Consider the following 115,343-nt stretch of genomic DNA (forward strand, 5'->3'; position numbering starts at 1 on the left):
ATAAATCCCCTCGCCACAGAGATATAGCGAATTCAGGAGCGGGCCAGTTCCAGAAGTTTTTCGCGCCACGCCGCCTTCGCCGGCAATGCCAGGAAAAACTCATTCAACAGCGACTCCCGCGCCGGATAGCTGAATGGCGCACCGCTCAGATCCAGCACCTCACCGCCCGCCCCTTCCAGCACACCTTGCGCTGCCGCCGTGTCCCACTGCGAAGTCGGCGCCAGGCGCGGATAACAATCGGCCGCCCCTTCGGCCAGCAGGCAAAACTTCAGCGAACTGCCGATATTCGCCAGTTCCAGCTCACCCAGGCTGGCGCTCAATCCGGCCAACAGACGTTCCTGTTCCGGGCTGGAATGGCGGCGACTGGCGACCACCGTAAACGCTGCGCCCGCCGGTGGCACCTCGCGCACCCGAATCGGCAGCGGCTCGGCACCCCTGTCGCCACGCCACGCGCCCAACCCGCAACCCCCTACATAAAAACGCCCGTTGGTCGGCATCGAAACGACGCCAAATACCACGCGTCCCTGCTCGATGAGCGCGATGTTGACGGTGAACTCTTCGCTGCCCGAGATGAATTCCTTGGTGCCGTCCAGCGGGTCCACCAGCCACCAACGCTGCCACCCGGCGCGTACGCCCTGAGGAATGTTGGCGTCTTCTTCGGACAGCACCGGGATGCTCGGGTCCAGCGCTGTCAGCCCGGCCAGAATCAGGTGATGGGCGGCCAGGTCAGCGGCGGTGACAGGCGAGTCGTCAGCCTTGGCGGTGACGGCGGTACCCGTGCGCCAGAACGGTAAAATCGCTTCACCCGCCTTTAAGGCCAGCTCGACCACCGGGGCCATCAAGGGGTGCGGAAAATTCATGGCAGAAACACCCCGCGCTGAGTCAGCAGATCACGAGCCAGATACAGCGCCGCCAAGGCACGGCCTTCGGTGAATTGCGGGTTTTGCGCCAGCGCCGACAGCTCGCGCAGGTTGACCTTGCCCTGACCCATCGGCTCCGGCTCGTCACCTTCCAGACGCTCTTCGTACAGATCGGTGGCCAGCACCACCTGGATTTTCTGGCTCATGTAGCCGGGGGACAATGACAATTCCGTCAAGTGTTCAAGCTGCCGTGCGCCAAACCCGGCCTCTTCCTTGAGCTCACGCTCCGCCGCTGCCAGCACGTCTTCGCCGGGCTCGATCAGGCCTTTGGGCAGCGACAGTTCGTATTCATCGGTTCCGCCGCAATATTCCTCGACCAGCACCGCATGGTCCGCATCGAGCATCGCCACGATCATCACCGCGCCATACCCGGCGCCTTTGCCGACCAACCGCTCGTAGGTGCGCTCCACGCCATTGGAAAAACGCAATTTCAGCTCCTCCACGCAGAACAAACGGCTGGTGGCGACGATCTCGCGGGCGAGGATGGTGGGTTTCTGGCGCATGAAAGAGGCTCCTGGGCGTTAGCGGGTTACTATACCCGGCCTATCCTGAATGTTTACCTCGGATACCTTTTTTACCGCTGGAGAAGTTTTTTATGTCCCCGCTGCCCTGGCACGACATCGACACCGTTCTGCTGGACATGGACGGCACGCTGTTGGATCTGCACTTCGACAACCATTTCTGGCTGGAGCACTTGCCCCAGCGCTACGCCGAACTGCATGGGGTCAGCCGGGTCATGGCCGAGCTGGAGTTGAAGCCGTTGTTCGAGCGCCATGCCGGGCAGTTGCAGTGGTACTGCCTGGATTTCTGGAGTGCCGAGCTGAATCTGCCCGTGCGTGAGCTAAAACTGGAAACCGCCCACCTGATCGCCCTGCGTCCGGACGCAGATACCTTTCTGGCGGCGATCAAGCGAGCCGGTAAACGCGTGGTGCTGATCACCAACGCTCACCGTGATTCATTATCGTTGAAGCTGGAAAAAGTCGAACTTGCGCCCTACTTCGAACGTTTGATCAGCTCCCACGACTACGGTTTTCCCAAGGAAAACCCGCAATTCTGGGACGCGTTGCAAGCCGACATCGACTTCAACCCGGCGCGTAGCCTGTTTATCGACGACACCTTGCCGATCCTGCGCAGTGCACGGAAATTTGGCGTGGCGCACCTGTTGGCCGTGAGCGAACCGGACAGCCGCCAAGGGCCGAAGGACACGGCGGAGTTTGCGGCGGTGGGGGATTATCGGGATTTGATAAGCGGGCTCTAGACCGAGTCGCGCCAATCGCGGGCAAGCCTTGCTCCCACAGGTGTCGGTGAGCACGCGAACGATACCTGACCCGTAGGAGCAAAGCTTGCTCGCGATAGCGATCTCAAGCCCTACTCGGGAATGCGCAACGACTGCCCAGGATAAATCTTGTTCACATCCTTGAGCATCGGTTTGTTGGCCTCGAAGATTTTGTTGTACAGATTGGCATTGCCATACACACGCAGCGAAATGGCGCTGAGGGTGTCGCCCTTCTCAACGACGACAAATTTCGCTGCCACGGCTACTGGGCCGGTCACGGTGATTTGATCATCCACGCTACCAACACCGGCAATGTTGCCCACGGCCAGCAGGATCTTTTCTTTTTCTTCCTGGCTTGCCACGTCACCCGTCACGGTGACTTTGTCGCCATCGACCGTCGCCTGCACGTTCGGATTACCCAGGCCGACCTTGCTGATGTGTTCCTTTAACTGCTCGCTGGCATTCGCATTTCCCGGCGTCAGCAAATCCAGCAGTTTTTCGCCTGCTTCTTTCACAAAGCTCAAAAGACTCATGGTTCGTTCTCCTTGGGTTTCAGGTTCCAGACGCAAAAGCCTAGACCACGGTGGCCAAACACGGCTCCAACCCGACCAATGACGCCGCTTCCTTCCAAACGATAGAATCCGCACATTCCCGCGCCCTGGAGCGAAGATGGACATCAAGCAGCTGAAATTCCTCATCGCTCTGGACGAAACCCGGCATTTCGGCCAGGCCGCCGCGCGTTGCCACATCACCCAGCCGACCCTGTCCATGCGCCTGCGCAACCTCGAAGAAGAACTCGACCTGCCGCTGGTCAATCGAGGACAACGCTTCGAGGGCTTCACCGCGCCAGGGGAACGGGTATTGGCCTGGGCCCGCACCGTGCTGGCAGCCTATGACGGCTTGTACGCCGAGGCGGCGGCCTGTCGCGGCAATCTGGTCGGCACCTTGCGCCTGGGCGTGGTGCCGCTGTCGAGCTTCGACCCACTGCCACTGTTGCAGCGCCTGCACGCAGAGCACCCGAACCTGCGCTTCGAATTGTCGGCGTTGAGCTCGGAGCAAATCCTCGAACAATTGGCGAACAATTGCCTGGATCTCGGCGTGTCGTACCTCGAACGTCTGGATGCCGAACGCTTCGACTCACTCACCTTCAACGAAACCCGCATGGGCCTGCTTTACGATCAGCGCTTCTTCACCTTTGGCGACGAGCCGCTGAGTTGGGAATCGTTGATCGAGCTACCGCTGGGCATGCTCACCAGCGGCATGCATTTCCGCCAATCCATCGACCATAACTTCCACAGCCGTGGCCTCACCCCAGAGCCTTTGTTGCAGACCGATGCGGTGCATCAACTCTTACAAGCTGTGCACGGCGGCTTGTGCTGCGCCGTGATGCCACTGGAGGGTGGTCTGGAAAGCCTGACTGATCATTTGCGTCTACAGCCGATCGAAAACGCCCAGACCCTTGGCCGGCTGGGGCTGATCATGCGTCGCAGCGCGCCACGTTCGGCGCTGGCAGAGGCGTGCTTCGCGATTTTCCAACAATCGCTGGTGGGCAATTGATCGACGGCATCTATCGGTAGATCAGTATTAGCGATTAGACGCGACAAGTTGACGCGCCTAGTCTTAAAGCTGATCAATCCGTCGGTGATGCCATGAACGCCAAGCGCCCTGCCTGCGAGGCGCCTGCCCTCGAAACGCCTGCGCCTGCTGCCAGCCAGACCTACAGCTACAGCAACCTTGAATGCTCCGAATCGGACAGCACCGCGCTGGCCGAGGAAGTGGCGTTGGCGATTGCCTATAACGGCATCAGCCAGGCGGTCATGCTGATCACACCTACGGACCTGGAAGACTTTATCGTCGGATTCAGCCTGGGCAGCGGCATTATCCAGGACGCCACGGATATCTATGACCTGCAACTCAGCGGTTCGGGGTCGGCGCAATATGCGCAAGTGACCATCGCCAACCGCGCGTTCTGGAACCTCAAGCAGCAACGTCGACAACTGGCCGGCACCAGCGGTTGCGGGCTTTGCGGCGTGGAAGCGGTCGAGCAAGCGCTGCCGGACCTCAAGGTGTTGCCCGGGGCGCCACTGCCGCCTGCCGAGTGGCTCGACGGCCTGCGCCAGCGTATCGGCGCGTTCCAGCCGCTGGGCCAGTACAGCGGCGCGGTGCATGCGGCGGTGTTCATGAATGACAAAGGTGAGTTGTTGCTGGGTCGTGAAGACATCGGCCGGCACAACGCCCTCGACAAGCTGATCGGCGGATTGATCCGTCGCAACATCCCGACCACTGGCGGACTGGTGATCGTCACCAGCCGTTGCAGCCTCGAACTGATCCAGAAAGTTTTACGCGCCGGCATCCAGACCCTCGTCAGCCTGTCTTCGCCCACGGGCCTTGCCGTGCAATGGGCCCGTCGCCACAACCTCAATCTCATCCATCTGCCACAAAAGAATGCGCCGCGGGTCTACAGCCCGGCTTTGGAGAATCAAGCGTGAGTCAACATCGTCAAGCCGACCAGACACCCGTCCCCCGCTACAAGCCCTACAAAGGCGCAGCCGGTGGCTGGGGCGCCCTGATCAGTGTCGCCCACGCCTGGTTGACCAGTGACAACGCGCTGAAGAACCTGCGCATGATGCTCAAGACCAACAAGAACGGCGGCTTTGACTGCCCGGGTTGCGCCTGGGGTGATTCGCTGGAAGGCGGCATGGTGGCGTTCTGCGAGAACGGCGCCAAAGCGGTGAACTGGGAAGCGACCAAACGGCGTGTCGATGGCAAGTTCTTCGCCAAACACAGTGTTACCTCGTTGCTGGAGCAGAGTGACTACTGGCTTGAATATCAGGGCCGCCTGACCGAGCCGCTGGTGTACAACACCGAAACCGATCGCTACCAGCCCATCAGTTGGGACGATGCCTTTGCCTTGATCGCCAAGCATCTGCGCGGTTTGTCGAGCCCGGATCAGGCCGAGTTCTACACCTCGGGACGAGCGAGTAACGAAGCGGCGTTCCTCTATCAATTGTTCGTGCGCGCCTATGGCACCAACAACTTCCCCGACTGCTCGAACATGTGCCACGAGGCCAGCGGTGTTGCGTTGTCGCAGAGTGTTGGCGTCGGCAAAGGCACCGTGACCTTCGATGACTTCGAGCACGCCGATGCGATTTTCGTCTGGGGCCAGAACCCCGGCACCAACCACCCACGGATGCTCGAGCCGCTGCGTGAAGCCGTCAAACGCGGCGCGCAAGTGGTGTGCATCAACCCACTCAAAGAACGGGGCCTGGAACGTTTCCAGCACCCGCAGCATCCGATCGAAATGCTCACCAACGGTGACAAGCCCACCAACACCGCCTACTTCCGTCCCGCACTGGGCGGTGACATGGCGGTGATGCGCGGCATGGCGAAGTTCCTGCTGCAATGGGAGCGTGACGCGCAGAAGGCAGGCGCCCCGGCGGTGTTCGATCACGCCTTCCTCAACGAACACAGTGTCAACGTGCTGGATTACCTGGCCGTGATCGACCAGACCTCGTGGGAGCAGATCGTCGAGCAATCGGGCCTGACCCTGGTCGAGATCGAGCAAGCGGCAAGCATGTACGCCAAGAGCAAGAACGTCATCATGTGCTGGGCCATGGGCATCACCCAGCATCGCCACTCGGTGGCGACCATCCAGGAAATCGCCAACCTGCAACTGCTGCGCGGCAACATCGGCCGGCCGGGCGCGGGCCTGTGCCCGGTACGTGGTCACAGTAACGTGCAGGGCGACCGGACCATGGGCATCAACGAACGTCCGCCGGTGGCGTTCCTCGATGCGCTGGAGCGTCGCTTCCAGTTCAAGGTCCCCCGTGAAAACGGTCACAACGTGGTCGAGGCGATCCACGCCATGGCCGAAGGTTGGGCAAAAGTGTTCATCGCCCTCGGCGGCAACTTCGCCCAGGCCACCCCTGATAGCCCACGAACCTTCCAGGCCCTGAGCAATTGCGACCTGACTGTGCAGATCAGCACCAAGCTCAACCGCAGCCATCTGGCCCACGGTAAGGACGCGTTGATCCTGCCATGCCTGGGCCGGACCGATATCGACCGGCAAACCGAAGGCCCTCAAGCGGTGACCGTCGAAGATTCGTTCAGCATGGTCCACGCCTCCAACGGCCAGTTGGAGCCGCTGTCGAACCAGATGCGCTCGGAGCCGGCGATTCTTGCCGGTATCGCCGCAGCCACCCTGGGCAGCCACCCGGTCGACTGGAACTGGCTGGTGGCTGACTACCGCCGCATCCGCGACCTGATTGCCGACACCATTCCCGGCTTCAAGGACTTCAACGAAAAGCTCAAGAACCCGGGCGGTTTTTACCTGGGCAACAGTGCCGGCGCTCGCCAGTGGAACACCGCGTCAGGCCGGGCCAATTTCCGCCCGAACGCACTGCCCAAGGACCTGGTGCACGAACGCACCCGCGCCACCGGTGTGCTGCCGGACCTGATCATGCAATCGATGCGCTCCCACGATCAGTACAACACCACCATCTATGGTCTCAACGATCGTTATCGTGGGGTCAAAGGTCAGCGTGATGTGATATTCGTCAACGAAGCCGACATCATTCGCCTGGGCTTCAAGCCCGGGCAGAAGGCCGACATCGTGTCGATCTGGGACGATGGCGTCGAGCGTCGGGTGAAAGGCTTCACACTGCTGGCGTTTGATATCCCGGCCGGGCAAGCAGCCGCGTACTATCCGGAAGTGAATCCGCTGATACCGCTGGAAAGCACCGGGGATGGCAGCCATACACCGACGTCGAAGTTCGTGGCGATCCGGCTGGAAGCGGCAAGTGAGAGTGGGTTGATCCTCGCTAAATCGGCTTAACGCGGCATCCGGTTTGGCCTCTTCGCGAGCAGGCTCGCTCCCACATTAGTTCTTCAGTGAACACAGTATTTGTGTTCGACCAAGATCCACTGTGGGAGCGAGCCTGCTCGCGATGGCGTCGGACGAAGTACCTCATGTAATGGCACTGTTAAAACATTTCCAAACGCCCACAAAAAAAGCCGTTTTTTCACAAAAACGGCCATTCCGAAGTAGCTAAAGACCGGCGAAAAACACTTAAGTTCCGCCCAAAAAACAGCAACTTATAGAAATGTGCTCAAGTCGTGTTACTCGTCGGATTTCGATTGTCACGCCCATTCCAGAGCCTCAGGATCGCGCCGTCATCCCCTTGAGGTTCCCCCATGAAGTTCTCCTCGATTCTCTTGTTGTCCCTTGGCCTGGTCAGTGGCATGGCGTCCGCTGGCGGCAACACCGAAGCAGGTGTGGGCGGCGCATTGGGCGGGGTTTTAGGCTCAGTCGTCGGCCAGTCACTTGGCGGCAATACCGGTTCAACCATCGGCGCAGCCCTGGGTGGCGCGGGTGGTAGCGCAGTCGGCGCAAACAAACACAGCCGTGGCGAAGCCGCCATTGGTGGTGCGCTGGGCGCAGCAGGCGGTAACGTGGTCGGCCGCAGCATGGGCGGCACCACCGGCAGCCTGATCGGCTCCGCGGCAGGCGGCGGCGCCGGTGGCGCGCTGGGTAACTACATGGGCACCAAGGCCGATGATGAAGACGACGATGATGGTCGTCGTGGCGGCCGTCGCTACTACCGTGACGACTATCGTCATGACCGTGGCCACCACTATGGCCACCACAAGCACCACAAATACTGGCGCCACCGCGACTAACCATAACGGTATCGCGCACAGCTAAAAAATCGCAGCCCTCGGGCTGCGATTTTTTTGCCCGCTCTAAACCACCAAACGTTCCAAAGCCCCACGCAACCCGCTGGGAATCGCCACCGGCTGGTTCGACGCACGGTCAACAAACACATGCACAAAGCGCCCCGCTGCACAGGCCTCGTCTTCGCCCTGCTTGAACACCGCCAATTCATATTGCACTGAGCTGTTGCCCAGCTTGCCCACCCGCAGCCCGATTTCGATCCGGTCCGGGAACGCGATGGAAGCAAAATAATCGCACGCCGAACTCACCACGAAACCCACTACCTCACCATCATGGATATCCAGGCCGCCGACTTCGATCAGGTAGGTGTTCACTGCCGTATCGAAAAAGCTGTAGTAGGTAACGTTGTTGACGTGACCGTAGGCGTCGTTGTCATGCCAACGGGTGGTGATGGGTTGGAAATGCGGGTAGTCGGTGCGTAGGGGCATCGGGTTGGACATCAGTGTCGGTTCCTGAGATTGAATGGCCAGTTTATTGCGCAAACCGCGTTGCGCCCATCGCGAGCAAGTCGGATCGCCGCACCGTCGCGCCTACATTGATCGGATTTCAGCCCGCTAAATGCTGTTCGGCCCACGTGCGTACCTCGGCATACGGATAATCCTCCAACGCCGCATACCCGGAAATCGTCCGCACCTTGAGCCTGGTGAACAGCGGCACGCTGATCCCGCAAAGAAACCGTGTCACGCGTTCGGCTGAAGGCAAACTGCCGGTGTGTTGCTCATGCCTGTGGATAAAGTTGCCGCACAAGGCCTCGAAACTTTTATCCCCAAGGCCCGGTAATGCCGGAGGCTCTGGCAGGCGCGCCACTTGCCCATGGCATACCGAACAATGCCCACACTGTCGGGGCGCATTTTCGTCACCGAAGTACTCGGCCAGGCGATAGCCCAGGCAATGGTCGGTGGCGAACAAATCGAGCATGGCGTGGATGCGTGCGATTTCGGTTTGCTCATGACGAACGAAGTAGGCATACAGCTCCTCACTCAAAGCGGCGCTGTCAAAGCCCGACTGCAGCAGGCTGTAGACCTCTGTCATCAGCTTGCTTTCAAGCTCCACCCACCCCTTCTCCTGAAAGTAATCGAGCGCCTTGACCACCCGGTTGCGCTCGGCCTGATGTTGCTCGTATAACGCCTCGAAATTCACCGTGGCCCAGGTCCGCGCACGGCTGGAGGTCTGGATGATCGCCGCGACGAAGTCCCTGCGCTCGCCTTCGAAACGGGCCAGCAGTTCCTCAGGTTCCAGCAAATATTTGAAACGGTACTCAGCGTAGTAGGCATAACGCGGGGCGATGATTGCGCGCAACTCCAATTGCACCAACAAGGTCTTGAGCGGGAGTTGCCGAATGTTGCTGTTGTCCGCCAGCGGCCCCAGCAGAAATTCCCACTGCCCTTCAGGCGCACAAGCTTGAAGCTCGTCGAGCACACGGCGTATGCCATCGCGCTCAGGCGTATCGCCGTAGACGAAATTTTCCAGCACGTTGAGGCTGTCGCGGTTGGCCAGGACCAGGCAGTCGGACGGTTGCCCGTCGCGCCCGGCACGGCCGATTTCCTGACTGTAGTTCTCTATGGATTTGGGCAGGTCGAAATGCACCACGTTGCGGATGTCGCTCTTGTCGATACCCATGCCGAACGCGATGGTGGCGACGATGCAATTGGACTGCCCGGCCATGAAGCGTTTCTGGATGCCATCGCGCTGATCGTGGGGTAAGCCGGCGTGATAGGCCTCGGCCTGAATACCGTTGCGGCTCAAGTGCTCGGCGATCTGTTCGGCGGTTTTTTGCAGGGTGACGTAGACGATGCTCGGCTGGCCGGGGCGCTCGCCCATCCATTCGACGAGGCGTCGGCGTTTGTCCTGCCCACGCACTGGCTCGACCCATAGATTGAGGTTCGGCCGGTAGAAACCGGTGGTCACTACATCCTCGGCAGCAATGGCGAATTTGGCCTGCATGTCGGCAATTACTTTTGGCGTCGCGGTGGCCGTCAGCAGCAGAACCTGAGGGATTTTGAACTCACGCTGGTAGTCCGGGAGCTTGAGGTAATCCGGGCGGAAGTTGTGGCCCCACTCCGAAATGCAGTGCGCCTCGTCCACCACCAGCAGCGAGATCGGCACCTGCTGCAAAAAATTTCGGAAGCGTTCGTTCTTCAGGCGCTCCACGGAAATCATCAAAATTTTCAATTCGCCGGACTTGGCGCGGGCCATGACATCGCTGGCGTCATCGCGGCTCTGCGCCGAATCGATACTGCCCGCTGCGATGCCGTGGCGTTGCAGGAACGCCAACTGATCCTGCATCAACGCCAACAGTGGCGAGACCACCAGCGTCAGGTGCGGCAGCATGACCGCCGATAGCTGATAGCACAGGGATTTTCCGGAGCCGGTGGGGAAAATCGCCGCCGCTGAACGCCCGGCCAGCACCGCGCTGATCGCTCTCTCCTGACCGGGTCGAAACTGTGGATAACCGAAAACCTGTTCCAGGGTGTTGTGCATAAGCTGTCACTCCGTTGACCGCTGCGAAGAGCAAAGCCTAGCCGGCGATTGCAGCGAGTCGAGAAAAGGTCGGGGGCAAAAACGATACGGGATGATACAGCGGATGGCTTGGCGGGATGGCAAGGCTTGGAAGATGGGCTGACTGGCAGATCGCTTTCGCGAGCAGGCTCGCTCCTACAGATAGTCCTCACTGAATACAAAATTTGTGCACGACGCAGATCCCTTGTAAGAGCGAGCCTACTCGCGAAGAGACCAGCACTATCACCGAAAGACTCGAAACGACCTACGGCTTCTGAAGCACCGTCAACCGAGACCCACCGCGCACTCACTAACAACCTCGTAGGCATTTTTACCATTGGCAGTTACGCGGCAAAAAACCTCCACCGACGCGTAGTCCCCTTCCTCAAAATTCGACAAAAGCCCTACAAAACCTGTCCATCTCCGCCGTCTTGTCGCGCAACAACACAGCCTTCTATAGTCTCCGGCGCGGCTGAAAGCATTGTCTCGGCCTGCCGGGAACACTTGCCGATCCAACTCAGGACCCACTCAATGAACACCCCCGACCCATTGACCGACCGCTACCGCCCGCTCAAATCCAGCTACAGCGAAACCGCCGTACTGCTCATCGACACCGAGGCCGATCCCTTCGAGATCCTCGACGCCGCCCGCCAACGCATCCGCGCCGCTAGCGACCTGCTCGAAACCTTGTACTGCCTGTGCTTCAAACAAGCCGACGCCAGCGACATCCCCAACATCGTCAGCGCCCTATACCTGCTCACCCAGGACGGCAACGACCTGCTCGACATCGCCCGGCAGCGCCTGCCAAAAGCCACCGGCTGACCATATTCCCCTGTGGGAGCGAGCCTGCTCGCGAAGAACGATAACGCGGTCGACCTGAAGCCCATCACGAAGAAGCAAAGTCTGTAAGGATCGCCCTATTAAAGCTTCGGCACGGTCCTACAAAAGAAGACAACTTGTCGGCTATCACAGCCTGGAGACTCACACCTATAGTCCGGACTGTCGCTGCCATATCAGCGGCCCGGGTTTGGTCACCCGAGAACAATGAGATCTCACATTCCCATCTAAATCGAGGTGTTCTTCAGTGACCACGCTAAATCCATTTCCAAATCGCTACCGTCCACTCCAAAGCAACCTCACCGATACTGCTCCCTTGATAATCGACACAGAAGCCAACCCCCAAGACATCCTCGAAGCCGCCCTCCAGCGCATCCGAGCCTCCAGCGAACTCCTCCAGACCTTGCACTGCCAAGGGTTCAAGGACGGTGACGTCGAAGATATTCCCCACATCACCCACGCACTCTATCTCCTGACCCAGGACGGCTGTGACCTGCTCAAAGTTGCCCAGCAACGCATGATTAGCTGGAAAGCCCCAGCCTGACATCAATGGACGATCGTTCCCATTCTTTGCTTGGGAACGATCAGGCAACGAAAACGGCCCCCGGTAAACGCAACGAATCGAAAACCGTCATCAAGCACTGGAGATAACCATGAGCAAGTTTTTTGATGAGCTAATGGAAAGCGTGCAAGAGGTGAATGAGATTTTACGAGAGGGACGCCGGCCTTCCATTCATGACCGACGACCAATAAGCTCTACCCCAGCCGCCTCTGGATACCCCGTAATGAACCTCGCCCCCAACTTCCCCAACGACTCCACCATGCAGCTGCTCCTACAGTTGCTACACGAAGAAATCGGCCTCCCCGAACGCAAAACCATCCACCTCACCACCTCGATCAATTTCGACCTCGGCTGCAACGGCGCCGATGCGCAACACTTGATCGAAACCCTTGAACACCAGTTCGCCATCGATTTCGTGGATTACGACAGTTATCGCTATTTCCAGCCCGAAGGCTACGATGTGTTCCTGAAGCGCAAAGCCAAGGGTCGCGGCGACAAGGAACCATTGACCATCGGCATGCTCTACCGAGCTATCAAGGCTCAACGCTGGGACACCCGGGAGCTTGAAGGCCTTTAACGTCCCCGGCGTATCACAATAAGGACATTGCGTGGACGTTCTGATGGGTTTGCTGGCTGCCCTGCTTTGGGGCGGCACGGATTTTCTGGTGGGTTTGAATGCCCGCGCCGTAGGCGTCAAACGCGCCGTTTTCTTCGGCCAGGCGCTGGGCTTCAGCATCATGAGCCTGCTGCTGATCGCCTTCCCTGTCGTCATTCTGCGGTCCATGGCCGTGCCGCTCGAAACCTGGCTGATCGGTGTCGCCGCCGCCGTATTGACCGTGTCTGGCGCCTTGGCGCTGTCCAAGGCCTTCGCCCTCGGCAAAGCCTCGATTGTGGCGCCGCTGGTGACCTCTTACGGCGTGGTGACGACACTGCTGTCCTGGGCCGGCGGAGAACAGATCAGCCCGCTCCAGTGGTTGTGTATCGCGTTGTGCGTGATCGGCGTGGTCCTCTCCAGCATTCACTCCGACCCGAAAGTGCCACACACCACTCAAGCGAGCAGTTCCATCGCCTACGCGCTGCTGGCGGCAGTGTTCTACGGCGCCAGTTTCTGGCTGCAAGGCCGCTTCGTCCTGCCAATACTCGGGCCGGTGACGATGCTTTGGCTGGCTTACCTGGTGGGTCTGATTGTGTTGGTGGTGATCGTCCTCAGGATCGACGACGGTCTGAAAATCCCGCCGTTGAAAAATTGCCTGACGTTGACCGGCGCGAGCCTGATGAACCTCGGTGGTTTCTCGTCATTCGCCTGGGGCGCGGTGGCGGGTTCGGTTTCGGTGGTGACGGTGATCAGCACATTGTCGGGTGGGATTGCGGCGATTCTGGGGTATGTATTTTTCAAGGAACGGCTGGGGAGAGTACAGGTGCTGGGGGTTGTGCTGGTGTTGGTCGGAGCGTTTGTGCTGCACCTGAAAACCTGAAACGTCGCGCACAAAAAAGCCGCCCCGAAGGGCGGCTTTTTCATTGCTTCAAACCAACCCTTACAACTTTGGACCCGCAGCCTTGATCGCGTCGCTCACTTCGAACTTCTTGAAGTTCTCGATGAACAGGCCGGCCAGTGCTTTGGCGGCTTCGTCGTAGGCGGCTTTGTCGGCCCAGGTGTTGCGCGGGTTCAGCAGCCCAGTCTCAACGCCCGGTACGGCCAGCGGCACGTCGAGGTTGATGGTGTCCAGGTGCTCGGTCTCGGCACCGATCAGGGCACCGCTCTGGATCGCTGCGATCACGGAACGGGTGGTCGGGATGTTGAAGCGCTTGCCGACGCCATAGCCACCGCCGGTCCAGCCGGTGTTGACCAGGTAAACCTTGGAGCCGAAGCCGCGGATGCGCTTGATCAGCAGTTCAGCGTATTCGCCAGCCGGACGCGGGAAGAACGGTGCGCCGAAGCAGGTGGAGAAGGTCGACTTGATGCCGCTGCCCGAACCCATTTCAGTCGAGCCCACCAGAGCGGTGTAGCCGGACAGGAAGTGGTAGGCCGCTTGTTCTTCGTTGAGGATCGACACTGGCGGCAGCACGCCGGTCAGGTCGCACGTCAGGAAGATCACGGCGTTTGGCTCGCCACCGAGGTTCTTCTCGGAACGCTTGGCAACGTGCTCCAGCGGGTAGGCGGCGCGGCTGTTCTGGGTCAGGCTGACATCAGCGTAGTCGGCGTGCTTGGCGTCATCGATAACGACGTTTTCCAGGACCGCGCCGTGCTTGATGGCTTTCCAAATGACCGGCTCGTTCTTCTCGGACAGGTCGATGCACTTGGCGTAGCAACCGCCTTCGATGTTGAAGACAACGCCTTCGCCCCAGCCGTGCTCGTCGTCACCGATCAGGTAACGGCTTTCATCGGCGGACAGGGTGGTCTTGCCGGTACCGGACAAGCCGAAGAACAGGGTCACGTCGCCTTCTTCGCCGATGTTGGCGGCGCAGTGCATTGGCAGCACATCAGCAGCCGGCAGCAGGAAGTTCTGCACCGAGAACATGGCCTTCTTCATTTCACCGGCGTAACGCATGCCGGCGATCAGCACTTTCTTCTGGGCGAAGTTGAGGATCACGCAGCCATCGGAGTTCGTGCCGTCACGTTCTGGTACGCACTCGAAGTTGGCAACGTTGAGGACCTGCCACTCTTCACGACCCGCCGGGTTGTACTGGGCCGGGTTGATGAACAGGCAGCGGCCGAACAGGTTCTGCCAGGCAGTCTGGGTGGTCATCTTCACAGCCAGGTAGTGCTCGGAGGCGGCACCTACGTGGACGTGGGAAACGAAATGCTCTTGCGCGTTGTTGAAGGCCTCGACGCGAGCCCACAGGGCATCGAACTTGTCGGCCGGGAACTTGCGGTTGATCGGGCCCCAGGCGATAGCGGCCTGGGTGGACGGCTCTTCAACGATGAAACGATCGACTGGCGAACGGCCGGTACGGTGACCGGTACGAACAACCAGTGCGCCGGTATCGGCAAGCTCGCCTTCACCGCGGTTGAGGGCTTCTTTAACCAGATCATCAACACTCAGATCGGTGTACACGGCGTTATTGGCTTGCGTCATGAGGTTCCCCGTCGGCCAGTGGCCGAGTGCTCCAAACGTTTTGTAGTAGAAAGTCGTGCACTACTACCGCGAAAAAAGTGGCCCGGATTATGCCAGAAAAGCCCAAAAAGAGTAGGGCCCTCCCGTCGTAACGGCGTTATTCCGGCACTAACCAGTGAATTTACCTGCGCTGAACCGTTTTAGTGCCGGGTATCTGACGGTGTATCGACACCCGCACCGGCGAACAATTGAGTGACATCGGCGGCGTCGAACAGGTATTGCTGGTTGCAGAACTGGCAGTCGATTTCGATCTTGCCGCCATGTTCTACCACCAGATTTTGTGCGTCTTCCATCCCCAGACTGACCAGAGCATTGGCCGAACGTTCGCGTGAGCAGCTGCAGCGGAAGCGCAGTTTCTGCACGTCGAACAGACGCACCTGCTCTTCGTGGTAGAGGCGGTGCAGCACGGTTTCGTTGTCCAGGCTCAACAGCTCATCGGCGGTCAGCGTTCCGGCCAGTGCGGTGAGGTGCTGCCAGTTGGCGGCGCGTTCTTCTTCGTCTTTCAAGCGGTCGGCAGGCAATTGCTGCAGCAGCATGCCCCGGGCGCGACGGCCATCGGCGCAAAGCTTGATACGCGTGCCAATCTGCTGGGACATGACGAAGTAGTTGGTGAAACAGTCGGACAGCGTTTCACCGTCAAGATCGACCACGCCCTGGTAACGCTGGCCCTGTCTCGGGTCGATGGTCAGTGTCAACGAGCCATCCGGCATCAAATCGGCGAGGGTGGCGTCGGGGGCAATCCGGTCCGCCTCGTAACGGGCCAGGCCACGGATGTCGCGATCGCTGGAGCATTCGATCATCAGCAATGGGATCGGGCCTTCGGAGCGGGCCTGAAGAATCAGCAACCCATCGAACTTCAATGTGCCGACCAGCAACGCCGCGGCCGCCATCAGCTCGCCGAGCAGTTGCGCGACTGGCTCCGGATAGGCGTGTTTGGCCAGGACTTCGGCGTAGCTGAGCTCCAGCGAGACCATCTCGCCACGGGTGTCGCTGTCATCGAAGATGAAGCGTTGAGTGAAGTCGGAATCCGGTAGGTCGGTCATAAGTCTGGGTATCTGAATGGGTAACAATAGGGTTTCAACGGTGAAAATCACGCATTGGCAACACCCTTGAGTGCGCAAATGCCTGGTCATGTCCGGCATTTTAGGAACAGGCCTCTGACGGCGCCAGCTCTCTGGTTATGGCTCATGGCCCGCAGACTGTGGTGATTTTCGACGAGTGGCTGTTCAACCGCTCGATGCGCCATTGGCGAATCTCCCGATATGGTTGCTCATTCGGGGAATTACAAGTCTGTCCCGATCAGAGACTGCGATTCGCCTGGCCAGTCGCAGCCGGTCAGTCGTTGCTGCTACCGCGAAATTTGAACAGATCTCGCCGTTGTTTTTTGCTCGGTTTGCCATCGGTGCTCACACCCAGGGCACCCGCCTTGCGCTCGGCCGCTGCATTCTCGCGCTTGGCGATGCTGGCTTCGGTTTCAGCGTACAGGGTCTGCGCTTCCGGGGCGCCACGGCGCACAATCGACAGCGCCTGGACCACCACCGTACGCTCATCGAAGCCGGTGCGAATCACGAACTCATCGCCAATGCGTGGTTCCTTGCCTGGTTTGCAACGTTCACCCCGGCAATGCACCTTGCCGCTTTCAATGGCCGCTTTGGCCAAGGCGCGGGTTTTGTAAAACCGTGCGGCCCACAACCATTTATCGAGACGGACTTTATCGTCCTCTTCGTTTTTTTGTGCCATGGGATTTCCTCGTTCTGAAATATTGGTGAACTGTACTACCGTTCTCTCGTACCAAGAATTACGTCGTCCCGGATTACAATGCTGACATTCCATAACCTCATTGCGAAGCTGGAAATCCGGGCCGTAGATATCTGTCGCCTTTTAATCATTATTCTGCGTGAATACCGCGAATTCGGCCGCCTGCGGCCACCGCGGTTTCTACCGGTTGAGCAATTTTGAAGACATTTGACCATTTGACCGTTGTCGGTCTGCGCGAGTGGGTGGCGCTTCCTGATCTGGGAGTCGCTGGCCTTCGGGCAAAAATCGACACCGGTGCCAGCACCTCCAGCCTGCATGCCACGGACATCGAGACGTTCGACCGCGACGGCGAGCAGTGGGTGCGCTTCACTGCGCACCTGGGCACGGTAGTGCAATTACGTCACCGCCGCTGCGAAGCGCCGCTGGTGACGATGAAAACCATTAAAAGCTCTAACGGTCACGCGCAGGTGCGATACGTGATCAGCACCACCCTGGCCCTCGGTGATCGGGTCTGGCGGGTTCAGTTCACGCTGGCCTGCCGCAAGTCCATGCGTTATCGCCTGTTACTCGGCTCCAAAGCCCTGATCGACGGCCAGCTGGTGGTCAATCCGGGCATTAAATATGTACAAGACAAGCCGGTGTTCCCGGTATCTACCCTCTCCACAGGTGTTGCATGAAGATCGCTGTGCTGTCGCGGAACCCGCGTCTGTATTCCACCCGTCGCCTGGTCGAAGCCGGTACCGAACGCGGCCATGAAATGGTGGTGGTCGATACCCTGCGCGCCTACATGAACATCGCCAGCCACAAGCCGCAGATCCACTACCGCGGCAAGCCGCTGGAGGGTTTCGACGCGGTGATCCCGCGTATTGGTGCGTCGGTCACCTTTTATGGCTGTGCGGTGTTGCGCCAATTCGAAATGATGGGGGTTTTTCCACTTAACGAATCGGTGGCCATTGCCCGCTCCAGGGACAAGTTGCGCTCGCTGCAATTACTGTCGCGCCGTGGGATCGGCTTGCCGGTCACCGGGTTTGCCCACTCGCCGGACGACATTCCCGACCTGATCGAAATGGTCAACGGCGCACCGCTGGTGATCAAGGTGCTGGAAGGCACCCAAGGCATCGGCGTGGTGCTGTGCGAAACCGCCACGGCAGCGGAATCGGTGATCGAGGCGTTCATGGGCCTCAAGCAGAACATCATGGTTCAGGAGTACATCAAGGAGGCAGGCGGTGCGGATATTCGCTGCTTCGTGGTGGGCGACAAGGTGATTGCAGCGATGAAACGCCAGGCCAAACCCGGCGAGTTCCGCTCCAACCTTCATCGTGGTGGTAGCGCCAGCCTGATCAAGATCACGCCGGAAGAACGCATGACGGCATTGCGAGCAGCGAAGGTCATGGGTCTCGCAGTCGCGGGTGTGGATATCCTGCGCTCCAATCACGGGCCACTGGTGATGGAAGTGAACTCGTCACCGGGACTTGAAGGGATCGAGACCACCACCAGCAAAAATGTGGCGGGGATCATCATCGAGCATCTGGAGAAGAATGGCGGGCCGAATATGACCCGGACCAAGGGCAAGGGTTAAATCTCAATCTTTGCGGCGGCAAGGAGGCCGCCTTCGCGGGCAAGCCCGCTCCCACAGGGTTCCTCAGTGAACACAGATCTTGTGGGCACCAGAAACACCTGTGGGAGCGGGCTTGCCCGCGAAGGGGCCCTCAGCCCCACTGCAAATTCCAGTCTTTAAACCGCATCCCGAGGCAGCATCAACCCCAACGGCAACCTTACCCGCGCTTCCAGCCCGCCGCCCTCACGGTTGCGCAACTCAACATTCCCGCCATGCATCGAAGCAATCCGCTTCACAATCGCCAGCCCCAACCCGGTGCCCTTGCCGCCACGGGCGCGGTCGCCACGGGTGAAGGGGTTGAATATCGCTTCCAGTTCCGATGCATCGATCCCGGCACCACGATCCATGACGCTCAGCACCACGTAGGGCGCGCTGGTATCACCGGACACGTACGCAGCCACTTCGACCCCGCTGCCGGCGTGATGCAGCGCGTTGCCGATCAGGTTGTTCAACAGCCGCTTCATCGACACCCGGCGTAACGGAAACGGCTGGATCGGTTCCAGGCGCAAGCGCACTTTCTCTTCGCCCTGGTTGTAGGGCGCAGCGACTTCGCGGACCAGGTCGCTCAGGTCCACCTCCTCCACCGACTCGTCACGGCCATCGCGGATAAACGCCAGGAACTGGTCGAGAATCGCGTCCATGTCTTCGATATCGCGGACCATGTCATCCGTCAGGTCGCTGCGATCGCCCATCAGCTCCAGGGACAACCGCAAGCGGGTCAGCGGCGTACGCAGGTCATGGGACACCCCGGCCAGCATCAGTTCACGCTCGCGACCGGCCTGTTCGACGTCTTCGGCCATCTGGTTGAAGGCGCGATACACCTCGGTCATTTCACTCGGGGTATCGCTGATCGGCAGGCGCACGCTACGACCCTGGCCGAGTTGTCGCGCAGCGTAGACCAGACGTTTCAAGGGTTGGTTGAGCTGGCTGACGAAGATCCACGCCGAGGCGGTAGACAGCAAGCCAATGGCCAGGAACCAGCCAAGTACATTCCAGATTTTCTGACCGCGCAGCGGATGCGGATACAGCGGCACTTTCAACCAACCGTCGCCCAGGCTTGGCGCCCGGACCCACAGCGCCGGTGGCGAGTGCATGCGTAATCGCACCTCGGTGTCGGCACCCAGTTCAGCCTGCATCTGCCGCTGATAGATTTCGCTGTATGGCCAGTGCTGTTCGCCTTCCGGCACGCCGGCCCCCACCACCCGGATCAGGGTCGCGGCTTCGGCAATCTTGTCGCGGTTGTTCTCGTCGGCTGCCCAATAAGCACGCAACGTCAGTGCGACGCCGTGACTGTATTGACGATCCACCAGCACGTCCTCGTTCATCAACAGATAAACCAGGGTCAGCGCCTTGGAAAACAGAACGACGATCAGCACCAGCCAAAGGGTGCGGGAGAAGAAACTCTGGGGGAACCAAACCGGGGTTTTCATGGGTAACCGCTACACACTGCAGGAGCGAGGGATGCTCGCATATTGCAGGTCACGAGTCTGCGGGCAGGGTCAATTGACCGTTACCCGCGCGACCCGCTCCTGCAAATCACCGATCACTTGGTGGCGGTGCCATCCGGAACGAACACATAACCCACACCCCAGACAGTCTGGATATAGCGTGGCTTGGACGGATCGGGCTCGATCATGCGGCGCAGACGAGAAATCTGCACGTCGATGGAGCGCTCGAGGGCATCCCATTCGCGACCACGGGCCAGGTTCATCAGTTTGTCGCGAGTCAGCGGCTGACGGGCGTTCATCACCAGCGCCTTGAGTACCGCGAACTCACCGGTGGTGAGCATGTGCACTTCTTCACCGCGCTTGAGTTCGCGGGTGGCCAGGGACAGTTCGTAGTCACCGAACGTCACGCTTTCGTCTTCGCTACCCGGTGCGCCCGGCACCGGAGCCGACTGACGGCGCAGAACGGCTTTGACGCGCGCCATCAGCTCGTCCGGGTTGAACGGCTTGGCCAGGTAATCGTCGGCGCCCAGTTCAAGGCCCTTGATTCGGCTCAGCTCGTCGCCCTTGGCGGTCAGCATGATGATCGGGATCTGATTGTTCGCGCTGCGCAGACGGCGGCACGCGGTCAGGCCGTCTTCGCCGGGCAGCATCAGGTCGAGGACGACCAGGTTGAACACTTCACGCGCCAGCAGGCGGTCCATCTGCTCGGTATTCGGTACGGCGCGGGCGCGATAGCCCTTGCTGACGAAAAAACGCTCCAACAGGCTGCTGAGCCCAGGATCGTCGTCAACAATAAGAATTTTTTCGCCTTCAGCAATGTTTGCAGTGCTGCTCATTGGATGCTCCTTTGATCTCGGCGCGCATTATGGCGTAGCTGCCGATATACGCACCGTGTGCATTGTTAGCAGATTTTTCCTTCACCGCCAGAAAACCGGGCATTTTGCCTACAGACTGCGATCCCCCCCCGAAGGGCGGAACGCTGGTTATAATGCGCGGCCTTTTGTGTCAGGCAACGTCTGATCGTTACGCCGGGTGAGCGCATTTTATTTTCATGGCGCCGGCAGTAATTGTTCGATTTCACGGGTCAACGGGATACCTTTTGATCCAGGTAGCGGCGCAGGCCAGGCCGCTCAACCAGACTCGCCGGGCCCTAATCCCTGCGCCTGCGAGCCTGCTTTCACAATTTGTCAGGTGGTTTTATGGACAGCATCAACAGCCGCATCGCCGAGGAACTCGGCGTACGCCCACAACAGGTCGAAGCGGCCGTCGCGCTACTCGATGAAGGCTCTACCGTTCCCTTCATCGCCCGTTACCGAAAAGAAGTGACCGGCAGCCTCGATGACACGCAATTGCGTCATCTGGAAGAGCGTCTGCGCTACCTGCGAGAACTCGACGAACGGCGCATCAGCATCCTCGCCAGCATCCAGGAGCAAGGCAAGCTGACCCCGCAACTCGAACGCGATATCAAGCTCGCCGACACCAAGACCCGCCTCGAAGACCTGTATCTGCCGTACAAGCAGAAGCGCCGCACCAAGGGCCAGATTGCCCTGGAAGCCGGCCTCGGCGAGCTGGCCGACGGCCTGTTCAACGACCCGGGCCTGACGCCAGACGCCGAAGCCGCACGCTTCGTCAACGCCGAGAAAGGCGTAGCCGACGTGAAGGCCGCCCTCGAAGGCGCCAAATACATCCTGATGGAGCGCTTCGCCGAAGACGCCGGCCTCCTGGACAAGCTGCGCAACTTCCTCAAGCAGGAAGCCACCCTCAGTGCCCGCGTGATCGCCGGCAAGGAAGAGGAAGGCGCCAAGTTCCGCGACTATTTCGAACACGACGAACCGCTCAAAAGCATGCCCTCGCACCGTGCCCTGGCAATTTTCCGTGGCCGTAATGAAGGCATTCTCAGCTCCGCGCTGAAAGTCGGTGATGAACTGCCGGGCACCATGCACCCATGCGAAGGCATGATCGGCCAGCAATTCGGCATTCAGAACCAGAACCGTCCAGCCGACAAATGGCTGGGCGAAGTGGTGCGCTGGACCTGGAAGGTCAAGCTCTACACCCACCTGGAAACCGACCTGCTGGGCGAACTGCGCGACGGCGCGGAAACCGAAGCGATCAACGTATTCGCGCACAACCTGCACGACTTGCTGCTGTCGGCCCCGGCCGGCCCGCGTGCCACCCTGGGTCTCGACCCGGGCCTGCGCACCGGCTGCAAGGTCGCCGTGGTCGACTCCACCGGCAAGCTGCTGGATCACGCCACGGTTTACCCGCACGTGCCACACAACAAGTGGGACCAGACCCTCGCGATTCTCGCGGCGCTGTGCGCCAAGCACTCGGTGGACCTGATCGCCATCGGCAATGGCACCGCCAGCCGTGAAACCGACAAACTGGCCGCCGAGCTGATCAAGAAATACCCGGCCATGAAGATGACCAAAGTCATGGTCTCCGAGGCCGGCGCATCGGTTTACTCGGCGTCGGAATTGGCTTCCAAGGAATTCCCGGACCTCGACGTGTCGATCCGCGGCGCGGTATCCATCGCTCGTCGCCTGCAGGATCCACTGGCGGAACTGGTGAAGATCGATCCGAAATCCATCGGCGTCGGCCAGTACCAGCACGATGTGTCGCAGCTGAAACTGGCCCGCGGCCTGGATGCCGTGGTCGAAGACTGCGTGAACGCCGTTGGCGTGGACGTGAACACCGCTTCCGTGGCGCTGCTGGCGCGAATCTCCGGCCTCAACGCGACCCTCGCGCAGAACATCGTCAGCCATCGCGACGAGCACGGCGCATTCAAAACCCGTGCCGCGCTGAAGAAAGTCGCACGCCTGGGTGAAAAAACCTTCGAACAGGCCGCCGGATTCCTGCGTGTCATGAACGGCGAGAACCCGCTGGACTCGTCCGCGGTGCACCCGGAAGCCTATCCGCTGGTTCAGCGCATCGCCGCCGAGACCGACCGTGATATCCGCTCGCTGATCGGTGACGCCGCGTTCCTCAAGCGTCTCGACCCGAAGAAGTACACCGATGAAACATTCGGCCTGCCGACTGTTACCGACATTCTGCAAGAGCTTGAAAAGCCCGGCCGCGACCCGCGTCCAGAGTTCAAGACCGCCGAGTTCCAGGAAGGTGTCGAAGATCTCAAGGACCTTGAACTGGGCATGATCCTCGAAGGCGTGGTAACCAACGTGACCAACTTCGGCGCGTTCGTTGATATCGGCGTTCATCAGGACGGTTTGGTGCATATCTCTGCACTTTCGGAGAAGTTCATCAAGGATCCTCGCGAAGCGGTGAAAGCCGGCGACGTGGTGAAAGTGAAGGTCATGGAAGTCGACATCCCGCGAAAACGCGTGGGCCTGTCGATGCGCATGAGCGACACCCCGGGCGAGAAAATCGATGGTGCCCGTGGCGCGCGTCCGGGGTCGGCGCCACGCCAATCCCAGAACACTGCACCGCGCAAGGAGAGTACGGCGGCGGCTCCGAGCAACAACGCCATGGCGTCGCTGTTCGCCAACGCCAAGCAGTTGAAGAAACGTTGATGCAGATCCCTGCCGGGTATACCGAAAGCGCGTTCTTCAAGCTGCTGGGCTGCCGCTTGCACAGCCTCGAAACCGGGGTGGCGCAAGTCGCCCTGGTGCTGGAACCGGAACTGCGCAATCGCGCCGGCAAACTGCACGGCGGGGCGTTGTTCAGCCTTGTGGACATTGCCATGGGACTGGCCTGCTCCAGCACCCACGGCTTTGACCAGCAGAGCGCGACCATCGAGTGCAAGATCAACTACATCCGCGCCGTCGCCGACGGCGAGGTGATGTGCACGGCGCGGGTGATCCATCCGGGCCGCCGCACGCTGGTGGTCGAGGCCGATGTGGTGCAAGGCGACAAACTGGTCGCAAAAGCACAAGGCACGTTCGCTGTCCTGTAGCTAGTCGCCATCAATTTGAGGTAATTTCGGCGCTATGCCTTCCCTGTAGGAGCGAGCCTGCTCGCGATGGGTGTCAACGATGACGCTGGAAGCCTGACACCCAGCGGTGTCCTTGGGTCCATCGCGAGCAGGCTCGCTCCTACAGGGGATCTGTGCAGTTTTTGATCAATCGGCGACAAAAACCAGGCGAAAACGCCAGTTTCAACTTCACCCTTGTAGACCGTCTTGCCCACCCCCATATTGGGGCGACTGACGCGTGAAGGAATCCAACTTGAGCGAACTTCTCAACCGCCGCCTGGCCCTGCTCGGCGAGCGCGCTAACCTCTCTCTGCTCGAACAGTGCCTTCACGGCATCGAACGTGAATGCCTGCGCGTGACCGGCGAAGGTCGCCTGGCGCAAACGCCGCACCCGGAAGCATTGGGTTCCGCGCTGACCAACGAACAAATCACCACCGACTATTCCGAGTCGCTGCTGGAGTTCATCACCCCGGCCCTGCCCGATCCTGCCGATACGCTGGCGAGCCTGGACAGCATTCACCGTTTTGCCTACAGCAAGCTCGGCAACGAGTACCTGTGGAGTCCATCGATGCCGTGTCCGTTGCCGGCCGAGGAAGATATCCCGATCGCCTATTACGGCACGTCCAACATCGGTCAGCTCAAGTACGTGTACCGCAAGGGCCTGGCGCTGCGCTATGGCAAGACCATGCAGTGCATCGCCGGGATTCACTACAATTTTTCCCTGCCGGAAAAACTCTGGCCGTTGCTTAAAGCGGCTGAAGGTTTTGTCGGCACCGACCGCGACTTCCAGTCGTCGTCCTACATCGCCCTGATCCGTAACTTCCGCCGCTACAGCTGGCTGCTGATGTACCTGTTCGGTGCGTCGCCAGCGCTGGACGCCGGGTTCCTGCGCGGTCGTTCGCATCAGTTGGAACAGCTGGACCCGGACACCCTGTACCTGCCATACGCCACCAGCCTGCGCATGAGCGACCTGGGTTACCAGAGCAACGCCCAGGCCGGCCTGACACCTTGCTACAACGATCTGACCAGCTACACCGACAGCTTGCGCAAGGCAGTGGCGACACCCTACGCGCCGTATGTCGAAGTCGGTACGCACAAGGACGGTGAGTGGGTTCAGCTCAACACCAACATCCTGCAGATCGAAAACGAGTACTACTCCAATATCCGCCCGAAACGCGTGACCTATTCAGGCGAGCGGCCGATCCAGGCACTGATGGCTCGCGGCATCCAGTACGTAGAAGTCCGTTGCCTGGACATCAACCCGTTCCTGCCGATGGGTATCGACATCACCGAATCGCGTTTCCTCGACGCCTTCCTGCTGTATTGCGCCCTGAACGACAGCCCGCTGCTGACCAACACTAGCTGCGGTAACGCCACCTCGAACTTCCTCAGCGTCGTCAAGGAAGGCCGCCGTCCGGGCCTGCAACTGCAACGCGACGGTCAGCCTGTGGACCTGAAAGAGTGGGCAGGCCAATTGCTGGAAAACATCGCGCCACTGGCCGCGCTGCTGGATCAGAGCCATGGCGGCGATGCCCACAGCAAGGCGCTGGATGCCCAGCTGGCCAAGGTCAAGGACCCGTCCCTGACGCCTTCGGCCCAGGTCCTCGCAGCAATGGCCGAGCACAAGGAGAGCTTTGCCCGGTTCTCGCTACGCCAGAGCCAGGCCCACGCGGAATTCTTCCGTAGCGAGCCGTTGTCCCGTGAAGACCAGGCGAAGTTTGAAGAGCGCGCACGTTCGTCACTGGCTGAGCAAGTGGAGCTGGAGCAGAACGAGGTTGGCGATTTCGATGTATTTGTCGGGTCGTATCAGGCGAGCATTCTGGCGATCAGTAATTAATCTCTGAGGTCCTGCGGACCTTATCGCGAGCAGGCTCGCTCCCACAGGTTTTGTAGGATTCCTGTAGGAGCGAGCCTGCTCGCGATGACCGCGCAGCGGTCGCTTTAGAATTTTCCGCTCATAAGCTCATTCTAAAAAGTTATTTATTTTCGAATTCTTAGATCATTTAGTCTCCTTTCACGCCGACTCTCGGTCGCCTGACAAGGAGCTTCCCCATGAAACTGACTTTCCCCCTTCGCTTGCTGGCGGCCGCGTCTTTGGCTGCCGCGAGTTTGTTTGCCCAGGCGGCTGACGTCACTGTCGCCTACCAGACCACCGTTGATCCGGCGAAAGTCGCCCAGGCCGACGGCGCGTATGAAAAAGCCACCAAGGCCGACATCAGCTGGCGCAAATTCGATAACGGCGCCGACATCATCGCCGCCATCGCCTCCGGGGACGTGCAGATCGGTTACCTCGGTTCCAGCCCGCTGACGGCGGCAATCACCCGCAAAGTCCCGGTGGAAACCTTCCTCATTGCTACCCAGATCGGTGCCGCCGAAGCCCTGGTGGCCCGTGACGGCTCCGGGATCAAGACCCCACAAGACCTGATCGGCAAGAAGATTGCCGTGCCGTTTGTTTCCACCGGCCACTACAGCCTGCTGGCCGCGCTGAAGCACTGGAACATCGATCCATCGAAAGTCACCGTGCTCAACCTCGCCCCGCCGGCAATCATCGCCGCCTGGAAGCGCGGCGACATCGACGCCACATACGTATGGGACCCAGCACTGGGTGTCGCCAAGGAAAACGGCAAAGTACTGATCACTTCCGGCGAACTGGCCAAGTTCGGGGCGCCGACCTTCGATGCCTGGATCGTGCGTAAAGACTTCGCCGAGAAGCATCCGGAAATCGTCACTGCTTTCGCCAAGGTGACCCTGGATGCCTACGCCGATTACCGCAAAGACCCGAAAGCCTGGCTCGCCAATCAGGCCAATGTCGACAAACTTGTAAAACTGTCTGGTGCCAAGGCCAGCGATATTCCGCTGTTGCTGCAAGGCAACGTCTACCCACTGGCGGCCGATCAGGTCGTCACCCTGGGCGCACCGACCACCAAGGCCATTACCGACACCGCCGTGTTCCTCAAGGAGCAAGGCAAGGTCGAGGCCGTGCTGCCGGACTACGCGCCGTACGTCAGCGCCAAGTTCATCACCAACTGATCGGGAGTTGACCGCGATGGCTTTGCTACAGCTGGAGCGCATCAGCGCACAGTACCCCGGCAGCCCTACACCTGTGCTGGCGGATATTTCCCTGACCCTGGGGCCCCAGCAGTTGCTGGTCGCCCTCGGCCCGTCCGGCAGTGGCAAGACATCGCTGTTGAACCTGATCGCCGGTTTCGTCGAACCCAGCGCCGGGCGCATCACCCTCGATGGCGTGCCGGTCAAAGGCCCCAGCGCCGAGCGCGGCGTGGTGTTCCAGGACGACGCCCTGCTGCCCTGGCAGGATGTGCTGGCCAATGTGGGATTCGGTCTGGAACTGGCCGGTATTGCCCGGGACAAACGTGAAATCCGCGCTCGGGAAATGCTCTCGCTGGTGGATCTGTCCGGCTTCGAAAACCGCCGCATCTGGCAGCTCTCCGGCGGCCAGAAACAGCGCGTCGGCCTGGCCCGTGCCCTTGCCGCCGACCCGCGCGTTTTGCTGATGGACGAACCCTTCGGCGCCCTGGACGCCTTCACCCGCGAACAAATGCAGGAGCTGCTGCTGCAAGTCTGGCGGCGTACCGCCAAGCCGGTTTTCCTGATCACCCATGACATTGAAGAAGCGGTGTTTCTCGCCACCGACCTGATTCTGTTGGCACCGAATCCCGGGCAAATCGTCGAGCGCCTGAGCCTGGATTTCGGTCAGCGTTACGCCGCCGGTGAATCGGCCCGCGCGATCAAGTCCGACCCGCGCTTTATCGAAACCCGCGAACACGTGCTCGCCAGAGTGTTCTCCCAACGCAGCGCCGCCCAGCGCCAGGAGTACGCATGAGCAGCTACGAAATCCCCGCCGCCGCGGTAAAACCCGGCGCTACCGTCATTGCGGTTCGCCGCAGCTTGAGCACCCGCTGGATCAGTGTGCTGACGCTGTTGGCGCTCATCGTCATCTGGTGGGCCGTCACCGCCACCGGCCTGATCGAACCGCTATTCCTGCCACCACCGTCTGCCGTGCTGCAAAAGGGCTGGCTGCTGGTGACCACGGGCTACATGGATTCCACCTTATGGCAGCACCTGGGTGCGAGCCTCAGCCGCATCGGCCTCGGTCTCGGTTTTGCGGTACTGACTGCCGTTCCGGTCGGGATTGCCATCGGCCATAACCGCATCGCTCGCGGCGTTCTCGATCCACTGATTGAGTTCTACCGCCCGATCCCGCCGTTGGCCTATCTGCCACTGATCGTGATCTGGTGCGGCATCGGCGAGCTGTCGAAGGTCCTGCTGATCTACCTGGCGATTTTCGCTCCGATCGCCATCGCTACCGCTACCGGCGTGCGCACGGTCGATCCGGCCAAATTGCGCGCCGCGCAGTCGTTGGGCGCAACGCGGTCGCAGTTGATTCGCCATGTGATTTTGCCGAGTGCGTTGCCGGACATTTTGACCGGCGTGCGCATTGGCCTGGGCGTGGGTTGGTCAACCCTGGTCGCCGCCGAGTTGATCGCCGCCACAAGCGGTTTGGGCTTCATGGTGCAATCGGCCGCGCAGTTCCTGGTCACCGATGTGGTGGTGCTGGGGATTTTGGTGATCGCGCTGATCGCCTTCGCCATGGAAATGGGCCTGCGCACCCTGCAACGCAAACTGGTGCCGTGGCACGGCCAGGCGCATTGAATATTGAACCCTGAATCCTTGTAGGAGCGAGCCTGCTCGCGATAGCAGAGTGTCAGACGACACTGCGCCGACTGATAGACCGCCATCGCGAGCAGGCTCGCTCCTACAGTTTGCAATGAAGAGAACTTTCATGAGTATCTTGACCATCGTCCCCTTAAGCCCCGCCCTCGGCGCGCAAATCAGCGGCGTCGACATCAGCCAGCCGCTGAACCTGGAACACCGCGATGCCATCGAGCAGGCACTGCTCAAGCATCAGGTGCTGTTCTTCCGCGACCAGCCGATCACCCCGCAGCAACAGGCACGCTTTGCCGCCAACTTCGGCGACCTGCACATTCACCCGATCTACCCGAATGTGCCGGAACAGCCGCAAGTGCTGATCCTCGACACCGCCGTGACCGACGTTCGCGACAACGCGATCTGGCACACCGACGTGACCTTCCTGCCAACCCCGGCCATGGGCGCGGTGCTCAGTGCCAAGCTGCTGCCGGAGTTTGGCGGCGACACGCTGTGGGCCAGTGGTATCGCAGCCTACGAAGCCTTGTCGGCGCCGATGAAAAACCTGCTCGAAGGGCTGACCGCCACCCACGATTTCACCCGTTCGTTTCCGCTGGAGCGCTACGGCAACACGCCTGAGGCGCTGGCGCAGTGGGAAGAAGCACGACGCAAGAATCCGCCGTTGTCTCATCCGGTGATCCGCACGCATCCGGTGAGCGGACGTCGCTCGCTGTTCGTCAACGAAGGCTTCACCTCGAAGATCAACGAACTGTCGGAAACCGAGAGCGAGGCGCTTCTGAAGTTCCTGTTCGCCCATGCCACGCGGCCGGAATTCACCATTCGCTGGCGCTGGCAGAAAGACGACATCGCCTTCTGGGACAACCGCGTGACCCAGCATTACGCGGTAGATGATTACCGGCCCGCACGGCGGGTGATGCATAGGGCTACGGTGTTGGGGGGTGTGCCGTTTTTCCGCTGATCAATCCATTTGTGCTGAATTTGATTGCCCCATCGCGAGCAGGCTCGCTCCTACAGTTGATCTGTGGCACAACGAAGATCCACTGTAGGAGCGAGCCTGCTCGCGATGAGGTCAGAATAGGCGCCGCAAAGTCCGGCGCCCAACACTTACTCAGCGGTCGAAGGCTTTTCCCAAAGATTGATCCCACCCTCCCGGGCAAACCGGTCAATCTCCGCCAACTCTTCCACACTGAAACTCAAATTCTTCAACGCCCCCACGTTCTCGACAATCTGCTCCGGCCGGCTCGCGCCGATCAGCGCCGACGTCACCCGTGGATCGCGCAAGGTCCACGCCAGCGCCAGTTGCGCCAGGCTCTGACCGCGACGCTGGGCGATCTCGTTCAGCGCGCGCACGTGAGCGATGTTGGCCTCGGACAAGTGCGACGCCTGCAACGAACCACCACCCGGTCGATTGACCCGCGCATCCGCCGGCACGCCGTTGAGGTACTTGTCGGTCAGCAACCCCTGGGCCAGTGGTGTGAAAGCGATCACGCCGGTGCCCAGTTCCTCAGTTGTGTCCAGCAGGTCTTTTTCCACCCAACGGTTGAGCAGGTTGTAGGCCGGCTGATGAATCAGCAACGGGATTTTCCATTCCTTGAGCAACGCTGCCATTTCCCGGGTTTTCACCCCGGAATAAGACGAGATGCCGATGTACAACGCCTTGCCCTGCTGCACCGCCGAGGCCAGGGCGCTGGCGGTTTCTTCCAGCGGCGTGTCCGGGTCGAAACGGTGGGAGTAGAAAATGTCCACGTAGTCCAGGCCCAGCCGTTGAAGGCTCTGGTCGAGGCTGGCCAGCACGTACTTGCGCGAACCGCCACCCTGACCATAGGGGCCCGGCCACATATCCCAACCGGCCTTGCTGGAGATGATCAACTCGTCGCGGTACGGCTTGAAGTCTTCACGCAGCAATCGACCGAAATTGATCTCGGCGCTGCCATAGGGTGGGCCATAGTTGTTGGCCAGGTCGAAATGGTTGATACCCAGATCGAACGCCGTGCGCAACAACGCACGCTGGGTGTCGATCGGTGTGCTGTCGCCGAAGTTGTGCCACAGGCCCAGGGACAACGCCGGCAGCACCAACCCGCTGCGGCCCACGCGGCGGTAAGGGATGGAGTCGTAGCGGTTTTCGGCAGCGGTATAAGTCATCGAATCCTCTCTTGTCTGTCTTGAATCTGGTCTCGACTGCTTCGCCAGTCGCACAGCATACGCCCGGACAAACACCAAAAAACCCTGGATTCGACTAATTGCTGAAACGTTTCATTTTTTCTTTCCCCTTGTAGTGTCCGGCGTAAATGGCGGGTTGGTTTAAGCTGGTTTCAGGCAGGTCGGGCCGCCCAAAACCCGTAGGAGCTGGCTTGCCAGCGAAAGCGGCCTGAATGGCACCCAACATCTGCAGGACGAAACCCGATATGCACACCACCATCATCATCACGTTCGGCCTGATCCTCCTGGCGCTGATGCTCTATATCGGCGAGAAAATCGGCTTCACCCGCCAGACCCTGGCCTACGGCTTTGTCGGGCTGTGGCTGGCACTGACGCTGATCAACGGCGCGGTCGGGATGGTGCATGCCGGCCAGCCACTGAGCATGGAACTGATGGTCGGCAGCGCCGTATTCGGTGTCCCGGTGGCGGCGCTGGTGTTGTTCATGGTGCTGACCACCGAGACGTGAAGGCCCGATCAACGCACCAGATGCAGGAACTGCATGTGCCGCTCGTACTGGTCCAGGATGTCGTTGATCACCTGCTCCCGGGTGTAACCCACCAGATCGTAGTCCTGACTGCCCTCGCTCAAATGCACTTCGGCCCGGTAATAACGCCGGTTGTTCAGTTCCTTGGAACCCATGCCGCCACGGGCGAACGACGGCGTGAAATAGCCACGCATCTGCACCTGATAAATGAACGGGTGCTGATCGCCGTGACCAATCTCCAGGCTGACGCTGTCGTTGACCGGCTCCGGGTGGGTGACGACGCCGAGGCCTTTTTCGATGAACACCGCCGACACCTCTTCGATGGCCGGGCGTACCGTCGAATCGAGAACGCGATACACCTCGTCCCGCGACGGGAAATGGACTGCCTGACTCAAGCGCTGGCGCCAGCCGCCCCGTCGCGAGCCGGACACCGGTGCCAGGGAATGCATCTGCGCAATCTGCTTCTGCGACTCCAGATAGAACGCCTTGTGCAGGCCCCACATCATCAACAGCAGGATCAGCGAGAACGGCAGCGAGGTCAGCACCACCGCTGACTTCAGCGCATCGATGCTGCCGGAAAACAGCAGCGCGCTGGTCACCAGCGCAGTCATCGCGCCCCAGAACACCCGCAGCCATTTCGGCCCGTCTTCATCGGGGCCGCCGCCCTTGGCGGACAGCGTCGACAGCACCACGGTGCCGGAATCAGCGGAGGTGACGAAGAACACGAAGCTGATGAACACCGTGACCGCGATGACGGTTTTGCTCCACGGGTAGGTTTCCAGCAGCAGGTAAAGGGTCATCGACGGATTATCGATGGCCGACATACCCAACGCCGACATGCCGTGGTTGAGCACCTGGTCGATGGCGCTGTTGCCGAAAATCGACATCCACGCCAGGGTAAAACCGAGGGGAATCAACAGCACGCCGAAGACGAATTCGCGGATGGTCCGGCCTCGGGAAATCCGCGCGATGAACAGGCCCACGAACGGCGACCACGCGATCCACCAGGCCCAATAGAACACCGTCCAGCCGCCCAGCCAGTCGCTGGGTTTGTCGTAGGCGTAGAGGTCAAAGCTCTTCATCGGCAAGGCGCCGAGGTAATCGCCCAGGTTCTGGATCAATGTGTTGAGCAAGTGCTGCGTGGGGCCGGCGAATAACACGAACAGCAGCAGCGCGCAGGCCAGCAGCATGTTGATATCGGACATGACCCGCACGCCCTTATCGACGCCGGACACAGCCACTATGATCGCCGCCCCCATCATCAGCGTGATCAGGCCGACCTGAATCCACCGGGTGTGGGCGATGCCGAACAGGTAGTCCAGACCCGAATTGAGGTGCAACACGCCAAAACCCATGTCGGCACCAAGACCAAACACCGTGGCGATGATGCCGAAGCCGTCCACTGCGTAACCGATGGGGCCGTTGATGCGTTTGCCGATCAGCGGATACAGCGCCGAGCGCAAGGCCAGCGGCAGGTTGTGCCGGTAAGCGAAGTAGGCCAGCGCCATGCCGACGAAGGCGAACACGCCCCAGCCGTGCAGCCCCCAGTGCAGAAACAGAACCTGCATCGCCTGACGCGCCGCATCCGCCGTGCCCGCCTCGCCTTGCGGCGGCTGGAGCATATGGGTCAGCGGTTCGGACACGCAGAAGAAAAACAGAGTGATGCTGATCCCGGCGGCGAACAGCATGCCGGCCCAGGACAGGTAACTGAATTCGGGCTCGTCGTGGTCGGCACCGAGTTTTATCTTGCCGTAGCCCGATAACGCGGTGACCACCACGAAGACCAGATACAGGGTCATCGCCAGCATGTAGTACCAGCCGACCGTGTTGGCTGCCCAGTTTTGCGCCGCCAGCAGCCAGGCGCCGGCCTGTTCGGGCATGGCCATGACCACGACGCCGAACAACAGGATGAAACTCGCGGCGAACCAGAACACTGGCGGATTCATGCGGACCAGGCCGCTTGAAGGGAGGGACGATGCACTCATCAACGGTGCACCTCAAAGGGGTAAAACGTGGCTGTAGAAATCGGACTCAGCAAAGGCAAGCCTCCTGTTGTGAGCGGGCGGCGAACCACCGGTTTAACTTGAATGAACGTTCAAGTTAAACATAGATAGGGGGCTAAGGACTAATCGCAGGGCTGGGCGGTAGTGTTCGAACAGTGGCTCAAGGAGGGGTTTGGAGAGTTCGTTCGGTAGGAAATTTGCCAAATGTCATTATCGCGGTTCGGCTGAAATCAATCGCGAGCAAGCTTTGCTCCTACAGGTCTGGCGGCAATCGCGCGAGCGACCCAAAACCCGTAGGAGCAAAGCTTGCTCGCGATGAGGCCCGCGAGATCAGCGAAGATTCGAGGCCCTACTTCTGCGTCCCATCATCCAGCTGCAGACTCGCCTGGGTCAGGTTGCTGCCCGCCGGTACGCTGCGGGTCAGCCAGACGTTGCCGCCAATGGTCGAGCCCTTGCCGATGGTGATCCGTCCCAGAATCGTCGCGCCGGCATAGATCACCACATCGTCCTCGACAATCGGATGCCGCGGCTGGCCCTTCTGCAACTGTCCATCTTCATCCGCGGGGAAGCGCTTGGCGCCAAGGGTCACGGCCTGATAAATCCGCACCCGCTCGCCAATGATCGCTGTCTCGCCGATCACCACGCCGGTCCCGTGGTCGATGAAGAAACTGCGGCCGATCTGTGCGCCGGGGTGAATGTCGATGCCGGTGGCCGAGTGGGCGATTTCCGCGCTGATCCGTGCCAGCAATGGCAACCCGGCGCGGTACAAATGGTGGGCCAGGCGATGGTGAATCACCGCCAGAATGCCGGGGTAGCACAACAGCACTTCATCGACGCTGCGTGCCGCCGGATCACCGTGATAGGCCGCCAGCACGTCGGTATCCAACAGGCTGCGCAGCCCCGGCAGGGCGAGGGCGAAGTCCTGAATGATCTGGATGGTGTTGGCCTCGACTTCGGTGTCGGCCCGGGCACTGTGGCGCGCGGCGTAACGCAATTCGAGTCGTGCCTGAGCCAGCAGTGCATTCAGTGCGACATCAAGGGTGTGGCCCACGTAGAAGTCTTCACTTTCCTCGCGCAGATCCACCGGCCCCAGACGCATAGGGAACAGTGCGCCACACAATGCTTCGAGAATCTCCGCCATCGCCGCCCGGGACGGCAACTCGCGACCACCCTGCTCGGTGCTGGCGCGGCCATTTTGTGCACGCCACTGATCGCGTGCCGTGCGCAGCTGACTGACGATGGTCTGCAATTGCCAATGGCTGGAACGCTCACTCACGGTAAAAACTCCTCACGGGCGACCGGACTGTCTGGCCGCGCTGACGGCGATTACTTTACGGCAAGGCCCGCGAGCCAAATTAAGAACCAATTGTGCTGTAGTAAGCACCTTTGGCTATAAGCGATTGACGGTTGCCCTGGCTTTTGGCCGTGCCTATAGTCCTTTGATCATTCACCGCCAGTACGGACCCATGATCAAACAACAGCTTGCCCGCTTTAACCGCCTCGACCTGCTCAGCCAGCCCACCGCCCTGGAAAAACTCGAACGCCTGTCGACCTGGCTGGGTCGCGATGTGTACGTCAAACGCGATGACCTGACCCCACTGGCCATGGGTGGCAACAAGCTGCGCAAACTCGAATACCTGGCCGCCGATGCCCTGGCCCAGGGCGCCGACACCTTGATCACGGCAGGCGCGCTGCAGTCCAATCACGTGCGCCAGACGGCGGCGATTGCGGCCAAGCTTGGTCTCGGTTGTGTCGCCCTGCTGGAAAACCCCCTCGGCACCGACGACGCCAACTATGTCGGCAATGGCAATCGGCTGCTGCTGGACCTGTTCGAGGCCAAGGTCGAGCTTGTGGAAAACCTCGACAACGCCGACGAGCAATTGCAGGCCCTGGCTGCCCGCTTGCGCAGTAATGGCAAGAAACCCTATCTGGTGCCGATTGGTGGTTCCAACGCGCTAGGCGCCCTGGGTTATGTGCGCGCCGGCCTGGAACTGGCCGAGCAGATCAAGGACACCGGGCTGAAGTTTGCCGCCGTGGTCCTGGCCTCGGGCAGCGCCGGGACCCATAGCGGCCTGGCATTGGCGCTGAGCGAAGCGCTGCCGGATCTGCCAGTGATCGGCGTCACGGTTTCGCGCAGCGAGGAAGATCAGCGGCCGAAGGTACAAGGCTTGGCCGAGCGCACCGCCGAGTTGCTGGGCGTGAGCTTGCCGGCGAATTTCAAGGTCGAGTTGTGGGATGAATATTTCGCGCCACGCTATGGTGAACCGAATGCCGGGACGCTGGCGGCAGTGAAGCTGGTGGCAAGCCAGGAAGGCCTGCTGCTCGACCCGGTCTATACGGGCAAGGCCATGGCGGGGTTACTGGATGGGATCGGACGTCAGCGTTTCGATGACGGCCCGATTATTTTCCTGCACACCGGCGGGGCGCCGGCGTTGTTTGCCTACAAGGATTTCCTGTAAACGCCGCAACCCTGTAGGAGCGAGCCTGCTCGCGATGGAAGACAAGGCACCACGGGGTGTCAGTTTGCCAGCGTTATCGTTGACGACCATCGCGAGCAGGCTCGCTCCTACAGGCAAAAAGCATTATTCGATAAACGAATAACAGACATAAAAATTATTATTTTCTAATCTAAAAACGCCATCATATAGTCATACCGCAGGCGAATTTCCCGAGAGACGCATACGCTGCTTTAGGGCAGGATAGCGCTGTCGTCCAATTCCCGATTTCGCCAACCTTTTTTAAAGCGTCTTCCATAAGAAAACACAGGGGCTTGTCATGAATTTTTCCGCACTACGTCGAAATCTGCTGGTGGGTTCGCTGGGCCTGGCACTGAGCGCTGGCCTGATCGGCCAAGCGGTTGCCGGTGAGCAGCTGCAACAAATCAAGGACAAAGGCGTGATCAACGTCGGCCTGGAAGGCACTTATCCACCGTTCAGCTTTGTCGACGAAAACGGCAAGCTGGCGGGCTTCGAAGTCGAGCTCTCCGAGGCCCTGGCCAAAAAGTTGGGCGTCAAAGCCAAGATTCAGCCGACCAAGTGGGACGGTATCCTCGCCGCTCTGGAATCCAAGCGCCTGGACGTAGTGGTCAATCAGGTGACCATCTCCGACGAGCGCAAGAAGAAGTATGACTTCTCCGAGCCGTACACCATCTCCGGGATTCAAGCGCTGGTGCTGAAGGACAAGGAAGCCGCGCTGAACATCAGGACCGCCGCTGACCTGACCGGCAAGAAAGTCGGCGTAGGCCTGGGCACCAACTACGAACAATGGGTGCGAGCCAACGTACCGGGTGCTGATGTACGCACTTACGACGATGATCCGACCAAGTTTGCAGATCTGAACAACGGCCGTACCGATGCCATTCTGATCGATCGACTGGCCGCACTTGAATACGCCAAGAAAGCACCGAAAACCGTGGCTGCCGGCCAAGCGTTCTCCCGTCAGGAGTCTGGTATCGCCTTGCGTAAAGGTGAGCCGGAACTGCTGGCTGCGGTGAACCAGGCCCTCGATGAGCTGCGTGCCGACGGCACCCTGGCCAAGATCTCGGAAAAGTACTTCCAAGCTGACGTCACCAAATAATGGAAGCGGCTTTCCAACTTGCGCTGGACTCCGCGCCTTTCCTGTTGAAGGGCGCGTATTACACGGTAATCCTGAGCCTCGGCGGGATGTTCTTCGGCCTCGTGCTGGGCTTCGGCCTGGCACTGATGCGCCTGTCGCGTTTCAAATCGGTTAGCTGGCTGGCCCGCATCTACGTGTCGTTCTTTCGCGGCACGCCGTTGCTGGTGCAACTGTTCGTGATCTATTACGGCTTGCCGCAATTGGGTCTGGAACTCGATCCACTGCCGGCGGCCCTGATAGGCTTCTCCCTGAACATGGCCGCCTATGCCTGTGAAATCCTGCGCGCCGCGATCGGTTCCATCGAACGCGGCCAATGGGAAGCGGCTGCGAGCATTGGCATGACCCGCGCGCAGACCCTGCGCCGGGCCATCCTGCCGCAAGCGATGCGCACGGCGTTGCCGCCGCTGGGCAACAGCTTTATTTCACTGGTCAAGGACACCGCACTGGCCGCTACCATCCAGGTGCCGGAGCTGTTCCGACAGGCGCAATTGATTACCGCCCGGACTTTCGAAGTCTTCACCATGTACCTTGCCGCCGCGCTGATCTACTGGATCCTGGCCACGATGCTTTCGCACCTGCAGAACCAGTTGGAAGCCCGGGTCAATCGGCACGATCTGGAGTCCTGACCCAATGATTGTCGTGGAAAAACTGACAAAGCAGTTCAAGGGTCAAGTCGTACTCAACGGCATCGATCTGCAAGTGAAGGAAGGCGAGGTCGTGGCGATCATCGGGCCAAGCGGCTCGGGCAAGACCACGTTCCTGCGTTGCCTGAACTTCCTGGAAGAACCCACCAGCGGCCGGATCAAGGTTGGCGACATCGAGATCGATGGCAGCCGTCCGTTGAACCAGCAACAAGGCCTGGTGCGTCGTTTGCGCCAGCACGTGGGCTTCGTGTTCCAGAACTTCAACCTGTTCCCCCATCGCACTGCCCTGGAAAACGTCATCGAAGGCCCGATCGTGGTGAAAAAGACCCCGCGCGCCGATGCCGTTGCCCTGGGCAAGAAGCTTTTGGCCAAGGTCGGCCTGGCGGGTAAGGAAGATGCTTATCCGCGCCGTCTTTCGGGCGGCCAACAACAACGCGTGGCGATTGCTCGCGCGCTGGCGATGGAACCGGAAGTGATCCTGTTCGACGAACCGACCTCGGCCCTCGACCCGGAGCTGGTGGGCGAAGTGCTGGCGACGATCCGCGGCCTGGCCGAAGAGAATCGCACCATGGTCATCGTGACCCACGAAATGGCTTTTGCCCGCGATGTGGCCAATCGTGTGGTGTTCTTCGACAAGGGGGTGATCGTCGAACAAGGCGAAGCCAAGGCGCTGTTTGCCAACCCGAAAGAAGAACGCACAAAACAGTTTCTCAGCAAGTTCCTGAACAACTCACACGCTTGAAACACCCATCGTAGAACCCCCAACTTCCATGGATGGAAGTTACCCCTCCCTCCAAGATTCCTAACACTAACTTTCATTCATTATGTGCATTACATATATATGCACTCCAACGCATGCTGTAGCGAACGCCATCAACTGTAGGAGCGAGCCTGCTCGCGATGGACGTTAACGATTACACTGGTTTACAGGCTTCCCGCGGCGCCTTCAATCCCATCACGAGCAAGCTCGCTCCTACACAAACCGTGTTTATTTTCGGCATTTCCTTAGCGTTAATTAACTACCAGATGTAGGAAGCTTCTGAATTACAGCCGAACTTGCCTTCAACTAATCCACTCTATTGACTCAACTTAAACCGCGCTCTTATCTACCTTGGCCAGCTACTTTCCGCTTGTTCCCGATATGGATTTCGCTGAAATATTTCAAGGAGAGATACCCATGAACTGCATCTCACGCATCCCGGCTTTGGCGCCACCCACCCTGCCCCAAACCCACAAGGCCGGTATCAATATCCTCGCGGCGACTGACCTGTGGGTCGACATAGGGCCGTACGCCGACATGGACACCGGCGACCTGATCGAATTGTTCTGGAACGGCCACTTCGTCGCCTCCCGTGTGCTGACAGCGCAGGACACTGGCCACACCGTCAGCCTGCGGGTCCCGGAAAGCTTTATCGTCAGCGGTACTCCTTGGGTGCATTACCGAGTGATGCAGGTCGGCAGAAACCCGGCGCTGTCGGTGGCGACGCGGGTAGCGGTCAAGCTCGAATGCCCCGGCGGCCCACTCGGTGATGACGAAAATCAGTTCCTGGCGCCGGTAAATCTGCCCGCCACCATCCGCCGCCGGGGGCTCAACAGGCGACAGATCCAGCGTGGCGTGCCGCTGTCCATCGAGCCTTACTTGAACATGGCCGCCGACGACGAAATCACCTTGCGCTGGGGCGATGTGCGCATGGATCTGCCTCTGCTCATGGCGGCTGACGTGGGCCGGCCGATCCACGTCTGGGTACCACCGGCGATCATTGTCGAAGCCGGCGAAGATCTGCGGCTGGAGGTGACTTACTGCATTCTCGACCGGGTCGGCAACAACTCGCGCTGGGCGCCGGCGCGAATGTTGAAGGTTGGCCGACACTCCCTGTAGGAGCGAGCCTGCTCGCGAAGAACGTTCAGACAACGCGGGCATCCAGACAGCCCGTGTCATCGTTAACGACCATCGCGAGCAGGCTCGCTCCTGCAGGAGTTGTCGCCGACCGCGATCCTTTCTATTCATATTCCTAAAAGTTAGTTCATAACTTTTTTATAAACGCTTAGGGTATATGAACCGGACCACCGGACATTCTTGTTTTCGTTCGCCGCACAGCGGCGCTTCCATAAGATGTGAGGTAGGTATGGTCCGGAACACAATCACCCCAGTGCAGATCGCCAGGGCATTGCGTGCAGCCAAGGAGCGGCACTGATGTCCAGTCTGGCAGATGCAATCGTCCAGAGTGATCTGGATATCGCCCCGCTGTTGTTGCCCGCGCAAGTCCTGCGCAACGACGCACAAGCCATCAAGGCCGCCCATGAGCTGGCGCACGTCGCCCGCCTGCAAGCGGCCAGACGTGACCAGCAGCGCAAGCTGCCGTGGTCGGAAATCGAACAGTTCACCCGCAGCGGCCTGGGCAGCATCGCCATCCCGCGCGAGTACGGTGGCCCACAGGTTTCGTTCGTCACGCTGGCCGAGGTTTTCGCGATCATTTCCGCGGCGGATCCAGCCCTCGGGCAAATCCCGCAGAACCAGTTCGGCATACTGAATCTGGTACTCGGCAGCGCCACCGAAGCGCAGAAAAAACAGCTGTTCAAAAGCGTGCTCGAAGGCTGGCGTATCGGTAATGCCGGGCCTGAGCGCGGCACCCAAAATACCCTCGAACTCAAGGCGCGCATCACGGCCGACGGCGACGGTTTTGTCCTCAACGGGCAGAAGTTCTATTCCACCGGCGCGCTGTTCGCACACTGGGTCGCAGTCAAGGCGCTCAACGACGACGGCAAGCAAGTGCTGGCCTTCGTGCGTCGCGGCACGCCGGGGCTGCGCATCGTCGACGACTGGTCCGGCTTCGGTCAGCGCACCACCGCCAGCGGCACGATTTTGCTCAACAACGTGCGAGTCGACGCCGAACTGGTGGTGGACAACTGGAAGATCAACGACAACCCGAACATCCAGGGCGCCGTCTCACAGTTGATTCAAGCCGCCATCGACGCCGGCATCGCCCGGGGCGCCATCGATGATGCTATCGAGTTCGTGAAAACCCGCGCTCGACCATGGATCGACGCCAACGTCGAACGGGCCAGCGATGACCTGTATGTGATCGCCGATATCGGCAAACTGAAAATCGAATTACATGCCGCCGAAGCCCTGCTGCGCAAGGCCGGTCAAGTGCTCGATCAGGTCAGTGCCGCGCCATTCACCGCCGAGTCCGCCGCCCGCGCTTCGATTGCCGTGGCCGAAGCCAAAGTGCTGACCACCGAGATCTCGCTGCTGGCCAGCGAAAAGCTTTTCGAACTGGCCGGCAGCCGCGCCACCCTCGCCGAATTCAACCTCGACCGCCATTGGCGCAACGCACGGGTGCACACCCTGCACGACCCGGTGCGCTGGAAATATCACGCGGTCGGCGCCTATCACCTCAATGGCACGCTACCCGCTCGCCACTCCTGGATTTAACGACCAGACCTCTGGAGAAACACATGTCAATTTCTCAACACGTCGCGGTCATCACCAGCGATGAGCAAGCCCTGGTCGTCGCCAGCGACCTGGCCGAAGATTTCAAACGCGACAGCGCCTTGCGCGACCGTGAACGCCGTTTGCCGCACCCGGAACTGGAAGTGTTTTCCCGTTCGGGCCTCTGGGGCATCAGCGTGCCCAAAGAATACGGCGGCGCCGGCGTTTCCAACGTCACGCTGGCCAAAGTCATCGCGATGATTGCCCAGGCGGATGGCTCCCTCGGCCAGATCCCGCAGAACCATTTTTATGCCCTGGAAGTGCTGCGCGTGAACGGCAGCGAAGAGCAGAAAAAACGCCTGTACGCCGAAGTACTGGCGGGTCAGCGTTTCGGCAATGCCCTGGCCGAACTCGGCACCAAAACCGCCCACGATCGCGTCACCCGCCTGACCCGCGACTGCAGTGGCTATCGCATCAACGGTCGCAAGTTCTACGCCACGGGCGCGATTTATGCCCAGCGCATTCCGACCTCGGTGGTGGATGAACACGGCGTCCAGCAACTGGCGTTCGTCCCACGCGACAGCAAAGGCCTTACGGTGATCGACGACTGGAGCGGCTTCGGCCAGCGCACCACCGGCAGCGGTTCGGTGGTGTTCGAGGATGTGTTCGTGGCCGCCGAAGACGTGATCCCGTTCCAGACCGCCTTCGAGCGCCCGACCCCGGTCGGCCCGCTGGCACAGATTCTCCATGCCGCCATCGACACCGGCATCGCTCGCGCCGCCTATGAAGATGCGCTGCATTTCGTGCGCACCAAGACCCGGCCGTGGATCGACGCCACCCATGAAAAAGCCATTGAAGACCCGCTGACCCTCAAGAGCTTCGGTCACTTGAGCATCCGCCTGCATGCCACCGAGGCACTGCTGGAACGCGCCGGAGAATTCCTCGACCAGGCCCAGGCCGACACTAACGCCGAGACCGTCGCCGCCGCATCGATTGCCGTCGCCGAAGCCCGCGCCATCAGCACCGAGATTTCCCTCGCCGCCGGCACCACCCTGTTCGAACTGGCTGGCAGTCAGGCGACTCTGCGCGAGCACGGCCTGGATCGCCACTGGCGCAACGCACGGGTGCATACCCTGCACGACCCGGTGCGCTGGAAGTATCACGCCATCGGTAACTACTACCTCAACGATGAAAACCCGCCACTGCGGGGGACCATCTGATGACGGCCACTAAAAAGAAAATCCTGCTCAATGCGTTCAACATGAACTGCATCGGGCATATCAACCATGGGCTGTGGACCCATCCACGGGACACCTCGACCCAATACAAGACGATCGAGTACTGGACCGAACTGGCGCAGCTGCTGGAGCGTGGGCTGTTCGACGGTTTGTTCATCGCCGACATCGTTGGCGTCTACGACGTCTACCAGAACTCGGTGGACGTGCCGCTGAAAGAATCGATCCAGCTGCCGGTCAACGATCCGCTGCTGCTGGTGTCGGCGATGGCGGCGGTAACGAAGAACCTCGGTTTCGGCCTGACTGCCAACCTCACCTACGAACCGCCGTATCTGTTCGCCCGGCGCATGTCGACCCTCGATCATTTGAGTCGCGGTCGTGTGGGCTGGAATATCGTCACCGGCTACCTCGACAGCGCCGCCAAGGCCATGGGCCTGAGCGAGCAGGTGGAACACGACCGCCGCTACGACCAGGCCGACGAGTACCTGGAGGTGCTCTACAAACTCTGGGAAGGCAGCTGGGAAAACGGCGCGGTGCTGAACGATCCGCAGAAACGCGTCTACGCGCAGCCCGACAAAGTGCACAAGGTCGAGCACAAGGGCGAGTTCTATCAGGTGGAGGGTTATCACCTGTGCGAACCGTCACCGCAGCGCACGCCTGTGCTGTTCCAGGCCGGCAGCTCCGATCGTGGTTTGCTGTTTGCCGGGCGCCATGCCGAATGCGTGTTCATCAGCGGCCAGAACAAGCCGTCGACCAAGGTGCAGGTGGACAAGGTCCGCGCCTGCGCCGTCGAGGCCGGGCGCAACCCTGAGGACATCAAGGTGTTCATGGGCCTGAACGTGATTGTCGGTGCCACCGAAGAGCTGGCCTGGGCGAAGCATGCCGAGTACCTGAGCTACGCCAGTGCCGAGGCCGGCGTGGCGCATTTCTCGGCGTCCACCGGGATCGATTTTTCCGAATACGCCATCGACGAACCGATCCAGTACGTGAAGAGCAACGCCATCCAGTCCGCCACCAAAAACCTGCAAAACAACGACTGGACCCGGCGCAAATTGCTCGAACAACACGCCCTCGGCGGCCGCTACATCACCGTGGTCGGCTCGCCAGAGCAAGTGGCGGATGAGCTGGAATCGTGGATCGCCGAAACCGGCTTGGACGGCTTCAACCTGACGCGCATTGTCACGCCGGAAAGCTATGTAGATTTCATCGAAGGGGTGATTCCGGAGTTGCAGCGTCGGGGGTCGTACAAGACGGCTTATGACGAGGGCAGCTTGCGGGAAAAGCTGTTTCGCGAAGGGGCGCATTTGCCTGAGCAACATACCGGGTCCGCGTTTCGCCGCTAAAAGCATCGCGGGCAAGCCTTGCTCCCACAAGAGCACCGCACCCCCTTGTGGGAGCAAGGCTTACCCGCGATGAGGCCCACACAAACACCAAAATTTTATGCACTGACTGGAAATAACCATCATGACCAAAAACTACTTCTCCCACCCAGTCAAAGCACTGGCCCTGGCCCTCGGCCTCTTCAGCTCGGTCACTTTCGCCGCCGACCCGGCGCTGAAAATCGGCACCACCGCCGCCTTCGCCATCCCCCTGGAAGCGGCGGTCGAAGAAGCCGGCAAACAAGGCCTGAAAGTCGAGCTCGTGGAGTTCAGCGACTGGATTGCACCGAACGTCAGCCTCGCCTCGGGTGACATCGACGTGAACTACTTCCAGCACATCCCGTTCCTGGAAAACGCCAAGGCGGCCTCCGGGTTTGACCTGGTGCCGTTCGCACCGGGGATCATCAACAACGTCGGCCTCTATTCGAAAAAATACAAAAGCTTCGATGAACTGCCCGAAGGCGCGAGCGTGGCCATCGCCAACGACCCGATCAACAGCGGTCGCGGCTTGCAGTTGCTGGCCAAGGCCGGCTTGATCACCCTCAAGCCAGGTGTCGGCTACAAGGCCACCGAAGAGGACATCATCGCCAACCTGAAGAAGATCAAGATCCTCCAGGTTGAAGCCGTGCAACTGGTGCGCGCCTATGACGACGCCGATCTGGTACAGGGCTATCCGGCGTACATCCGTCTATCAAAGACCTTCGACGCTGGCTCGGCCCTGCTGTTTGACGGCCTCGACCACAAGGAATACGTGATTCAGTTCGTGATCCAGCCCAAGAGCAAAACCGATCCGCGCCTGATCAAATTCGTCGACATCTACCAGCATTCGCCAGCTGTCCGCGCCGCCCTGGATAAAGCTCACGGCAAGCTCTACCAAGCCGGTTGGGAGAGCTGAGCATGACGGCTGCCACCCAACTGCGACTGGAAATTCCAGCGGCTCATCGAGCGATCCAAACTGAACTGCACCCGGACCTGAATCACGCACACGTGCGCTTCATCAACCTGGGCAAAACCTACGACGGCCAGCAAGGCCCGGTAGCCGCCCTGCACGGCATCGACCTGGCGATCCAGCGCGGTGAAGTGTTCGGCATCATCGGCCGCAGCGGCGCCGGCAAGTCGTCGCTGATCCGCACCATCAACCGCCTCGAACAACCGAGTAGCGGCCGGGTGTTGATCGATCAGGTGGACATCGGCGAGTTCGATGAAGACCGTCTGGTGAAGCTACGTCGTCGCATCGGCATGATCTTTCAGCACTTCAATCTGATGTCGGCCAAGACCGTTTGGCAGAACGTCGAGTTGCCGCTCAAGGTTGCCGGTGTACCGAAGGAACAGCGCGACCGTAAGGTCCGTGAATTGCTGGAACTGGTCGGCCTGGAAGCCAAGCACAAGGCCTATCCTTCGCAGCTGTCCGGCGGCCAGAAACAGCGTGTCGGCATTGCCCGCGCGCTGGTTCACGATCCGGCGATTCTATTGTGCGACGAAGCCACGTCGGCGCTGGACCCGGAGACCACGCAATCGATCCTCGGCCTGCTGCGCGAGATCAACCGGCGCCTGGGCCTGACCATCATTTTGATCACCCACGAAATGGCGGTGATCCGCGAAATCTGCGATCGCGTGGTCGTGCTCGAGCGCGGGCGCGTGGTCGAACAGGGGCCGGTCTGGGAGGTCTTCGGTAACCCGCAACATGAGGTCAGCAAGACCTTGCTCGCGCCGTTGCAGCATGCCCTGCCTTCCGAGTTGCAAAGTCGTCTGCAGGCGCAACCGCAATCCTCGGAGGACGCTGTGGTCCTGCGTCTGCAATTCACTGGAACGGCCCATGACGAACCCGACATCGCCGCCCTGTTCAGCGCCCTCGGTGGCCGCGTACGCCTGCTGCAAGGTGGCGTTGAACGGATTCAGGGCCATGCGCTGGGGCAACTGCTGCTGGCGGTGACCGGCTCGTCCCTCGACGCCGAAGAATTGCGTCGGCGCGCAAGCCAATGGGCGCAGCAGGTGGAGGTATTGGGCTATGTGGTTTGATCGCTTGCTGCAAGGTTTCGTCGACACGTTTTTGATGGTCGGCGTGTCGTCGTTGATCGCACTGCTGGCTGGCATTCCGCTGGCGGTGATCCTGGTCACCAGCTCCAAGGGCGGCATCTACGAAGCCCCCACGGTGAACCGCGCACTGGGTGCGTTCGTGAACCTGTTTCGCTCGATTCCGTTCCTGATTCTGATGGTGGCGCTGATTCCCTTCACCCGACTGATTGTCGGCACCACCTACGGAGTTTGGGCGGCCGTGGTGCCGCTGACCATCGCCGCCACGCCGTTCTTTGCACGGATTGCTGAAGTGAGTTTGCGCGAGGTGGATCATGGCCTGATCGAAGCAGCACAGGCCATGGGCTGCCGGCGCCAGCACATTGTTTGGCACGTGCTGTTGCCTGAAGCGCTGCCGGGGATTGTCGGGGGATTCACCATTACTTTGGTGACGATGATCAACTCGTCGGCCATGGCCGGGGCGATTGGTGCCGGTGGGCTGGGAGACATCGCGTATCGGTACGGATACCAGCGCTTTGATAGCCAGATCATGCTGACGGTGATTGTGTTGCTGGTGGCGTTGGTGGCGGTGATTCAACTGGGCGGGGATCGCCTGGCGCGCGGCCTGAACAAGCGCTAACCCTGTAGGAGCGAGCCTGCTCGCGATGGAGGCCAACGATAACGCGGGAAACCTGATTCCCTGCAGCGTCCTCAGGTTTATCGCGAGCAGGCTCGCTCCTACAGGAAGGCGATATTTCGTACAACAGTTTCAGTCTTTCCGAAGGCCCGATCCCTTTCCTTTGCAGGACATTTCCTAGATCATTTCGCCCGCTTGCGCCTGCCAAATCCGGTGGCTAGTCTCGGCCGGTCACTGCTCATCAGTGATCGGGTTTAGTAGCCCCGGACAATAGGTGCATAGCAATTCCATGCTCATGCTCGGCGATATTTGCCGCATGCAAAATGGTAGCTGTGCGTGGGGCATCTTCGGATGCACCGGTTTTCCTATTGACCGGCCTACTACCTGCGCACAGCCACCACCCAATCGTTTAGTAGGCGGTAAGTGATGGCTCACGGCGTATCAGTGTGGCGACCACCTCAAGGGTGCCGACCGGGCCATGGTGTTTTCGGTGTGGCATTTGCTGGAGATTGCCAAGGCGATGGTGGACCGGTCGATTGAGTGTTTGGGGATGAAGCACGGCTGAGTCTGCACCACCGCCATCGCGAGCAAGCTTTGCTCCCACAGGGGTACGCGATCAACTGTGGGAGCAAAGCTTGCTCGCGATGGGCTGCGCAGCAGCCCCCGGCGCCATGGCGTATATTCGGCAGATATCAATCGCCTGCGCAGCCCACCATGAAACAGACCCCCACCGACCTCGACCAGATCACTTCCACCACCCTGGCCCATTACAACGCGGTGGCCGATAGTTTTCGTGAAGGCACCCGTGATCACGACGTCAGCCAGAACATCGATGCGCTGATGCGGCATATCCAGGGCGAGGCGCCCTTCGACATTCTCGATTTTGGCTGCGGACCGGGTCGTGACTTGCAGACGTTCACTCGCATGGGCCACAAGGCTGTTGGCCTCGATGGTTCGGAAAAGCTTGCGCAGATGGCCCGTGAGGACAGCGGGTGCGAGGTCTGGCAGCAGGACTTTTTGAAGCTCGATCTGCCGGACGAACGCTTCGACGGGATTTTCGCCAATGCGGTGTTGTTCCACATTCCGCGCCAGGAGTTGCATCGGGTGTTGAAGGAACTGCGCGCGAGCTTGAAGCCCGGTGGCGTGTTGTTCAGCTCCAATCCCCGTGGCGAGAATCAGGAAGGCTGGAACGGGCCGCGTTATGGGGCGTATCACGACCTGGCGGCGTGGCAGCAGTTGCTGACCGAGGCGGGGTTTGTGGAGCTGGAGCATTACTACCGACCGGCGGGGTTGCCGAGGGAGCAGCAGCCTTGGTTGGCGAGTGTCTGGCGAAAGGTTTGAAGCCTTAAATGTGTGGTGGTCGTACTGGCCTCATCGCTGGCAAGCCAGCTCCCACAGGGAACTGAGTTTGTCTGAACAACTCGGTCACTGTGGGAGCTGGCTTGCCAGCGATGCTCTTCAGGGCGAAGAAGAAACCTGATAGCTCACCACCGCCCCATCCGCCACAAACGCAGAGATGCTCTGCCCCGCCAACCGTTGACCTTCAACCTCACGTTCACGCCCATCAAAATTGGCCACCAACCGTGTGCCATCGGCAAACGTGGTCTTCTGCACCAATCGATCCTCACTCAGCCATCGGAAGTCGGTCATCGCCTGGGTCGCCAGACGCTCGTGCAGAGGCCGGAAGAAGGCATCCTGACGCGCCATCACCGGCAGTCGCTGCTTTAAGGTTTCGGCAGTCAGGTGATACAGCGGCGGTACGTTGTAGAGCAACTGGGCCAGTTCGTTTTCAACCCGCACATTGCTCAGCTTGAGACTGTCGAACAACCAGTGATGGGTGGTGATAACCGAACCGTGGAACACCGCCTGATACAGGGGTAGCCGCATCTGCGGGGAAAAATGCACTGTACGGTAGGGTTCCTTGAGTGGAACGGTTTTGAAGAACACTTGAGGCTGCTCATTGGGGAACCAGCGGCCCAGGTAATACTCGGACTCCGGATTCTTGCTCATGTCCGGATCCCCCCAACCGATCACCGGCGTCTGCATGCCATGGGCAAACAGGATGCCCTGCGAGGTGGTGGCGTTGCCATCTTCCGAACCCGTGGGCAACTGCAGGGTTTCATTCACCCAGCGCGCCGCGTCGATATTGCCCTCGGCGTTTTGCGCCTGGGTCAAGGTAGCGCCTGTTCGATAGCTGTCGAACAGCATGCCGGTGGCGTAGGCATCGAGAAACCAGCTATTGAATCCCGCGCGCGCCTGTACCGCCTTGATGCGGGCCTCAAGCAATGGCCGGACACAACGCGGATCGGTGTAGTGCCCTGATTGCTGAAAGCCGCTTTTGAACTGCCCGCCGCTCAAGACAATCGCACAGTCACGGTTGGCCCCAGAGCCCAGGTGCGCCGTGGCCCAGTCCGGATTTTCACTGGCGCTGAGCGCGGTTTCGTAGGAGTCGTACGGCGCCAGCAAATACCCTTGCGCAACAGCCTCGCGCACCGTCTCGGGGTGCCAGAGACCACCCTCCCAACCTTCGCCGAGCCCTATCCACAACCGCGAAAGTCCTGCGGCTTTCAGCTGTTCAAAGGTAACCGTCGACAAGCTGCTGCCCCAATGTTCAGGGGATGCGGTGAGTGCTTCGGCAAATTCACTGGCCAACTTCTTGCGCAACTGGCCGTAACCCTCGGCGAGTTTCTGCATGTCCGGCTCGACTACCGCCTGCCAGCCCTTTCGCGCCAGGGTGTTGAGCGCGCCGTTCAAGCCCCTCAACAAGGTGGTCTGTTGGTATCGGTTCAAAGGCGATCCTGCGGTACTCAGGATCTTGCGGGCCTGAGCGTCGAGACCACGGCGCAAGTCGCTGGCCAGTGCGCTGTTGCCTCGCATCAGCGTCAACAACGCCGACCAACTGCGCACGTCTTTCGGTCCGAGCAGGTCGTTGCCCCACAAATAAACATGGCTGGCCCCCAGGAGCTTCTTGGCTTCGGGCGTTTTCAACAGTTTGCTGCTCAAGGTTTCGTATTGCCCGTTGTTGACCAGCCACTGTCGATAACGCTTTGCCCCGGCCAACAGATCGGCATCCCCAAAAAACAATTTGAACGTCAGCGGTGCATGGGGCTCAAGGGAAGTGAACTGATGATTGGCCGTCAGGGCAAAGCTGTTGTTCTCGGCGCTGAACGCCAAGCGGTTGTTGTAGGGATTGGTCATCAGCCAATTGAGGGTGAACCCACCGTGATCGACGCCCCATAGCGGCAGGCTCAAATCCTGGGTGGTGTTGAAATCACCCCGATCGAGTAGAAATTTTTGCCAATGCGAGTTGCCCGACGGAACGTAATGCCCCTCGGCCATTGGCCAGATCAGGCCGTTGCCGATGGCATGGCCGGGTTGTTGGAGAAACTTCAGTTCACCCGGATCACGGGCTGTGATGGACAGGGAAAGCTCACGTTGATCGAGAACGGCACTGAGGGTCCATGCGCCATCGTCCCATTGCCAATCCAGGCGATCGGCATTTTGCTTGAGATCGCTGACCTTGTGCCCGACAACGCCCGTTGAGGCTTGCACTGGCGATTGCTGCGCTGGAATGACGCGGATCGCCAGCGTGGCAGGATCGAGTTCGATGCGCCACAGCGGATTTTCCAGCACGTTGGCTGCCAACGCCTGGGACCACAGCAATACGCCAAGCAACAATGCGCAGCGTAAGTAATGAGCCATGCACGACATCAGAAAATCCCTCTTCGCAGTGGAAGAGGGAAGCTACAACAGCCCGACGACGCTGTAAGTAGGACCGTTCCCAAAATTCCTTTCGAGCACCAACGCCTGTACTGGCCTCATCGCTGGCAAGCCAGCTCCCACAGGTACAGCGTCGGGCACAAAATTTGTGAACGACGCAGAAAGTGTGGGAGCTGGCTTGCCAGCGATGAGCGCGAAGCGCTCGACTTACCGCACTTCTTTCTTCGGCTCGCGAATTTTGTACCAGGCCACATACAGCGCCGGCAGAAACAGCAGCGTCAGCAGCGTGGCGATGATGATGCCGCCGATCATCGCGTAGGCCATCGGTCCCCAGAACACTTCCCGGGCAATCGGGATCATGCCCAGGCTCGCGGCCGCCGCGGTCAGCAGAATCGGCCGCCGACGATGTTCGGTGGCTTGCACCACGGCATCCCACTGTGATGAGCCTGCGTCCACAAACTCGTCGATCTGGGTCACCAGGATCACCGAGTTGCGGATGATGATACCGATCAGCGCCAGGATCCCCAGGATCGCCACAAAGCCCATTGGCGTACCGGTCGGCACCAGCGCGATCACCACGCCGATCAAGCCCAGCGGCGCCACGCTGGCCACCAGGAACATTTTCTGCACGCTGTGCAATTGGATCATCAGGAAGGTTGCCATCAAAAACAGCATCAACGGCACGACCTTGGCAATCGGCCCCTGGGCCTTGCTGCTTTCCTCTACCGTACCGCCGGTGGCGACCTTGTAGCCCACCGGCAACGCGGCGGCGAATTTGTCGATGTCCGGCTTGAGCAAGGCCACCAGGTCGGTGGGTTGAATCTCGCCCAGTGTCGCAGCCTTGATGGTCACCGTCGGTTTGCGGTCGCGACGCCACACCAGTGGCTGCTCCAGTTCGTAGCGCACGGTGGCAAATGCCAGCAGCGGAATCGAGGTGCCGCCCGGCGTGACGATCTGCAGGTTTTGCAGGGTTTCCGACGAGCCACGTTCAGCATCCACCGCGCGGCCGACCACGTTGATCAGGTAGATGTCATCGTCGACCTGGGTCACCGTCGAGCCGCTGACGATGCTGTTCATCAGGTTCGCCACATCTTCGGAAGACAGGCCAAGCTGGCGTGCCTTGTCCTGCGCGATGTCGATGCGCAAGACCTTGCCCGGTTCATTCCAGTCGAAAATGATCTCGCCGATGTGCGGGCTCTTGTCCAGTTCGCTGGCCAGATCGATGGCGTGCTTTCGCACCTGATCGATGTCATTACCACTGACCCGATACTGAATCGGCCGCCCGACCGGCGGGCCCATTTCCAGCGCCTGAACGTAGCTGCCGATGCCGACGAAGTCCTTGCGCAGACGTTCACGCAGGCGATCGCTGAGCACTTTGCGCGACTCGAACCCTTTGCTGACGATCACCAGTTGCGCGTAATACGGGTTCTGCAATTGCTGGTCCAAAGGCAGGTAGAAACGAATCGCACCCTGGCCGATATAGGTGCTCCAGCGCACGATGTCCGGGTCACCCTTGAGCGTCGCTTCGAGCTTGTCCACAGCCTTGCGGGTTTCATCGATGGAGGCGTTTTGCGGCAAGTTCAGGTCCACCAGGATTTCCGGGCGATCCGAGGACGGGAAGAACTGGTTTTGCACAAAGCCCATGCCCAACACCGACAGCACAAACAGCAGCACGGTGATGCCGATGGCCCACCAGCGATTGCGCAGGCTCCACAGCAAACCACCATTGAACGCCCGCCCCAGACGCCCCGGCTCCGCCGAATGCGGTTTCACTTGAGTGCTGAGGATGTGCACGCCGATCACCGGGGCAAACAGCACCGCGACAATCCACGAGACGATCATCGCCACAGCGATCACTGCAAACAAGGTGAAGGTGTATTCGCCGGCAGAGCTGGCGTTGAGACCAATCGGCACGAAACCGGCGACGGTCACCAGCGTACCGGTGAGCATCGGGAAGGCTGTCGAAGTGTAGGCAAAGGTTGCCGCCTGCTCCTTGGTGTCGCCCAGCTCCAGACGCGAGACCATCATCTCGACGGTGATCATTGCGTCATCCACCAACAGACCCAGGGCAATGATCAGCGCGCCGAGGGAAATCCGCTGCATGGTGATGCCGCTGTATTCCATGAACACAAACACCATCGCCAGCACCAGCGGGATCGAACACGCCACCACCAATCCGGCGCGCACGCCGAGGCTGATGAAGCTGACGACCAGCACGATCACCACCGCTTCGAACAACGCACTGGTAAAGCCGCCGACCGCCTCCTCCACCACTTCAGCCTGGTCGGACACGTTGTGCACGCCAACACCCACCGGCAAGTCTGCGGTCAGCTCATTGATGCGCTGGTGCAACGCCTTGCCGAACACCTGTATGTTGCCGCCCTTCTGCATGGCGATGGCCAGGCCGATGGCTTGCTGACCATTGAAGCGAAACTCAGGTGACATCGGGTCGACATAGCCACGCTGGATATCAGCGACATCGGCCAGACGATAGAAACGGTCGTTAAGCCGCAGGTTGACGTTGGCCAGGTCCTTTTCAGAAGCGAACTGACCGGAGGTGCGCACGGAAATCCGCTCCGGGCCAGCCTCGATCACCCCGGCCGGGGTCACGGCGTTCTCTTTTTGCAGGCTCTGCACGACCTGCGCTTCATCGATGCCCAGCGCCGCCAGTTTGCGCGTCGAGAAGTTCAGGTAAAGGACTTCATCCTGCTGGCCGACCATTTCGATCTTGCCCAGCCCCGGCACATTGTGGATCTCGGCACGGGCCTGCTCGACGTAGTCACGCAACTGACGCATCGTCAAACCGTCGGCGGTAAAGGCATAGACCGAGCCGAATACATCACCGAATTCGTCGTTGAACGCCGGCCCCTGGATGCCCTGGGGGAACTGGCCCTTGATGTCGCCGATCTTCTTGCGCACCTGGTACCAGATTTCCGGAATGTCCTTGGCCTTGGTGGTGTCGCGCAGGTTCACGTAGACCGTGGACTCGCCGGGGCGTGTGTAGCTTTTCACATAGTCGAGGGAGTCGAGCTCCTCGAGTTTTTTCTCGATGCGGTCGGTGACCTGCTTGAGGGTCTCTTCCTGGGTCGCACCGGGCCAGCGACTCTGGATCACCATGGTTTTGATGGTGAAGGAAGGGTCTTCCTCGCGGCCCAGGTTCATGTACGAGAACACGCCCATCAGCAAGGCGACGAACATCAGGTACCAGACAAACGACTGATGCTTGAGCGCCCATTCGGATAAGTTGAAACTCCCTTTCATTGCGCGCTGTCCTCGTCGACTTTCACTTTCTGCCCCGGTTTGAGGCTGTTGACACCGGCGGTGACGATACGGTCACCGTTCTTCACGCCGTAGGCCAGCACCACGCTGTTGTCGGTGCGGCTGATAATGCTGACATCCCGAGGCGACACGGTTTGCGACTGTGGATCGACGACCCAAATCCGGGGTTTGCCTTCGACCTCCTGCAAGGCGGTCAAGGGCAGTTCGATGCGTGGCTTGACGGCCGAGCTCAAGGTCACGCTGATCGCCGTACCCAGGCGAAATGCGGTCGGTGTCTCGGTCAGGGTCAGGCGTGCGCGCCGGGTACGGGTGGTGCTTTCGGCCTGGGGTTCGATTTCCCGCACGGTGGCCGTGGTGGTGATTTGCGGGTTCAGCTGCGAGGCGACCTGGAACACCACATCCTTGGGCAACTGGTCGATCAGGGTGTCCGGCAGATCGATTACCGCTTCCTTGATGTCCGGTTGCGCCAGGGTGACCACCTGCTGACCGGCAGTGACGGTTTGCCCGGCTTCGGCATTCCACGCGGTGACCACGGCCTTGTGGTCGGTGCGCAACTCAACGTAGTTGAGCTGATCCCTGGCCTGGTTGACCGCAGCCCTGGCCTGATCGAGGGACGCCTGGGTGGTTTTCAGGTCGGTTTGCGCAGCGTCCAGTTGCGCCTGTGAGCCCACACCACGATCGAACAGATCCTGCTGGCGCCGGGCGGTGGCTTGGGCGTTGATGAACTGCGCCTGGACGCTCGCCAGATCGCCCTCTGCAGAGCGCAACTGGTTCTGCTGGTCGGTGGGATCGAGCGAGGCGAGCAAGGCGCCTTTTTCGACTTCAGCGCCTACGTCGACGGCGCGGCTGGCAATGCGTCCGGGCACCCGGAACCCGACATTGCTTTCATAGCGAGCCTGGATGTTACCCGCAAAACGCCCCAGGTTTTCTTCGCCCAACGCCTGGACCTTCATCGACAGCACCGGGCGCACCGGCTCCGGCGGTGGTTCTTTTTTCGAGCAGGCCGCCAGTACCACGCTGGCCAACACCAATAACAGAGGCTTCATGGCTTAGCCTCCTTGGCCAGGTCTTTATAGGTGTTTTCGGCGATCTCCACCGTCACACCGGGGTGCAACAATTGGCCACCGGCGATGACGACTTTTTCGCCACCGTTCAGGCCGGCGCTGATGATGACTTTACCGGTCAGGTAGCGGCCGACGGTGACAGGATGCAGTTGCGCCTTGCCCTCCCCGTCCACCAGCCACACGGCGGGGTCGCTGACCTTTTTCGTCAGCGCCGACCACGGCAATTCCACCGCAGCTTTACCGTGGGTGGTGCCGGTGGCACTCACCACCGATCCCAGCTGCATGCCCTGGGGCAAGTTGCCCAGGGTGATCTTGACCTGCACTGTGCCCGTCTGTTCGGAGACCGACGGGGTGATTTCGCGAACAGTGCCGGTGGTTTTGATCGCCGGGTTATCGAGCAGGCTGACCACCACCGTTCGGTCCGCCGGCGGTTCGATCAGCAACGACTCGTAGACGTTGAACACCGCGTCGCGCTCGCCGTCCTGGGCCAGGCTGAAAATCGGCACCGTGGCCTGTACCACCTGGCCGACTTCGGCCTGACGCGCCGTGATAATGCCCGGTGCATCAGAGATCAACGCGGTGTAACTCAATTGTTCACGGGCATTGGCCAACTGCGCCTGGGCGGCCGCCAGCGAGCTTTGGCTGCTGCGCAAGGCGGCCTGGGCGGAATCGAATTCACTTTGACTGGTGTAACCCTTGGGCAGGAGTTTTTGCTGACGCACGAAAGCCGCCGCGTTCTGCTTGACCTTGGCCTGTTCGGCGACGACCTGGGCCTGGGCCGAGTCGAGGCTGGTTTGCAGGTCCTTGGGATCAAGCCGGGCGAGCACTTGCTTGGCAGAAACCCGGTCGCCAACATCGACCGTACGCTGGATGATCTTGCCACCAACACGGAACGACAGTTCAGTCTGCACCCGCGCCTGAACATCGCCGGTCAAGGTGACGCTGGCGGCGTAGTCGGACGGTTTCACCTCTTGGACGAAAACCCGTGGCCGGTCCTTCTCCACTGGCTTTTTTTCACCGCAGGCCGTCAGCAGGGCCAACAGGCTCAGGCCAACGACTATTTTCAATCCGGGACCAGCCATGCAGACTCCTTTGCGTTTAACGGGCGCGATTCGTCTGTCAGCTTAGAACAGGGTTCCAAGTGCGCCTACTGTGGCGTCAAATAAAGCCTGAATCCCGGTAGCAGGAAGCTCAACATGCTCAAAACCCTTGCGGTAGCCAACTACCGATCGATCAACAAACTGGTGATCCCGCTGGGTCGACTGAACCTGATTACCGGCCCAAACGGCAGCGGCAAATCCAACCTCTATCGTGCGTTGCGCCTGCTGGCGGAAACCGCTCAAGGCGGGGTGGTCAATGCGCTGGCCCGCGAGGGTGGGCTGGAGTCGACCTTTTGGGCCGGCCCGGAAACCATCACGCGGCGCATGCGTAATGGTGAAGTGCCAGTTGAGGCAACAGTGCGAAAAGGCGTGAAGCGTCTGCGGCTGGGGTTTGCCGGTGAGGATTTCAGCTACTCGATCAGCCTGGGGCTACCCGACTCTAACGGTCATTTCATGTTGCCCGGCCACACTTTACCCATACCGTCACGCTTCAGCCTCGACCCGCAAATCAAGCGTGAATGCATCTGGTCCGGACCGCTCTACCGTCCGGCCAGCCTGCTGGTGGATCGCGACGGCCCGATGATCCGCTCCCGGGCCGACCGTAGCTGGGACGTGTTGGCTCAGCACACGCCGAATTTCGACAGCCTCTTCGACCAGGTCGGCAGCCTGCGAACCTCACCGGAAGTGCTGGAAATGCGCGAGTTCATCCGCCGCTGGCGCTTCTACGATCACTTTCGCAGCGACGCCGACGCGCCGGTGCGCCAGCCACAGCTGGGCACCCGCACCCCGGTGCTGCACCACGATGGCAGGGACCTGGCGGCGGCGTTGCAGACCATCATCGAAATCGGCGAACCCGAGGCATTGCGAGCCGCGATCAGCGATGCGTTTCCCGGTGCACGCCTGCACATCGAGCCGCTGCCCGGTGGACGCTTTGCGATCGAGTTTTATCAGGAAGGGTTGTTGCGCCCGCTATCGGCGGCTGAGTTGTCGGACGGAACGTTGCGGTATTTGCTGCTGGTGGCGGCGCTGTTGACGCCCCGGCCACCGACATTGATGGTGCTGAACGAGCCAGAAACCAGCCTGCATCCGGATCTGTTACCGGCGTTGGCGCGGCTGATTATTCGCGCGTCGGAGCAGTGTCAGGTGTGGGTGGTTTCCCATGCGCGGCGGTTGATTTCGGCCTTGCAGGAGGACCCGGAATGCAATTGCATCGTGCTGGAGAAAAACCTCGGCCAGACCGGGATCGTCGGGCAGCGGATGCTGGATGAGCCGGCTTGGCATTGGCCGGATTAGGCGGTGCCTGCAAATCCAATCGCTGGCAAGCCAGCTCCCACAAGGATCACCTCAATCCTGTAGGAGCTGGCTTGCCAGCGATGGCGATCAAAAGGTCAACGCAGCACTCGAAGAATCACCCCTGCCACTTCCCACCCTCGACAATCACGCTCTCAGGCTTGGTGTCATCGCTCAGTTCCTTGCGCACATACTGGTCGTACAGCTTGAGCAAATACTTGTCCTCACCCAGCTTCGCCAATTCAGCATTGACCCAGTCGCGCAGCTCAATGTTGCCCTTCTTCACCGCCGGTGCGATCGGCGCTTCCGCGCCCAGGGTCTGGCTCAATACACGGTAGCCGGGGTTCTGCTTGGCCCAGCTGAACAACACCAGGTTGTCTTGCGCATAGGCATCGCCACGACCATTGGCCAGGGCTTGCAAGGACTCGGAGTTTTTCTCGAACTTGAGCAATTTCCAGTCTGGATGGTTTTTGGTCAGCCAAATGTCAGCCGTAGTGCCCGTGGTGACGATGGTGGTGCGGGTCGCCAGGTCATCGAGGTTTTTCACCGCACTGCCCTGAGGCACCAGCGCCTGGACCGCGACCTTGAGGTTCGGGTTGGTGAATTCCACCGCTTCCTTGCGCTCCGGCGTGACGGTCATGTTGGCCAGGATCAGATCGACTTTGTCGCTTTGCAGGAATGGAATCCGGCTCGCCGGCTCCACGGCGATGAACTCGACCTTGTTTTCATCGCCCAACAGATCCTTGGCGAATTGACGGCCGATGTCGGTATCGAAACCGACGTAGCGCCCGGCTTCATTGACGAAACCGAACGGCGGCTTGTCAGTGAAGACGCCCACGATCAGTTTGTCCCGTGCCTTGATTTTTTCCAGATAACTGGCGCTTTCGCTGGCGACTTTCGGCTTCGCCGGTTCTTCGGTTTTGTTGCAGCCGGCCAGCAATGCGAGGCCCAGCAGCGGGAGAAGCAAGAGTGAAGACTTGGCAGTTTTCATGACAGTTCCAGTTCCTTTGTTTGAGTCGTTTTGGGTAGTGCGGCGACGTAGGAGAATTTCTCCAGGAACTGCTGCGCTCGTGCGGTTTGCGGGTTCGTAAAGAAGATCTCGGGAGGGTTTTGCTCGAGGATGCGCCCGGCATCCATGAACACGATTCGATCGGCCACGGCGCGGGCGAAGGCCATTTCGTGGGTGACGATCAACAGGGTCATGCCCTCGCGGGCCAGGCCTTGAATGACCTCCAGCACTTCCTTGACCATTTCCGGGTCGAGGGCGGCGGTGACTTCATCGAACAACATGACCTTGGGGTTCATGCACAGCGAACGGACGATGGCGATACGTTGCTGCTGACCGCCGGAGAGCTGTCGTGGATAAGCATCGCGCTTGTCCGAAAGGCCCACGCGTTCGAGCAAGGCTTCAGCCTGGGCGCGGGCTTCACGGCGATCACGTTTCTGCACCTTGAGCGGGCCGAGCAGCAGGTTGTCGAGCACGCTCATGTGCGGGAACAGGTGATAACTCTGGAACACCATGCCGATTTGCTGCCGCACTTCGCGCCAGTCGGTGGACGTGTCCAGCAGCTCACGGCCGGCGAATTTAAGACTGCCGCTGTGAGCGGTCTCCAGTCCGTTGAGGCAACGCAACAAGGTGCTTTTGCCACAACCGCTGGGTCCGAGAATGACGACGACTTCGCCCGGTTTCACACTCAGGTCGATGCCATTGAGCACTTGCTGCTCGCCGAAGAATTTGTTGAACCCCTTGAACTCGATAAGTGCGCTCATGCTTGCGTCCAGCGCCGCTCCAGCACACGCGAGGCGGCCGACAACGGGTAGCAGATGAAAAAGAAAAACAGGAACAGCGCGCCGTAGATCAGCACCGATTCGTATGTACGCTCGATGATTTGCTGGCCGACCTTGATCACATCCACCACACCGATCAGCACGGCCAGGGAGCTGGTCTTGATGATCCGCGTGTAGACGTTGATGGTCGGCGGCGTCATGCGTTTCAGCGCTTGCGGCAGCAGCACGTAGCCATAGAGTTGCGTTGCGCTCAGTCCAATCGACAACCCGGCTTCACGCTGCCCGCGAGGCAACGACTGCAACGCACCGCGCACCACTTCACCCACCTCGCTGGCGCCCCATAGCGAGAGCACCAGCACCGCGCACCAGAAGCTCGGAATGCTCAGACCAAAAAAGATCGGCAGGCCGAAGAACAGCAAGTACAACCAGACCAGCACCGGGATCGCCCGGAACAATTCCAGGTAGACCCGCAGGACCGCGTTCAGCCACTTCACATCCAGCGTGCGCAATACGCCGTAGAACACGCCGCCGACGGTGCTAATGGCGATGCTCAGGAAAGAAATCGACAGGGTTTGCAGCGCGCCCTTGCCCAGTTGCGGCAATGACACCCACAACAACTCAAGACCCGAACTGGCCATGCTGGAGCCTCCTTTCCAGACGGCTGAGCAACAGCGACAACGGCAAGAACAACAGCACGCAAATCAGCGTCAGCACGGCGAGCATTTCGTAGGTTTTGTAGTAGAGCGCGATATAGCTCTTGGTGGTGTAGAGAATCTCGGGCACTGCCACCGCCGAGACCACGGTGGTTTCCTTGAGCAGGAAAATGAAATTGGCAAACAGCGACGGCAGGCTGAGGATGCCGGCCTGCGGCAGGATCACGTAGCGCAACAATTGTCCGTGGGACAGGCCGATGGAACGACCGGACTCCAGTTGCGCCTGGGGCACGGCCTCCACGCCGGCGCGCAGCACTTCGGTGAGGTAGGCACCACCGAGGAAGGTCATGGTGATGATTGCTGCAGCAAAACCCGAGACCTTGATGCCCAGTGCCGGCAAGGCGAAGTAGACGAAGAACAGTTGAATCAGCAGCGGTGTATTGCGCGCCAGCTCCACATGGAGACCGACCAGGCGCTGCAAGTAAGGCGTGCGAAACACCAGAATCGTCGCGTTGATCAGCGCCACCAGCAGCGAAGTGCCAATAGCGATGAATCCGACTTGCAGCGTCACACCCACTGCTTTGAGAAACGCCGGCAAGGTGCTGAGGATAAAAGCGTAATCGAAGTTCATTGAACATCCTGGACGCCGCTCGGTAAGCGACGGTGGCGCAGTCCATGGACAGAGGATAACTGTCCGGCAAGCACCAACTTTAAAGGTATAAGAATTAGAATTTAAATACCGTTAAAGCATATTGATATCACGCAAAAAACTATCCAAATGCATTTGCCGGGGTGGCAAGACCTATCCTGGGAAGGCCTGCCCCTGTAGGAGCGAGCCTGCTCGCGATGGCGGCCTGACATTCAACATTGACGTCGTCTGACAGTCCGCTTTCGCGAGCAGGCTCGCTCCTACAGGGGTTTTGTGCAGGCACAAAAAAACGCCGACGCTGTATCAGCCGTCGGCGTTGGAAACCTTGAAGGGGTTTACCTCGCGAATCAGAACGCTGGCAGTACTGCGCCGCTGTACTTCTTCTCGATGAATGCTTTCACTTCCGGGCTGGTCAGGGCTTTGGCCAGTTTCTGGATGGCAACGCTGTCCTTGTTGTCTGGACGAGCCACCAGGAAGTTCACGTAAGGCGAATCCGCACCTTCGATCACCAGTGCGTCTTTAGCCGGGTTCAGACCTGCTTCCAGTGCGTAGTTGGTGTTGATCATGTCCAGGTCGACCTGATCCAGCACACGCGGCAGCATGGCGGATTCCAGTTCCTTGAACTTGAAGTTGTGCGGGTTCTTGGCGATGTCTTTCGGGGTCGCCAGGGCGTTTTTCGGGTCTTTCAACTCGATCAGGCCAGCCTTCTGCAGCAGGATCAGGGCACGGCCGCTGTTGCTGCCTTCGTTAGGGATGGCAATGGTCGCGCCGTCTTTGAGCTCGGCCAGGGTTTTGACTTTCTTCGAGTAGCCACCGAAGGGTTCAACGTGAACACCGATCACGGTTTCCAGGTGAGTGCCTTTGCCTTCGTTGAAGCTTTTCAGGTACGGCAGGGTCTGGAAGTAGTTGGCGTCCAGACGCTTCTGGTCGACCTGCACGTTCGGCTGAACGTAGTCGGTGAAGACTTTGATCTCCAGGTCCACGCCTTCTTTGGCGAGGGTTGGCTTGATCAGTTCAAGAATCTCGGCGTGTGGAATCGGGGTCGCCGCAACCACCAGTTTCTCGCCAGCCTGGGCCAGGCCCGAGGTCAGGGCAGCCGCCAGTGCGGTGAACAACAGAACCTTTTTCATGCAGTGTCCTTATCGAAAATCACGGTCGCTTGTGGCGACGGCTATTAGTACGAGTGCCAGTGAAGTGCTATCGCTGGCGTGAAGCGGACAATACCGGGATTTTTTATTCCCGAACAATATCTTTTATTCACTTTCATATTCCATTTTGTTCATACAGCTCTAACCCGTTGGTTGGACGCTATCTGTGGGAGCAAAGCTTGCTCGCGATGGCGTCCTCGCGACAGACCGAGTCGCCTGAATCGCGAGCAAGCTTTGCTCCTACGGAAGGAGGCCGGCGTCTTTAAGTATTTGTTTCAGGGCGTCTTTTTCGGCGTCGGAGGCGTTGTCCAGAATCTGTTTGAGCTGCTGTTCGATCCGCGCCAAACCTTCATCCGGCAAATTCAAATGCTCCGGGAGTATCTCGTCGCCCGTACTGACCAGCAGCGCAAAGTGGATGACGTTTTCCAGCTCCCGGGTATTGCCCGGCCAGCTGTGTCGCTCCAGTACGCGTTGAGCGGCCTCGCTGATCAGCGGTACCGGCAAATCCAGGCGCTGGCTGTAGATGCCCAGGAAATACTCCGCCAACGACAGGATATCGCCCACCCGCTCACGCAGCGCCGGCAGTTCGAGCTGGCCTTCGCTGAGGTAGTGGTAGAGCCGCTCATGGAATTTACCCGCGGCAACCGCCTGGGCCAGGTCGATGCTGGTGGCGGCGACCAGACGCACGTCCACCGGACTGGGCTGATACGCACCGACGCGAGTGACTTCGTGGTTTTCCAGCGCGGCGAGCAATTTGATCTGAATCGGCAGCGGCAAGTCGCCGATTTCATCCAGATACAAGGTGCCACCGTTGGCCGAACCGAACCAGCCGGCACGACTGCTGGCCGAACCGCTGTAACTGCCTGCGGTATAGCCGAACAATTCGGCGTCGGCGTAAGTCGGGCTGATCGCCCCGCAATTGACCGAGACGAACAACCCGCCGCGATCACTGGCGCGATGGATGTGCCGCGCCAACAACTCTTTGCCGGTGCCGGTTTCACCACGGATCAGCACCGAGATCGAACGCGGTGCCAGTTGCTCCAGCTCCTGGCGCAATTGTCGTGAGCGTGGATCGACGAACACCAGCGCCTTGGCGCGGATGCTCAGGGGACTTTTTTCAGCGTCGGGAAAGGTCAGCAGCGGCTGACCGAAGGTTTCAAAGCTCATGGCAGTCTCCCGCCCAAAACCGCCGGGAGACGGGGGGCGTTGAAAAAAAGGTTCAGGCACGGCGCAGGGCGTGGTGTTCCATGCGGTTTTGCAAGCGATAGAGATAGGCAAATCCCTGTTCCCAGCGCTGGTGACCGGACTTCACGTTGATGTGCCCCGCACCCGCCAGGATCCCCGCCTCCGCGCCCCAGTGACGCGCCAGTTCCAGCGCTCGCGGCGCACTGACGGCGGCATCGTTGTCGGAGCTGACCACCTGGCTCGGAAACGGCAACAGGTCGGTGGGAATCGGCGCAAAGTTGCGCAACGCCGGCGCACAAGCCGGGCGCTCGACATCCGCAGGAGCAACCAGCAAGGCCCCGCGAACCTGACGCAAAAACGGCAACGGCGCAGTCGCTGCCCAATGGGCGACGGTGATGCAGCCCAGGCTATGGGCAATCAGGATCACCGGGGTGCTGTCGGCGACAATCGCCTCGGCCAGCGCCGCGACCCAGTCTTCACGACGTGGTGTCAGCCAGTCGGCCTGCTCCACCCGTGCGCTGTTCGGCAGACTGTTCTGCCAATGGCTTTGCCAATGATCTTCTGGCGATCCTTGCCAGCCCGGCACAATCAGGTAGCGAATTGATTCGTTGCGCATGGGGGAACTCTCCTGCTGCGTGTCTGTTCCCGGTCGAGTATAGGGAGGAGAGTTATATTCGTTAAGGAATAAGAAGCTATTTATTAAGACCTATATCGAATATCAAATCTGTAGGAGCTGGCTTGCCAGCGAAGGCGGTGTATCAGCCAATATCGTTATCGCCTGACATGGCGCATTCGCTGCGGTGCGGCGATCCGACAAGCCAGCTCCTACAAAGGTTTGTGGAATAAAAAAGGGGCCGCACCCTGCCAAGGAGACGGCCCCGGAAACTCAAAACCTGCCAGCGTTGATCAACAACCCTGAAGCGGATGATTGGTGAAATTGGTTATCCAATAAAGGAATATTTAATTACTTTAATAGACCCTGATTGCATAAGCCATTGCCCCCACGGCAACCGCCAATCATCGTTGCTTGCATCACAACCTAGCGTCCCTTTAGGTCAAAATGATGACCAACGTCTTCGTTTTTGAGTTTCCCGGTGCATTGCTCAGACCTGAGCGGCACGCACCTGCTGCGGTTCTGCCGCTTCCTTGCGCACAAACCGGTTCGCCCGACCGAACGTACCGATATCGTTGAAGCGCACGCCCATCTCGCGCATCACTTTGTGCGCCACCGGTGCCGTCATCTGGCGGATGTAGAACGGCTCCTTCACCACAAAATGATGAATCCCGTGAGTGCTGCCGAAATTGAAGCAGAACGCCTGCAACGGCCACAGCCACCAAGCGTTCAACACCTGACACTGCTGCATCACGTTGCCCGGCTCCACGTCGCCGTAGTAATGCATGTTCGAGCTGATGAAGTGCAGGCAGAAGGTGCGCAACACGTTCGGACCGACGATCACCACGACGGCGATGTCGATGACCTGCATCACCGACAACGTGGTCGCCGACCATTCAATCGGCGCCCCCAGCAAATGGGCAATGCCATTGGCCGCGTGGAACCCGAGGAACACATACCACGCGCCCCAATGCATCAGCGCCAGCGGTGCGTAGACCTTCAGAGCGCGCATGGCGATGCTGAGTTTTTGCGCCGCGGTTGGCGCCCTTAGCATGCGGATAAACGCCGACATCACGTTGTCGCCGACCATCAACAACCGGGCGATGCCCCAAGGCTCGCCGTTGGTGATCGCCCGCTCTTCCATGTCGGTTTCCGTGCCGGAGACCTTGTGGTGATTGAGGTGCAGATGACGGCGAATCCACGGATTGATGGTGCTCGGCCGCGCCAGCCAGACCAGGCCCATCATCAGGTTGTGTGGCACCCGTTGTTTGCGAAAGTACATGCTGTGAATCAGATCGTGTTCGAGCTCGTGGGTCAGCGAAGCGAAAAAACCGTTGAGCAACAGGCACGCCCACCAGGCCATATGCCCGGTCATGTAGAGCGCCGCCGAACCGATCATCCCGGCCAGCGCGAAGGCCAGAATGCCCGCGCCCAGGGCATCCTGGTACATGAGAATCGGGTAGCGCTCGCGCAATTCGACGCCTTTGGCCAGCACCACTTGGCGAATATGCGCTGAGCGCTGGGTTGCATTCAGTCGCTGGGGACTTGCAGAAGTACCTTGCATGCTTCCATCCTCTGGTTATTGATGTTCGCATCCTGCCTTCTACGCTTTCCCGTAGCGGTAGCCGTGAACGCCAACCTGTTGACCGGAAGCGCCAATCAGCATGACTGAACCGACCTCCCTCGCCAGCTGGACCCGCGCTCTGCGCAAGCAACTCGACGCCCTGGGCCTCGACAGCACCGCGCTGTGCCAGCAAGCCGGGCTTGACCCGCAATTGATGGACGACCCGAACGCCCGTTACCCGTTGTCCGGTACCACGCGCCTGTGGGAACTGGCGGTGCAGGTCAGTGGCGACCCGGCGATTGGCCTGCGCGTCTCGCGCTTCGTCAGCCCCACCACGTTCCATGCGCTCGGTTATGCGCTGGTGGCCAGCGGCAGTCTGCGGGAAGTCTTCGAGCGCATCGTGCGCTATCACCAAGTGGTCAGCGATGCCCAGGAACTGGAGTTGACCCGCGCCGAGGATCGCTATCACTTCCGCCTGAAAATCCCGCCAGGCAATCCGGCCCCGGCCTTCGAGGCCATCGACGCCTTCATGGCGATCTACGTGCGCACCTGTCGCAATCGCCTTGGCCGTGACTACGCCCCGCTGGCGGTGTACCTGCGTCGCCCGGAACCGGCGGACGTGCACCAATGGCACAAGGTGTTTCGCTCACCGGTGTACTTTTCCACTGACGAAGACCGACTGGAGTTCGCGCTCGCCGATTTCGACAGCCATCTGGACGATGCCAACCCGGAACTGGCCGAACACAACGAAACCGTGCTCAAGCGCACGCTGGCGCAACTCAAGCCGTTGACCTGGGAGCGCAAGGTGCGCGACGCCATCGAAGAACAATTGCCGGAAGGCGAACCCAGCGCCGAACACATCGCCAAGGCCCTGCATCTGAGCCTGCGCAGCTTGCAACGGCACCTGGCTGACGAGGGTTGTCGGTTCGACACGCTGCTCAACGAAAGCCGCGAGAACCTGGCGCTGCTGCACCTGCGCGATCCGCAATGTTCGTTGAGTGAGATCAGTTATTTGCTGGGGTTTGCCGATACCAGCAGCTTCAGCCGCGCATTCAAGCGCTGGACGGGGATGACGCCGGGGCAGTTTCGGGATGGGTTGCGCTGACATGCTCCCAGAGGTGTGCTGTCAGAACCGACCTCATCGCGGGCAAGCCCGCTCCCACAGGGTTTTAGGTTGACCACAAAACTGTGACTCACCTAGATCACTGTGGGAGCGGGCTTGCCCGCGAAGAGGCCAGATCAACCAGCGTCCAAGCCTGCTGACACCCCACATCGTCAGATTGTCGCCAGCGTCCGCAACCGCTCGGCATCGAGAATCTCGATTTCCCCATACCCCAGATTCAGAATCCCCTGCCCCTGCAATTCCTTGAGCAACTGATTTGTGGTCTGGCGCGACAGCGACAACATGGAAGCAAGCTGTTCCTGCGGCAACTGCAGGACACGACGTGGCTCGTCGAGCTGGCCGTAGCCTTCGGCGATCATCAGCAAGCGATGCGCCAGCCTCGCCGGGGCAGGCAAGAGGCTCAATTGTTCGAGATTGATGAACGTCATGCGCAGTTTCTGACTCATCAGCAACGCCAGTTGCCGCCAGTACACGGGCTGTTCGTCCAGCAGCGCCAGCAGTGCGGTTTGCGGGATGTGCAACAGCGTGCACGGACCTGCAGCGAACGCATCATGGGTGCGTGGCTGGCCATCGAACAGGCAGATTTCACCGAACCAGTGCGGCGGCTCCACCAGGCTCAGCAACGCCTCCTTGCCCTGCTCGTTGACGGCACCAACGCGCACCGCGCCTTCCAGCACCGCGTACAGCCCACACGGTGGATCGCCGCGCTGGAACAGGCGCTGGCCCGCTGACAGATGCCGTACTCGCCCGGCATTGAGCAGGCTATCCTGTAGGGAAACAGGCAGATGGCTGAACCATTGACCGCGCATCAGGCACGCACGCCAGACCTGCATATCCATGAAAACTCCTAGAGATTGTCGCCTGGCTGACAGAGCGAAAAATAACTCCGAGGCAAGATCAGTCACCCTACAGGAGGAAGAACAATGAAAAAAAGCCTCGTTGACCATCTCAGTCAATACGCCGCCTACCACCGCGACCCACGCAACATCGCCAGCCACTTCATTGGCATTCCGCTGATCGTCGTGGCCGTGGCGGTGTTGCTGTCCCGTCCGCAATGGGCCGGTGGCTGGCTTTCGCCGGCGGTGCTTGTCTCGCTGACGTCTGCCTGGTTTTACCTGCGCCTGGAGCTGCGCCTCGGGGTGCTGATGACAGTGTTGCTCGGACTGTGCGTGTGGGCCGGTCAGGTACTGGCGCAGCAAGGCACGCTGGTCTGGCTGGCGAGCGGCGTCGGGATGTTCGTGGTGGGCTGGGCGATCCAGTTTGTCGGGCATCACTACGAAGGGCGCAAACCGGCGTTTGTCGATGATGTGACGGGGTTGATTGTCGGGCCGTTGTTCGTGGTGGCGGAGCTGGCGTTCATGCTGGGATTGCGGCATGAGTTGAAAGAGCAGATCGAGGCGCGGGCGGGGGGTGTGCGGATCAATCCGAATCGTGCCGCTGTTTAGAATGCAATCGCGGGCAAGCCCGCTCCCACAGAGTTTTAGGTTGATCACAAAATTGTGATTTACCACAGATCACTGTGGGAGCGGGCTTGCCCGCGATGCTTTTAGATGTTGGCGAGCTTCTGCCAGACTTTCGGCTTGAAGAACAACGTCTCACCCTTGGCCAGGCCAATCAGGCTGTCGTGATCCTTCACCACTTCCGCTTCGATCAAATCGCTCTGCCCTTCGACCTTCAGTGTCACCCGGGTCGTCGCACCCAGCGGACGAATATCCCGCACTTCGGCCGCATGGTGATCTTCCAGTTCATGGCGCGACAACGACACTTCGTGCGGACGGAACAGCACGTGTTTGTCTTCGCCCAAGTGCAAGCGGTTCGAATCACCGAGGAAGTGATAGACGAAATCGCTGGCCGGGTTTTCGTAGACGTCGCCCGGTGAGCCGATCTGCTCGATCACACCCTTGTTCATCACCACGATGCGGTCGGCGACTTCCATGGCTTCTTCCTGGTCGTGGGTCACGAACACCGACGTCAGGTTGATGTCTTCGTGCAAGCGCGCCAGCCAGCGGCGCAGTTCCTTGCGGACCTTGGCATCGAGGGCACCGAAGGGTTCATCGAGCAGCAGCACTTTCGGTTCCACTGCCAGGGCACGAGCCAGGGCGATACGCTGACGCTGGCCACCGGAGAGTTGTTCCGGGTAACGATCCGACAGCCAGTCCAGCTGCACCATGTTCAGCAGTTCGTGGACCTTGGTTGCGATCTGGCTTTCGCTCGGGCGCTGGTTCTTCGGCTTCATCCGCAGACCGAACGCGACGTTGTCGAACACCGTCATGTGGCGGAACAAGGCGTAGTGCTGAAACACGAAACCGACGTTGCGATCACGCACGTCGTGGCCGGAGACATCTTCGCCGTGGAACACGATGTTGCCCTGATCAGGGGTTTCCAGACCGGCAATGATCCGCAGCAGCGTGGTCTTGCCGCAGCCGGACGGGCCGAGCAAGGCCACCAGTTCACCGCTCTGAATATCCAGGCTGATGTTGTTCAGCGCCTTGAAGGCATTGAAATTCTTGCTGACGTTACGCACTTCGATCGACATGAAATCATTCCTCCGCGGCGCTGGCGCGCAGGCGGTTAATACGGTTTTCGCTCCACTGCTTGGCCAGCAGGATGAAGAGCGCCAGGATCAGCAACAGGCTCGCCACGGCGAACGCGGCCACGTGGTTGTATTCGTTGTAGAGGATCTCGACGTGCAGCGGCAAGGTGTTGGTCACCCCGCGGATGTGCCCGGAAACCACCGACACCGCACCGAACTCACCCATGGCCCGCGCGGTGCACAGCACCACGCCATAGATCAGGCCCCATTTGATGTTAGGCACGGTGACGTGCCAGAACATCTGCCAGCCATTGGCCCCGAGCAGGCGCGCGGCTTCTTCTTCCTGAGTGCCCTGCTCCTGCATCAGCGGGATCAGCTCACGCGCCACGAACGGCACGGTGACGAAGATCGTCGCCAGCACAATGCCCGGCAAAGCGAAGACGATCTGAATGTCATGGTCCTGCAGCCATGGGCCGAAGATCCCTTGAGCGCCGAACATCAGCACATAGACAAGACCGGCGATCACCGGCGACACCGAGAACGGCAAGTCGATCAGGGTCACCAGCATGCTCTTGCCGCGGAATGAGTATTTGCTCACACACCAGGCGGCACTGACACCGAACACCAGGTTCAACGGTACCGAAATCAGCACCGCAATCACCGTGAGCTTCAGGGCCGACAGCGCATCGGGTTCGAAGATCGCGGTGAAGAACGCGCCGAGGCCCAGTTTCAAGCCCTGGGACACCACGATGAACAGCGGCAGCAGCAGGAACAGCGCAAAAATCAGCCAGCCAAGGCCGATCAGGATGCGCCGCGACGCGGCACTGCCACGGCGGGCAGCGTTGGCCGAGGAAGCGGCAGCAATAGACGATTGGGACATGTTGTGCGCCTCCTTATGGGGTTTCGATGCGTCGCTGCAGCAAGTTGATCAGCAGCAGCAGAATGAAGGAAACCACCAGCATCAGTACACCAATGGAGGTCGCGCCGGTGTAATCGTACTGGTCGAGCTTGACCATGATCAGCAGCGGGAGAATCTCGGTTTTCATCGGCATGTTGCCGGCGATGAAAATCACCGAACCGTACTCGCCGACCCCACGGGCAAAGGCCAGGGCGAAACCGGTCAACCAGGCGGGCAACAGGGCCGGCACCAGGATATGGCGAAATACCTGCACCGGTTTCGCCCCCAGGCACGCCGCTGCTTCTTCCACTTCCCGTGGAATATCTGCCAATACTGGCTGTACGGTACGTACTACGAATGGAAGTGTCACAAAAGTGAGGGCAAGGGTGATGCCCAGGGGGGTGTAGGCGATCTTGAAACCCAGATCCGCTGCAAACTGACCGACCAGACCGGTAGGGGTATACAGCGCGGTCAGCGCAATACCGGCCACGGCGGTGGGCAATGCGAAGGGCAAGTCGATCATGGCGTCGATGACTTTGCGTCCAGGGAAGGTATAGCGCACCAGCACCCAGGCCAGCAGCGTGCCGATGATGCCGTTGATGACTGCGGCATAGAGCGCGGTGCCGAAGCTCAGCTTCAACGCAGACAGCACCCGTGGCGCCGAGATGATTGCCCAGAACTGGTCCCAGGTGAGTTGAGCGGCATGCACGAACATCGCCGCCAGTGGTATGAGCACAATCAGGCTGAGGTACACCAAGGTGTAGCCCAGCGTCAGCCCGAAGCCGGGTATGACGGGGGAGATACGACGCGACATAAAAGTCCTTGGTTGAGAACGCACAAAGCCCCGAAGGTAAACCCGGGGCTCATTGATGGCTATTTAAGATTACTGCGCCTGGTAAATCTGGTCGAACACGCCGCCATCGTTGAAGAATTTCGGCTGTGCGGTTTTCCAGCCGCCGAAGTCCTTGTCGATGCTCACCAGCTCCAGTTTCGGGAACTGCTGGGCGTATTTGGCGGCGACATCCTTGTCCCGTGGACGATAGAAGTTCTTCGCCGCGATTTCCTGGCCCGCCGGGCTGTACAGGTGCTTGAGGTACGCCTCGGCGATCTCGGTGTTGCCCTTTTTCTCGGCATTCTTGTCGACCACGGCCACTGGCGGTTCGGCGAGGATCGACAGCGAAGGCACGACGATGTCGAACTTGTCGGCACCGCCCTCTTCTTTCAGGGCCAGGAAGGCTTCGTTTTCCCACGCCAGCAACACATCGCCCTGACCGTTGTTGACGAAGGTGATGGTCGAACCGCGAGCGCCGGTGTCCAGCACAGGCACGTGCTTGAACAGGGTTTGCACGTATTCCTTGGCCTTGGCTTCATCACCGCCGTTGGCTTTCAGGCCATAGGCCCACGCAGCGAGGAAGTTCCAGCGCGCACCGCCAGAGGTTTTCGGGTTCGGGGTGATCACCGATACATCGTTCTTGACCAGATCGCCCCAGTCCTTGATGCCTTTAGGGTTGCCCTTGCGCACCAGGAACACGATGGTCGAGGTGTAAGGTGTGCTCGCTTCCGGCAAACGCTTCTGCCAGTCAGCCGGCAAGGTCTTGCCGAGCTTGGCGATTTCGTCGATGTCACCAGCCAGGGCCAGGGTCACCACGTCGGCACGCAGGCCATCGATCACTGCCCGACCCTGCTTGCCCGAACCACCGTGGGACTGCTGGATTTTCACGCTGTCACCGGCATGGTCTTTCTGCCAGAACTTGACGAATTCGGCGTTGTAATCCTGATACAGCTCACGGGTCGGGTCGTACGACACGTTGAGCAATTCGTAATCCTTGGCAACCGCGGAACCGGCAAAAAGGGCGCTGGCCAAGGCGGCCAAGGCGAAATGGCGAATCGACGACATGGTGAAAGCTCCTGGAATTCTTGGGTGTGTTGGCTTTTTCTTATGGACTTCTGGAATCGCGGTGCCTGTTCTCGCTTCAGCCCGGTTTGTTACCCGGCTGCTGCAAGCGGAATTTTTCCTTGCGCTCGATCTGAACCACCTGCGCGTTGTGCACAGTGATTTCCACAGCGCCGAAACGCAGATCGCGCAAGGCACTCTGGATTTCACGCAGGATGGTTGCTTCGTCCTGGCCGTCAACGCTACGTAGAGATGCGCTCATGGTGCTGCTCCTTCAACTGAGTGGTTGCCTGGCAGTGGCGGCACTGCTTGCGGCGTGAAACCAATAGTAGAGAGGCACAGATATTCTTAAAAAGACTATTTAAGAATGTTTATATAACCAGAAGACATTATTTGGCGGGACAAGGGCTTGCGAGGTTTATGCCTTTCTGTAGGAGCGAGCCTGCTCGCGATGGTGGCATGGGCACCGCGTTCATTCAGGCTGCCCTGGTCATCGTTAACGCCCATCGCGAGCAGGCTCGCTCCTACAAGGGTTTGTGGTTATCCAATCACCGGTGCACGCAACCAATCCAGCTGCCCGGCCGGTACCGGTCGTCCAAACCAATACCCCTGCCCCAGATGGCTGCCTTGTTCGAGCAGGAACGCCGCCTGCTCGACCTGCTCGATCCCTTCGGCATGCACCTGCATCCCCATGCTCTGCGCCAGGGCGATGATCACCCGCACGATGGCGGCGTCGTCTTCATCCCATGGCAACCCGGCGACAAAGCCTTGATCGATCTTGAGCTTCTGCACCGGCAGGCGCTTGAGCCGCAGCAGTGATGAATAACCGGTTCCGAAGTCGTCGATGGCCAGCCGCACACCCAGCTCACGCAGACGATGCATCTGCTCCAGCGCGACTTCAGGGTCTTCCATCACCGCGCTTTCCGTGACCTCCAGTTCCAGGCAGGCCGGGGCCAGCCCGGTATCGCGCAGCACTTGTGCCACTTGCTGGTACAGCTCGCGGCGGGCGAACAGGCGCGAGGACACATTCACCGCGACAAACGACAACACCACGCCGGCCTGTTGCCACTGGCACATTTGCCGGCACGCCTGCTGCATCACCCAGGCGTCGATTTCAGCGATCAGACCGGTTCGCTCGGCAATCGGGATGAATTCTGCCGGCGACACCAAGCCACGCTGCGGATGCTCCCAGCGCACCAGTGCTTCGACGCCGATCAATCGACTGGTTTTAAGGTCATGAACCGGTTGGTAATAGACCCGCAATTGTTGCTGGTCTAACGCATTGCGCAATTCGAAGGAGATCTCGACCCGTTGCTGGGCATGGGCGGTCAGCTCCTCGGTATAGAGCGCGTAGCCATTGCGACCACCGCTCTTGGCCTTGAACAGCGCCGAATCGGCATTGCGCAACAATTGTTCAGCGCTCAAGGCATCGCTGGGGAACAGGCTGATACCGATGCTGGTGTTGATAAACAGCTGATGCCCGTCGATCGGAAACGGTTCCTTGAGGCCATCGATAATCCGCCGGGCCAGCGCCGCCGCCTGGACCAAATGCGGACAGCTTTCGGCCAACACGGCGAACTCGTCTCCACCCAGTCGCGCCAGGGTTATGCCCGCTCCGAACATAGCTTTCAAGCGCTCCGCCACCGCCTTGAGCAGTTGGTCACCGATGGTATGCCCGAGGCCGTCGTTGATCATTTTGAAATGATCCAGATCGATCAACAGCAACGCACAACCGCGCTTGTGGACCTGCGCCGACGCCAGGGCCTGCTCGGCGCGGTCAGTAAACAACAGGCGGTTGGGCAAATCCGTCAGCGCATCGTGGTGCGCCAGGTGCATCAGTTTGTGTTCGGAGTTCTTGATCGCGCTGATGTCGGAAAACACCGCGACGTAATGACTGCGCCGCCCCAAGTCGTCATGAATGACACGGATGGTTTGCCATTGCGGGTAGATTTCGCCGCTTTTGCGACGGTTCCAGATTTCCCCACTCCACTCCCCCCTGCTGTCGAGTGTCTCGAACATCGCCTGGTAGAAACCTTTCAGATGACGGCCAGACTTGAACAGGCTGGGTCGCTGCCCCAGCACCTCCTCGCTTTGATAGCCGGTAATCTCCATGAAGGCGCGGTTGACGTGCACGATCAATCCTTCGCCGTTAGTGACCAGCACACCTTCGCGCGTGCAATCGAACACGGCAGCCGCCTGGCGCAAGCGCTCCCGATCTTCGCTGCGTCCGCGCAACCTAGCGCCGATCCCCAGGCAACGCAGCAGACGCGCCCGGGCAATGAAAATCAATCCGGCGCTGACCGCCACCCAGGCATAACCGTTGATCAGTTGCCATCGCAACAGCTCGGCCGAGCTATCGAAGAAACTGTTCAATAAATAACCACTGAGCTGCATCCAGACCACAGAAAGCAACAGGTAAAGCAGCGCTGCGCGCAAGGCTTCGCGATAGCTGGCAGACATAAGACTGTCCATGTCCCTACAAAAATGCCGGGATTATAGGTTAAAGACACCTCCAGCCACTCTTATCTGAAAGGGCGACTGGTTTTATCTGTGGGCTCGGTGATAATGCAACGGCTGTTTTTTTCTTTATCGAGGGCCCTACAGGCTATGTGGTACGAAGGTTTTCTCGGCTTGTCGCCCTGGGCACTGGTGGCAGTCACCCTGCTGATGACCCATGTGACGATCGTCGCCGTCACGGTCTATCTGCACCGCTATTCCGCCCATCGCTCGCTTGAGCTGAATGCCGGCCTGAAACATTTCTTCCGCTTCTGGTTGTGGCTCACCACGGCGCAGAACACCCGCGAGTGGACCGCCATCCACCGCAAGCATCACGCCAAATGCGAAACCGTAGATGACCCGCATAGCCCGGTCATCAAGGGCTTGTCCACGGTCCTGCGCAAAGGTGCCGAGCTGTACCGCGCCGAAGCGGAGAACCCCGAGACCCTGCGCATCTATGGCAAGAACTGCCCCGAAGACTGGATCGAGCGCAACCTCTACAGCCGCTACCCGCTGCTGGGCGTGGCGATCATGGGCGTCATCGACCTGCTGCTGTTCGGTACCATCGGCATCACCATCTGGGCCATCCAGATGATGTGGATCCCGGTCTGGGCCGCCGGCGTGGTCAATGGCCTGGGCCATGCCGTCGGCTACCGCAATTTCGAATGCCGCGATGCGGCGACCAATCTGGTGCCCTGGGGCATCCTGATCGGCGGTGAAGAACTGCATAACAACCATCACACCTACCCTAACTCGGCAAAACTGTCGGTGAAGAAGTGGGAGTTCGATCTGGGCTGGGCCTGGATTCAAGTGTTCAGCTTCCTGCGCCTGGCCAAGGTTCAGCGCGTCGCGCCGATTGCCCACCGTGTCGAAGGCAAGGGCAACCTGGACATGGACACCGCCATGGCGATTCTCAACAACCGCTTCCAGATCATGGCCCAGTACCGCAAATTGGTGATCGGGCCGCTGGTCAAGCAGGAACTGGACAAGGTCGATCACTCGGTCCGCCACCAGTTCCGCCGCGCCAAGCGCCTGCTCTCGCGGGAAACCAGCCTGCTGGACGACAGGCACCACGTACGTATCCAGAACATGCTCGAGCACAGCCAGGCACTGAAGGTAATTTACGAGAAACGCCTGGCCTTGCAGCAGATCTGGGTCAAGACCAGCTCAAATGGTCATGACATGCTGGCCGCCATCAAGGATTGGGTACACGAAGCCGAAGCCAGCGGGATTCAATCCCTGCGCGACTTTGCCGATCAGTTGAAAACCTACTCCCTGCGTCCTGCTGCCTGATTGATCGCCAGGCCTTTGTAGGAGCTGTGCACTCGACAGCTCCTACGACCGCCCGGCGGGATACCTCTGCCTCACCACAGTAAGCGGGAACTTCATCCCGTATCCCCTATCTCAAAGACACTTCGCCACCCCGGCGGGCTTCGTTGTGGCCGCTTTCGAACCTCGAGCGGCGCACGCCCTTTGAGATTTGTGCCGATGGTCAATAAAAACCTGAACGACCCATCTCCACCGCAGTGGCCCGAGGCCGCGCAAACCTTGTTGGCGTTGATGCACGCCCAAGGTGAAGTGGCGCGCCTGAGTGAACGCGAACAGCTGTTCAGCACCCTGCTGGTGAGCGTCAACGCGGTGCTCTGGGCATTCAACTGGGAAACCCGCCAGGTGCTGTATGTCAGCCCCGCTTATGAACGGCTTTTCGGCCGCTCCGCCGACCTGCTGCTGGCCGACTACAACCAATGGCGCGACGCCATTTACCCCGACGATCTGGAATATGCCGAGCGCAGCCTGGCGGACGTGCTGGCCAAAGGTGCCGTCGAAGACCGCGAATACCGGATCATCGACGCCGAGGGCCAGGTGCGCTGGCTCAGCGACAAGTGCTTCATCAACCGGCAGGCCGAACCGGGACAGCCGGTAATCATTGTCGGCATCGCGGAAGACATCACCGATAAAAAGCAGATGGAAACCGAGCTGCAACGCCTGGCCACCACCGACGCCCTGACGCAGAGCAGCAATCGACGACATTTCTTCGAGGGCGCGAACCAGGAATTCGAACGGGCGCGGCAACAAGACACGCCGCTGTCGTTCCTGATGCTGGACATCGATGACTTCAAAGCGATCAACGATACCTACGGCCATCAGGAAGGCGATAACGTGCTGCAACATATCGCCGACTGCGGCCGCGCGGCGTTGCGGCGCGGTGACCTGTTCGGGCGCATTGGTGGCGAGGAATTCGCTGCGGTGTTCCCCGGCTGCACGCCGGGCATGGCCCTGCAAGTCGCCGAGCGCTTGCAACGGGAGATCCAGCGCTTGAGCTTCGACCATGACGGCCAGACATTCGGCATCACCGTCAGCCAAGGGTTGACCAGCCTTACGGCCGAGGACGAAAACATCGAAAGCCTGTTTGGCCGCGCGGACGCGGCGATGTACCAGGCCAAGCGTGACGGGAAAAACCGGATTATCACCGGCTGACAACACCCCTGTAGGAGCTGGCTTGCCAGCGAATCCAGACACCTCGGTGTGTCGGATACGCCGTCTTCGCTGCGGTGCGGCGATCCGACAAGCCAGCTCCTACAGTGGTTTGTGTGAGATTTATTGTTTGCGCATCCGCATCAGCTCCGGCAACCCGATCTTGAGCAACCGCGCCGTCCGGCTTTTAGCCAGTTCCTCGACGCCCTCATGCTCAGTCAGGCGCGCCAGTTGCGCCGCCATGTTCATCACCAGCGCTTCACGGGAGTAAACCCCACCACCGAGCTGGTAGGCCGCCGCAATCAGCTGTCGCAGCTCCAGCGGCAGACGCCAACGGGTGCGCAGTGCCGAGCCATAGGCCGCGCCGAACTCGACCAACGCTTCGCCCACCGCCTCCTGCTCGTCCAACTCGCCACCGGCCTGCTTCCATTCCTGCAGGCAACGCAGCAACGCCAGGTCACCGAGGCGATGCAGCATGCCGGCGCAATAGCAACGCGCCTGATCCAGATCCAGCAAACGCGCCAGCGTCCGTGCATATTCGGCGGTGTGCAGCGACAGATCCCAATAACGCTCGGCATAGTCCGCCAGGTACGGATCACTGAGCCTTGCACTGCGCTTGAGGGTCAGGCCCAGAATCAGGTTCATGCTTTGCCCGGTGCCCAGCCGGTGCAGCGCCTGGGACAGGGTTTGCACGGCGGCGCCATGGTGCTGGGCCGCGCTGTTGGCGGCGGCGATCAGCACGGCGGTGACCTGCGGATCGGTACGAATCTCGTCTTCCAGTTTCGTCAGGTCGAGGCCGTTGGGATTGAGGCTGCGCTTGACCGCCAACTGCACGTCGGTCATCAGCGGCGCACCCTCGGCCAGTTCACGCCGACGCTCCAGGTAAACCGACAAAGTCATGCCCGGTGCCAGCGACGGCACTTCGCAGGTGACTTCCTTACCCGCATCGAGCAGCAAATCCTGCAAGCGATGGGTCAGGCTTTCCATGTTCAGGGGTTTGGTCAGATAAGCGGCTGGCGCCAGCGGCAGGGCTTCGCGCACGCTGGCACTGTCGTTGCGGCTGCTCATCAGAATGAATGGCAGCGGCGGATTGCGTTTGCGCTGGCGGACACTGCGCAACACATTCAGGCCGTCGACGCCTGGCAACTCCCAGTCGGCAATCACCAGGTCATAAGGATTGGCCGCCAACAGCTCCAGCGCCTGCTGGCCGTCGGCACACAGGTCCAGTCGCGCATCGCAGCGTACGTTCAGCAGCACTTCCTTGAGCAAATCGCGGGACCAGGGATCGGCCTCGGCAATCAACACTCTGGGAATGGCAGGTAAATCTAAGACAGTCATACAGCTCTCCCTGGCAATGCCTGAACCTTAGCGAATGCCGGCCCTTCGATACAGCGCATTTACGCGGGTAGTATTACGACCGGCATGAAAAAACCCGCCGAAGCGGGTTTTTTGTCGATCAGGTCACACTTGGCGATCAGAGCTCGGAGAAGCACTCTTCGATGATTGCCAGACCTTTGTCCAGTTGCTCGTCCGGCGAAGTCAGCGGTACCAGGACGCGCAGAACGTTGCCGTAGGTGCCGCAGGACAGCAGGATCAGACCCTTGTCACGCGCCTTGGCGACAACAGCAGCCACTGCAGTCGGGTTTGGCTTGTGGCTATCGCCGCCTTCAAACAGCTCGACCGCGATCATTGCGCCCAGGGCACGGACTTCACCGATCACCGGGTACTTGGCCTGGATAGCCTTCAGGCCAGTCACCAGACGCTCGCCGACAGCCTTGCAGCGGTCCAGCAGGTGCTCTTCTTCGAACACTTCCATCACGGCCAGGGCCGCGGCGCAAGCGATTGGGCTACCGGCGTAGGTGCCGCCCAGGCCGCCTGGAGCGATGGCGTCCATGTATTCGGCCTTGCCACACACACCGGCCAGCGGGAAGCCGCCAGCGATGGATTTGGCGAAGGTGGTCAGGTCGGCGGCAACGCCCATCTGTTCCATGGCGAAGAAAGTGCCGGTACGGCCAGCGCCGGTCTGTACTTCGTCAGCGATCAGCAGGATGCCGTGCTGGTCGCACAGGGCACGCAGACGCTTCATGAACTCTTTAGGCGCGACGTAGAAACCACCTTCGCCCTGAACCGGCTCGATGATGATCGCAGCGATGTCTTTCGGCTCGGCGTCGTTCTTGAAGATGCGCTCGATGCTGGCGATCGAATCGTCGATGCTCACGCCATGCAGTTCGTTCGGGTACAGCGCGCGGAAGATGCCGCCTGGCATCAGGCCCATGCCGGCCGAGTAAGGCACGACTTTACCGGTCAGGCCCAGGGTCATCATGGTGCGACCGTGATAAGCGCCGGTGAAGGCGATCACGCCGGCACGGCCAGTAGCGGCACGGGCGATCTTGATGGAGTTTTCAACGGCTTCGGAACCGGTGGTCACCAGCAGGGTTTTCTTGTCGAAATCACCTGGCACCTTGGCGTTGATTTTTTCGCACACTTCTACGTACGGCTCGTAGGCCAGTACCTGGAAGCAAGTGTGGGTCAGCTTGTTCAGCTGCTCGGTCACGGCGGCAATGACTTTCGGGTGCACGTGGCCGGTGTTCAGCACGGCGATACCGCCGGCGAAATCGATGAACTCGCGACCTTCAACGTCAGTCACGGTAGCGTTCTTCGCGGAATCGGCGAAGATTGGGTGAATCTGGCCAACACCACGTGGAACAGCAGCGGTACGGCGGGCCATCAAAGAAGCGTTAGTCTTGCTCATACTTTCCTCATTCACCGCTCATCGGGCGGTGTGGTTCAAGGATTAAGCGGCGGGGAACAACAGCGACAGCATGCGATGATCGACTGCCACAGCGTTCCCGGCCACCGAGAAAATTCCGTTTGAAGCACGCAAAGGGACAGCGCTCTCGTGCCCTTTGCGTTTGAAGCGATGCCTTTTTCCGGGCTTAGATGCCCAGGCAGAGGTATTTGATTTCCAGGTAATCTTCGATGCCGTACTTGGAGCCTTCACGGCCCAGGCCCGAGGCCTTGATGCCGCCGAACGGCGCGACTTCGTTGGAGATCAGCCCGGTGTTGACGCCGACCATGCCGTATTCCAGGGCTTCAGCCACACGGAACACACGACCCAGGTCGCGAGCATAGAAGTACGAGGCCAGACCGAACTCGGTGTCGTTGGACATCGCGATCACGTCGGCTTCGTCTTTGAAGCGGAACAGTGGCGCCAATGGACCGAAGGTTTCTTCCTTGGCCACGGCAGCGTTGTTCGGCACGTTGGTCAGGATGGTCGGCTCGAAGAAGTTGCCTTCCATCGGCTTGCCACCGGCCAGTACGGTCGCGCCTTTGCTCAAGGCGTCGGCGATGTGTTCTTGCACCTTGGCCACGGCTTTTTCGTCGATCAGCGGGCCAGTAGTGGTACCTGCTTCCAGACCGTTACCGATCTTCAGCTTGGCAACGGCCACTTTCAGCTTCTCGGCGAATGCGTCGTAGACACCGTCCTGAATGTACAGGCGGTTGGCGCAGACGCAGGTCTGGCCGTTGTTGCGGTACTTGGAAATGATCGCGCCTTCGACGGCCTTATCCAGATCCGCGTCGTCGAACACGATGAACGGCGCGTTGCCGCCCAGTTCCAGGGACACTTTCTTGATGTCCTTGGCGCATTCGGCCATCAGCTGACGACCGATTTCGGTCGAACCGGTGAAGGACAGCTTGCGCACGATCGGGTTGCTGGTCAGCTCGGTACCGATGTCGCCGGCGCTGCCGGAAACAACACTGAATACACCGGCAGGAATACCGGCACGCTGAGCCAGTTCAGCCAGGGCGAAAGCCGAGAACGGGGTTTGCGAAGCAGGCTTGAGCACCATGGTGCAACCGGCAGCCAGGGCCGGGCCGGCTTTACGGGTGATCATCGCGGCCGGGAAGTTCCACGGGGTGATTGCAGCGGTCACGCCGATTGGCTGCTTGATCACGATCAGGCGCTTGTCTGGCTGGTGGCCCGGAATCACGTCACCGTAGATGCGCTTGGCTTCTTCGGCGAACCACTCGATGAAGGAAGCGGCGTAAACGATTTCACCCTTGGCTTCGGCCAATGGCTTGCCTTGTTCCAGGGTCATCAGGCGAGCCAGGTCATCCTGGTTCTCGATCATCAGTTCGAACCAGCGACGCAGCTTGGTCGCACGCTCTTTGGCGGTCAGTGCACGCCAGGCCGGCAGCGCCTTGTCAGCGGCTTCGATGGCACGGCGGGTTTCGGCAGCGCCCATTTTCGGCACGGTGCCCAGAATTTCGCCCGTTGCCGGGTTGTTGACCTTGATCGTCTGACCATTGTCGGCATCGACCCACTCGCCATTGATAAAGGCTTGCTGGCGGAACAACTGGGTGTCTTTAAGCTGCATGTCGGCTTTCCTTAACAGCACCGCAATGGATGCGGAGCAAATTATGATTGTAGAAAGGCGCCTCAGTAGGCTGCCGTCAGGGAAATCATTCACCGGGCTGAAGCACATAAATAGCGCACGGATTGGACTCGTGCGGTTCAGCACCCAGACAAGAGCGTTTGAAATCTCAAACGAATCCTAGGATCAAAGGGGGTAAAGGACAATAGGCCGTTCGAAAAAAAGAACGAAAACGCCGCATTTGCCTGTTTTTTCTGATCAACGTAGCAAACGCAGGTTACGCTTGTGAAAACAGCAAGCGATTCAGCAGCATGGACGCCCGCATTGCATATGAGTATCATGGCGCCCGCATTGCACCAGTAGCTCAGCTGGATAGAGTACTGCCCTCCGAAGGCAGGGGTCGTGGGTTCGAATCCCGCCTGGTGCACCATACAAAGCAAAGGCTCAGGTGAAAACCTGGGCCTTTTTGTTTTCGGCTGTGGCAATTCTGTGCCTAAACCGTGCATCAGGCTTTGATCAGGTTGTCGAAGGCGCTGCCGTCACGCCGCGTTAGATTGGGGACATAACACGAGTAGACGCGGGACAGCATCTCGGTTGTCGTGTGCCCCATCTGCCTGGCGATCCACTCCGGATTTTCGCCTACCGCCAGCCATAGGGTCGCCGCCGTATGGCGTGTCTGATAGGGGCGTCGCCGACGCAACCCCAGGTGACGAAGCAGTGGGTAGCCGCAGCGGGCGACCAGCTCGTTGAAACCTTCGAGCCAGCCCAGGCCGCCACGACCGTTTAGCTCGATGAAGGACGGATTGATAACGTCCTTGACCGGCGAATCCCAGCCCATGCGCACAGGCCGTAACCCCAAGCCACGGCGTGGGAGGCGGACAGCGCGCCGAGGGCGACGACGAGTTTGAGCGGGGACATGGGGAAAGCCTTTCTTGGAGTTGTGCTTTTTTTATAGTGCCGACGAAACGATTCATCACGCTTAAAAAGCTTACGCCCTAGCCTTCCCAAGCCTATTAAAATTGACCTTATGCAACCTCCGCACGCTTACGTTAGTCTCATAAGGTTTGAACCTCCGGAAAATTGGCGGCGACATCATGATGGCATCAAGGTCGCCCGTTAAATGCAGGAGCAAGCACAGACAGATTTGTCTGTCATTTTTGCGCAACGGATCGTATGGAGTTTGAATGCGCGGGCCACTATTACGCAGCGGTAAGAGCGGGTCATTCACTGCCCTCGGCGAAACAGGTCAACCGGTCTACCGGGCAGCCCTGCAACTGCGCGAAGCCATTCGCCGCAAGAACCCCGAGTTGGTCGATCACCTGGCCATCCCTCAAAGCGATGAACTCGGCAACCAGATCGATTGGTACAGCGCCCTCGACGGCGATGTGATTCCGTGGAGCAGCGCGACCGAAGAAGAACGCGCTCCTGCCCGCCGTCAGCTTGAAGCGCTGAAGACTGCGCTCGAAGAATTGAGCCAGCGCTTCCTGGGTACAGACTCCGGCGAACAGCAGCAAGGCGACAAAGCCGTGTTCGGCAAGCTGCTCAAGCGCGTGATTCATTTCCCGGACGAAAACTTCGTCTACCTGGTGCAAGGCAAACCGGTGCTGACCTTCTGGGGTTTCGAGCATGCCGGTACCGGCAATAGCGATCCCCTGCACTGCCTTTATCAGGTCCCGCCCGCGTTCACGCTGCCCCCCGTGGCCGAAGCGCCTGTTGTTGCGCCCGTCGTGCCGGTGGTTGCTCGTCCTTGGTGGCGGCGCTGGTGGTGGCTGTTGTTGCTGCCGTTCCTGCTGCTGCTCTTGTGGCTGTTGCTCGGCCTGCGCGGTTGCGTCCCGCTTCCGTTGTTGGCCGTAGACCTGCTGCCCGAGGGCGTCGTACCGGTGGAGAAACACCTGGAAGAGCCACCACTGACCGGCAATGTCACGACGCTCAATGGCGTCCCCGTGACCGGCACCGTCGTAGGCGCCACCAACGGCACCGGCACCGCCGTGACCGGAACACAGGGTGTGGAAACGCCGGCCGTCGAGGATAACGAGGCTGACGGTGCACCCGCCGACTTAACCAAAGACCCAACCAAAGACCCGGCAGCCGAAAACAAAACCGCACCACCTGAAAACAAAACCACGCCGCCGGATGTCACATCGCCCGAAGCAGAAAAACCCGCCGCCGCAAAACCCGGCCCTCCCCTGAGCATCCCGCCAGACGCCGCCGACGGTGCCGCCAAGTTTCTTGACGGTCAGTACAGCGCAGGCGCCGGGATACAGGACCGCCGGACTGGCAAACCGCTGCGTCTGGAATACCAGCTCAAGGACGGTAAGGGCCAAGTCACCGTACACCAGGCCGACGGCTCGAAATGTAGCGGGCCCGTAAGCGCTACTATGAAGGGTGGCAGCCTGGCCATCGACAGCCAAGGCCAGGCCGTTTGCGGCGATGGCAGCACTTACGACATGCCCAAGGTCAACTGCCGCAAAGGGGCGACCACGGTCGCGGACTGCACTGGCGGCTACGGAAAAGAACAATTCCCCATGTCCATGCGGCAAGTGGCCGAATAAAAACGGAATAACCCGACATGTTGCCTGAAGTCACTCAATTCGAAGACACCGTCACGCTGGTCAGCGACACCGGCATCCAGTTCATGGATTTCGCCCTGCGCCTGGATCCCCGCAAGGAGCCGGCGGGCGAGTTCGCGCCGATGATCAGCGGGCTGATCTGCCGCTTGGCGTACAACGAAGAGAAAGACTTCTTTTTCTACGAGCCCGAACCGGAAAAAGTCGAAAAAGCCAAGCCTGCGTTCAGCGTCGACATGAAAAGCAGCCTCGATTTGCTCGACGGTATCTGGCTGCCGACCCCGTTTTTCCGCTTCATGCCGCCGCATCGCTTCGACGAAGGTCCGACCAACTGGTCGCGCATGCGCCTGGTGAAACTGGCGACTCCCGACATCGACGGCAACACCCACCGCCTGACGATGGCGTTCGACAGCCGTGTGATGCCCAAGCGTGACGGCACTGCCTATCTGGCGCCAAACGAAGAAGACATCAGCTCCGGCGTGTCTTTCAAACTGGCGACCAAGGCTAGCGAAACCCGTTGGTTCCTGGCACAGCCGTGGGTCAACGAGTGGTTGCTGGAAGTGTTCAATGAGGGCAATGCCCACCGTTCGCGCGCAGAGTTGGACATCGATATCCGTGCCAACCATCACCTGGCGCACTACCTCAACTTGCTCAGCCTGTTGAGCAAACCGTCAGCCGCCCAGCAATCGAAAGCCCGTGCGAAAGTTGAAATCCCCGAGCTGAAAGTAGTCGCCAACGACAGCAATGGCCTGATCAAACCGATTCCGGTGGATCTGGTGCTGGACGTCGGCAATTCGCGCACCTGCGGCATTCTGATCGAAAACCACGGTCAGGCCGGCTCCGGGCTGAAGCAGAACTACGTGCTGGAACTGCGCGACCTGATCACCCCCGAACACACCTACAACCTGCCGTTCGAAAGTCGCGTGGAATTCGCCCAGGCGTATTTCGGCAAGGACCACTGCTCGGTCAAGAGCGGTCGTCACGATGCGTTCCAGTGGGCGACGATTGCCCGCGTCGGCAATGAGGCCAGTCGTCTGGCCAGCCGTCGTCGCGGTACTGAAGGCTCCACTGGTCTGTCCAGCCCGAAACGTTATCTTTGGGACGAAAATGCCTATGGTCACGGCTGGCGTTTCAACTGCTCGTACATCAAGACTGATAACGAGCCGTATGCCACCGCCGCGCCGTTCTCGCACCTGATCAACGAAACCGGCGAGGCGCTTTACAGCCTCGAAGAAGATGATCGTCTGCCAGTGTTCATGCCGCGTTATTCACGCAGCTCGCTAATGACCTTCATGCTCGCCGAAGTACTGGCCCAGGCGCTGTCGCAAATCAACAGCCCGGCCCAGCGCTCGCGCCAGGGTCACACCCGCGTGCCGCGCCAGCTCAACAGTATTACCCTGACCGTGCCGCCGGGCATGCCGCAGGCCGAGCGCAGCATCCTCAACGAACGCATGCTCCAAGCCATCGGCCTGGTGTGGAAAAGCCTCGGCTGGCATGCCGGCGAGGAAGATCCACATCAGGATCAGGCCGTCAGCCCGCGCACGCCGATCCCGAGCATCCGCGTGGAATGGGACGAAGCGTCCTGCGGCCAGTTGGTGTACCTGTACACCGAGGTCAACGAGAACTTCGCCGGTCACCCGGAAGAGTTTTTTGACACCATCGCCCGGCCGGACAAAGCCGACCGCCAACGCATCACCCTCGCAACCATCGACATCGGCGGTGGCACCACCGACCTGGTGATCACCGACTATCGCCTCGACCGCGCGGGCAATACCGGCAGCGGCAGCAACGTGCACATCGTGCCCGAGCAGCGTTTTCGCGATGGTTTCAAAGTGGCCGGCGACGACATCCTGCTGGACGTGATTCAGGACTTCATCCTGCCGAGTTTCGAAAAAGCCTTGCAGAACGCCGGCGTGAAGGCCCCGAACTCATTGATGTCACGGCTGTGTGGCGATGAATCGGTCAGTGCCCAGGACATGATCCTGCGTCAGCAACTGAACCTCCAGGTGTTTGCCCCACTGGGCCTGGCGCTGCTCAAGGCGTACGAGCATTACGATCCGCAGGTCCCGCAACAAGTCATCCCGCAAAGCTACCGCCAATTGCTCGGTGACAACGCAATCAGCCAGACCGTACTCGACTACGTCAATGTCGCCGTGCGTCGCGATGTCGGCGCACAGAGCGGTTTCGACCTGTATGCCGCGCCGATCAGCTTCGACCTGCAAAAGCTCCACGCCGCGTTCCTCAACGACCAGATCAACATCACCAAGATCCTGGGTGCGCTGTGTGAAGTGGTCGCGCATTACCCGTGTGATGTCTTGCTGCTGACCGGCCGCCCTTCGCGTCTGCCCGGTATCCAGGCGTTCATTCGCAAGGTGTTGCCACTGCCACCTGGACGCATTCTGGCGCTGCAAAACTACCGCACCGGCGGCTGGTATCCGTTTCACAGGAACGGCCGGATCGACGACCCGAAAAGCACCGCCTCTGTGGGCGCCATGCTTTGCCTGTTGTGCGCCAACCACAGCGTGCCAAACTTTTACTTCCGGGCATCGGCGCTCAAGCCGTATTCGACGGTCAAGCACATCGGCGTCATCGACCTGAACAACGTGATCAAGGATGCCGACGTGCTGTACCGCGACATCCAGTCCGAAGACTACAAAATCAAGCTACCGGAAATTGGCGTTGGCGACGCCGCCGACACGCCACAGCTGGAAATGCGCGGCGATCTGCGCCTCGGTTTCCGCCAGTTGGCCACTGAACGCTGGGCCGCTTCGCCGTTGTATACCTTGCGGTTCACCAAGACGGGTCGGGAGAAGTTTTCCCGGGCAATCGGTGAAAACGGTAGCGCGCCGCTGCTCAAGGTGCGGTTCGAGGTCAAACCGGCGGACAAATACACGCGCAAGCAGGATCTGGTCAGCGACCGCCTCTCGGTTCGCGACATCGAATCCAACAGTAACAACGTCAACTTCAACCCGCGCAGCGACCTCGAGCTGGAACTCAACACCATGCTCGACGCCGGCCTGAGCGAGACCAAGTACTGGCTCGACAGTGGAAGTGTGAAACGCAAATGAATGACCTGACCCCCGATCAAACTCAGCTCTCTGCCAGTTGGGCCGCTGTTTATGAAGGCGCCGGTCAGGCGCTGGACTGGATTGGCCAGACACGCGTCAATGCACCGCGCCTGGACAGCGAAGCCGACAACCTGAACATCCGCCTGCACCGTGCCCGCAACCTGGCCAAAAGCCTCGGTCGCGTGGCCTGCACGCCGATGACCATTGGCTTTTTCGGCTTGTCCCAGGCAGGTAAGTCCTACCTGATTTCGGCCCTCGCCGCCGGTCAGAACGGCAAGCTGGAAACCGAGTTCGGCGACCAGCGCCTGGACTTCATCAAGCACATCAACCCGGTGGGTGGTGGCAAGGAAGCCACTGGCCTGGTAACGCGCTTCAGCCGTCGGGCGAAGGAAAGTCAGGACAAGGACTTCCCGGTAGAACTCACGCTGTTCAAGGAAATCGAGCTGGCGAAGATTCTCGCCAACGCCTGGTTCAAGGATTTCGACCTTGAACGGATTTCCTACGAGATCGACGAAGAGCGCATCCAGCGCGTGCTCAAACCGTTCGAAGGCCGCGAAACCGGACCGCTGCAAACGGGGGTCAACGCCGACGATCTGGTGTCGCTGTGGGATTACCTGCGCGACAACTTCCGCAACTCGGTGAAGAAGCTTGAGCACCTGTACTGGCCCAAAGCATTGCAATTGGCGCCACGCCTGAATTACCAGGAACGGGCCGAGCTGTTTTCGATTCTCTGGGGTGAGCAAAGCGAGTTGACGCGCGTGTACCAGCAACTGGCCGGCGCGCTGCACAAGCTGGGTCTGCCCGAGACCGTGTTCGCACCGTTGAAGGCCTTGGTGAGTTTCGACAACGACACCTACAGCCAGCGCGACAGCATCATGAACGTCGACATCCTCGAACGCTTCGGTAGCCCGCTGGACTTGCCGATCGATGTTCGACCGCTGGTGGGCGATCGCCTGCAAAACAGCCAGGCCATTGCGGTCGCGCAACTGGCGGCACTGACCGCCGAAATGACCTTCCGCCTGATCGAAGCGCCGGTAGATGACATCGTCAATCAGGTCGACCTGCTGGATTTCCCCGGTTATCGCGGGCGCCAGAAACTGCACGAGATCGCCGATTCCAACGACCCGCAGTCCACCGCCAAGGACAACTCCGTTTCCCAGCTGATCCTGCGCGGCAAGGTCGCCTACCTGTTCGAACGCTACACCGACAACCAGGAAATGAACGCACTGGTGGTCTGCACAAGCTCGACCAAGCAAAGCGACGTCAACGATGTGGGCCCGGTGCTGACCCGCTGGATCGAAAAAACCCAGGGCGCCGACTCGGCCGCTCGCAGCAAGCGCGATACCGGCCTGATCTGGGCGCTGACCATGCTTGACCTGCGCATTACCAACTCCCTGAGCCTGACACCTGATCAGTACGACGAGAGCTGGAACGGCATGGTCAAGTTGACCATGCTGGAGCGTTTCGGCAGCCTGAGCTGGATGAACGACTGGGCCGGCACGCCGTTCCAGAACACCTATCTGGTGCGCAAACCGCGTATGGACGCGGCGTTCATCGGACAAGACGCGACCGGTGCGGAAACCGGTCTCAATGCCCTCTATCAGGAGCGTGTCAGCGCGCTGGGCATCAGCTTCGCCAGCAACGCCCTGGTGTGCAAACACATCAAGGACCCGGCCAACGCCTGGACAGAAATGCTGCGCAACGATGACGGTGGCATCAGCCACTTCAGCGGCAGTTTCAAAGGCGTGGCCAATATCGAATTCAAATTGCAGCGTATCCGCGAGCAATTGGGCGAATGCCTCGAAGGCCTGACCACTCACGGCCTGAGCACCTGGTACCACGCTGACGACGACAGCGCCGCAGCCGCCAAGAAAGCCAAGGCGCAAATGATTTTGACAGGCCTGGGCCGTCGCCCGGCGGTACTTGGCGAATTGATCGATCAACTCGACATGCCGAGCGAAGAGGTGCGCGACCTGTACCTCAGCGGGGTGTACGAAACTGATGACGAGCCCGCCGTAACCGACGAACCGGTCGCCCCGACGCCAAGCCAGAGCCTATACGGCAACGACGCCGGTTTTGACTTCGATTTCGGTGACGACCTGAGCCCCGACAGCACGCCGGCGAGTAACAAAATCGGCACCCCGGCGCCCGAACTGCAAAGCAATGAGCATCGTTTCGCCAAAGCAGCCTTCAAGGCCTGGATCGCCCACCTGCGTGAACTGACCACCCGGCAAAGCCTGCTCAACCTGCTGGGGCTGGAAAAGGCCTTGCTGGAAGCGGTAGTCGATGAACTGATCACCGCCGGCTATCGCCAGGACTTGCCGGGGCAACTGAGCCGCGCCGTCCTCAAGCGAGCACAAAGTGGCGCGCGGCGCGATCAACTGGTCGAACGCCAGGTACTGGAAGTGCAGCGCGTGCTGCGCGATTTCGTGTCCTGGTTCGGCTACCTCCAGAAACCGGTGAACGAGCGCCCGAACAGCCGCACCGGAGCCAAGGCGCCTTTGTTTTCGTTCTACACCGACATTGGTCCGGGACAAGTGCCCGAACTGCCGGCGCAACCGTCGAATCAGGCGCAACGGTACCTGGGCGACTGGCTCTCGGGCCTGGCCTACATCACGCAGGACAATGCCGGCCATGGTGCCGGACGTGAAATCACCCCTGAACAGAACGAACGGCTGGGCCAAGTGCTCACAGCCTTTGCAGCGAGATAAGCAATGCCAATTCGTGTCGACCTGCTCGCGTTAGAGCCCAATGTGCCTGGCCAGGCCCGCCTCACTGTGAAGAAATGGCAGGGTAGCGAGGAACAGCTGGAGTTTTCCATTCAGCGCAACCAGGACGGTTTTTACCTCCAGGACCACAAGGCGTGGAGCAACAATCCATTCTGGTTCAAGGTCTCGCGTTTCAACCTCACCGCCAACGGCGAAGCGTTGGAAACGCAGGTCGGCCCGAGCGTGATCGACCCCCTGCTGGAAGGCAGTGCCAACTCGCAATTCCAAATCGAACTGCGCGAACAGAGCCTGGGCCACACTGACAAAGGCGTGGTTCGACCAGGCATCGGCTTGCTGCCGTCCACGGCCGGCGGCCAGACACGCTCGACTTACGGCGGTGCCGAACTGACGGCGCCAAGCGAACCTGCACCGGAGGTTCCGGAGATCCCGGATCTACCTGAATTGACCCTGTCCACCATCGAGCCAGAAGTGGAATTGGAGTCGGTACTCACCGAGCCTGCCTACACACCGCCTCCGGCCCCGGTGAAGAAAAGCAACAAAGGCCTGATCGGACTATTGATTGTGGTGCTGCTGCTGGCGGCAGGCGCAGGATTCTGGTTCTACAAACGCCCCGCCGCGCCTGCCTCGGTGGCCACAGCCACTGCCGCTGCACCTGCCGGCGCCGACGCTCAAGCCTGTACCCTCGACAGCATGAACAGCCTGCCGGAGTTGACCTTCGTCCAGACCTGCATCAAAGCGGCACCCGACAGTGCCAAGTTGCTGGAAATCATTAACCAGGCCAAGGCTGGCAAACACTGCGGCGTTGCCCAGCGCCTGTACGCCAACCGTGCCCAGGCCGGTGACGCGCTGATCGCCAACGCCTATGCCCGTGAATACGACCCTAAATACCTGAAGGCCAGCGAGTGCTTCCCGGCCGCGGACAACGCCACCGCCGCCTACTGGTATGAAACCATCCTCACCCAGGACCCGAACAACGCCGAAGCCAAGCAGCGCTTCGAGGAGTTGCAGAAGTGATGCGTTCGCCCCTGAGTCGATTCCTGCTGAGCGGTGCCGCCTTGCTCGCGCTATGCATCAGCCCGCTGTCCCAAGCCGATGACAAACCGCTGATTCAGGCTGGTAAAAAAACCCTGTTCCAGCGCGTGCTGACCACGCCCGGCTGCAAAATAAGCCCGACGGCGGGTGGTGCTGAAGGTGACGCACAACCGGTCTTCACCCGCTTCTATGTGTACGAACGTGCGCAAGCGAAGAACGCCGAGTGGCTGAAAGTCGGCCCCGACAGCTACGGCAAAACCATTGGTTGGCTGCCTGCCAGCTGTACCACCGACTGGAAGATGCAACTGACGCTGGCCTTCACCAACCCGGCCAACCGCGACCGGCTGCTGTTCTTCAAGGACCGCGCCACCGTCGAAGGCATCCTTGATGCACCGGACCCGGTCAGCAAAGTCGCGCCGCTGCGGGCTACGCTGAAAAAGGGACAGCAGGCACCGGGCGTACTGGCTGAAGAACCGGAATACTTCGTCGACCTGCAAAAGCAGTTCTACCTGCTGCCGGTGCTCAGTGGCGAAGAAGTCATGACCGAAAGCGGTTTCCGCACGCGCCTGCTCAACGTAGCCTCCGTCAGCAAGCCGGATGACAAGAACGCCAAGGGCGGTGCTGCAAACAACGCTGCCGGCAGCAAGGAGGCCGAAGAGAAAAAGGCCAACCAGCTGAAGGAATTCAGTGCGGCCGTGGTATTTGTCATCGACTCGACGATTTCGATGGACCCCTACATCGACCGCACCCGCGAGGCGATCCGCAAGGTATATCAGAAGATCGAAGCGCAGAATCTTGGCAAGCAGGTCAAGTTCGGCCTGGTGGCTTTCCGCTCCAACACCCAGGCGGTACCGGGGCTGGAATACACCACCAAGATGTACGCCGACCCGACTCAGGTGAAAGACAGCGCCGACTTTTTCGCCAAGATCGCTGACCTCAAACAGGCCACCGTGTCGAGCAGCAGCTTCGATGAAGACTCGTTTGCCGGCGTCATGGAGAGCATCGACAAGGTCGACTGGAGCCAGTTCGGCGCACGCTACGTGGTGCTGATCACCGATGCGGGCGCCATCGAAGGCGACGACAAGCTGTCGAAGACCGGTTTGAGCGCCGCGCAGGTGCGTATCGAAGCCGCCAACCCGGGCGTGGCGATTTACACCCTGCACCTGAAAACCCCGGCCGGGGCCAAGGACCACGCCAAGGCCGAGGCGCAGTACCAGGACCTGTCGACCTACCCGGGCACCAACACCTCGCTGTACTACCCGGTGAACGCTGGCGACGTGCAGGAATTCGGTCGAAAGGTCGACGCACTGGCCGGGGCGATCACTACACAGGTCAAAGCCGCCTATATGGGAGAAGACGCCATCGGCAGTGCGGCGAACGCCAAACAGGACCCGGCCGAGAAAAAGATGCTCGAAGACGCGGCGCTGATCGGCCACGCCATGCAACTCGCCTATCTCGGCGAGAAGACCAACAGCAAAGCCCCGCCAGTATTCAAGGCATGGATCACCGACCGCGACCTGATCAAGCAGAACATCCCGACCACCGACGTGCGGGTGCTGCTGACCAAGTCACAGCTCAGCGACTTGAGCGACGTGATGAAGCAGATTCTCGATGCTGCCAACGAAGGCCTGATTTCGCCGACGGAAATGTTCGATCGCCTGCGCTCGGTGGCGGCTACCATGGGCGCCGATCCCAATCAGCTCAAACAGAATAGCAACGCCAAACTGGCGGACATGGGCGTCCTCGGTGAATACCTCGAAGACCTGCCCTATCAGAGTGAAGTGCTGAACCTGGATGAAGAGACCTGGAAGAGCTGGGATGGTCTGGCACAAGAGAAATTCATCCGCACGCTGAACACCAAACTGCGGCATTACCAGCGTTACAACGCCGATGTAGACCGTTGGGTAGCTTTAGCCAAAGACAGCGATGCGCGGGACAACGTCTACCCCGTGCCACTGGAAATGATGCCTTAAAGAGACGCAGATGCTCGATATCAAGAACCTGCTGGTGCGCCGTGGTGAAGGCGCACACGCCCATAACGTGCGGCTGCCGCACTTGCAGGTCGGCGCCGGGGAAATCCTCGCCATCACCGGCGAGAGCGGCAGCGGCAAAAGCACGTTGCTCGAAGCCATCGGCCTGTTGCTCGCGCCGGTGGAACTCGAGCGCTTTCGGCTGGGCCCGACGCACGCTCAGGATATCGCCCAACTGCTGGCCACTGACGACCAGCCAGCGCTCGCAGCGGTGCGTTCACGGCACTTGGGATTCATTTTGCAGAGCGGCGGCTTGCTGCCGTTCCTGAGTGTGCGTGACAACATCAGCCTGCCGCGCCGTTTGCTCGGGATGCCTGCAAAAAGCGATCACATCGACCACGCCGTTGACGTATTGCGCCTGCAAGGGTTGCTGGATAAACAACCAAAGGCCTTGTCGATCGGCGAACGCCAGCGCGTTGCTTGCGTTCGGGCAATTGCCCATGAACCGCTGCTGCTGTTGGCCGACGAGCCGACCGCCGCGCTCGACCCTCACGGTGCCCGGCGTTTGTTCGAGTTGCTCCTGAGCCTGGTGTCGAGCATGGGCCTGAGTGCGCTCGTTGTGTCCCATGACTGGGTTTTGTTGAAGGATTTCGGCTTGCCGCGACTCGGCGCTATCAGCCATCAGGGGGAGACTCTGTTTGAACCGATGGACTGATCGCTTGCGCCTGCTGGGTTCACTGGCGCTGCGAGACCTCTGGCACGACCGCAAGGTCTCGCTGTGCATCGCCGCCTCCCTGGTGGCGGTGATCGCGCCGTTGTTGTTGCTGTTCGGGCTCAAACACGGGGTGGTCAGCCAACTGCAGGACGAACTGCTGCGCGACCCGCGCAACCTTGAAGTGAAAATGCTCAGCAACGGCAACTACGACACGGCCTGGATCGAGCGTTTGCGCCAGCGCCCCGAGACCGGTTTTGCCCTCGGCCAGACCCGCTCGCTCAATACCCAGGCTGACCTGCTGATTGGCATGCAACGGTTTGTCGAAGGTGCGGAAATCATCGCCACCGAATCGGGCGACCCACAACTGAACCTGTCGTCACTCAACCCCGTCGGCAATCAAGTGATCCTCAGCGCCAGCGCAGCGCAACGCTTGCAGGCCAAGGCCGGCGACAGCGTGCAGCTGCGGGCCTTGCGACGTCTGGAAGGTGTCAATGAACGCGGCGAGATGACGCTGACGGTACTGGCCGTGCTCGACGGTGCCCGCTTCGGTCGAGCTGCCGGGTTTGTCGCCCCGCCGCTGCTGCTGGATCTGGAGCGCTTTCGCGACGGTTATCAGGTCAGTGAGTTCGGTGTGATCACCGGCAAGCCTCCGGGTAATCTACAACCGCTGTACGCCCGCGCCCGCGTGTATGCACGCGACATCGATCAGGTCGCGCCGCTTGAACACTGGCTCAACGAACAACACATCGAAACGTCGAGCCGACTGGCCGACATCGACAACGTCAAAGCCATCAACCACGTGCTGGGGCTGATCTTCGGTGTGATCGCCATGGCGGCGCTGATCGGCTGCGTGGCGTCGATGGTCGGCGCGTTCCTGGCCAACATTGATCGCAAACGCAAAAGCCTGGCGGTCTTGCGTCTGCTGGGTTTCAAACGCAGGGCCGTAGGCGGTTTCGTGGTCCTGCAAGCGCTATTGCTGAGCCTGGCTGGCTACGTTGGCGGGCTGGGGTTTTATGCCGTGGGCAGTCATTTGTTCAACTACCTGCTCGGCAGCAGCCAGGCCACCGGCACCTTCGTTTGCCACATCACTGTTTGGCATGGCCTGGCCGCCCTGCTCCTGACCTTTTTGGTCGCTGCACTGGTGGCCGCGATCGGCGCCTTGCGAGCCATCAACATCCAACCTGCGGAGAGTCTGCGTGAGCTATAAACGTTTTGGCTTGCTGTTACCCCTGAGCCTCGGCTACTTGCTCGACGCCTCGGCGGCGGGCTGGGAAGAGAAGTATTACAACCCGATGCCCGAGGCTGGCGACGTCGTGCTGCCGATGCCCTGCGAAGGCTCGATGGTGTTCCGCAAGGTGTTTATTCCGGTCGCCGGTCCGCTGGATGACTACCCAATCAACATCGGTCAGGACGGCGCGGAATACGGCTATGTCGAACAGACCCGTCCAACCTTTATCGCCGGCAGTTTCACCGGGGCCAAGAACGACAAATCCCGCTACTACCTGATGGCCAAGTACGAGATGAGTCAACTGCAATACGCCGCACTGACCGAAGCAACCTGCCCCACCGCCACCACCAATATGCGCTTGCCGCAAACGGCGGTGAGCTGGGTGCAAGCCATCGAAGCCGCCGACAAGTACAACCTGTGGCTGCGCAAAAACGCCACCGGCAAGCTGCCCAAGGAAGACGGGGCGCAAGGCTTCCTGCGCCTGCCGACCGAAGTCGAGTGGGAGTTCGCCGCGCGCGGCGGGCTGGAAGTCGGTGCCGCTGAATTCCGCGACACGCACTACCCGATGCCAGAAGGCATCAACGCCTACGAGTGGTTCGCCGGGGCGCAATCGTCCAACGGCAAAGTGCAATTGACTGGTCTGCAAAAGCCCAATCCGCTGGGTCTGCATGACATGCTCGGTAACGTCGACGAAATGATGTTCGAGCCGTTTCGCCTGAACAAACTCGACCGCCAGCACGGTCAGGCCGGCGGTTACGTCGTCCGTGGCGGCAACTACCTGACCGCGCAGGCCGACCTGCATACGGCATTGCGTAAGGAGGAGCCGTATTACAACGCCGAAGGCCAAGTAAAAAACAAAACCACCGGCCTGCGACTGGTGCTGGTCTCCCCGACCCTCACCTCTCGCGAACGGGTCGCCAGCATCGAAAGCAGCTGGAAGAAACTCGGCACCGGCAGCAAGGAAACCGAATCCGCCGACAAAGGCACCGTACAATCCCTGAACAGCCTCGCTTCAGGCGTCGAAGACAAAGCGCTCAAGGAAAAACTCCAGGCCCTGGAGAACCAACTGCGCGCCAGTAACCAGCAGCAGGAAGAAACCCGCGACCAGGCGATCCGCGCCAGCCTCAACCTGGGTGCGTTCCTGTGCACCAAGATGCTCGACGACGGCCAGTACGTGGACTTCCTGCAAAAGAACTACAAGCTTAACTGCGAAAGCGCAGACAAAGATGCCAGTTGCGACATGCGTAAAGGCAAGCTCGACGAGCAAAAGGATCGCCTGCACAAACTCAGCCGTTACTACGCCAGCAGCCTGGTGGAATCGGCTACCTTGTACGGCCAGCCACTGCTTGAAACGCAAGTCCCGGTGATGGAAGAAATCATCACCCGCAACAAACAGCTGCAAGACCTCAAACCTTACTTGCGCACCCACTGGGCCAATCAGAAGGCGTTCCTGCAAAAGCAGAAAATCGACACTGAAGCCTGGCTGACCAGCTGCAAAACCGTCACTCAATAACAATGCGTCAACACCGTTACGTAGGAGTTTCACCATGTCGCGCAGCCTTTGGACTCGCTTCAAGCTACAGATCGCTTTCGTAGTCGCCAGCAGCCTGCTAATGAGCGGTTGCGCCAACACTGGCAGCTCCATGCTGGGCGAAGGCGAAAGCGAAGGCGGCGGTGCCGACCCGCGCCTGACCCAGGGCAATGACGCAGAGTTCTTCAGCAAGTCCGGTTACCAGGCCTGCGCCGTCGGCGCCGGCGTCGGCATCCTCGCTTGCGCACTGTCTAACAGCAACAACAAAACCGTGTGCGTCATCGCCGCCGGTATTACCGCGTGTGGCGTGGCCATGGGCGCGAACTATTACCTGGATCAACGTCGCGCCGAATACGCCGACACCACCACCCGCCTGGCGAAGATGAACAGCGACGTCGAACAAGACACGCAGAACGTGATCGCCCGGACTGCGACCGCTCAGCAAGTGATCAATGATGACCATGCGCAAATTGCCCAGATCAAAAAGGACATTGCCAACAAGAAAGTCGACAGGAGCAGGGCTCAGGCGCAAATCGCCGGGATCGATTCGGACATCGCGCGCCTGCGTAAAGACCTGGCCAACATGCGTATCAAAGTCACCGAGTACAGCAAAGTGGCAGACGCCGAGCGTTCACAAGGCTCCAGCGCCGAGATCAGGCAAGTGGAGATGAACATTCAAAGAATGAACCAGAAAGTCGCCAGCCTGCAGAAGGAAGTCGACGCTCTGTACAGCCAACGCTCCGCAATCACCCTGGGTTAAGCCTATGACGCCAAGACAACTGATGCTCATCACTGCCGTCCTGGCCCTGAGCGGTTGCGCGAGCCAGCCCGGCGAATGCGATGCGACCAATCGCGACAGCAGCATGCTGACCAAGATGAACTGCGACTACTCCGGTGGTTACAGCGATCAGGTCAAGCAGAAGGAACTGGCACTGAGCGAGTCCCGGCAGCAAAACGCAATGTTCCGCCAGGTGTACGAGAACATTCAGGCCCAGCAGCTCAGCACCAAGACCGATCTGGCCAGCCAGCAGAAAGCCCAGGCGGCGTTGAATCAGTCGCTGGCGCAACTGCTGACCTCGCTCAAGGCCCGGCGTGGCAATGAAGCCCAGGTGCAGAAGCAGATTGCCGACCTCGAGAAGCAGCTCAAGGCTTCGCAAGCGGCACCAACGACCAAATCAACACCCGCGACGCTGGCGGCCAAGCAGCAAGAGCTGAAAGCATTGCAGAAGAAGGTCAACCAGCTGCAATTCAGCCTCGGCTACGAAGAGTAACTTTTCACCCTGCAAGCATCCCGATGGATGCCTGCACTTTTTCAGGAATCGTCGTCATGCAGCGGGTCATCAGGGATGCGCAAGCCACATCGGAGGGGATGAGTGCACTGCAAGCCAAAGTCGCCCTCATCCAGAAACACTTTCCGCCGACCGTCGCCAGCCTGTTTGCCATCCCGCGGATGGGCAGCGGCGACGTGATGGAGTGGTGGACCGAACTGGGTGGCCAACCCACGCCTTATGCCGATCTCAATGAGGACGCGCGACGACGTTTGCTGGAAACCTATGAAGTGCGTCAGACGTCCCTCGGACAGCTGGCGGATGAACTGCAAAAACGCGGTCAATCGACAGAAGCGGATGACCTGCGCAGCCTGCTTGGCACGCCTGAGCTGGACAAACTCTACAGCCTCAACGGTGAGCCTTTGGTGGTGCGCTGGAACCAGCGTCCGCCCAAACCGATCGTGCCGCCGGTGGTGCCGGTCGCGCCCGTGCTGCCGCCGTCGCGTCGAGGCTGGTGGATCGCGGCGGCCTTGCTCGCGCTGCTGTTGCTGCTCCTGGCGCTCTGGCTCTGGTGGTTCCTGCACCGTGAGCCGGTTGTCGTGGCGCCGCCTGTAGCGCCTGTGCCGCCAGTGGTTGCGCCGGTTGAGAAACCGGTCGAGCCTGCCCCCGCGCCTGTCGTGGAGCCGGAACCGAAACCTGTTCCGCCACCTGAATCCACGCCAGAACCGGTACCGGAACCCAAGCCGGTCCCGCCACCAAAACCGGCCCCGGCACCGGCACCTGAACCCAAGCCGGCTCCGCCACCCAAACCGGTTCCACCGCCAAAACCGGTCGTGGCTGCCCCGCCACCAGCGCCACCACCCGCCCCGACGCTGGACAACTTCGCATGCCGCAAAACAGCGCCGAAGTCAGAGGTCCCGCAGTTCGTGGTGGTGCTCGACACTTCGGGCTCGATGGATTTGAACATCAAGGCAGTGAGAGCCGACGAGGACTGGTTCTACGGTCCTGACATCAACAAGCTGCTGGACCCGAACCGCACCATGCGGCTTACCGCCAGACCCAGCCGCATGGACGTCGCCAAGGAGTCGCTGGCCGGAATGATCAACGGGCTGGACCCGAAGATTGATACACGCCTGATCACCTTTGCCGGCTGCGAAAGAACACCCGACCAGGGTTTGTTCAAGTTCGGCGACCGCCCGCGGCTGATCAACGGGATTCGAGGCCTGGTTCCCGACGAAGGCACACCGCTGGCCGACAGCCTGGCCCACGCGGCGAGCACGGTCGACGGGCGCAATAACGATGCGGTTATCGTGATGTTCGTCGACGGCGAAGACGGTTGCGGGCAGGACGTTTGCGCGGTATCCCGTCGAATCGCCAGGGAACAACCGCGCCTGCGGGTCAACGTGGTGAAAATCGGTGCTGGCGGCCCGTCACGCTGTATCGCTGAAAACACCGGAGGTCGGGTTTACAACAGCACCAATGCGGCTGAGTTGGGCAACCTGTTGAAACAGGCGAGCAAGGAAGTATCCAGCAGTACCAAGTGCGACTAGCTTGGAATTGATCCTGATTTGAGCTGGCCCTATTCGCGAGCAGGCTCGCTCCCACAGGGTTTGTGTCGATCATAAATACAAGTGTGGGAGCTCACTTAACCGAGAGGCACTTAGAGTCATTTGCGACCGACCGAGATTCCTGTACCGCATTGCCCTCCAAAGGAGGGGTCGTGGGTTCGAATCCCGTCTGGGCACCATACGCAAGAACGAGAAAGCCCCAGACCGCAAGGTCTGGGGCTTTTTTTTGTTTCTGGAACGCCTCAGATCCGGAAGCTGCCCACCAAATGCTTCAAGCGGCTGGCCTGCTGTTCCAGGTCCGAGCAGGCGCGCAAGGTGGACTGCAGGTTCTCCATGCCTTCCTGGTTCAGTGTGTTGATCTCATTGATGTCCATGTTGATCGAGTCAACCACGGCCGTCTGCTCTTCAGTGGCGGTGGCCACCGACTGGTTCATTCCGTCGATTTCACCGATGCGCTGGGTCACGCTGCCCAGGCGCTCGCCCGCCTGATTGGCAATCGACACGCTGTCCTGGCTGTGGCGCTGGCTTTCGCCCATGGTATTGACCGATTCACGGGCACCGATTTGCAGCTCCTCGATCATGTTCTGCACTTGCTGCGCTGATTCCTGGGTGCGGTGAGCCAGATTGCGAACTTCGTCAGCGACCACGGCAAAGCCACGACCCGCCTCACCAGCGCGCGCCGCTTCGATGGCCGCGTTGAGCGCCAGCAGGTTGGTTTGCTGGGAGATGCTGGTGATCACTTCGAGAATCTGACCGATGTTCACGGTCTTGCTGTTCAGCGTTTCGATGTGCGAACTGGAGGTGACGATCAGGTCCGACAGGCGATTCATGGCCTGAATGCTGCGATCGACCACTTGCTGGCCTTCTTCGGCCAAGTGGCGGGCGGAGCTGGCGTGTTGCGAAGCTTGCGCGGCGTTATGCGCGATTTCCTGGGCGGCAGCCCCCAGTTGATTGATCGCGGCCGCGACGCTGCTGGTGCGGTTGACCTGCTCGTCGGAATTGACCATCGAAGCGTTCGATGCACTCACCACACGCAGGGCCACTTCGTTGACCTGCTCGGTGGCCGACGACACTTCGCGGATCGAGGTGTGAATACGTTCCACGAAGCGGTTAAAGGCGTTCCCGAGAATGCCAAACTCATCCTGGGTATGAATGACCAGGCGCTTGGTCAGGTCGCCTTCACCTTCAGCGATATCTTCCATGGCCTTGCTCATGGCCTGCAGAGGTTGCAGCAGCAGACGAATCAGCATGCCCAGCAGGGCAATAATGAAGACCACGGCGAACACGGTGGCCACAACAGCCGACGCACGGAACTCGCTGAGCCTGGAAAAGGCCTTGTCCTTGTCGATGGACAGGCCGATGTACCAGTTCACCGAAGGCAAGCCCTTGATCGGGGCGAACGTGACGATGCGGGTCTGGCCATTGGCCTGGACTTCAGTCAACTCGCCGTTGATCCGTGGCGTACCCTGCGGGAAGAGGTCGCTCAGGCTCTTCATCTGCATATTTTTGTCGGGGTGGACCAGCACCTTGCCATCGGAGCTGACCATGAAGGCGTAACCGACTCCGCTCAGATCCAGTTTGTTGATGATGTCGACCAGCGCACCGAAGCTCACATCACCGCCGACCACGCCGACGGTCTGCCCTGACTTGCGGATTGCCGCCACCATGGAGACCACCAGCGTGTTAGTGGCCATTTCGACGTACGGCTCGGTCATGGCGACGCTATTGTTGGCCTCGGCAAGCTTGTACCAAGGGCGCGTGCGAGCATCGTACCCGTCGGGCATCTTCGCATCAGGCAGGATGGCGAACTCGCCTTTTGTGGTACCGACGTAGGTACTGGGGAAGCTCGACACCAACGTTTTCTGTGCCATCAACGTGGTGATGCTGGCCATCTCCGGGTTCAAAGCCGCGTTTTGCGCCAGGTTTTCAACCAGCAAAGTGCGACCGTCAAACCAGTTCTTGATGTTGGCCGCCGTCACGTCGCCCATTTCATGGAGGTTGTTCTCCAGATCCTGGCGAATGGCGTTGCGCTGGAGGTAGTCGTTGTACAACGTGAATAGCGCGAAGGCGACTACCACGATCAGCGACGCCGCAAGAAGGATCTTGTGGCTGAATCGGAGGTTTCTATTCATAACGGGTCGTGTCCACGAAGGCGTTATTGTTGATTGGCACGAGCTATATCGACCGCCGAATAGAATACTGAACATCTTTGTTCGTTTTTCTAGACGCGGAAGGATCCCCCGGATCAATCCGCCCCCGATTCGGACAAATGCCGCAAAAATCTTTTTTGCCCGGCGCGCTTCACGCTCTCCAGAATGCCTTCCCCAGGACTTAACCAAAGGGAACGCCATGCGTTTGATAAGGAATGTCGACAAGGGCTTTGAACAAACAGAAAGCCCCAGCACTGCCGCCCGATGGGTGAACGACGCGCTGATGCGAGGTCGCCACAACATCGAAGGACTCGCTAATTTGGGGAACCCCTCCCGCATCAGCAGCGACTTCGAAATTGTCGAGGCCGTCCGCAAGGGTGATTTGCTGTTGGTAAAGGAACGTCTTGCCAGCTCAGGCGGTGGCTTCATTGCCAGATCAGCGCCAGCACCCACACCTGAACCTGTCTACATCCCCCCAAAAGATCCATGGCCGCAGGCCAAGCCTCGCGACGATCAGATTTTTGTGGAACGTCGATAAAACCGCGTTGGAGGCCAAGCTCAACGGCATCACAATTCTGTGGACACCCCAGCGCGGCCCACTGGGACAGATGCCACAGCTGATCTACCCCGACAGCAGCGGTGAACAGCTCAGCACCATCCTGGTACACCCGATCCCGGAAAACACGGACAGCCAACTCGAAGGCCTCCCCGGAGAAGACATCACTACCGACGACTGTATTCTGGTGTTTCCAGCAGACACCGGGCTGAAGTCGATGTATGTGGTGTTTGCCCGGCCTATTGGCGGCGATCACAACTATCACCCAGCTCCCAAAGGGCTGACAGCTTTCCCAGATGCCACACGCGCAAAACAAATGTCGAGCGTCCAAGGCGGCGGCAAAAAACGAAGTCGCTGGAAAGATCGCAAGGGCAGAATTTATGAATGGGATTATGAGAACGGCAGAATTGAACTCTACGATAAACAAGGTAAGCATTTAGGAGAGTTCAACCCCGAAACGGGAGAACGAACAAAGGATGCCGAACCAGGGCGGACCACAACAAAGTGATATCGGAGAGCAATAATGTTTTTAGAGATTACGGGCTTTCTTGCAGGCAAAAACGAAGACGATTCGATCAAATTTGAGCTCGACGTTAGTCCAGAATTTGAGCAAGCGGTTATGCACATATTGGGTTGGGATAGCTTGGCGGCGGAAGCTAACGGCGAACTTCCACTAACCGACGGACAGGTCCAACAATTGGAAATTGCGATCCAACAGTCATTACCGAAAGAATTGGAGCTATTCATCGGAGTACGGGCATAGCAGAGTCACCCGATTCCGGAAGACCATTAGCCTTCAGCATTGAGATCCCTGCCGACGTGTTCGATATGTTGGCAGAGCTAATGGCCTGGCGTGAGCCGGAAGATGCCATTTATGAATACGACCTGTCGCCAGAATAGGTAAGTCGCCTTGAAAGCATGACTGGAAGGTCCTTCAACAGCCCTGACTTCATCTTTCAGCTGTCTTGTTCCGCTTAAATACAATTATCGTGGCACGCGCCTTAACGCCAAACTCTGCCCGCGCAAACTTACGCGAACATAGTTCAGCAAAGCTTGGTGCGCTATCTATCGAAATGAAAAAGCCTCAGGCTCGTGGGGTCTGGAGCTTTTTTAGGCGAAAAAAAACCGCCAAAGCGGTTTTTTGTCATTCCGTCGTCCAATCAAACTCGTCGTACTCATCATCCTCGTCGTCCTCGAACTCTTCCCCTTCAAGAACGTCCTCTTCCTCAACCTCACCCTCTTCCGGCTGATTCAGCAGAAAATCCTTACGACTCTCGGTAATCGCGCGCCGAAGTTCTTCGCCCTTTTCCGGGCAGTTGAGCATTTGGGCGATGCGGTCGATTTTTTTTGCCACGGTTTCCTCCAACCCCATCGGCGATGGCTTGATAGTGCGCGCTTTCGGGCGCGGATGCCAAATCGCCGAGGGTTGCAGGGATTAGTTTTTTTGCAGGGCCTTGAGTCGGGTGGTGAGGTTTTCATTGGGGAAGCGTTTGTGCAGGTCTGCCAGCAGCTTGTCGGCGGCTTGCGTCTGTCCGGATTTTTGCAGGCGCAGGACTTCGCGTAGCTGCTCGTCCAGCGATTTCACCGGTGCCGCTGCGCGCTTGCTGACTTTGGCTTCGTCCGCCATGTCGGCGCTGAAGGATTCGCTTTGAGCAGGGGCTGCCGATTCCGCCATGGGCGCTGCGGGTACAGGCATTGCGCCGGCCGGGGCAGCGAGTGGGCGGGCAACTGCCGACTCGGCTTCTTGTCTGGCAACCGGTGCGGAGGCTTTGGGTGCAGGCGCGAAGTCGTAGCTCGGTACGGGCTCGGGTGAGCGTTGTACCAAAGCCAGCATCAACGCGACCCCGACGAGGCTGGCGAATGCCACTTGCCAGCGGGGTTTCTGGCAGGCGTGAACCCAGCGTTGCCACAGGGTTGGCTTTGGTGCGGGTACTTCGCGCTGCGCGGTGGCCAGGATGAAGGCGTCCAGATGCGCCGGTGGTTCGCCGCTTTTGTGTTCACGATAATGTCCGAGCACTTGCTCTTCGGGTGTCGGGCGGGCGTCAGTCATGTCAGTTCCTCCTCGGCCAGCAGCCGACGCAGTTTTTGCTGGGCGTAACGCAAGCGGCTCTTGACGGTTTCCAGCGGTGTTTCGGTGAGGGTGGCGATCTGCGGCAGGTCGAGATCGCTGTAGGCGCGCAGCAGGAACACTTCGCGCTGGTCGGCGGGCAACGCTTGCAAGGCGGCTTCGAGGCGCTGGCTGTCGCGGCTCAGGCTCAGCAGTTGCTCGGGATCGGATGTGTCGTCGGCCAGAGCATGGGTCTGTTCCTCGTAAATGTCGTGCAGCGGTTGATGGACACCGTGCTTGCGCCAGTGATCGATCAAGCGGTTGCGGGCAATCTGGTACAGCCAGGTACGAAAAGTCGCCCGGCCTTGTGGCTGGCTGCCGCTGCGGATCAGGCTCAACCAGGTTTCCTGATACACCTCCTCGGCCCGCTCCGCGCTGCCACTGAGCCCCAGCAGAAACCGGTACAGCCCCTGACGGTGGCGTGCGTACAGAATCTCGAACGCCGCGCCGTCGCCCTCGCGATAACGGGCCAGCAACGATTCGTCGCTACTGGCCTCATGGCTGTTCGCAGGCGCGAACAGCTGGCTGATGAACCCCTTGAGTCGGCTCACTATTCAATCCGTCGTTCAGTGGCGGTTGGATTCGATGCCGTGGTGCTGCGCAGGCTCTGCGCCAGTTCCACCAACTGCACGAACTCGCTGCGCAGGCCGAAGCGGTCATCGCCTCGTGCGCCACGGGCCAGCGTTTCGGTGTCTTTTAGACTGAATTCGCCGGTGTAGCGACCATCCTTGAGCTGTTGGGAAAACGCGGCGACGGCAGCGGCAAAGCGCAGGTCGTCACTGGCGGGTTTCACGCTATCGGTGATGGGTCGTTCGATCAGGCGACTATTCCCACCTTCCGGCAGCTGATATCGCACACGCAGCATCGCCCATTCCCCGTTCTTGCCGGAAACCACGGCGCCCCGTTTGCCATAGCGCAGTGGCTCCAGCCAGCCCTTCTCGCCCGTGGGGACAATTTCGTACAGTGCCGTTACCGTATGTCCTGCCCCGATTTCACCCGCATCGACTTTGTCATTGCTGAAATCCTCACGTTTCAATGCGCGGTTTTCGTAACCCAACAGCCTGTATTCACTGACCTGCGCCGGATTGAACTCCACTTGCAGCTTCACGTTTTTTGCCACCACCTCGAGGGTCGAGCCGAGTTGATCCACCAGCACCTTGCGCGCCTCGCGCAGGTTGTCGATGTAGGCATAGTTGCCATCGCCGGCGTCGGCCAGTTGTTCCATCAGGTGTTCATTGTAGTTATCCACACCAAAACCCAGGGTGGTCAGGGATACGCCGGTCTTGCGTTTATCCACAGCCATTTGCTTGAGGCTATCGAAGTCGCTGATGCCGACGTTGAAGTCTCCGTCGGTGGCCAATAGCACGCGGTTGATGCCCTTGGGGATAAACGCTTGCTGTGCCATTTGATACGCCAATTCGATGCCCGAGGCTCCGGCGGTGGAGCCGCCAGCCGACAATTGGTCGATGGCTGTACGAATCTTCGCTTTTTCCCGCCCGGAAGTGGGCTCCAGCACCACACGGGATTCTCCGGCATAGACCACCAGTGACACCCGATCCTGTTCGCGCAGTTGATCGACCAGCAATTTCAGCGTGCTTTTGACCAGCGGCAGACCCTCGCGGCGGTCCATGGAGCCGGACACGTCCACCAGAAACACCAGGTTCGCCGGGGCCAGTTCCGCCACTGCACGGTCCGACGCCTTGATGCCGATGCGCAGCAAGCGGGTATGCGGGTTCCATGGCGACTCCGCCAGTTCGGTGGTCACGCCGAAGGGCGAGCCATCCGTGGGCAAGGCGTAGTCGTAAGGGAAGTAATTGACCATTTCCTCCAGACGCACCGCGCCTTCCGGTGGCAGGCGCCCCTGATTGAGCAAGCGACGGACATTGGCGTAGGCGCCGGTATCGACGTCGGCGCTGAAGGTTGAGACCGGTGCTTCGGCGACGCTGTGGATCGGGTTGTCGGCCAGGGCCTGATATTGCTCACGCTGTTCGTCGCGATAGCCTTGTGGATAAGTCTCACCGGCCGGCATTGGCGCGAAACCGGGCGTCGCGCGGACGCTACGCTTGGCCATCGCAGCATCGGCCATGGGCGCTTCGTATTCCACCAACGCTTCGGTTTTCAACTCAGTCTGGGCCGGTGGCGGCACCGCCGCGGACTCGGGTTTGGACGAAACACCGCAACCGGCCATTGCCAGCAGCAGCCCAGTGGCGAAACCCTGGGCGGCCGGGCGGAGAAAATGCAGAGGAAGGAGCATGGGGGCTGACCTCAGGAGGAAGTTGATCCATTCATCCTCTGAGACGGACAGCCCAAATGCTTCGGGTTAACCCGCGCGAAAAAATCTTTCAGCGGTGATAACGCCGCACCACGCTGCTGTTTCTCAGCACATGGCCTTTGATTTTTTCCAGCAGCTGCGCGCGGGTCAGGCCGGCGGGCAAGGCATCCGGGGCCAGGTCCAGGGCGTAGATCTGGATGATGTAATGGTGTGCACTGTCGCCAACCGGTGGGCAAGGACCGACATAACCCGTGGTGCCTTTACTGTTGGTGCCACCCACACCTTCGAGCGCGGATTTGGCGCCGACACCGGCCGGAATCTGGCGGGTGGCGGCCTTGATGCCGTAATGAATCCAGTGATCGCTGCCCTGCCCTTTCTGACCATCCGGGTCGTGCATGACGATGGCGTAGCTCAGCGTGCCGGTCGGGCCGCTGTTCCAGCTCAACGCCGGCGAAAGATTTTTCCCGCCGCAACCCTGGGCATCGCTGGCGGCGGCCGAAGTGAACAAACGGTCATCCGATACGCCTGGGATGTTCAGGGTGAAACGTTCCTGGGCCGCCTGCGCCGGAAATTGCACGCAAAGGGCGACTGCTACTGCCGCCAGCCAAGGGTTCAGAGAGGTCAATCGGGTCATACCGGAGCACCTTAAGCGGGTGGGGCCGTCGTCGGCGTGCAAACTATAGCTGGACCGTTCGCGCCGTGGCAGTGGGATTTGGCTGAACCTCAAGAATAGGGCCAAACTCTTAAGTGAAACGCCTGCCTGGAGAGCGATCATGACCCTGCATCGCGTCGCCCGTTTCACCGATGTCCCCGAAAACCGTGGCCTTGAAGTCAAGATCGAGGACAGCAAAATCCTCCTGCTGAAAGTCGGCGATCAATTGCGTGCCTATCAAGGCGAATGCCCTCACGCCGGGGCGCCGCTGGCCGAGGGCGCGCTTTGCCATGGACGCCTGACCTGCCCGTGGCACAAGGCTCAGTTTCGCATCGAAGACGGCGGATTGTGTGAACCGCCAGCCCTCGACAGCCTCAAGCGCTACCCGCTCGAAGTGCGTGACGGCGAGGTCTGGGTTGACGATCAACCACTGGCGGATGCCCACACGCCGCCGGCCGATGACGAGCGTACCTTCGTGATTATCGGTGCCGGCGCCGCCGGCACGGCAGCGGCGGCGGCATTGCGGGAAAAAGGCTTTGGCGGGCGAGTGCTGTTGATCGACCGGGAAACCGGTGCCGGTTACGACCGGACGGTATTGAGTAAATTCGTGATCTCCGGGGAGACGCCGCCGGACGACGTCCCAACCCTGCGCGATGAAGATTTTTATAGAGAGCAACGCATCGAGCGAATCACCGCTGAAGTGACGAACCTGGATGCCGAAAACCAGACACTGCAACTGAGCGACGGCCAATCGCTCGATTATGACGCCGCGCTGCTGGCAACCGGCGGCACGCCAAAACCACTGGCCCTGCCCGGTGCCGACCTGCCGCACGTGTTTGTTTTACGCTCAAGGGATCATGCCCGACAGATCCTCGAAGGCGCTAAGCCCGGTCAGCGGGCGGTGATCATCGGCGACAGCTTCATCGCCATGGAATCCGCTTCGTCCCTGCGCCAATACGGCCTCGACGTTACCGTGCTTGCCCGTCAGCCGGTGCCGTTCGCCAGGCAGTTCGGCGAAACCGTCGGCAAGGCAATCCTTGCCCTGCATCAAGCCAATGGCGTGGTGTATACCCAGGGTGAAGCCTCGCAGATCCAAGGAACGGACAAGGTCGAAGCCGTGCGCCTGGACAATGGCCAACGGTTACCGGCGGATCTGGTGCTGGTCGGCATTGGCGTGAGCCCGGCGACCGAAGCGTTCACCGACCTGCCGAAGGAAAAAGACCACTCGCTGCGGGTCGATGGCGGCATGCGCGTGACCGACGGCCTCTGGGCGGCCGGTGATATCGCCACCTTCCCGCTCAACGGCCAGCCCCTGCGCATCGAACACTGGCGCCTGGCCCAGCAACAGGCGCGGATCGCCGCGGCGAACATGCTCGGTGGCGACGAGCACTATCTGGACGTACCGTATTTCTGGACCTGGCACTTCGGCAAAAACTACGACTACCTCGGCTACGCCCAGGCGTGGGATGAAGTCGAATTCAAGGGTGATCCTTTCAACCCGCCCTTTATCGGGTTGTTCGGCAAAAACGGCGTAGTGACGGCGGCCGTGGCCTGCGATGAAGAGCAGACCATGGCGATGCTCGCCGAACGGATGAAACAGCCGCTGCCGGTGGATGAGGCGTGGCGCTTGATTCGCGGATGAAGCCCGATCACCTGCACGACACCGCCCCCTGTAGGAGCTGGCTTGCCAGCGAAGGCGGTGGGTCAGTCGAGATATTTATCGACTGGAAGAACGCATTCGCTGGCAAGCCAGCTCCTACAGGTCTTTAAGTGGCTGTCGGTTGTGCTCAGTATCGAGAACACGCGTTTTCCAACACCGGAAAGCAAAACGCCCGGCGCCTGCGTTGCGCAGAGGCCGGGCGTTGCGGTGCAAGTCTCGGCTTTTACTGGACTTCGCCAGTGCTGCCAAACTTGCTCATCAGGAAACCGACAAATTCTTCGACGGTCATTTTCTGGCCGTTGAACTCCACCTGGTTGTTGGCGTAGTGCAATTTGCTGACGATGTTGTTGCCCTCCAGTTTGGCCAACTGCGAACCGACAGCCATGCTGCTGAACATGTCGGCCGTAGCGCTGGCCTGATCGGCGACCAGTTTGACGTCGGTCTGTCCGTCGATTTGCGACTGCACGGTGAGCACGTCAATGATCATCGGTTTGGACACTTGCAGATTGAAATCCAGCAACGCAATCAACTGCCGGACCAGTTGATCGGCCGGCAGGTCGATCGCTTGCGGTTTGGTCAGGTCAAGCACCAGGTTGGCGCGGCTTTCGCCATTGGTGGTGTTGAACGACAGGTTCTCCAACGCGACCTGCGGACCGGCCGCGAGCAATTGCTCCAGTTGGGTCTTGAGCTGCGCCTCTTCGGCTTCGGTCAGTTGAAGCTCCGGTGCCGGTTGACCCGCCGCAGTCGCCTCGGCAACGGCCTGTTCATACGGTTGCAGTCGGGTCTGGTAAATCTGCATCAACGCCATGGCGGAGGGAATGTCGAGGTTCTTCAGGCTCAAGGCCATCTGCGCAGTACCGACAGCCTTGCCGTTCAGGGACACTTCCCCAATCTTGTAATCGGCGCGCCCCGATGCGTTGGTGCCTGATTCCGAAGTCTGGTTCTTCATTTCGAAATTCTTGAAGCCCAGCACCGACTGTTTCGGGCCAAAGGTGGTCTTGCTGTTGCTCAGCTCGACGGTGTTCTCGCCGGTGTAGTAACCGTAAGTACTTTTGCTCAGGTTGCTGGCCAGCGTCAGGCCGCTCAACTCGACCTGCACCGGTGTCTGGTCTTCGGCAACGGTAGTCAGTTTCAGACTGTCCATATAACCGTCGGCCTTGACCTTCTGCGCCTGGGCAGAGGCCGCAACATCAATCTTCAGACCGGAAAATTTCATGCTGGATTTGTCATCCAGCGCCGTTTCCAGCGGCAGCAATTCCAGCGAGCCTTTGGTGGAGTTGTCGTAGCCGATGTTCACCACGCCTTTAAGCGGCGAAGCCTCCTGGGCGGCGGCGAACCATTTTTCCGTGACCGGCGTTTTTTCCAGCTCGTAATGACTGGTGACCATGACCGGCAACCACTTCAGCGACACCAGGCGCGAGAACGGCAACGGCCCATGTTCGAGGCGATCGACGAACAGCAGCTCGACCGGCGCCTCGCCGAACATTTCACCTTCAGCCTTGAGGCGATAATGCGCGGTGCTGCTGAATACGTGGCGTTCCAGCGACACCAGTTCCACCGTCGCCGTGCCTTTATGCCCGACCAGCGCGGCCTGCAATTGCTGGTTGACGTCGGCCAGGGAGGTGTTCAGCACGCTTTCGATTTTGGTGCCGGTGTACCACGCCCCGCCGACGCTGATTGCGCCAATGGCGACAACAATGCCCAGAAGCACGCCTGCTGATTTATTCATGAATGACCCGATCAATGTCCGTTGTTGAAGGTGTGGTCGTCTTCCCTGAACCCATGACGGGTGGCGGTCACGACTGCGCTTGAAGTGGGGTGCAGATTAGCACCCGGCGCGCGGGGCGGCCCAATGATTAAAGGTGAAAGAGTGTCATGGGAGGTGTTCATGAGATCGCCATCGCGAGCAAGCTTTGCTCCCACAGGAGACCTGCATTCCCTTGTGGGAGCAAAGCTTGCTCGCGATGGCGTCAGACCAGGCAACATCGAATCAGGAATACTGCACTTCGATCTCATCCAGCTGATGATCAAAGGTTTTCAGCCGTGCGGTCCAGGTGTACACCAGCACTTCAAAATCCCGGTTGATCACCGCCCCGCCCGTCACTTCCCCACGGGGGTCGCAGAAGTCCAGCTGATACCGTTCGCGGGCCATGGCGGTGGCAACATCAGCCAGTTCCCGGGCATTGTTGAGCCAGTGCCGGCCGTCGTCCGCCACTTGCCTGTCCAGCTCCAGGCATTGCTTCTTCAGGGTTTCGAGGCTTTTTTCCAGCGGCGTGCCGGTGAGTTCGCCCATGACCTCCTGGAACGTACGCCCCGGTTGCCAGTAACTGCCCCAGAAATAGCGGTCGAACACCGTCTCGACACGGCGCAGCGCGACCTTGGTGTCCCAGATCAGCACCAGGGTCTTGCCTTGTTCGAGTTGTCTTTTCTTGATCCGCTGAGTCTGGACCGACGCCCAGGCCACCACCGCGATGGACATCGCAGCGATCAACGCGACGGCACTGTCGAGAAACACCAGCGCCTTGTCGATCTGGTGGGCCAGCATGATGCCGTAGAAATACGTTGCCGTGAGCAGCACCAACGCCACGACGGCACACCAGAAGCCGAGAGCATAAGGGTTTTTCATTATTGGTTTCCCCATGACCTGCGCAAGCCTGTGCGAAGCAAGGGCGTTTTTCACGAACGCCCTTTCAACACTTCAAAGCATAGCAACGGCCTCAGGGTTTGCCGGAGTTCGACGCTTGCGTTCGTCCGCTTTCCCAACCGCCACCCAATGCCAGGAACAGATTGATCTGACCAGCGGCCACTTGGGTATTGGCAGCGGCCAGTTGCGCGCGGACATCGGTGTAGGTTCGGGTGGCTTGCAAGTCGGCGAGGAACGAGGCGCGACCGGCCTGAAAGAAACGGTGAGTCTGGTCGGCCGCCAGTTTCGCCGATTGCTCGGCGTCCGCCAGGGCGTCACGACGTTGCAGCAAGGCGGAATACTGGGCAAGGCTTGTCTGGGTTTCGCGGATCGCGTTGAGCACCACACCGTCGAACTGCGCCAGGGCACCTTGAGTGGCTGCTTCGGCTTCGCGGATGCGCGCGCGGGCGCCGTTGGTCGGCACGGTCCAGGTCAGCGAAGGTCCGAAGCCCCAACGGTTGGTGGAGGGCTCACCGAGGTTCTCCAGAATACCCACGGTGCCGACCGTCGCACCGATACTGACGTCCGGGTACAACTGAGCCGTGGCGATGCCGATCGTCGCGGTCGAAGCCGCCAGTCGGCGCTCCGCTTGCCGTACGTCGGGGCGACGCTTGAGCAGTGAAGCGCCATCGCCCACCGGCACCAATTGGGCGATTTTCGGCAGTTCGGCGCAGCTATCGGTCCCGGCCGGCAATTGATCTACCGGTTTAGCCAACAACATCGACAGGCGGAACAGCCCGGCCTGGCGCTCCGCTTCATAACGCGGCATGTCGGCGCGCAAGGATTTGAATTGGGTTTGCGAACGGGTGACCTGGGTTTCATCGCCACGCCCGGCGTCGCGCAGACGCTGGATCAATGTGGTGCTCTGGGCTTGCAGATCCAGGGAATGCTGGGCGATTTCCCGCTCTTCGTTGGCCGCGCACACTTGGGTGTAGGCGCGTACCACCTCGGCCACCACGGTAATGCGTGCAGTGTCGGCGGCGGCTTGGGTCGCATCGGCACTGGCCTTGGCCGCTTCGATGCCGCGCTGCAGCTTGCCGAACAGATCGAATTGGTACGACGCGCTGATGGCGATTTCGCCGATGTTGGCCACCGGCACCTTCTCCGGCAGCAAGAACGCTTCACCGGACTCCTGCAAACGCTGGGCGCCCATCTTCACGCCGCCGCTCCAGCCACCCGCCGCCTCGGCCTCGTCGACCTGGGCGCGGGATCGTTGCAGGTTGGCCGCTGCCACGCGCAAATCCGTATTGGACGCCATGGCCTGCTGGATCATCTGGTCAAGTCGCGGATCCCGATACAGGCGCCACCAATCGGCAGGCACCGGGTCCGAAACCACAGGCTTGCCATCAACCGCCAGTTTGCCCTGCAAGTCTTCACGGTGGATCGCGGCCTCGTCCGGCAGGTGATAATCCGGTCCGACCACCTGACACGCCGACAGCAGCAAGCCCAAACCGGCAACCATCAAACCCGAGGCCTTGTTCATTGCGCTGGCTCCCGTTTCTGATCGTCAATGATCGACACGGTGGCCGTACGCCCGGCGATCATGCGGAAGTCCGCCGGTACGTCATCGAAAGCAATCCTCACCGGAATCCGCTGGGCCAGCCGCACCCAACTGAACGCCGGGTTGACGTTGGGCAACAGGTTGTTGCCGCTGGTGCGATCCCGGTCTTCGATACCGGCGACGATGCTTTCCACGTGGCCACGCAACCGCGCGCGGTCGCCAATCACGCGGATATCGACGCTTTGGCCAACCTGAATGCCATCCAGTTTGGTTTCTTCGAAATAGCCGTCGATGTGAAAGGAATTGCTGTCGACCACCGACAACACCGGCCGGCCGGCACTGACAAATTCCTGGGTACGCGGCGCGCGGTCGTTGACGTAGCCGTCCACCGGGCTGCGGATCACCGAGCGGTCGAGGTTGAGCTGAGCACTGTCGACGGCCACCTGGGCTTCCATCAACGCCACTTGGGCGCGGGCTACCTTGGACTGGCTTTCTTCCAGCTGTTCGCCCGGCACCAGATTGCCCAGGCCCTTGTTGCGCTTGGCTTCGCGCTGGGCCTGGGCGAGGGTTTCCTCGCGGTCGGCCACCGCCGCTTTCGCCTGACGCAAGGCCAGTTTGAATCGGTCCGGGTCAATGCTGAACAGCACTTGCCCGCGCTTGACCAACTGGTTATCGCGCACTTCCACCTGCTGGATCAGCCCGGACACGTCCGGGGCGATTTGCACGATGTCGGCGCGGATGTGCCCGTCGCGGGTCCAGGGGGCGAACATGTAATACATCACCATGCGCCAGACCACGACGACCGCGAAGGTCACGATCAACAGGGTCAGGACCACACGGCCAATGGTCAAAAAGGGTTTTTTCATGTCATCAGGTATCGACTGAGTGAATTCACGGCGCCAAGCAGCAAGGCGTAGAGAGCCACGTTAAACAATGCCCGGTGCCAGACCAGACGGTAAAAGTGCAAGCGCGTCAGCACCCCGTGCACCAGCAGGTACAACACATACGTAATGCCCATCAGCACCAGCAGCGTGGGCAGGAACACCCCGCCGATATCCAGATCACCGATCATAAAGGCGCTCCATCGATGCCATGGGGAAGCGGTTCTTCGAGTTCGACGGAACCGACAAATTCGACACCGGGCAACAACGCCAGGCGCAGGCCGCTCAAGGCGTGCAGCAGATGCAGACGGGTTTCATCGTCACCCGCACCAGCAAGGGCGCGGCGGGTGCGATCCATGGTCATCAGCAGTGGGCTGGGTGCCGGCAGGCGTTCGCCGGCCTTCAGGCACGCCTTGAAGTATTCGCCGACCTCCGCCACCACCTGGCGCAACAGAGCCTGCGGTACGCCGTGAACCCGTGGCGTATAGGCGAGCACGTCCAGCAGATTCAGCGCCACACGCACTTCTCGCAGGGCGATGCCGGTGTCCTGGCCGGTCATGGCCAGGCGCGGTAAATGCTGCATCAAGCGATCCAGCACCTGCACACCCAGCTGCCGGTGTTCGGCCAGCGTCGCAGGCTCAGTGAGGCTGACAATGTCGCGCCAGCTGAAACGGGTCAGGCGCTTGGCTGCCAGTTCGGCGCCGAATGGCCGGGCAACCAGGGTCCAGATGAACGCAAACAGCAAACCGATGGGACCGGCCAGGTTGGAGTTGGCGAAACTGAGGAAATCCGCGTCGTAGGCGCCCTGGATACTGATGAAGGACGAGGTGTTGACGAGGGTCAGCAGCATGCCGAGGTAAAACTGCGGCTTGACCGTCAGGGTGCCGGCGCAAATGAACGGCACGGCAAACGCCAGCACCAGCATCGGGAAGTCATGCAGGTTGGGCAGCACCAGAAACAGGTAAAGGCTGGCGAACAGCACCGACATCGCCGTCCAGAAAAAGAACCGGTAAATCTGCGGTGCCGGGTCGTCCATCGAGGCGAAGAAGCTGCACGCAACGGCTGCCAGAATCACCGCACTGCCACCGTTGGTCCAGCCAAGCAGAATCCACAGCACCGACGCGACAATGATCGCGGTCACAGTGGACGCCGCCGAATAAAGCATCAGGCCACGATCCAGAAACGGCGTCAGCCGGCCCAGCCGCCAATGGCGATACACCGCGCGCCAGCTCGCCTGGTTTTCGCACTGGATGGCGATTTGCAGACTGCGACAGTCTTGCCACAGATCGATCCATTCGCCCAGACGATAGAGGGCATTGGAGAAAAGCAGCTGCTTGCGATCCTCCAGCGCCTCGGCACTGGGTTGCAGGGCTTCGAGCTGATCCTTCAACGCCTGCCATCGATCAATGTCGGCGTCTTTATGCTGCAGCCATTCGGTGGTGGCCCCGAGCAGTGGCGCGAACTTGTCCACAAGCTCTGGGGTGCGCCGTTCGAGGGCGTAAAGCGCATCGTCGAGGGCATCGATGACGGGCAGCAGGTGAATCATGCGCCCGCGCAGTTCCTTGGTATTACGCACGGTTTGCGGTCGCGAGCCCTCGTGGGGCAACTGGCCGATCATCAATTCCAGGCTGTTGAAGGTCGCGACCATCGACGCACGCAAGCCACTGACTTCATCCGGTTGCACGTTGCGGCTGAGAAACCGCTGGCTGTACGTCGACGCATCGGCAAACCATTTGCTCACCGAATCGTTGAACACCGGTGCCAGCCGCCGGGGCCAGAACATCGCGCCGACCACCGCCGCGACGGCGATACCGAGGAAGATTTCCTCGGTGCGCGACTCGGCGATGTCCCACACCGCCAGCGGGTTATCCACCACCGGCAAGGCGATCAGCGGCAAGGTGTAACCGGCGAGCATCAAGGCGTAGTTGTTGGCCGTTCGCAGGTGCAGGGACAGGAACAGCAAGATCCCCGTCCAGAGTGCAATGACCAGCACCAGCAAATAAGGGCTCTGGACAAACATCGGCACGAACAACACCGCCGCCGCGGCGCCCAGAAAGGTACCGATCGCACGGTACAACGCCTTGGAACTGGTGGGGCCGACGAAGGGGTTGGAAACGATATACACCGTGGCCATCGCCCAGTACGGACGCGGCATTTGCATGAGCAGGGCGATATACAGCGCGATCATCGACGCCGCGAAGGTTCGCACACCGAAGAACCAGTCCCGCGCCGGGGGCATGCCGGAAAAGAAACCGTTCAAGAGTAGGTCACCGGCAATTGGCCCGCCGACTCGAAGGCTTTCAACACACGCAACGCAGCCTCCAGGTCACGCTGGTCGATGCCTTCGAGCACTTCATTGCGCAATCGCACCAGTTCCATCTCGACCGTTTGCACCAGCATACGACCCGTACCGGTCAGGCTCAGGCATTTGGCGCGGCGGTCCTGGGTGTCTTCCGTGCGGCAGACATGACCGGCATGACACAGCTGGTCCAGAAGTCGCACCAACGACGGGCTCTCCATCCCGGACGCCTGCGCCACGGCCACCTGCCGGACACCATCGCCCAAACGCCCGATCATCAACAACGGGACGGCACAGGCTTCGGATATTCCATAGTTGACCAGCGTCGTCTGGCAGATTTTGCGCCAATGCCGGGCGGCCACCACCATGGAGCTGCTGATGTTCATCTGCAGAGCGTCGAGATTATTCGGCACGAGGGAAAACACACACTGTTAGTTTGCTAACTATCAATATGGCACTGGAAGGGATTTACCGTCAAGTTTTGAAACAAATTGGCAGCCATGAACAAACGCACGCCAAGGGTCGCTATGGTGTTTGAAGGTTTTTCAGCCCTGGGTATCAAACCATGCATAAGTACCCACCGACAGAATTAGGAATCTGTAGACCTTCAGCGTTTCTTGGCCCGCTCGTAGACTTCACTACATTCGCGCTTTCCGACCGCAACCACAGAAACGACCACCCTCTCGTCAATAACCTCATAGACCAGACGGTATCCCGAGGACTTCAGCTTGATTTTGTAGCAATCAGGCAGGCCATGTAGTGCGTCGGATTGGATTCGAGGCAGCTCAAGTCGTTCAGCCAGTTTCTTTTTGAATTGCTCACGCAACGTATGCCCCAGTTTGTCCCACTCCTTGCGTGCGGACGGCAGGAATTCGAGTTTATAGGTCATCCAGGGTTACCGGGATCGGCGTTTCATGACGACGAGAACGAACGATATCCGCCAACGCAAGATCATCGAGGCGCTCCATCATCGCCTCAAAGACATCCGCCGGGACCATGTACCCCATGACCCGATTGTGATTCAGAACCGCGACGG

101 protein-coding genes, 1 tRNA gene and 3 pseudogenes (1 of these 105 only partly in view) are annotated in these 115,343 nt (G+C 60.0%); 53 read left to right on the top strand and 52 right to left on the bottom strand.

Annotation, left to right across the window (positions count from 1 at the left end; translation table 11 throughout):
* Positions 1-32: 32 nt before the first annotated feature.
* Both cysQ and nudE read right to left on the bottom strand, forming a co-directional pair.
* Positions 33-860 carry a 3'(2'),5'-bisphosphate nucleotidase CysQ gene (cysQ, locus tag GPL81_RS04560; protein WP_160105362.1) on the bottom strand — a complete coding sequence of 276 codons (828 nt, stop codon included), beginning with the start codon at positions 858-860 and terminating at the stop codon, positions 33-35.
* Positions 857-1,423 carry an ADP compounds hydrolase NudE gene (nudE, locus tag GPL81_RS04565; RefSeq protein ID WP_096513901.1) on the bottom strand — a complete coding sequence of 189 codons (567 nt, stop codon included), beginning with the start codon at positions 1,421-1,423 and terminating at the stop codon, positions 857-859. Before nudE ends, cysQ begins: the two co-directional genes overlap by 4 nt.
* 92 nt (positions 1,424-1,515) lie before the next feature.
* Here nudE and yrfG point away from each other — a divergent pair, with 92 nt between their 5' ends.
* Positions 1,516-2,178, top strand: coding sequence for a GMP/IMP nucleotidase (yrfG, locus tag GPL81_RS04570; protein ID WP_160105363.1), 663 nt, complete (start codon positions 1,516-1,518; stop codon positions 2,176-2,178).
* A gap of 110 nt (positions 2,179-2,288) precedes the next feature.
* On the opposite strand, the gene lysM is transcribed toward yrfG, so the two are convergent.
* Complete coding sequence (gene lysM / locus GPL81_RS04575) at positions 2,289-2,729, bottom strand: peptidoglycan-binding protein LysM (protein ID WP_160105364.1); 441 nt, start codon at positions 2,727-2,729, stop codon at positions 2,289-2,291.
* A 136-nt stretch (positions 2,730-2,865) separates the two neighbouring features.
* On the opposite strand from lysM, the gene GPL81_RS04580 reads away from it, so the two are divergent.
* The 4 genes from GPL81_RS04580 (at position 2,866) to GPL81_RS04595 (ending at position 7,875) form a co-directional block, all read left to right on the top strand.
* Positions 2,866-3,753 (top strand): LysR family transcriptional regulator, encoded by an 888-nt coding sequence (locus GPL81_RS04580; RefSeq protein WP_160105365.1) that lies wholly within the window; start codon positions 2,866-2,868, stop codon positions 3,751-3,753.
* 92 nt (positions 3,754-3,845) lie between these two features.
* The gene (gene fdhD / locus GPL81_RS04585; RefSeq protein WP_096513905.1) at positions 3,846-4,685 is read left to right on the top strand and encodes a formate dehydrogenase accessory sulfurtransferase FdhD; all 840 of its coding nucleotides are present in this window, start codon (positions 3,846-3,848) and stop codon (positions 4,683-4,685) included.
* Positions 4,682-7,030, top strand: a complete 2,349-nt coding sequence (locus GPL81_RS04590; RefSeq protein WP_160105366.1) for an FdhF/YdeP family oxidoreductase — start codon at positions 4,682-4,684, stop codon at positions 7,028-7,030. Before fdhD ends, GPL81_RS04590 begins: the two co-directional genes overlap by 4 nt.
* A gap of 359 nt (positions 7,031-7,389) precedes the next feature.
* Complete coding sequence (locus GPL81_RS04595) at positions 7,390-7,875, top strand: glycine zipper domain-containing protein (protein ID WP_160105367.1); 486 nt, start codon at positions 7,390-7,392, stop codon at positions 7,873-7,875.
* 63 nt (positions 7,876-7,938) lie between these two features.
* Here the strand turns inward: GPL81_RS04595 and GPL81_RS04600 are convergent, their stop codons facing one another.
* Both GPL81_RS04600 and GPL81_RS04605 read right to left on the bottom strand, forming a co-directional pair.
* Positions 7,939-8,370: an acyl-CoA thioesterase gene (locus GPL81_RS04600; RefSeq protein WP_372237726.1), complete on the bottom strand. Its 432-nt coding sequence runs from the start codon at positions 8,368-8,370 to the stop codon at positions 7,939-7,941.
* A gap of 106 nt (positions 8,371-8,476) precedes the next feature.
* Positions 8,477-10,411: a RecQ family ATP-dependent DNA helicase gene (locus GPL81_RS04605; RefSeq protein WP_160105368.1), complete on the bottom strand. Its 1,935-nt coding sequence runs from the start codon at positions 10,409-10,411 to the stop codon at positions 8,477-8,479.
* A 549-nt stretch (positions 10,412-10,960) separates the two neighbouring features.
* Between GPL81_RS04605 and GPL81_RS04610 the strand changes: the two genes are divergently transcribed.
* The 4 genes from GPL81_RS04610 (at position 10,961) to GPL81_RS04625 (ending at position 13,303) form a co-directional block, all read left to right on the top strand.
* Complete coding sequence (locus GPL81_RS04610) at positions 10,961-11,251, top strand: hypothetical protein (protein ID WP_160105369.1); 291 nt, start codon at positions 10,961-10,963, stop codon at positions 11,249-11,251.
* 262 nt (positions 11,252-11,513) lie between these two features.
* Positions 11,514-11,810, top strand: a complete 297-nt coding sequence (locus GPL81_RS04615) for a hypothetical protein (protein WP_160105370.1) — start codon at positions 11,514-11,516, stop codon at positions 11,808-11,810.
* 241 nt (positions 11,811-12,051) lie between these two features.
* On the top strand, positions 12,052-12,405 hold the full coding sequence (locus tag GPL81_RS04620; RefSeq protein WP_160105371.1) for a DUF1493 family protein: 354 nt from the start codon (positions 12,052-12,054) through the stop codon (positions 12,403-12,405).
* Between the two features lie 43 nt (positions 12,406-12,448).
* Positions 12,449-13,303, top strand: coding sequence for a DMT family transporter (locus tag GPL81_RS04625; protein ID WP_160105526.1), 855 nt, complete (start codon positions 12,449-12,451; stop codon positions 13,301-13,303).
* A 60-nt stretch (positions 13,304-13,363) separates the two neighbouring features.
* On the opposite strand, the gene GPL81_RS04630 is transcribed toward GPL81_RS04625, so the two are convergent.
* The 3 genes from GPL81_RS04630 to GPL81_RS04640 form a co-directional block, all read right to left on the bottom strand.
* On the bottom strand, positions 13,364-14,905 hold the full coding sequence (locus GPL81_RS04630; protein WP_096513911.1) for a phosphoenolpyruvate carboxykinase: 1,542 nt from the start codon (positions 14,903-14,905) through the stop codon (positions 13,364-13,366).
* Between the two features lie 179 nt (positions 14,906-15,084).
* A complete protein-coding gene (gene hslO / locus GPL81_RS04635) occupies positions 15,085-15,987 on the bottom strand; it encodes an Hsp33 family molecular chaperone HslO (RefSeq protein WP_160105372.1) in 903 nt (300 codons plus the stop codon).
* A gap of 292 nt (positions 15,988-16,279) precedes the next feature.
* Positions 16,280-16,684: an RNA-binding S4 domain-containing protein gene (locus GPL81_RS04640; RefSeq protein ID WP_160105373.1), complete on the bottom strand. Its 405-nt coding sequence runs from the start codon at positions 16,682-16,684 to the stop codon at positions 16,280-16,282.
* A 215-nt stretch (positions 16,685-16,899) separates the two neighbouring features.
* Between GPL81_RS04640 and rimB the strand changes: the two genes are divergently transcribed.
* Entirely contained in the window at positions 16,900-17,379 is a 480-nt protein-coding gene (gene rimB / locus GPL81_RS04645) for a retropepsin-like aspartic endopeptidase RimB (protein WP_095192378.1), read from the top strand.
* A complete protein-coding gene (rimK, locus tag GPL81_RS04650) occupies positions 17,376-18,281 on the top strand; it encodes a 30S ribosomal protein S6--L-glutamate ligase (RefSeq protein WP_020795792.1) in 906 nt (301 codons plus the stop codon). Before rimB ends, rimK begins: the two co-directional genes overlap by 4 nt.
* 155 nt (positions 18,282-18,436) lie before the next feature.
* Here rimK and GPL81_RS04655 read toward each other — a convergent pair whose 3' ends face one another.
* Positions 18,437-19,750: an ATP-binding protein gene (locus tag GPL81_RS04655; protein WP_096513914.1), complete on the bottom strand. Its 1,314-nt coding sequence runs from the start codon at positions 19,748-19,750 to the stop codon at positions 18,437-18,439.
* Between the two features lie 113 nt (positions 19,751-19,863).
* Positions 19,864-20,604 carry an osmolarity response regulator transcription factor OmpR gene (ompR, locus tag GPL81_RS04660; RefSeq protein WP_096513915.1) on the bottom strand — a complete coding sequence of 247 codons (741 nt, stop codon included), beginning with the start codon at positions 20,602-20,604 and terminating at the stop codon, positions 19,864-19,866.
* A 363-nt stretch (positions 20,605-20,967) separates the two neighbouring features.
* On the opposite strand from ompR, the gene GPL81_RS04665 reads away from it, so the two are divergent.
* The 7 genes from GPL81_RS04665 to tauD all read left to right on the top strand — a co-directional run bounded on the left by GPL81_RS04665 (position 20,968) and on the right by tauD (position 29,337).
* A complete protein-coding gene (locus GPL81_RS04665) occupies positions 20,968-23,292 on the top strand; it encodes a Tex family protein (protein ID WP_160105374.1) in 2,325 nt (774 codons plus the stop codon).
* Positions 23,292-23,675, top strand: a complete 384-nt coding sequence (locus tag GPL81_RS04670) for a PaaI family thioesterase (protein WP_160105375.1) — start codon at positions 23,292-23,294, stop codon at positions 23,673-23,675. Before GPL81_RS04665 ends, GPL81_RS04670 begins: the two co-directional genes overlap by 1 nt.
* 271 nt (positions 23,676-23,946) lie before the next feature.
* Positions 23,947-25,530 carry a glutamate--cysteine ligase gene (gshA, locus tag GPL81_RS04675; protein ID WP_160105376.1) on the top strand — a complete coding sequence of 528 codons (1,584 nt, stop codon included), beginning with the start codon at positions 23,947-23,949 and terminating at the stop codon, positions 25,528-25,530.
* Positions 25,531-25,745: 215 nt separating this feature from the next.
* Positions 25,746-26,723, top strand: a complete 978-nt coding sequence (gene tauA, locus GPL81_RS04680) for a taurine ABC transporter substrate-binding protein (RefSeq protein ID WP_160105377.1) — start codon at positions 25,746-25,748, stop codon at positions 26,721-26,723.
* 16 nt (positions 26,724-26,739) lie between these two features.
* The gene (tauB, locus tag GPL81_RS04685; protein WP_160105378.1) at positions 26,740-27,534 is read left to right on the top strand and encodes a taurine ABC transporter ATP-binding subunit; all 795 of its coding nucleotides are present in this window, start codon (positions 26,740-26,742) and stop codon (positions 27,532-27,534) included.
* Positions 27,531-28,364 carry a taurine ABC transporter permease TauC gene (tauC, locus tag GPL81_RS04690; protein WP_160105379.1) on the top strand — a complete coding sequence of 278 codons (834 nt, stop codon included), beginning with the start codon at positions 27,531-27,533 and terminating at the stop codon, positions 28,362-28,364. The genes tauB and tauC overlap by 4 nt, the downstream gene beginning before the upstream one ends.
* A gap of 130 nt (positions 28,365-28,494) precedes the next feature.
* A complete protein-coding gene (tauD, locus tag GPL81_RS04695) occupies positions 28,495-29,337 on the top strand; it encodes a taurine dioxygenase (protein ID WP_160105380.1) in 843 nt (280 codons plus the stop codon).
* Positions 29,338-29,483: 146 nt separating this feature from the next.
* On the opposite strand, the gene mgrA is transcribed toward tauD, so the two are convergent.
* Entirely contained in the window at positions 29,484-30,521 is a 1,038-nt protein-coding gene (gene mgrA / locus GPL81_RS04700; RefSeq protein WP_160105381.1) for an L-glyceraldehyde 3-phosphate reductase, read from the bottom strand.
* 263 nt (positions 30,522-30,784) lie between these two features.
* Here mgrA and GPL81_RS04705 point away from each other — a divergent pair, with 263 nt between their 5' ends.
* Positions 30,785-31,045, top strand: a complete 261-nt coding sequence (locus GPL81_RS04705; protein WP_160105382.1) for a hypothetical protein — start codon at positions 30,785-30,787, stop codon at positions 31,043-31,045.
* 8 nt (positions 31,046-31,053) lie between these two features.
* Here the strand turns inward: GPL81_RS04705 and betT are convergent, their stop codons facing one another.
* Both betT and epsC read right to left on the bottom strand, forming a co-directional pair.
* Complete coding sequence (betT, locus tag GPL81_RS04710; protein ID WP_178122564.1) at positions 31,054-33,009, bottom strand: choline transporter BetT; 1,956 nt, start codon at positions 33,007-33,009, stop codon at positions 31,054-31,056.
* Positions 33,010-33,415: 406 nt separating this feature from the next.
* The gene (gene epsC / locus GPL81_RS04715) at positions 33,416-34,342 is read right to left on the bottom strand and encodes a serine O-acetyltransferase EpsC (protein ID WP_160105384.1); all 927 of its coding nucleotides are present in this window, start codon (positions 34,340-34,342) and stop codon (positions 33,416-33,418) included.
* A gap of 190 nt (positions 34,343-34,532) precedes the next feature.
* Here epsC and GPL81_RS04720 point away from each other — a divergent pair, with 190 nt between their 5' ends.
* The 13 genes and pseudogenes from GPL81_RS04720 (at position 34,533) to GPL81_RS04775 (ending at position 47,363) form a co-directional block, all read left to right on the top strand.
* Complete coding sequence (locus GPL81_RS04720; RefSeq protein WP_160105385.1) at positions 34,533-35,525, top strand: D-cysteine desulfhydrase; 993 nt, start codon at positions 34,533-34,535, stop codon at positions 35,523-35,525.
* 316 nt (positions 35,526-35,841) lie between these two features.
* Positions 35,842-36,642: a cystine ABC transporter substrate-binding protein gene (gene tcyJ, locus GPL81_RS04725; protein ID WP_160105386.1), complete on the top strand. Its 801-nt coding sequence runs from the start codon at positions 35,842-35,844 to the stop codon at positions 36,640-36,642.
* Complete coding sequence (gene tcyL, locus GPL81_RS04730; protein WP_160105387.1) at positions 36,642-37,307, top strand: cystine ABC transporter permease; 666 nt, start codon at positions 36,642-36,644, stop codon at positions 37,305-37,307. The genes tcyJ and tcyL overlap by 1 nt, the downstream gene beginning before the upstream one ends.
* Before the next feature lie 4 nt (positions 37,308-37,311).
* Positions 37,312-38,067 (top strand): L-cystine ABC transporter ATP-binding protein TcyN, encoded by a 756-nt coding sequence (gene tcyN / locus GPL81_RS04735; protein WP_096513930.1) that lies wholly within the window; start codon positions 37,312-37,314, stop codon positions 38,065-38,067.
* Positions 38,068-38,502: 435 nt separating this feature from the next.
* Positions 38,503-39,204 (top strand): hypothetical protein, encoded by a 702-nt coding sequence (locus GPL81_RS04740; RefSeq protein ID WP_160105388.1) that lies wholly within the window; start codon positions 38,503-38,505, stop codon positions 39,202-39,204.
* Positions 39,205-39,519: 315 nt separating this feature from the next.
* Entirely contained in the window at positions 39,520-40,761 is a 1,242-nt protein-coding gene (locus tag GPL81_RS04745) for an SfnB family sulfur acquisition oxidoreductase (RefSeq protein WP_160105389.1), read from the top strand.
* A gap of 23 nt (positions 40,762-40,784) precedes the next feature.
* Positions 40,785-41,978, top strand: coding sequence for an SfnB family sulfur acquisition oxidoreductase (locus GPL81_RS04750; protein WP_160105390.1), 1,194 nt, complete (start codon positions 40,785-40,787; stop codon positions 41,976-41,978).
* A complete protein-coding gene (locus tag GPL81_RS04755; RefSeq protein WP_160105391.1) occupies positions 41,978-43,336 on the top strand; it encodes an LLM class flavin-dependent oxidoreductase in 1,359 nt (452 codons plus the stop codon). The genes GPL81_RS04750 and GPL81_RS04755 overlap by 1 nt, the downstream gene beginning before the upstream one ends.
* A 121-nt stretch (positions 43,337-43,457) precedes the next feature.
* Positions 43,458-44,267, top strand: a complete 810-nt coding sequence (locus tag GPL81_RS04760) for a MetQ/NlpA family ABC transporter substrate-binding protein (protein ID WP_160105392.1) — start codon at positions 43,458-43,460, stop codon at positions 44,265-44,267.
* Positions 44,268-44,269: 2 nt separating this feature from the next.
* Positions 44,270-45,391, top strand: a complete 1,122-nt coding sequence (locus tag GPL81_RS04765) for a methionine ABC transporter ATP-binding protein (RefSeq protein ID WP_160105393.1) — start codon at positions 44,270-44,272, stop codon at positions 45,389-45,391.
* Complete coding sequence (locus GPL81_RS04770) at positions 45,381-46,025, top strand: methionine ABC transporter permease (protein ID WP_110965796.1); 645 nt, start codon at positions 45,381-45,383, stop codon at positions 46,023-46,025. Before GPL81_RS04765 ends, GPL81_RS04770 begins: the two co-directional genes overlap by 11 nt.
* Positions 46,026-46,452: 427 nt before the next feature.
* Positions 46,453-46,587, top strand: a pseudogene (locus tag GPL81_RS31900) (DUF6124 family protein); the annotation flags it as partial.
* A 149-nt stretch (positions 46,588-46,736) separates the two neighbouring features.
* A complete protein-coding gene (locus GPL81_RS04775) occupies positions 46,737-47,363 on the top strand; it encodes a class I SAM-dependent methyltransferase (protein WP_160105394.1) in 627 nt (208 codons plus the stop codon).
* Positions 47,364-47,480: 117 nt separating this feature from the next.
* Here the strand turns inward: GPL81_RS04775 and GPL81_RS04780 are convergent, their stop codons facing one another.
* The 4 genes from GPL81_RS04780 to GPL81_RS04795 all read right to left on the bottom strand — a co-directional run bounded on the left by GPL81_RS04780 (position 47,481) and on the right by GPL81_RS04795 (position 55,167).
* The gene (locus tag GPL81_RS04780; RefSeq protein WP_160105395.1) at positions 47,481-49,733 is read right to left on the bottom strand and encodes a glycoside hydrolase; all 2,253 of its coding nucleotides are present in this window, start codon (positions 49,731-49,733) and stop codon (positions 47,481-47,483) included.
* Between the two features lie 216 nt (positions 49,734-49,949).
* Positions 49,950-53,003, bottom strand: coding sequence for an efflux RND transporter permease subunit (locus GPL81_RS04785; protein ID WP_160105396.1), 3,054 nt, complete (start codon positions 53,001-53,003; stop codon positions 49,950-49,952).
* Entirely contained in the window at positions 53,000-54,067 is a 1,068-nt protein-coding gene (locus GPL81_RS04790; protein WP_160105397.1) for an efflux RND transporter periplasmic adaptor subunit, read from the bottom strand. The genes GPL81_RS04785 and GPL81_RS04790 overlap by 4 nt, the downstream gene beginning before the upstream one ends.
* Positions 54,064-55,167 (bottom strand): efflux RND transporter periplasmic adaptor subunit, encoded by a 1,104-nt coding sequence (locus GPL81_RS04795; protein WP_160105398.1) that lies wholly within the window; start codon positions 55,165-55,167, stop codon positions 54,064-54,066. The genes GPL81_RS04790 and GPL81_RS04795 overlap by 4 nt, the downstream gene beginning before the upstream one ends.
* Before the next feature lie 114 nt (positions 55,168-55,281).
* On the opposite strand from GPL81_RS04795, the gene GPL81_RS04800 reads away from it, so the two are divergent.
* Entirely contained in the window at positions 55,282-56,478 is a 1,197-nt protein-coding gene (locus GPL81_RS04800; protein ID WP_160105399.1) for an AAA family ATPase, read from the top strand.
* Positions 56,479-56,593: 115 nt separating this feature from the next.
* Here GPL81_RS04800 and GPL81_RS04805 read toward each other — a convergent pair whose 3' ends face one another.
* From GPL81_RS04805 to GPL81_RS04840, 8 genes are all read right to left on the bottom strand, one after another.
* Positions 56,594-57,466, bottom strand: a complete 873-nt coding sequence (locus GPL81_RS04805; protein ID WP_160105400.1) for a transporter substrate-binding domain-containing protein — start codon at positions 57,464-57,466, stop codon at positions 56,594-56,596.
* Positions 57,463-58,245, bottom strand: coding sequence for an amino acid ABC transporter ATP-binding protein (locus GPL81_RS04810; protein ID WP_160105401.1), 783 nt, complete (start codon positions 58,243-58,245; stop codon positions 57,463-57,465). Before GPL81_RS04810 ends, GPL81_RS04805 begins: the two co-directional genes overlap by 4 nt.
* A complete protein-coding gene (locus tag GPL81_RS04815) occupies positions 58,242-58,901 on the bottom strand; it encodes an amino acid ABC transporter permease (protein ID WP_160105402.1) in 660 nt (219 codons plus the stop codon). Before GPL81_RS04815 ends, GPL81_RS04810 begins: the two co-directional genes overlap by 4 nt.
* Positions 58,882-59,547 (bottom strand): amino acid ABC transporter permease, encoded by a 666-nt coding sequence (locus tag GPL81_RS04820; RefSeq protein ID WP_160105403.1) that lies wholly within the window; start codon positions 59,545-59,547, stop codon positions 58,882-58,884. Before GPL81_RS04820 ends, GPL81_RS04815 begins: the two co-directional genes overlap by 20 nt.
* Before the next feature lie 365 nt (positions 59,548-59,912).
* The gene (locus GPL81_RS04825) at positions 59,913-60,695 is read right to left on the bottom strand and encodes a MetQ/NlpA family ABC transporter substrate-binding protein (RefSeq protein ID WP_160105404.1); all 783 of its coding nucleotides are present in this window, start codon (positions 60,693-60,695) and stop codon (positions 59,913-59,915) included.
* 258 nt (positions 60,696-60,953) lie between these two features.
* On the bottom strand, positions 60,954-61,880 hold the full coding sequence (locus GPL81_RS04830) for a sigma 54-interacting transcriptional regulator (protein ID WP_160105405.1): 927 nt from the start codon (positions 61,878-61,880) through the stop codon (positions 60,954-60,956).
* Positions 61,881-61,932: 52 nt separating this feature from the next.
* On the bottom strand, positions 61,933-62,514 hold the full coding sequence (locus tag GPL81_RS04835) for an alpha/beta hydrolase (RefSeq protein ID WP_160105406.1): 582 nt from the start codon (positions 62,512-62,514) through the stop codon (positions 61,933-61,935).
* 487 nt (positions 62,515-63,001) lie between these two features.
* A complete protein-coding gene (locus tag GPL81_RS04840) occupies positions 63,002-64,075 on the bottom strand; it encodes a fatty acid desaturase (protein WP_160105407.1) in 1,074 nt (357 codons plus the stop codon).
* A gap of 100 nt (positions 64,076-64,175) precedes the next feature.
* On the opposite strand from GPL81_RS04840, the gene GPL81_RS04845 reads away from it, so the two are divergent.
* On the top strand, positions 64,176-65,180 hold the full coding sequence (locus tag GPL81_RS04845; protein ID WP_096513954.1) for an AraC family transcriptional regulator: 1,005 nt from the start codon (positions 64,176-64,178) through the stop codon (positions 65,178-65,180).
* Between the two features lie 170 nt (positions 65,181-65,350).
* On the opposite strand, the gene GPL81_RS04850 is transcribed toward GPL81_RS04845, so the two are convergent.
* Positions 65,351-66,037: a Crp/Fnr family transcriptional regulator gene (locus GPL81_RS04850; protein ID WP_160105408.1), complete on the bottom strand. Its 687-nt coding sequence runs from the start codon at positions 66,035-66,037 to the stop codon at positions 65,351-65,353.
* Positions 66,038-66,121: 84 nt separating this feature from the next.
* Here GPL81_RS04850 and GPL81_RS04855 point away from each other — a divergent pair, with 84 nt between their 5' ends.
* Entirely contained in the window at positions 66,122-66,643 is a 522-nt protein-coding gene (locus GPL81_RS04855) for an Mpo1 family 2-hydroxy fatty acid dioxygenase (protein WP_160105409.1), read from the top strand.
* A gap of 101 nt (positions 66,644-66,744) precedes the next feature.
* Here GPL81_RS04855 and GPL81_RS04860 read toward each other — a convergent pair whose 3' ends face one another.
* From GPL81_RS04860 to dibA, 6 genes are all read right to left on the bottom strand, one after another.
* Entirely contained in the window at positions 66,745-67,734 is a 990-nt protein-coding gene (locus tag GPL81_RS04860) for a sulfate/molybdate ABC transporter ATP-binding protein (RefSeq protein WP_160105410.1), read from the bottom strand.
* Positions 67,735-67,738: 4 nt separating this feature from the next.
* Complete coding sequence (cysW, locus tag GPL81_RS04865) at positions 67,739-68,611, bottom strand: sulfate ABC transporter permease subunit CysW (RefSeq protein ID WP_160105412.1); 873 nt, start codon at positions 68,609-68,611, stop codon at positions 67,739-67,741.
* A gap of 13 nt (positions 68,612-68,624) precedes the next feature.
* Positions 68,625-69,443, bottom strand: a complete 819-nt coding sequence (cysT, locus tag GPL81_RS04870) for a sulfate ABC transporter permease subunit CysT (RefSeq protein ID WP_160105413.1) — start codon at positions 69,441-69,443, stop codon at positions 68,625-68,627.
* 69 nt (positions 69,444-69,512) lie between these two features.
* On the bottom strand, positions 69,513-70,526 hold the full coding sequence (locus tag GPL81_RS04875) for a sulfate ABC transporter substrate-binding protein (RefSeq protein WP_121103986.1): 1,014 nt from the start codon (positions 70,524-70,526) through the stop codon (positions 69,513-69,515).
* A 76-nt stretch (positions 70,527-70,602) separates the two neighbouring features.
* On the bottom strand, positions 70,603-70,785 hold the full coding sequence (gene oscA / locus GPL81_RS04880; RefSeq protein ID WP_007975618.1) for a sulfur starvation response protein OscA: 183 nt from the start codon (positions 70,783-70,785) through the stop codon (positions 70,603-70,605).
* A gap of 278 nt (positions 70,786-71,063) precedes the next feature.
* Positions 71,064-72,983 (bottom strand): phosphodiesterase DibA, encoded by a 1,920-nt coding sequence (dibA, locus tag GPL81_RS04885; RefSeq protein ID WP_160105414.1) that lies wholly within the window; start codon positions 72,981-72,983, stop codon positions 71,064-71,066.
* A gap of 147 nt (positions 72,984-73,130) precedes the next feature.
* On the opposite strand from dibA, the gene desA reads away from it, so the two are divergent.
* Both desA and GPL81_RS04895 read left to right on the top strand, forming a co-directional pair.
* Positions 73,131-74,312 carry a delta-9 fatty acid desaturase DesA gene (gene desA, locus GPL81_RS04890; RefSeq protein ID WP_160105416.1) on the top strand — a complete coding sequence of 394 codons (1,182 nt, stop codon included), beginning with the start codon at positions 73,131-73,133 and terminating at the stop codon, positions 74,310-74,312.
* A gap of 195 nt (positions 74,313-74,507) precedes the next feature.
* Complete coding sequence (locus GPL81_RS04895) at positions 74,508-75,497, top strand: GGDEF domain-containing protein (protein WP_160105417.1); 990 nt, start codon at positions 74,508-74,510, stop codon at positions 75,495-75,497.
* Between the two features lie 120 nt (positions 75,498-75,617).
* Here the strand turns inward: GPL81_RS04895 and GPL81_RS04900 are convergent, their stop codons facing one another.
* From GPL81_RS04900 to gabD, 3 genes are all read right to left on the bottom strand, one after another.
* A complete protein-coding gene (locus GPL81_RS04900) occupies positions 75,618-76,832 on the bottom strand; it encodes a response regulator (protein WP_160105418.1) in 1,215 nt (404 codons plus the stop codon).
* Between the two features lie 136 nt (positions 76,833-76,968).
* Positions 76,969-78,246, bottom strand: coding sequence for a 4-aminobutyrate--2-oxoglutarate transaminase (gabT, locus tag GPL81_RS04905; protein WP_096513965.1), 1,278 nt, complete (start codon positions 78,244-78,246; stop codon positions 76,969-76,971).
* A gap of 184 nt (positions 78,247-78,430) precedes the next feature.
* Positions 78,431-79,873 (bottom strand): NADP-dependent succinate-semialdehyde dehydrogenase, encoded by a 1,443-nt coding sequence (gene gabD, locus GPL81_RS04910; protein WP_096513966.1) that lies wholly within the window; start codon positions 79,871-79,873, stop codon positions 78,431-78,433.
* 350 nt (positions 79,874-80,223) lie between these two features.
* Between gabD and GPL81_RS04915 the strand changes: the two genes are divergently transcribed.
* A tRNA-Arg gene (locus GPL81_RS04915) sits at positions 80,224-80,300 on the top strand.
* Between the two features lie 284 nt (positions 80,301-80,584).
* Here the strand turns inward: GPL81_RS04915 and GPL81_RS31905 are convergent.
* Positions 80,585-80,717, bottom strand: a pseudogene (locus GPL81_RS31905) (DUF4432 family protein); the annotation flags it as partial.
* Positions 80,718-81,054: 337 nt separating this feature from the next.
* On the opposite strand from GPL81_RS31905, the gene GPL81_RS04925 reads away from it, so the two are divergent.
* The 11 genes from GPL81_RS04925 to GPL81_RS04975 are packed head-to-tail and all read left to right on the top strand — an operon-like array spanning position 81,055 to position 97,528.
* Positions 81,055-82,422: an SrfA family protein gene (locus GPL81_RS04925; protein ID WP_160105419.1), complete on the top strand. Its 1,368-nt coding sequence runs from the start codon at positions 81,055-81,057 to the stop codon at positions 82,420-82,422.
* Positions 82,423-82,439: 17 nt separating this feature from the next.
* Positions 82,440-85,505: a virulence factor SrfB gene (locus tag GPL81_RS04930; protein WP_160105420.1), complete on the top strand. Its 3,066-nt coding sequence runs from the start codon at positions 82,440-82,442 to the stop codon at positions 85,503-85,505.
* Positions 85,502-88,216, top strand: a complete 2,715-nt coding sequence (locus GPL81_RS04935) for a putative virulence factor (RefSeq protein ID WP_160105421.1) — start codon at positions 85,502-85,504, stop codon at positions 88,214-88,216. Before GPL81_RS04930 ends, GPL81_RS04935 begins: the two co-directional genes overlap by 4 nt.
* A gap of 3 nt (positions 88,217-88,219) precedes the next feature.
* Positions 88,220-89,248: a hypothetical protein gene (locus tag GPL81_RS04940; protein ID WP_160105422.1), complete on the top strand. Its 1,029-nt coding sequence runs from the start codon at positions 88,220-88,222 to the stop codon at positions 89,246-89,248.
* Positions 89,248-91,239 (top strand): vWA domain-containing protein, encoded by a 1,992-nt coding sequence (locus tag GPL81_RS04945; protein ID WP_178122562.1) that lies wholly within the window; start codon positions 89,248-89,250, stop codon positions 91,237-91,239. Before GPL81_RS04940 ends, GPL81_RS04945 begins: the two co-directional genes overlap by 1 nt.
* A 10-nt stretch (positions 91,240-91,249) precedes the next feature.
* Entirely contained in the window at positions 91,250-91,951 is a 702-nt protein-coding gene (locus GPL81_RS04950; RefSeq protein ID WP_160105423.1) for an ABC transporter ATP-binding protein, read from the top strand.
* Positions 91,935-93,158, top strand: coding sequence for an ABC transporter permease (locus GPL81_RS04955; protein ID WP_160105424.1), 1,224 nt, complete (start codon positions 91,935-91,937; stop codon positions 93,156-93,158). Before GPL81_RS04950 ends, GPL81_RS04955 begins: the two co-directional genes overlap by 17 nt.
* A complete protein-coding gene (locus GPL81_RS04960; protein WP_160105433.1) occupies positions 93,148-94,692 on the top strand; it encodes an SUMF1/EgtB/PvdO family nonheme iron enzyme in 1,545 nt (514 codons plus the stop codon). Before GPL81_RS04955 ends, GPL81_RS04960 begins: the two co-directional genes overlap by 11 nt.
* Before the next feature lie 34 nt (positions 94,693-94,726).
* Positions 94,727-95,470: a hypothetical protein gene (locus GPL81_RS04965; RefSeq protein WP_160105435.1), complete on the top strand. Its 744-nt coding sequence runs from the start codon at positions 94,727-94,729 to the stop codon at positions 95,468-95,470.
* A gap of 4 nt (positions 95,471-95,474) precedes the next feature.
* Complete coding sequence (locus GPL81_RS04970) at positions 95,475-95,981, top strand: hypothetical protein (RefSeq protein WP_160105437.1); 507 nt, start codon at positions 95,475-95,477, stop codon at positions 95,979-95,981.
* 56 nt (positions 95,982-96,037) lie between these two features.
* On the top strand, positions 96,038-97,528 hold the full coding sequence (locus GPL81_RS04975; RefSeq protein WP_160105439.1) for a vWA domain-containing protein: 1,491 nt from the start codon (positions 96,038-96,040) through the stop codon (positions 97,526-97,528).
* Between the two features lie 260 nt (positions 97,529-97,788).
* Here the strand turns inward: GPL81_RS04975 and GPL81_RS31910 are convergent, their stop codons facing one another.
* Together GPL81_RS31910 and GPL81_RS31915 are read right to left on the bottom strand one after the other, a co-directional pair.
* A complete protein-coding gene (locus tag GPL81_RS31910) occupies positions 97,789-98,553 on the bottom strand; it encodes a methyl-accepting chemotaxis protein (protein ID WP_372237736.1) in 765 nt (254 codons plus the stop codon).
* Between the two features lie 93 nt (positions 98,554-98,646).
* A pseudogene (locus tag GPL81_RS31915) lies at positions 98,647-99,999 on the bottom strand (HAMP domain-containing protein); the annotation flags it as partial.
* Here GPL81_RS31915 and GPL81_RS31330 point away from each other — a divergent pair.
* The 3 genes from GPL81_RS31330 to GPL81_RS04990 are packed head-to-tail and all read left to right on the top strand — an operon-like array spanning position 99,896 to position 101,015.
* Positions 99,896-100,234, top strand: a complete 339-nt coding sequence (locus tag GPL81_RS31330) for a hypothetical protein (RefSeq protein ID WP_246218885.1) — start codon at positions 99,896-99,898, stop codon at positions 100,232-100,234. The pseudogene GPL81_RS31915 and the gene GPL81_RS31330 sit on opposite strands and share 104 nt — an antisense overlap.
* Positions 100,218-100,760 carry a colicin E3/pyocin S6 family cytotoxin gene (locus tag GPL81_RS04985; protein ID WP_343038518.1) on the top strand — a complete coding sequence of 181 codons (543 nt, stop codon included), beginning with the start codon at positions 100,218-100,220 and terminating at the stop codon, positions 100,758-100,760. Before GPL81_RS31330 ends, GPL81_RS04985 begins: the two co-directional genes overlap by 17 nt.
* A gap of 15 nt (positions 100,761-100,775) precedes the next feature.
* Positions 100,776-101,015: a pyocin S6 family toxin immunity protein gene (locus tag GPL81_RS04990; RefSeq protein ID WP_160105445.1), complete on the top strand. Its 240-nt coding sequence runs from the start codon at positions 100,776-100,778 to the stop codon at positions 101,013-101,015.
* Between the two features lie 381 nt (positions 101,016-101,396).
* On the opposite strand, the gene GPL81_RS04995 is transcribed toward GPL81_RS04990, so the two are convergent.
* The 5 genes from GPL81_RS04995 to GPL81_RS05015 all read right to left on the bottom strand — a co-directional run bounded on the left by GPL81_RS04995 (position 101,397) and on the right by GPL81_RS05015 (position 105,265).
* Complete coding sequence (locus tag GPL81_RS04995) at positions 101,397-101,606, bottom strand: hypothetical protein (RefSeq protein WP_160105447.1); 210 nt, start codon at positions 101,604-101,606, stop codon at positions 101,397-101,399.
* 81 nt (positions 101,607-101,687) lie between these two features.
* On the bottom strand, positions 101,688-102,302 hold the full coding sequence (locus GPL81_RS05000) for a hypothetical protein (protein ID WP_160105449.1): 615 nt from the start codon (positions 102,300-102,302) through the stop codon (positions 101,688-101,690).
* Positions 102,299-102,910: an RNA polymerase sigma factor gene (locus tag GPL81_RS05005; protein WP_160105451.1), complete on the bottom strand. Its 612-nt coding sequence runs from the start codon at positions 102,908-102,910 to the stop codon at positions 102,299-102,301. The genes GPL81_RS05000 and GPL81_RS05005 overlap by 4 nt, the downstream gene beginning before the upstream one ends.
* On the bottom strand, positions 102,910-104,613 hold the full coding sequence (locus GPL81_RS05010; RefSeq protein WP_160105453.1) for a vWA domain-containing protein: 1,704 nt from the start codon (positions 104,611-104,613) through the stop codon (positions 102,910-102,912). The genes GPL81_RS05005 and GPL81_RS05010 overlap by 1 nt, the downstream gene beginning before the upstream one ends.
* 88 nt (positions 104,614-104,701) lie before the next feature.
* On the bottom strand, positions 104,702-105,265 hold the full coding sequence (locus tag GPL81_RS05015; RefSeq protein ID WP_096513986.1) for a YbhB/YbcL family Raf kinase inhibitor-like protein: 564 nt from the start codon (positions 105,263-105,265) through the stop codon (positions 104,702-104,704).
* Positions 105,266-105,404: 139 nt separating this feature from the next.
* Here GPL81_RS05015 and GPL81_RS05020 point away from each other — a divergent pair, with 139 nt between their 5' ends.
* Positions 105,405-106,925, top strand: a complete 1,521-nt coding sequence (locus GPL81_RS05020) for an FAD-dependent oxidoreductase (protein ID WP_160105455.1) — start codon at positions 105,405-105,407, stop codon at positions 106,923-106,925.
* 241 nt (positions 106,926-107,166) lie between these two features.
* Here GPL81_RS05020 and GPL81_RS05025 read toward each other — a convergent pair whose 3' ends face one another.
* From GPL81_RS05025 to GPL81_RS05065, 9 genes are all read right to left on the bottom strand, one after another.
* Positions 107,167-108,672 carry a YdgA family protein gene (locus GPL81_RS05025; protein WP_160105457.1) on the bottom strand — a complete coding sequence of 502 codons (1,506 nt, stop codon included), beginning with the start codon at positions 108,670-108,672 and terminating at the stop codon, positions 107,167-107,169.
* A 261-nt stretch (positions 108,673-108,933) separates the two neighbouring features.
* On the bottom strand, positions 108,934-109,569 hold the full coding sequence (locus GPL81_RS05030; protein WP_096513989.1) for an NADH:ubiquinone oxidoreductase subunit N: 636 nt from the start codon (positions 109,567-109,569) through the stop codon (positions 108,934-108,936).
* A gap of 91 nt (positions 109,570-109,660) precedes the next feature.
* Positions 109,661-111,109 (bottom strand): efflux transporter outer membrane subunit, encoded by a 1,449-nt coding sequence (locus GPL81_RS05035; protein WP_160105459.1) that lies wholly within the window; start codon positions 111,107-111,109, stop codon positions 109,661-109,663.
* On the bottom strand, positions 111,106-111,993 hold the full coding sequence (locus tag GPL81_RS05040; RefSeq protein WP_096513991.1) for an efflux RND transporter periplasmic adaptor subunit: 888 nt from the start codon (positions 111,991-111,993) through the stop codon (positions 111,106-111,108). Before GPL81_RS05040 ends, GPL81_RS05035 begins: the two co-directional genes overlap by 4 nt.
* Positions 111,990-112,199 carry a DUF1656 domain-containing protein gene (locus GPL81_RS05045; protein ID WP_160105461.1) on the bottom strand — a complete coding sequence of 70 codons (210 nt, stop codon included), beginning with the start codon at positions 112,197-112,199 and terminating at the stop codon, positions 111,990-111,992. Before GPL81_RS05045 ends, GPL81_RS05040 begins: the two co-directional genes overlap by 4 nt.
* Positions 112,196-114,268: an FUSC family protein gene (locus tag GPL81_RS05050; RefSeq protein ID WP_121104005.1), complete on the bottom strand. Its 2,073-nt coding sequence runs from the start codon at positions 114,266-114,268 to the stop codon at positions 112,196-112,198. The genes GPL81_RS05045 and GPL81_RS05050 overlap by 4 nt, the downstream gene beginning before the upstream one ends.
* Positions 114,265-114,693 (bottom strand): MarR family winged helix-turn-helix transcriptional regulator, encoded by a 429-nt coding sequence (locus GPL81_RS05055; RefSeq protein WP_160105463.1) that lies wholly within the window; start codon positions 114,691-114,693, stop codon positions 114,265-114,267. Before GPL81_RS05055 ends, GPL81_RS05050 begins: the two co-directional genes overlap by 4 nt.
* Before the next feature lie 221 nt (positions 114,694-114,914).
* Positions 114,915-115,196 (bottom strand): type II toxin-antitoxin system RelE family toxin, encoded by a 282-nt coding sequence (locus GPL81_RS05060; protein ID WP_160105465.1) that lies wholly within the window; start codon positions 115,194-115,196, stop codon positions 114,915-114,917.
* A protein-coding gene (locus tag GPL81_RS05065; RefSeq protein WP_160105467.1) for a type II toxin-antitoxin system Phd/YefM family antitoxin crosses the window boundary here: on the bottom strand, positions 115,186-115,343 show its 3' portion. Its footprint extends 88 nt past the window's final position; the window shows 158 of its 246 coding nt (coding positions 89-246); the start codon falls outside the window, past its right edge; its stop codon occupies positions 115,186-115,188. Before GPL81_RS05065 ends, GPL81_RS05060 begins: the two co-directional genes overlap by 11 nt.

The organism is Pseudomonas izuensis (assembly GCF_009861505.1).
Lineage (GTDB): Bacteria > Pseudomonadota > Gammaproteobacteria > Pseudomonadales > Pseudomonadaceae > Aquipseudomonas > Aquipseudomonas izuensis.

Bases quoted from the DNA above. Each gene is read 5' to 3' on its own strand.
- tcyL (WP_160105387.1), top strand. From the start codon at position 36,642: ATGGAAGCGGCTTTCCAACTTGCGCTGGACTCCGCGCCTTTCCTGTTG.
- GPL81_RS04790 (WP_160105397.1), bottom strand. From the start codon at position 54,067: ATGAAGCCTCTGTTATTGGTGTTGGCCAGCGTGGTACTGGCGGCCTGC.
- GPL81_RS04845 (WP_096513954.1), top strand. From the start codon at position 64,176: ATGACTGAACCGACCTCCCTCGCCAGCTGGACCCGCGCTCTGCGCAAG.
- GPL81_RS04975 (WP_160105439.1), top strand. From the start codon at position 96,038: ATGCAGCGGGTCATCAGGGATGCGCAAGCCACATCGGAGGGGATGAGT.
- GPL81_RS04665 (WP_160105374.1), top strand. From the start codon at position 20,968: ATGGACAGCATCAACAGCCGCATCGCCGAGGAACTCGGCGTACGCCCA.
- GPL81_RS04705 (WP_160105382.1), top strand. From the start codon at position 30,785: ATGCACACCACCATCATCATCACGTTCGGCCTGATCCTCCTGGCGCTG.
- GPL81_RS31910 (WP_372237736.1), bottom strand. From the start codon at position 98,553: ATGGTCAATTCCGACGAGCAGGTCAACCGCACCAGCAGCGTCGCGGCC.
- GPL81_RS05055 (WP_160105463.1), bottom strand. From the start codon at position 114,693: ATGAACATCAGCAGCTCCATGGTGGTGGCCGCCCGGCATTGGCGCAAA.
- GPL81_RS04600 (WP_372237726.1), bottom strand. From the start codon at position 8,370: ATGTCCAACCCGATGCCCCTACGCACCGACTACCCGCATTTCCAACCC.
- nudE (WP_096513901.1), bottom strand. From the start codon at position 1,423: ATGCGCCAGAAACCCACCATCCTCGCCCGCGAGATCGTCGCCACCAGC.
- GPL81_RS05010 (WP_160105453.1), bottom strand. From the start codon at position 104,613: ATGCTCCTTCCTCTGCATTTTCTCCGCCCGGCCGCCCAGGGTTTCGCC.
- GPL81_RS04610 (WP_160105369.1), top strand. From the start codon at position 10,961: ATGAACACCCCCGACCCATTGACCGACCGCTACCGCCCGCTCAAATCC.
- GPL81_RS04755 (WP_160105391.1), top strand. From the start codon at position 41,978: ATGACGGCCACTAAAAAGAAAATCCTGCTCAATGCGTTCAACATGAAC.
- GPL81_RS04860 (WP_160105410.1), bottom strand. From the start codon at position 67,734: ATGTCGATCGAAGTGCGTAACGTCAGCAAGAATTTCAATGCCTTCAAG.
- desA (WP_160105416.1), top strand. From the start codon at position 73,131: ATGTGGTACGAAGGTTTTCTCGGCTTGTCGCCCTGGGCACTGGTGGCA.
- GPL81_RS04850 (WP_160105408.1), bottom strand. From the start codon at position 66,037: ATGGATATGCAGGTCTGGCGTGCGTGCCTGATGCGCGGTCAATGGTTC.
- GPL81_RS04805 (WP_160105400.1), bottom strand. From the start codon at position 57,466: ATGAAAACTGCCAAGTCTTCACTCTTGCTTCTCCCGCTGCTGGGCCTC.
- GPL81_RS04925 (WP_160105419.1), top strand. From the start codon at position 81,055: ATGCGCGGGCCACTATTACGCAGCGGTAAGAGCGGGTCATTCACTGCC.
- GPL81_RS04840 (WP_160105407.1), bottom strand. From the start codon at position 64,075: ATGCAAGGTACTTCTGCAAGTCCCCAGCGACTGAATGCAACCCAGCGC.
- GPL81_RS04820 (WP_160105403.1), bottom strand. From the start codon at position 59,547: ATGAACTTCGATTACGCTTTTATCCTCAGCACCTTGCCGGCGTTTCTC.
- tauD (WP_160105380.1), top strand. From the start codon at position 28,495: ATGAGTATCTTGACCATCGTCCCCTTAAGCCCCGCCCTCGGCGCGCAA.
- GPL81_RS04780 (WP_160105395.1), bottom strand. From the start codon at position 49,733: ATGTCGTGCATGGCTCATTACTTACGCTGCGCATTGTTGCTTGGCGTA.
- GPL81_RS05020 (WP_160105455.1), top strand. From the start codon at position 105,405: ATGACCCTGCATCGCGTCGCCCGTTTCACCGATGTCCCCGAAAACCGT.
- GPL81_RS04835 (WP_160105406.1), bottom strand. From the start codon at position 62,514: ATGCGCAACGAATCAATTCGCTACCTGATTGTGCCGGGCTGGCAAGGA.
- dibA (WP_160105414.1), bottom strand. From the start codon at position 72,983: ATGTCTGCCAGCTATCGCGAAGCCTTGCGCGCAGCGCTGCTTTACCTG.
- tauC (WP_160105379.1), top strand. From the start codon at position 27,531: ATGAGCAGCTACGAAATCCCCGCCGCCGCGGTAAAACCCGGCGCTACC.
- GPL81_RS04895 (WP_160105417.1), top strand. From the start codon at position 74,508: ATGGTCAATAAAAACCTGAACGACCCATCTCCACCGCAGTGGCCCGAG.
- GPL81_RS04825 (WP_160105404.1), bottom strand. From the start codon at position 60,695: ATGAAAAAGGTTCTGTTGTTCACCGCACTGGCGGCTGCCCTGACCTCG.
- GPL81_RS04815 (WP_160105402.1), bottom strand. From the start codon at position 58,901: ATGGCCAGTTCGGGTCTTGAGTTGTTGTGGGTGTCATTGCCGCAACTG.
- GPL81_RS04800 (WP_160105399.1), top strand. From the start codon at position 55,282: ATGCTCAAAACCCTTGCGGTAGCCAACTACCGATCGATCAACAAACTG.
- rimK (WP_020795792.1), top strand. From the start codon at position 17,376: ATGAAGATCGCTGTGCTGTCGCGGAACCCGCGTCTGTATTCCACCCGT.
- mgrA (WP_160105381.1), bottom strand. From the start codon at position 30,521: ATGACTTATACCGCTGCCGAAAACCGCTACGACTCCATCCCTTACCGC.
- gabT (WP_096513965.1), bottom strand. From the start codon at position 78,246: ATGAGCAAGACTAACGCTTCTTTGATGGCCCGCCGTACCGCTGCTGTT.
- GPL81_RS04930 (WP_160105420.1), top strand. From the start codon at position 82,440: ATGTTGCCTGAAGTCACTCAATTCGAAGACACCGTCACGCTGGTCAGC.
- cysW (WP_160105412.1), bottom strand. From the start codon at position 68,611: ATGTCCCAATCGTCTATTGCTGCCGCTTCCTCGGCCAACGCTGCCCGC.
- GPL81_RS04935 (WP_160105421.1), top strand. From the start codon at position 85,502: ATGAATGACCTGACCCCCGATCAAACTCAGCTCTCTGCCAGTTGGGCC.
- tauA (WP_160105377.1), top strand. From the start codon at position 25,746: ATGAAACTGACTTTCCCCCTTCGCTTGCTGGCGGCCGCGTCTTTGGCT.
- GPL81_RS04605 (WP_160105368.1), bottom strand. From the start codon at position 10,411: ATGCACAACACCCTGGAACAGGTTTTCGGTTATCCACAGTTTCGACCC.
- GPL81_RS04580 (WP_160105365.1), top strand. From the start codon at position 2,866: ATGGACATCAAGCAGCTGAAATTCCTCATCGCTCTGGACGAAACCCGG.
- fdhD (WP_096513905.1), top strand. From the start codon at position 3,846: ATGAACGCCAAGCGCCCTGCCTGCGAGGCGCCTGCCCTCGAAACGCCT.
- tcyJ (WP_160105386.1), top strand. From the start codon at position 35,842: ATGAATTTTTCCGCACTACGTCGAAATCTGCTGGTGGGTTCGCTGGGC.
- GPL81_RS04830 (WP_160105405.1), bottom strand. From the start codon at position 61,880: ATGAGCTTTGAAACCTTCGGTCAGCCGCTGCTGACCTTTCCCGACGCT.
- GPL81_RS31330 (WP_246218885.1), top strand. From the start codon at position 99,896: ATGCGTTTGATAAGGAATGTCGACAAGGGCTTTGAACAAACAGAAAGC.
- GPL81_RS05030 (WP_096513989.1), bottom strand. From the start codon at position 109,569: ATGAAAAACCCTTATGCTCTCGGCTTCTGGTGTGCCGTCGTGGCGTTG.
- GPL81_RS04990 (WP_160105445.1), top strand. From the start codon at position 100,776: ATGTTTTTAGAGATTACGGGCTTTCTTGCAGGCAAAAACGAAGACGAT.
- GPL81_RS04900 (WP_160105418.1), bottom strand. From the start codon at position 76,832: ATGACTGTCTTAGATTTACCTGCCATTCCCAGAGTGTTGATTGCCGAG.
- GPL81_RS04760 (WP_160105392.1), top strand. From the start codon at position 43,458: ATGACCAAAAACTACTTCTCCCACCCAGTCAAAGCACTGGCCCTGGCC.
- cysQ (WP_160105362.1), bottom strand. From the start codon at position 860: ATGAATTTTCCGCACCCCTTGATGGCCCCGGTGGTCGAGCTGGCCTTA.
- GPL81_RS04765 (WP_160105393.1), top strand. From the start codon at position 44,270: ATGACGGCTGCCACCCAACTGCGACTGGAAATTCCAGCGGCTCATCGA.
- GPL81_RS05040 (WP_096513991.1), bottom strand. From the start codon at position 111,993: ATGAAAAAACCCTTTTTGACCATTGGCCGTGTGGTCCTGACCCTGTTG.
- GPL81_RS05025 (WP_160105457.1), bottom strand. From the start codon at position 108,672: ATGAATAAATCAGCAGGCGTGCTTCTGGGCATTGTTGTCGCCATTGGC.
- GPL81_RS04770 (WP_110965796.1), top strand. From the start codon at position 45,381: ATGTGGTTTGATCGCTTGCTGCAAGGTTTCGTCGACACGTTTTTGATG.
- GPL81_RS04595 (WP_160105367.1), top strand. From the start codon at position 7,390: ATGAAGTTCTCCTCGATTCTCTTGTTGTCCCTTGGCCTGGTCAGTGGC.
- betT (WP_178122564.1), bottom strand. From the start codon at position 33,009: ATGAATCCGCCAGTGTTCTGGTTCGCCGCGAGTTTCATCCTGTTGTTC.
- GPL81_RS04810 (WP_160105401.1), bottom strand. From the start codon at position 58,245: ATGAGCGCACTTATCGAGTTCAAGGGGTTCAACAAATTCTTCGGCGAG.
- gabD (WP_096513966.1), bottom strand. From the start codon at position 79,873: ATGCAGCTTAAAGACACCCAGTTGTTCCGCCAGCAAGCCTTTATCAAT.
- GPL81_RS05035 (WP_160105459.1), bottom strand. From the start codon at position 111,109: ATGAACAAGGCCTCGGGTTTGATGGTTGCCGGTTTGGGCTTGCTGCTG.
- GPL81_RS04750 (WP_160105390.1), top strand. From the start codon at position 40,785: ATGTCAATTTCTCAACACGTCGCGGTCATCACCAGCGATGAGCAAGCC.
- GPL81_RS05045 (WP_160105461.1), bottom strand. From the start codon at position 112,199: ATGATCGGTGATCTGGATATCGGCGGGGTGTTCCTGCCCACGCTGCTG.
- GPL81_RS04655 (WP_096513914.1), bottom strand. From the start codon at position 19,750: ATGAAAACCCCGGTTTGGTTCCCCCAGAGTTTCTTCTCCCGCACCCTT.
- GPL81_RS04670 (WP_160105375.1), top strand. From the start codon at position 23,292: ATGCAGATCCCTGCCGGGTATACCGAAAGCGCGTTCTTCAAGCTGCTG.
- ompR (WP_096513915.1), bottom strand. From the start codon at position 20,604: ATGAGCAGCACTGCAAACATTGCTGAAGGCGAAAAAATTCTTATTGTT.
- GPL81_RS04620 (WP_160105371.1), top strand. From the start codon at position 12,052: ATGAACCTCGCCCCCAACTTCCCCAACGACTCCACCATGCAGCTGCTC.
- cysT (WP_160105413.1), bottom strand. From the start codon at position 69,443: ATGTCGCGTCGTATCTCCCCCGTCATACCCGGCTTCGGGCTGACGCTG.
- GPL81_RS04740 (WP_160105388.1), top strand. From the start codon at position 38,503: ATGAACTGCATCTCACGCATCCCGGCTTTGGCGCCACCCACCCTGCCC.
- GPL81_RS04640 (WP_160105373.1), bottom strand. From the start codon at position 16,684: ATGGCACAAAAAAACGAAGAGGACGATAAAGTCCGTCTCGATAAATGG.
- GPL81_RS04950 (WP_160105423.1), top strand. From the start codon at position 91,250: ATGCTCGATATCAAGAACCTGCTGGTGCGCCGTGGTGAAGGCGCACAC.
- tcyN (WP_096513930.1), top strand. From the start codon at position 37,312: ATGATTGTCGTGGAAAAACTGACAAAGCAGTTCAAGGGTCAAGTCGTA.
- GPL81_RS05000 (WP_160105449.1), bottom strand. From the start codon at position 102,302: ATGACTGACGCCCGCCCGACACCCGAAGAGCAAGTGCTCGGACATTAT.
- GPL81_RS05015 (WP_096513986.1), bottom strand. From the start codon at position 105,265: ATGACCCGATTGACCTCTCTGAACCCTTGGCTGGCGGCAGTAGCAGTC.
- GPL81_RS04875 (WP_121103986.1), bottom strand. From the start codon at position 70,526: ATGTCGTCGATTCGCCATTTCGCCTTGGCCGCCTTGGCCAGCGCCCTT.
- GPL81_RS04720 (WP_160105385.1), top strand. From the start codon at position 34,533: ATGATCAAACAACAGCTTGCCCGCTTTAACCGCCTCGACCTGCTCAGC.
- GPL81_RS04795 (WP_160105398.1), bottom strand. From the start codon at position 55,167: ATGGCTGGTCCCGGATTGAAAATAGTCGTTGGCCTGAGCCTGTTGGCC.
- tauB (WP_160105378.1), top strand. From the start codon at position 26,740: ATGGCTTTGCTACAGCTGGAGCGCATCAGCGCACAGTACCCCGGCAGC.
- lysM (WP_160105364.1), bottom strand. From the start codon at position 2,729: ATGAGTCTTTTGAGCTTTGTGAAAGAAGCAGGCGAAAAACTGCTGGAT.
- GPL81_RS04785 (WP_160105396.1), bottom strand. From the start codon at position 53,003: ATGAAAGGGAGTTTCAACTTATCCGAATGGGCGCTCAAGCATCAGTCG.
- oscA (WP_007975618.1), bottom strand. From the start codon at position 70,785: ATGAGCGCATCTCTACGTAGCGTTGACGGCCAGGACGAAGCAACCATC.
- GPL81_RS04970 (WP_160105437.1), top strand. From the start codon at position 95,475: ATGACGCCAAGACAACTGATGCTCATCACTGCCGTCCTGGCCCTGAGC.
- GPL81_RS04625 (WP_160105526.1), top strand. From the start codon at position 12,449: ATGGGTTTGCTGGCTGCCCTGCTTTGGGGCGGCACGGATTTTCTGGTG.
- GPL81_RS04745 (WP_160105389.1), top strand. From the start codon at position 39,520: ATGTCCAGTCTGGCAGATGCAATCGTCCAGAGTGATCTGGATATCGCC.
- GPL81_RS05060 (WP_160105465.1), bottom strand. From the start codon at position 115,196: ATGACCTATAAACTCGAATTCCTGCCGTCCGCACGCAAGGAGTGGGAC.
- GPL81_RS04630 (WP_096513911.1), bottom strand. From the start codon at position 14,905: ATGACGCAAGCCAATAACGCCGTGTACACCGATCTGAGTGTTGATGAT.
- GPL81_RS04965 (WP_160105435.1), top strand. From the start codon at position 94,727: ATGTCGCGCAGCCTTTGGACTCGCTTCAAGCTACAGATCGCTTTCGTA.
- hslO (WP_160105372.1), bottom strand. From the start codon at position 15,987: ATGACCGACCTACCGGATTCCGACTTCACTCAACGCTTCATCTTCGAT.
- GPL81_RS04855 (WP_160105409.1), top strand. From the start codon at position 66,122: ATGAAAAAAAGCCTCGTTGACCATCTCAGTCAATACGCCGCCTACCAC.
- yrfG (WP_160105363.1), top strand. From the start codon at position 1,516: ATGTCCCCGCTGCCCTGGCACGACATCGACACCGTTCTGCTGGACATG.
- GPL81_RS04945 (WP_178122562.1), top strand. From the start codon at position 89,248: ATGCGTTCGCCCCTGAGTCGATTCCTGCTGAGCGGTGCCGCCTTGCTC.
- GPL81_RS04775 (WP_160105394.1), top strand. From the start codon at position 46,737: ATGAAACAGACCCCCACCGACCTCGACCAGATCACTTCCACCACCCTG.
- GPL81_RS04940 (WP_160105422.1), top strand. From the start codon at position 88,220: ATGCCAATTCGTGTCGACCTGCTCGCGTTAGAGCCCAATGTGCCTGGC.